The following is a 106,472-nucleotide window of genomic DNA, read 5'->3' on the forward strand; positions in this document are numbered from 1 at the left end:
GGATAGATTTAAGCAAGCCAACCACATCGCCCGTTAATCAGTATTGCAAAAATGGGGGGGACCATAGATTTTTTACGCCTGGTAAACCCGCTTAAAGCCTTCGCGGATTTTGTCTTCCGGCAACTCATCGGCAATAAACACAATCACACTCTCCCGCGCCTCACCCTCGGCCCATTCGGTGTCCCAATCGAACCCGTAGAGCTTGAGCACACCCTGGAACACCATGCGCCGGTCCTCCCCGGCGATGTTGAGCACGCCCTTGTAGCGCAGCAGTTGCTTGCCATGGTCTTCCAGCAGTTCGTTCATGAACTCACTGAGGCGGTCGATATCCAGCGGCTGGTCAGTACGCAGTACCAGGCTGGAAATACGGTCGCTGGACGGCGCCTTGCTCACCGGGCGCAAGCTCATGCCGGCGTTAAGGTTGAAGCCGCGCACATCGAGCAGTTCGGCTAACTCAATCTTGCCGTGCTCGACCACACGGATCGGCGCGCGGCGGTTGATGCGTGTGAGGCGTTCACTGAGAGCCTCGAAGGTGGCGTCGTCCACCAGGTCACGCTTGCTCACCAGCAGGCGGTCAGCGAAACCGATCTGCGCCTGGGCGATGGTCTGGGTCAGGTGGTGCTCGGCGTGGGCCGCGTCCACGAGGGTGATGATGCCGTCAAGGATGTAGCGCTCGCGCAGTTCCTCATCGATGAAAAAGGTTTGGGCCACCGGCGCAGGGTCGGCGAGGCCGGTGCACTCGATCACCAGGCGGTCGAAGGCGATCTCGCCGCTGTCCAGGCGTTCGAGCAGCAGGTAGAGGGCCTTGGTCAGGTCGGTGTGGATAGTGCAGCACACGCAGCCGTTGGACAGGGTCATGACTTGCACCGGTTCTTCGCCCAACAGCTGGGTGTCGATACCGGCATCGCTGAATTCATTTTCGATCACGGCGATTTTCAAGCCGTGCTCGGCCTTGAGCAGGTGGCGCAGCAAGGTGGTCTTGCCGGCGCCGAGGAAGCCGCTGAGGACGGTCACTGGAATGGGAGAGGACAAAAAATTCTCCTTGAAGGAACACTGAAACAAATGTGGGAGGGGGCTCGCCCCCGATAGCAGTGTGTCAGGCACTTATCTGTCACTGACGCACCACTATCGGGGGCAAGCCCCCTCCCACAGGAGAGTTACGTTAAATCAACAGCACTTGGGCCCACCCTTGCCACCGTAACGGGCTTCCTGGCGCTCTCGGAAGAACGCCTTGTAGTCCATCATCGGTTTGTCCGGGTGTTTGGTTTGCATATGCTCGACGTAGGTGTCGTAGTCGGGCATGCCGACCATCAGGCGCGCGGCCTGACCGAGGTATTTACCGAGGCGACTGATGTCATTGAACATGGCTGCAATCCTCGATCAAGCGTCCGGTACAGCCTGGAACGGGGCTTCTTTATCCGTACGTTCTTTGTTGCCCCAAGCGACGACACCGACCTTGAGCGCATAGAACAGGATGCTGAACACCACGAACAGGAACAGCGCCGTCAGCGTTGCGTTGGTGTAGGCGTTCCAGATCACGTGTTGCATCTGGTCGATGCTCTTGGCCGGGGCCAGGATCTGGCCGTTGGCCAGGGCATCGCTGTATTTCTTCGCCAGCGACAGGAAGCCGATCGCCGGGTTGGCGTCGAACAGCTTGATGAAGCCTGCGGTGGTGGTGCAGATCAGCAGCCAGACAGCCGGCAGCATGGTCACCCAGATGTAGCGTTGGCGTTTCATTTTGATCAGCACAACGGTCGCCAGCATCAGCGCGATACCCGCCAGCATCTGGTTGGAGATACCAAACAGCGGCCACAAGGTGTTGATCCCGCCCAGTGGGTCGATCACGCCTTGGTACAGCAGGTAGCCCCACATGGCCACGCAACCGGCAGTCGCGATCAGGTTGGCGGTCCACGATTCGGTGCGTTTGAGCGCCGGTACGAAGGAGCCCAGCAAGTCTTGCAGCATGAAGCGCCCGGCACGGGTGCCGGCGTCGACAGCAGTCAGGATGAACAGCGCTTCGAACAGGATCGCAAAGTGGTACCAGAACGCCATGGTGTTTTCACCTGGCAGCACACTGTGCAGGATCTGTGCGATCCCCACCGCGAGAGTCGGCGCACCACCGGCACGGGCCAGGATGGTGGTTTCACCGATGTCATGGGCGACGGCCGACAACGCCTCGGGGGTAATTGCAAAGCCCCAGCTGCTGACGGTTTGCGCCACGGTGACCACGTCGGTGCCGACAATCGCCGCCGGGCTGTTCATGGCGAAATACACGCCAGGCTCGATCACCGAAGCGGCAACCATCGCCATGATGGCCACGAACGACTCCATCAACATGCCGCCATAACCGATGTAGCGGGCGTGGCTTTCACTGGCAAGCAGCTTGGGCGTAGTGCCCGAGGAGATCAGCGCGTGGAAGCCGGAAACCGCACCGCAGGCAATGGTGATGAACAGGAACGGGAACAGGCCGCCCTTCCATACCGGGCCGGTGCCATCGATGAACTGGGTCAGCGCGGGCATTTTCAGGTCGGGCATGGTCACCAGAATGCCGATCGCCAGGGCGATAATGGTGCCGATTTTCAGGAAGGTGGAGAGGTAGTCACGTGGCGCCAGGATCAGCCACACCGGCAGTACCGCGGCGACGAAACCGTAGCCGATCAGCATCCAGGTGATCTGGATCCCGGTGAAGGTGAAGGCCTTGGCCCAGACCGGGTCAGCGGCAATCTGCCCGCCCAGCCAGATCGAACCCAGCAGCAGCAACACGCCAAGGATCGAAATTTCACCGATGCGGCCCGGGCGGATGTAGCGCATGTAGATGCCCATGAACATCGCGATCGGGATGGTCGCCATCACCGTGAAGATACCCCACGGGCTCTCGGCCAGGGCCTTGACCACGATCAGCGCCAGCACCGCGAGGATGATGATCATGATCAGGAAGCAGCCGAACAGCGCGATGGTCCCGGGAATGCGGCCCATCTCTTCGCGAACCATATCTCCCAGGGAACGGCCGTTGCGACGGGTGGACAGGAACAGGACCATGAAGTCCTGCACCGCACCGGCCAGCACCACACCGGCAATCAGCCACAAGGTGCCAGGCAGGTAGCCCATTTGCGCCGCCAATACCGGACCGACCAACGGGCCTGCACCGGCAATCGCCGCAAAGTGGTGACCGAAAAGGATGTGTTTGTTGGTCGGCACATAGTCCAGACCGTCGTTGTTGACCACTGCGGGGGTGGCCCGCCGAGGATCGAGCTGCATCACATTGTTAGCGATGAACAGACTGTAGTAACGGTAAGCAACCAGATAAATGGCCACAGCGGCGACCACGATCCACAAGGCGTTTATCGCCTCGCCGCGGCGCAAGGCCACTACGCCCAGGGCGCACGCTCCTACGATTGCCAGCACCAGCCAGGGTAAGTGGCGTAGCAGGCTATTATTATTTTTCATTTTTATATTCCAGCCAGGGTGGACAGAAAGGACAGCCACCCGGAGTTTAGCGCTACTGGCCTTAAAGGCCACCCCCCTACGTTGGTCTAGAGCCTTCCCAAGGCAAAAAAGCAGAAAAAACAGCCCAGTGATGGCGTACGGCTACAATCCTTCTATCCACAGAGGGTTTCACCATGACCGAGCAAGCGTCTGATCGCCGCCGTTTTCGCCGGATCGCCTTTGATGCCAAGACCAAACTTCAGCAAAACGGCCATGAATGGCCGGTGCAATTGGTGGATCTGTCGCTAAAGGGCCTGTTGGCGCAACGGCCTGAAGATTGGAAGGGAAATATAAAGCTGCCGTTCACCGTCGACATACGCCTGGATCCCGAGGCTCATATAAAGATGCAAGTACAGCTGACCCACGAAGCAAATGGCCAACTGGGATTTGTGTGCACAAACATCGACCTGGACTCGATCAAACACTTGCGGCGGCTGATCGAGCTGAACCTGGGCGACCAGGAAGAACTTGAGCGGGAGCTGGGCGCGTTGCTGGAAGTGTGATGGCTCAGGGAAACGCTGTACGTGCGGGAAATGCGCTTTCCATGTCCCAGTAGCCCTTTTTCTGACTTGAGGCGCCGTGCCACTGTCCGTCAACAAACCGATAAGTCTGATAACGCGTGGCAAAGTCATCCTCACCGTCGCCATCCATGAAGGACGACACCTGCAGCAGTTCATCCGCGCCGCCACTGGCTGGCGTCGCTATCATCCACGCAGCCTTGCCCGTCTGTGCCAGGGTCAACGCCTGGGCTTTGCCGTCGGTGCCCTGGTAACTCAGCGGTTTGAGTTGCTGTTTGTCAGGCAGCAACAGTTGCGTGGAAGGCCCGCTGTAACTGCCCATGGGGGCGGTCTGATCGATGGTCAAAAAATACACAGGTCCGGGCAGCCCTTTGAGCGGGGCTTTCTCGACCTGGGCCAACGGGTAGCCGAGGTCTTCGTGAGCTATCACCTCGCCAGAGGCTGATACCAACCGCACCTGGGCTTCGCGCAGCGGGCTGTCGACCAAATCGCCAGGCTCGTCGAACGAGTCTTCATCCAACCCATTGCCCCAACTGTCGCTGTGCAGTTGGGCGCTGATGCGCTGGTCTTCCAGCACCTGCAGCACACTGCCGTCGGGTGTCACCAGCTTCTGCGCCAGCCGATAACCGGTTGGCAGCTCAGCCCACGCCATGGCGGACGAGCCGGCCAGGGCGATAAACAGGGCGACCGCGCCCCAGCGATTCGATCGTTGCATGGCGTCCATCCCTGAGTTATTCGAAAAGTGCATCCAATGCCTGTTCCAGGCGCGTTACCCCGATCACCTGCAACCCTGGCGGCGCTTCCTTTGGCGCATTGCCCTTCGGCACAATCGCGCGTTTGAAGCCGTGCTTGGCGGCTTCCTTGAGGCGCTCCTGGCCACTGGGCACCGGGCGCACTTCGCCCGACAGGCCGACTTCGCCAAACACCAGCAAGTCATGGGGCAGCGGCCGGTTGCGCAGGCTGGACATCACCGCCGCCATCAACGCCAGGTCGGATGCGGTTTCCAGCACCTTGACCCCGCCCACCACGTTGAGGAACACGTCCTGGTCATGGGTCGGAATGCCACCATGGCGGTGCAATACCGCCAGCAACATCGCCAGGCGGTTCTGATCCAGGCCCAGGGTGACTCGACGGGGGTTGGCCAAATGGCTGTCATCCACCAGCGCCTGGACTTCCACCAGCATCGGCCGAGTGCCTTCCCACGTCGCCATCACCACACTGCCGGGGACTTCTTCCTGGGCACGGGTGAGAAAAATCGCCGATGGATTGGAGACTTCTTTCAGCCCCCGGTCGGTCATGGCGAACACACCCAGCTCGTTCACCGCGCCAAAGCGGTTCTTCACCGCGCGCAGCAAACGCAGGCGGCCATCGGATTCGCCTTCGAAATACAGCACGGTGTCGACCATATGCTCCAGCACGCGTGGCCCGGCCAATGCACCTTCCTTGGTCACGTGGCCAACCAGGAAGATCGCCGTGCCACTCTGCTTGGCATAACGCACCAGCAGCGCCGCACTTTCGCGCACCTGGGACACGCCACCCGGCGCCGATTGCAGTTGTTCGGTGAAAATCGTCTGGATCGAGTCGATCACCATGACCTTGGGTTTTTCGATGCGGGCCGTGGCGATGATGCTTTCGATGCAGGTTTCCGTCATGACCCGCAGTTGATCCTGGGGCAGGCCCAAGCGACGGGCGCGCATGGCCACTTGCTGCTGGGATTCTTCACCCGTGACGTACAGCGCCGGCATGCGGCTGGCGATGCTGCACAGGGTTTGCAGCAGGATCGTCGACTTGCCGATGCCCGGGTCGCCGCCGATCAGCACCACCGAACCATCCACCAGGCCGCCGCCGAGCACACGGTCCAGCTCGCCGGACGCGGTGGAGAAGCGCGGAATCTCTTCGACACTGACTTCAGCCAGGGTCTTGATCTGCGCCTGTTGCCCGGTCCAGCCGGCGCGGCCGGTAGGGGCCGAGGCGCCGCCACTTTCGATCATGGTTTCCGTGAGGGTATTCCACGCACCGCACTCGGTGCATTGGCCGGCCCACTTGGGAAAGGTCGCGCCGCACTCCGTGCAGCCGTACATGCGCTTGGCCTTTGCCATTCGAGAACCTCCAACCGAAAAACCGCGATGATAGCTCAGCGCGACGCCGGGGTCCGGATTTCACCGCTGGCCAACCGTGAAGCACTGTTGCCGACCGGGTCTTCGGCGTTGAGATCGGCGCCCTTGGCTTTGAGTGCGTCGAGCAACTCGATCCGTTTGAACAGGCCGGCGTACATGGCTGCCGTCTGCCCGGCGCCGTTACGTTGGTCGGGGTTGCAGTCGGTGGCCAGCAGGCGCTGGGCGATTTTCAGTTCACCCTTGAAGATCGCCCCCATCAACGCGGTGTTGCCGCGCTTGTCCTGCACACAGGCGTCGGCGCCGGCGGCGAGCAAACGCTCCACGTAGGCGCTCTCGCCATGGTAGGCGGCGAGGATCAACGCGGTGTAGCCCTTGTCGTCCTGGGTGTTGAGGGGGAAACCGGCGTCGATAAAGGTGTTGAGCATGTCGAGGTCGCCACGGCGAGCGGCGTCGAAGTAGTAATCCTGAAGCTGTGCCTTGAGCGCGACCGGGTCGGGGGACTCGGCATGGGCGAAAAAGGCCAGCATGGCCATCAGTAAGCCGATAGAAACACGCATGGGTTCTCTCCTGCCAGAGGTCGACGCCCACAAGGACGTCGACCGAAACCAACGTCAGTCGGTGAGTTTTTCGGCCAGCGCCTTCACGCGAGCCAGGTCACCCTTGGCGACCTTGGCCACGCCGGTACCATATTCCGGGTCGGCTTTGTAGAGGAACGACAGGATGATGTGCTTGCTCTCGTCATCGGTAGTGGCCAGGGAGCCGCCGAAGTTGTCGATCAAGTCCTGACGCTCTTTCTTGCTGTAGGAGCGATACAGGTCACCCGCTTGTTTGAAGTTCTGCTCACGCTGGATCTTCGCCTGCTGGGTGCTGCCCGACAGTGCCGTCTGGCTGTAGCGCGCGGTTTGCGGCTCTTCACGGTTTTCCAGGCGGCTTGGCTGGTAGTTCACGCCGCTGGTGGTTTTGCCGAAGTTCAGCGCGCCGTCCTGGTTCCCGTTGTTGACGGTGACCCGTGGGGCGTTGATCGGCAATTGCAGCGCATTAGCGCCCAGGCGATACATTTGCGTGTCCGCATACGAGAACACCCGGCCTTGCAGCAGGCGGTCTTCCGACGGTTCGATACCCGGTACCAGGTTGGCCGGGGCCATGGCGACTTGCTCGGTTTCCTGGAAGACATTCGCCGGGTTGCGGTTCAGTACCATCTGCCCGACTTTACGCTCGGGCACATTCGGCCAGATCTTGGTGGCGTCCAGTGGGTCGAAATCAAACTTGGCCAACTCTTCCGGCTTGAGTACCTGCACATACAGGTCCCACTTGGGGAAATCGCCCTTATTGATGTGGGTAACCAAGTCATTGGTCATATGACTGTAGTCACGCCCCTGCACCTCGGTAACTTGCTTGGGATCGAGGTTCTTAATGCCCTGCAGGCTCTTCCAGTGGAACTTGACGTAGTGCACTTCGCCCTTGGCGTTAATCAACTTGTAGGCATGTACGCCATTGCCATCCATTTCCCGATAACTTGCCGGGGTACCGGAGTCGGAATACAACTCGGTGAGTGTACGAGTGGCCTCGGGAACATGGGAGAAGAAGTCGAAACGACGGGAGTCATCGTCCAGGTTAGTGCGTGGGTCCGGCTTGAAGGCGTGGACCATGTCGGGGAACTTGATGGCGTCGCGGATAAAGAACGTCGGGAAGTTGTTGCCCACCAGGTCCCAGTTGCCATCAGCGGTGTAGAACTTGGTGGCGAAACCGCGCGGGTCACGCAAGGTTTCCGGGGAGTGGTTGCCGTGCACCACGGCCGAGAAGCGCACGAACACCGGGGTGGCTTCGCCTGCCGCAAAGACCTTGGCCTTGGTCAGGTCGCTGAGGGTGTCGGTGACGGTAAACGTGCCGTGGGCACCAGTGCCACGGGCATGCACCACGCGCTCCGGGATGCGCTCTCGATCGAAACGCTGCAGCTTCTGGATCAATTGCACGTCTTGCAGCAGCACTGGGCCATTGGCACCCGCGGTTTGCGAGTTCTGGTTGTCGCCGACGGCAGCGCCGTTATCGCGGGTCAGGTTGGCGGCTTGCACAGAAAGGGAAAGCAGGCTGGCGGTCGCCAGTACCACTGCATGTCGCGCCAGGCCTGGGCCGCGCTTAATGGGGTTCTTCATCGAGGTTTCCTCTGGTTTTTTTAGCGCACATTCAGTTGTGCTTGCCAGAGGCTAGTGACCCGCGAGTCAGAAGATAAATAGAAAAACACCACTAGGGCGATTAAGAAATTAATGTGGTAAGCCACTGAAATGGCGCGTATTTCGCGCGCGACTGGTGGCACTTTGCAAACTATTTGCGTTTTAATGTGTCGATAAAAACCAAGAGTGTGAACAGTTGTGTCAGGCAATCCCTCCACGACTGACTTACACTGAGCAGCACCCTTCTAATCTGTAACAAGGAATAACCTATGGGCGTGATCAGTGAGTTCAAGGCCTTCGCGGTCAAAGGTAATGTGGTCGACATGGCCGTCGGTATCATCATCGGCGCCGCCTTCGGCAAAATTGTTTCCTCGTTCGTAGGCGACGTGGTGATGCCGCCCATTGGTCTGTTGATCGGTGGCGTAGACTTCGGCGACCTGGCGATAACGCTCAAAGCCGCGCAGGGTGACGTGCCCGCGGTTGTGCTGGCGTACGGCAAGTTCATCCAGAGCGTGATCGACTTTGTGATCGTCGCGTTTGCGATCTTCATGGGTGTGAAGGCCATCAACCGCCTCAAGCGCGAAGAAGCCGTGGCGCCGAGCCTGCCACCGACGCCAACCAAGGAAGAAGTGTTGCTGGGTGAGATCCGTGATCTGCTCAAGGCACAGAACGACAAGCCGCTGTAACCCCATCGACTTGCAGAAAGGCGCCTCGAGGGGCGCCTTTTTTGTTACCAGTAATTCTCCACGGCCACCTGGCCAGGGCGCCGGGACAGGCTCAATTGCATGTCGCGCTGTTTGAGCAATTGGCGGGTGTCGTCGATCATCTGGGGGTTGCCGCAAATCATCACGCGCGAATGCTCCGGGCTCAGCTCGACGCCGGCCGCGCGCTCCAACTCGCCATTCTCGATCAAGGTGGTGATACGCCCATTCAACGCGCCCGGATGCTGCTCACGCGTGACGAGCGGCAGGTAGGTCAGTTTGTGCGCATATTCAGCCAGGTACTCGCGCTCGCCCAAGCCCTGGATAAGCGACTGATAGGCCAGCTCCCTGGCTTCCCGCGCGCTGTACACCAGGATGATGCGCTCGAATTTTTCCCACACCTCGAAGTCCTGCAGGATCGACAGGAACGGCGCCACCCCGGTGCCAGTGCCCAGCAGCCAAAGGTCGCGGCCATCGACGAAACGGTTGAGGGTGAGGAACCCCGTAGCCTGGCGCTCGACCAACAGCGTGTCGCCCACACGCAGGCGACTCAGTTCGCTGGTGAACTCGCCGCCGGGCACAACAATCGAGAAAAAATCCAAGTGCTCATCGAACGGTGAAGACACCACAGAGTAAGCGCGCCATACGGTGCTGCCATCCGCCTTGGTGACCCCCAGGCGCACGAACTGGCCGGCGACAAACCGAAAGCCGGGGTCGCGGGTGGTCCGCAAGGTGAAGAGGCTGGGGGTCAGCGATTGCACGTCGAGCAAGGTCTGGCGGGTAAATTTCTCAGCACTGGCCGTCATGGGGAACTCCGTTCTACAGGTGCCCTAGTGTCCCTCAAAGTCACGCGCGGAAACACCTGCAGTCGGTAGTGACATCCTGAATGCCCCTTGGGGGACCAAAGCTAATGGCACTTTAATTGCTCGTCTAATTATTTCGCTATAACACAACACCGCGCCATTACATTGAAGCGCGGCCCATTTGTTAGTTGGGTGTTACAGGTAGTGCACTGCCCTCGTGAAATGGAAGGGGCAACCTCCATCGAACGCTTAATGGCAAATTAATATTACTGCTGAAACTATCTTTCCCCTCTCCCTACCAAGAAAGAAATTTCCGACATTGATGTAGATCATGTCCTACACTCATTTGCGTGCAGCACTGGGGCTCAGGATGTACCCATGCCGCCGACACGTTATGGAGAGTTACCAATGGTTAACTGGCGAAATACACGGATTCCCAAACTGGAAGGCGAGGACAAGATCACCAGCGTATTTGAAATGGTTATCAACAGAACCCTTGAACTCGGCTTCCAATTCTGTTCCTTCACCATGAGTTCTCAACTACCGACAAACTCAACCAAACCGATTCATCTCAACAACTATCCGAATGAATGGAACCTGCAGTATGACCAGGCCCACTACTTCGAAGTAGACCCGGTCGTCAACCATTGCAAACATTGCGTATTACCCATTGTCAGGGAGGAAAAACTCTTCACCGCCGTGCCAAGCCTGTGGGAACTGGCCCGGTCACAGGGTGTGCATCTGGGGTGGACCCAATCGGTCCACGACTTCCAGGGTGTGTTCAGCATGCTGTCCCTGGGACGCAGCGAGGGCGCAGTCAGCCCGGAAGAACTGTATGAAAAGGCCGGCCATGTCTTGTGGCTCTGCCATGCGATGCACGCGGTTGTCGCACAAAAATTTGCCGACAACCCAAGCATTACCCCGCCCTGCAAATTGACCGAGCGGGAAACGGAAGTCCTCAGATGGTCAGCCCTGGGCAAGACCGCCGCCGACATTGCCGGCATCCTCTGCCTGTCGGAGCGTACGGTGGGTTTTCATATCAGCCGTACGTTCAAGAAACTGGGGGTCAATAACAAGATTGCCGCTGTACTGAGGGCATCAAAAGCCGGGCTGTTTTAACCGCCCCGGAAACGCTGCATGTAATCCTTGCAAAAAATAAGTAACATTTACGACCAACTCTGAGTGTTGATGCCGCCGCCAAGGCGCCGCCTCGCAGTTCACTCAGACGGTTCGACCAGCGCGCCTCACGCCCCCTGCCGAACACCCATCGATTACCCAGAGCCTCCCCTGCCATGCCCCTGCTCGACAGTCCATTCGCCCAGCTCGATCTGATCCGCCAGCCAGAGCAACACAATGATCCGCTGCAGGCCTTCGACGCCGCCGACGAGTACCTGCTCAGTCACTTGGCTGAGCAACAGCCGGGCGCAACGACCCGCGTGCTGGTACTCAACGACAGTTTTGGCGCCCTGGCGGCCAGCCTCGAAGGCCGGGTGCAGGTGACGTCCAGTGGTGATTCGTTTCTTGCCGCCCAGGGCCTGGAGAAAAACCTGGTGCGCAACGGCAAGACGTTCGACGCAGTGAGTTTTGTACCGGCCAGCCAGGTGCCCATCGGGCCATTCGACCGGGTGCTGATACGCGTCCCGAAAACCCTGGCCTTGCTGGAAGAACAGCTGATTCGCCTGCAAGGCCAACTGGCCCCGGGCGCCGAAGTGGTCGCGGGGGCGATGATCAAGCATCTGCCACGGGCCGCCGGTGAGTTGCTGGAACGCTATATCGGACCGATGCACGCTTCATTGGCGGTAAAAAAGGCACGTTTGCTGATCGCAACATTGGCAGACCGCCCGGCAGCGGTGTCGCCCTACCCGACACGCTATACCCTGGAAACACCGCCCATCGAGCTGCTCAACCACGCCAACGTGTTCTGCCGCGAAGGACTGGACATCGGCACCCGTGCGTTCCTGCCCCACTTGCCCAAGGGCCTGGGCGCCGCGCGCGTCGCGGACCTTGGATGCGGCAACGGCGTATTGGCGATTGCCAGCGCCCTGCAAAACCCGCAGGCGCAGTACACCTTGGTGGACGAGTCCTACATGGCCGTGCAATCAGCCGCCGAGAATTGGCAAGCGGCCCTCGGCGCGCGCGCGGTGAGTGTCCATGCCGGCGACGGCCTGGCAGGCCAGGCGCCGGAGTCCCTCGACGTGGTGCTGTGCAACCCGCCGTTCCACCAGCAACAGGTGGTCGGCGACTTCCTCGCCTGGCGCATGTTCCAACAGGCGCGCGAGGCCTTGGTGGCAGGCGGCGCCCTCTATATCGTCGGCAACCGCCATCTGGGCTATCACAGCAAGTTGGCGCGGCTGTTCCGAGGCGTCGAGCAAGTCGCCGCCACACCGAAGTTCGTGATCCTCAAAGCGCGCAAATAAAAAAAGACCCCGCCCCTCCAAAGAGGGAACAGGGTCAAAAAACCGTGCCGCAAGGCAACGGGATGGGATGTCAGTGAGTGGTCAGGCCGGCCGCGCTCATGAACATGCGCATCAGGCTGGCCACGATGAACAGGGCCAGCACGCTGGCGCTCCAGATCATCGCCAACCACCCCAGGCGCCGCCACAACGGCTGCTTCTCGGCCTGTTCAATCTCGTGCAACGAAGGTTTGCCAGACATGGAACGACCCTCCTAGTGATAGCCGTCTTCGTGGGTGACCTTGCCGCGGAACACGTAGTAGCTCCAGAAGGTGTAGCCCAGGATGAACGGAATGATGAACAGCGTACCCACCAGCATGAAGCCCTGGCTTTGCGGCGGTGCAGCCGCATCCCAGATCGATACCGAGGGCGGGATGATATTGGGCCACAGGCTGATCCCCAGGCCGCTGTAGCCAAGGAAGATCAGCACCAGCGTCAGCAGGAACGGCGTGTAGTGCGCATTACGCGCCACGGCGCGGATCAACCCGTACATGGTCACCAGCACCAGGATCGGTACCGGCAGGAACCAGAACAGGTTCGGCAGGGTGAACCAGCGCGAGGCGATTTCCGGGTGCGCCAGCGGCGTCCACAGGCTGACGATCCCAATCACCGCCAGCACCACAAAGGCCAATGGCTGCGCCAGGTTGTGCATCTTCTCCTGCAACGGGCCTTCGGTTTTCATGATCAGCCAGGTGCAGCCGAGCAACGCATAGGCCACGATCAGCGCCACCCCGCAGAACATCGTGAACGGCGTGAGCCAATCCAGCGAGCCGCCGGCAAATTGGCGATTGACCACCGGGATGCCGTCGATAAACGCCCCCAGCGCCACGCCCTGGAAGAAGGTCGCCGCCAGTGAGCCGCCGATAAACGCCTTGTCCCACAGGTGACGCTTGTGGTCCTTGGCCTTGAAGCGAAACTCGAAGGCCACGCCGCGAAAGATCAGCCCGATCAGCATCAGCATCAACGGCAGGTACAGGGCCGACAACACCACCGAGTAGGCCAGCGGGAAGGCGCCGAACAACGCCGCGCCCCCCAGCACCAGCCAGGTTTCGTTACCGTCCCAGACCGGGGCGACGGTGTTCATCATCACGTCACGGTCGGTCTTGCCCGGAATAAACGGGAAGAGGATGCCGATGCCCAGGTCGAAGCCGTCCATGACCACGTACATCATGATGCCGAAGATGATGATCACGGCCCAGATCAGCGGAAGATCAATACCCATCTCAATTCCCCTTGTGCTGGATGTGGGCGTGGTCGTCATCGCCGCCATCATCGGCGGCGGACAATGGACGGGCCGGTGTGCGTTTCTGGCCAGGGCCACCGTGGGTCGGCTCGGTGCTTTCGTGGGTCACAGGGCCTTTGCGTACCAGGCGCATCATGTAGCCCAGACCTGCGCCGAACAGCGCGAAGTACACCACCACGAACAACACCAGGGTGATGGTCATCTGCGCCAGGCTATGCCCGGAGGACGCATCCGCCGTGCGCATCAACCCGTAGACGACCCACGGCTGGCGACCGATTTCGGTGGTGAACCAGCCCGCGAGGATCGCGATCAGGCCGGACGGGCCCATCCACAGGGCCAGGTACAGGAACGGCCTGGAGGTGTACATCTTGCCGCCCCGGCGCAGCCAGAGGCTGAACAGCCCGGTGAAGATCATCAGCAAGCCCAGGCCGACCATGACCCGGAACGACCAGAACACGATGGTCGAGTTGGGGCGGTCTTCAGGCGCAAACTCCTTGAGCGCCGGCACCTGTTTGTCCAGGGAGTGGGTCAGGATCAGGCTGCCCAGGTAGGGAATTTCCACCGCGTATTTGGTTTTTTCGGCTTTCATGTCCGGCCAGCCAAACAGGATCAACGGCGTCGGCTCATTGCCGATATTTTCCCAGTGGCCTTCAATCGCGGCGATTTTCGCCGGCTGATGCTTGAGCGTGTTGAGGCCGTGGAAGTCACCGATCACCGCCTGGATAGGCGCCACGATCAGGGCCATCCACATCGCCATCGACAACATGGTGCGGATCGCGGGGGTGTCCTTGCCACGCAACAAATGCCAGGCCGCCGAGGAGCCGACGAAGAAGGCCGTGGCGACAAACGCGGCCGTGGCCATGTGCATCAGGCGGTAGGGGAACGACGGGTTGAAGATCACCGCCAGCCAGTCGGTGGGAATCACGCGGCCGTCGATGATTTCAAAGCCCTGGGGCGTCTGCATCCAGCTGTTGGACGCCAGGATCCAGAAGGTGGAGATCAACGTACCGACCGCCACCATTACCGTGGCGAAGAAGTGCAGCTTGCGCCCCACCTTGTTCCAGCCGAACAGCATCACGCCGAGGAAACCGGCCTCGAGGAAGAAGGCCGTGAGCACTTCGTACGTGAGCAGCGGCCCGGTGACGGAGCCGGCGAAGTCCGAGAAGCGGCTCCAGTTGGTGCCGAACTGGTAGGCCATGACCAAGCCGGAGACCACGCCCATGCCGAAGTTGACGGCAAAGATCTTCGACCAGAAGTGGTAGAGGTCACGGTAGGTGTCGTTATGGGTCTTGAGCCACAGACCTTCCAGCACCGCAAGGTAACTGGCCAGGCCAATGGTGATCGCCGGGAACAGGATGTGAAACGAGATGGTGAACGCAAATTGAATTCGGGCGAGATCTAGCGCCTCCAAACCGAACATAAGTCTTCCTCTGTCAGGTAATACCGAATGCTGGCTGGAGGCCGCATCCACTGCCCCCACGGATATGGAGTGTGGCGAATTTCAATTCGTTTCTTTTTTTAACCAACCACGCAGGGATCCTGGCCGTGCGGCCGCCAGAACAAATTCTGAAATGACTTTGATCTGGATCAATCACAGTCAAAAGAGTAGTCCCATTTTCGCGATTGGCCTGTGTGGTCTTTTGCCGCGTGACAGCTTGCCTCAGCCCTCTTCTCGCAACTAATTGTTACAGCTTGATGCTAATCTCACCCTTCCCTCCGGCCTTGACCAGAATTTCCGATGCCCAGTGAACCCGCGTTGCTGTTACGTCACCACCGCCCTTTCATCGCGTTCTGGCTGGCGCGGATCTTCACCGCCAGCGGCTTCCAGATGCTTACCGTGGCCATCGGCTGGAACCTCTACCAACTGACCGGCAACGTACTCGACCTGGGCCTGGTCGGCCTGGTGGAATTCGTCCCACGCGTGCTGTTCATGCTGCACACGGGGCATGTGGCCGACCGCTATGAGCGGCGTAAAGTCGCGGCCATCTGCCAGACCGTGCAGGCGCTGATCGCCTTGTCCCTGGCCATCGGTGGCCTGACTGGCAACGTAACCCGCGAGATGATCTTTATCCTCGCCTTCGTGCTGGGTGCCGCGCGATCCTTCGAGATGCCCACCACCCAGGCGCTGCTGCCGAGCATCGTGCCCAGCGCGCTGTTCCCGCGCGCCGTGGCTTCGTCACAATCGGCCCAGCAACTGGCGACTATCGTCGCGCCGGCCCTCGGGGGGTTGCTCTACGCCTTTGGCAGCGTGTGGGTATATGGCCCGACCGTGGTGCTGTACCTGATTGCCTGTGTCTTGACCCTCAACCTGCCCGCCCGCCAGACCCCGCTCAATACAGGCAAGGCAACGTTGGATTCGCTGCTCGCCGGCATCCGCTTTATCCGCAGCCGCCCGGACATCCTCGGCGCGATTTCCCTCGACCTGTTCGCCGTGCTGCTCGGCGGCGCCACTGCGTTGCTGCCGGTGTTTGCCAAGGACATCCTGCTGACCGGCGCCTGGGGCCTGGGCCTGCTACGCTCGGCACCCGCTGTCGGTGCCTTGCTGATGTCACTGTGGTTGGCACGGTTTGCGGTGGACCGACAGGTCGGCCGGGTCATGTTTACCGCCGTCGGGGTGTTTGGCGTGGCGACCATTGCCTTCGGCCTCTCCACTTCGTTCTGGTTTTCCCTGGCCGTGCTGGTGGTGCTGGGCGCGGCGGACATGATCAGCATGGTGATCCGCGCCTCCTTTGTGCAACTGGAAACCCCGGATGAAATGCGCGGGCGGGTCAGTGCGGTCAATGGCCTGTTTATTGGCGCCTCGAATCAATTGGGCGAGTTCGAATCCGGGATTACCGCCCACTGGTTCGGCACTGTGCCGGCGGTGGTGATGGGCGGTATCGGCACGTTGGTGGTGACGGGGGTGTGGATCAAACTGTTCCCGACCCTGGCCAATCGCGACCGTATGCATGTGCCGGTGGAAGAGCCCGCTCAAAAAACTACCGCATAACCCATGTGGGAGGGGGCATGGGTATCTACACAACGTTGGCTCAATACTGAGCACCCGACAGACAGGGCAGTTGTGGGTGATTTGTCAGGGGCTGAACAGTCGTGCAGATACCCATGGCTGCCGGGGGCAAGCCCCCTGCCACATCTGGATCGCCATGGGTTTGAAAGAACCGCGTTAGAGCACCTTATCCAGGGTGATCGGAAACTCCCGCACCCGCTTGCCGGTGGCGTGATAAATCGCATTGGCCACTGCCGCCGCCACTCCGACAATGCCAATCTCGCCCACGCCCTTGGACCCGAGGGCGTTGACGATCTCGTCGTGCTCTTCGACAAACAGCACGTCAATCTCGCCAATATCGGCATTCACCGGGATGTGGTACTCCGCCAGGCTGTGGTTCATGCCGCGCCCCAGTTGATGGTCGACCTGGGTCTCTTCATGCAGGGCCATGCCGATGCCCCATACCACCCCGCCGAGGATCTGGCTGCGCGCCATCTTCGGATTGACCACACGCCCAGCGGCAATCGCGCTGACGACACGGCTGACCTTGATCGTGCCCAGGTCCTCATCCACACGCACTTCAACGAACACCGCTGAATGGGTGGCGGTAGCGTAGCCCTCACGTTTTTTATCCGGTTCGCTGTCGACCTGCACCTCCAATGCGTCTTCGCCGCTGTCCTTGACCAACTGCGCCAACGTCACACTCACGTCACCGGTGTGCAACTGGCCGTCTTCAAAGCGTACGGATTCGGCCTCCTTGAATACCGGATAAGTCTGCCGGGCAATGCTCAGCAACTTGCTCGTCAACGCTTCGCAGGCCTGCTGCACGGCGGTGCCGACGGACGAGACGGTAAACGAGCCGCCCTGCAATGGCGCGGTGGGTAACGAAGAGTCGCCGAGCAGAAAACGCACATCCTCCACCGCCACACCGCTGGCCTGCGCCGCGATCTGGGTCATCACTGTGTAAGTCCCGGTGCCGATATCGGTGGTGGCACTGCTCACGGTCAGCTTGCCATCGGCGTCGATCCGCGCTTTGGCGCTGGCCTTCATCTGCATGGCTTCCCATACCCCGCCGGCCATGCCCCAGCCGATCAATTGACGGCCGTCGCGCATGCTGCGCGGTTCCGGGTTGCGCTCGCGCCAGCCGAAGCGCTCGGCGCCGTCGCGGTAGCACTCGCGCAGGGCTTTGCTCGACCAGGGTTTGTCTTCGTTCTGGTTGCGCTCGGCGTAGTTGATCAAGCGCAGTTGCACCGGGTCCATGCCTAAGGCGCAGGCGAGTTCGTCCATGGCGCACTCCAGGCCGATCACGCCGAGGGCAGCGCCCGGTGCGCGCATGTCCAAGGGGGTGAACACGTCCAGGGGCACCAATTGGTAGGTCAGTTGGACGTTGTCGCAGTGGTAGAGCATGCCGCTCCACTCCACCACATGCTCGCTGAAGTCCTCGAAGCGCGAGGTCTGGCCAATCGCGGTGTGCCCCAGGGCCAGCAGGCGACCGTTGGCCGCGGCGCCCATCTGCAAACGCTGCAAGGTGCGCGGGCGGTAACCGAAGGTGAACATCTGTTGCCGGGTCAGGGTGACACGTACCGAACGCTTGAGCGCCAGGGAGGCCATCACCGCCAACGGCAATTGGTATTGCGGGCGCAGGCCCGAGCCGAAAGCACCGCCGACGAAGGCGGCAAAGATGCGCACCTGGCTTTTATCCAAGCCGAACACTTTTTGCACATAGGCTTGGCAGTTCTGCGGTCCCTGGGTCTTGTCATGGATATGCAGGGTGCCATCCGGCTGATACAGCACGGTACTGGCGTGGGGCTCCATGGGGTTGTGGTGTTCGATGGGAGTGCTGTAGTGCAGGTCGAGGCTGACGGCGGCGGCGCTCCATTGGGCCTGAAAGTTGCCGCGCGGCTCGGGCGGGGTCTGCGGCGAAGGATAAGCGTGTTCCTGCCGGGCCAACAGGTCGGTGTCGAAGGGTTCGGTTTCGTACTCGATTTCGACCAGGGAACCGGCATGCCGCGCCAGTTCCAGGTTGTCGGCGATCACCAGGGCCAGGGGCTGGCCGTTGTAGAGCACGCGGTCGTTGTACAGCGGGCGAAACGGCGAGCCATCCGCCGCGTCGGCATCGGCGAAGGCGTCATCGTAGCTGGCGATTGTCGGCCGGTTGAGGTGATCGAGCACCCTGACCACGCCCGGCAGCGCCAGGGCTTTGGTCGCATCGATCTTGATGACGCGCCCTTTGGCGATGGTGCTGGAGACCACGCTGCCATGAAGCAGGCCGTCCTCGGGAAACTCACCGGCATATCGTGCCTGGCCGGTGACTTTGAGCAGACCGTCGACACGGTCCAGGGGTTTGCCGATAGCCGTCATGGGCGTTCTCCTGCGACAGCGGCATCACTCAGTGCGCGAATGATTGCGCGGCGCGCCAGTTTGATCTTGAAGCCGTTGTGTTGCAGCGGCTCGGCGTCTTGCAGCAAGGCGTCGGCGGCGTTGCTGAAGGTTTCGCGGCTGACCGCCTGGCCGATCAGCGCGGTTTCTACTGCGCGATCACGCCAGGGTTTATGGGCCACGCCGCCCAGGGCCAGGCGGGCGTCGACGATGCGATCGCCGTCCAGTTCCAAGGCCGCAGCGACGGAGACCAGGGCAAAGGCGTACGACGCGCGGTCGCGAATTTTCAGGTAGTGGCTGTGGCGTGCCAGGTGGTCGGCGGGCAACTCGATAGCGGTGATCAGTTCATCGTCGGCCAGCAGGTGGTCGCGCTGCGGCGTATCGCCGGGCAAACGATGGAAGTCGGCAAACTCGATGACGCGTGCGCCGCCGCGCCCTTGCACATGCACCCGCGCCGCCAGGGCGGCGAGGGCCACGCACATGTCCGACGGATGGGTGGCCACGCATTGCTCGCTGGCACCGAGGATCGCATGGATGCGGTTCAACCCGGTGCGCGCCGGGCAACCGCTGCCGGGCAGTCGTTTATTGCAGGGCACGGCGGCGTCATAGAAGTAGTAGCAACGGGTGCGCTGCAACAGGTTGCCGCCGGTGCTGGCCATATTGCGCAATTGCGGCGAAGCGCCGGCGAGGATGGCCTGGGACAGCAGCGGGTAGCGCTGCTCGATCAAAGGGTGCCAGGCCAGGTCGGCATTGCTGACCAGCGCACCGATCCGCACGCCACCCTCGGCCGTTTCTTCAACCGCGTGCAGCGGCAGCCCGGTGATATCGATCAGGTGCTCGGGCCGGCTGATGTTTTCTTTCATCAGGTCGAGCAGGTTGGTACCACCGGCAATAAAGCGCGACGCCGCGCTGCTCAGGTGCACCGCCTCATGCACATTGGCCGGCTTGCTGTAGTGGAAGGGATTCATCGCTGACCTCCCCGGGCACGGCAGGCCGGCAGTGCGTCTTCGATGGCTGCGCGGATGTTGGTATAGGCACCGCAACGGCACAGGTTGCCGCTCATCAGCTCCTGGATCTGCGCGCTGTCGTGGGCGCGGCCTTCATTGGCCAGGCCAACTGCGGAACAAATCTGGCCAGGGGTGCAGTAACCGCACTGGAAGGCATCGTGGGTGATAAAGGCTTGCTGCATCGGGTGCAGTTGCTCCCCGTCGGCCAGGCCCTCGATGGTGGTCAGCTCGGCGCCGTCGCACATCACGGCCAGGGTCAGGCAGGCGTTGACGCGTTTGCCGTCGCGCAACACCGTGCAGGCGCCGCATTGGCCGTGGTCGCAGCCTTTTTTGCTGCCGACCAGGTCCAGTTGTTCGCGCAGCAGGTCCAGCAGCGTGGTCCAGGGCAACACGTCCAGTTGGCGAGCCTGGCCGTTCAGGGTCAAGCGTATCGAGTGGGCGACGAACGGTTGGGTCGCCGCGCCATTGGGGGTCGCGCTCATAAACACCTCACGGGTTGGTGGACATCCGCGGCGTTCAGGAAAGTCGCCGTCTCAGGGGTACGACTTCCCGGGGTTTTGAGCGTTCAAGCTGATTGATCAGCGGATATTGAGCTGTGTCTTCAAGGTGTTCTGCGGGCCGTTGATCGAGGAGTTGCTGTATTCGAACCAGCCTTGGGCTTCGACATTCAGGTCAAATACATAGATGTAGCCCATCAGGGTGCCTGCCCCGTTGCAGGCTTGGCTGATGTTGCCGACCTGGCACACGGGCGTACGTTGCCCGTTCAGCTCGGCACCATTGAAGCGGCCCATGGGGTTGTGGCCCAGGCCGACTTCCATCACCGACACCTTGGTAGGCCCGCGATGCGTGCACATCTGCGTACTTTGCGCGCGTTCCGGGATGGTTTCGCTGCAACCCGCCGACTCAACCTTGAACACGCGCACCTCGCTCAAGGGCGGTGCAGTCGCGCCCCACACCGGTGCCGCGCCCAACCACAGGCCGAGACAAGTGATCAGGGCTAGACTCCACGCGTTGGCTTTTTTCATGCTGTCGATGACCCGCTATTGAACGTCGCCGCAGTATGCCTCAAGGCCATGCGCCACACAGCCTCGGCTGCTGGTATGATGCGCCGCTTTTTCCGATCCTCTCTGGAACCACAGGCGCTTGGCGCAGTTTGTGCTTTGACTTAGAGGTCAACAAATAACGACGCAACATAGCGTCACAGGGAGCAGGCATGCTGGAAAAGCTGTTTCAACTCAAGGCACACAACACCAACGTGCGCACCGAGATTCTCGCGGGCATCACGACATTCCTGGCCATGGCCTACATCTTGTTCGTGAACCCGAGCATCCTCGGCGAGACCGGCATGGACAAGGGCGCCGTCTTCGTCGCGACCTGCCTGGCCGCCGCCATCGGTTCGACCGTCATGGGCCTGATCGCCAACTACCCGATCGCCCTGGCGCCGGGCATGGGCCTCAACGCCTTCTTCACCTACACCGTGGTCCTGCACATGGGCCATACCTGGCAAGTGGCGCTGGGTGCGGTGTTTATTTCGGCGGTGTTGTTCTTCCTGCTGTCGATCTTCCGCATCCGTGAATGGATCATCAACAGCATCCCTCTGCCCCTGCGCTCGGCGATTGCCGCCGGTATCGGCCTGTTCCTGGCCTTGATCGCCCTGCACAACGCCGGGATCGTGGTCAGCAACCCGGCCACCATGGTGGGCCTGGGCGACTTGAAACAACCGGCACCGATTCTCGCCACCCTCGGTTTCGTGCTGATCGTGGCCCTTGAAGCCCTGGCCGTGCGCGGCGCGGTGCTGATCGGCATCCTGGCGGTGACCGTCGTCTCCATCCTGCTGGGTGTCACGCCCTTTGGCGGCGTAACGTCGATGCCACCGTCCCTGGCACCGACCTTCCTGCAACTGGATATCAAGGGCGCGCTGGATATCGGCCTGGTCAGCGTGATCTTCGCCTTCCTGTTCGTCGACCTGTTCGACAACTCCGGCACCCTGATCGGCGTGGCCAAGCGCGCTGGCCTGATGGGCAAGGACGGCCACATGCCGAAAATGGGCCGTGCGCTGATCGCCGACAGCACCGCGGCAATGGCCGGTTCGCTGCTCGGCACCTCGACCACCACCAGCTACATCGAATCCGCCGCCGGCGTGAGTGCCGGTGGCCGTACCGGCTTGACCGCCATCGTGGTGGCGATCCTGTTCCTGCTGGCGCTGTTCTTCTCGCCACTGGCCGCCAGCGTTCCGGCCTTCGCCACCGCACCGGCGCTGCTGTTCGTCGCGGTGCTGATGACATCGGGCCTGGCGGAAATCGACTGGGAAGACATTACTGTTGCAGCGCCAGTGGTGATTACCGCCCTGGCGATGCCCTTCACTTACTCCATCGCCAACGGCATTGCCTTCGGTTTCATCGCCTGGACCGCCATCAAGCTGCTTTCGGGCCGCTACCGTGAGCTGAACCCGGCGCTGGTGATTCTGTCGATTCTGTTTGTGATCAAGCTGGGCTGGTTCAACGCATGACTTTTGATGCCGCACGCTACACCGTTCAACTGCAAGACAAGGTCACGCGCTTGCGTGACCTGCTGGCACCGTTCGACGCCCCCGAGCCGCAGGTCTTCGACTCGCCGCTGCAGCACTTTCGCCTGCGCGCGGAGTTTCGCCTGTGGCGCGAGGGTGGCGAGCGCCACTATGCGATGTTCTCCCAGGATGACAAACGCACGCCGATCCTGATCGAAGAATTTCCCATCGCCAGCCAACGCATCAACCAGCTGATGCCCCAGCTCAAGGCCGCCTGGCAAGCCAGCGCCGCCCTGAGCCACAAGCTGTTCCAGGTGGAATTCCTCACCACCCTGGCGGGCGACGCGATGATCACCCTGTGCTATCACCGCCCGCTGGACGAGCATTGGCACACGGCCGCGAACCAACTGGCTGCGGATCTGAACGTGAGCATCATCGGCCGCTCCAAGGGCAAGCGCGATGTGATCGGCCATGACTACGTGGTGGAAAAACTCGACGTCGGCGGCCGCACGTTCAGCTACCGCCAACCCGAAGGTGCGTTCACCCAACCCAACGGCACGGTGAACCAGAAGATGCTCAATTGGGCGTACGAAGCCCTGGGCGATCGCGCCGATGATTTGCTGGAGCTGTATTGCGGCAACGGCAACTTCACCCTGCCGCTGGCTACCCGCGTGCGTAAAGTGCTGGCTACCGAGATCAGCAAGACCTCGGTGAATGCCGCGTTGAGCAACCTCGATGAAAACGCGGTGGATAACGTCACCCTGGTGCGCCTCTCCGCCGAAGAACTCACCGAAGCGCTGAACGAAGTGCGCCCGTTCCGTCGCTTGCAGGGCATCGACCTGAAAAGCTACGAATTCGGCAGCGTCTTCGTCGACCCGCCCCGCGCCGGCATGGACCCGGACACCTGCGAACTGACCCGGCGCTTCGAGAACATCCTGTACATCTCCTGCAACCCGGAGACGCTGGCGGCGAACATTGCGCAACTGCATGACACGCACCGCATTACACAGTGCGCGATGTTTGATCAGTTTCCATGGACCCATCATATGGAGTCCGGGGTGTTGCTGACCCGGCGATAAATCTGCCAGACACCACAGATTCCCTGTAGGAGCTGGCTTGCCAGCGATGACGGTGCATCAGTCAGCACATGTGTTAACTGAACCACCACCCTCGCCGCTAAGCCGCCCCCTACGGGGGCCTGTGTATTGGCAAAGACCCTACTCATGCCGACGGCTGGAAATACCGCGCCAACGCGCGCAAATCCTGCTCGCTCAGCACCCCCGCGTAATACTTCAACTGAATCCTCGCCAGCAGATACGCATGCCGCGCATTCGCCAGGTCGCGGCGAGCGGTGAACAGTTGTTGCTCGGCGTCGAGCACGTCGAGGTTGACCCGCTCACCGCCGGCAACACTTTTTTTCGTCGCAGTAACCAGCGCAGTGGCAGAGCTGACCGCCATTTCATAAGCACGCACTTTGGCCGCGCCGCTGGTATTGAGGTTGAACTGCTTACGCAACTCCACCAGCGTGGCCGAGGTTTGCGCATCCAGTTCGTATTGGGCCTGGGACAGTTGATTGGCCGCCTGGCGCGTAGAGGCCGATACTCCGCCGCCAGCGAACAGCGGCAGGCTGACCTGGATGCCGACCGTGTTGGTGTCGTACTTCTGGTTGTAGCTGCTTTCCGAGTCGGAGTTGGTCTGGCGGCTGGTGGCGTACAGGCTGACCTTGGGCATGTGCCCGGCGCGCTTGCGCTCCACTTCATAGGACGCCACGTCCAAGGCATGGTGCTGGGACTGGAGCTCCGGGTTGTTGGCCATGGCCAGTTCGCGCCAGGTTTCGAAACGGTTGGGTTCCAGCGGCGGGATCTCGAATTGGCGCGTCAACGGCGCCAGTTCTTCGATCTGCAGCGGTTGGCCGACGATGGCTTCCAACTCACGCAGGGCGCTGTCCTGGGCATCCAGGGATTCGATTTCTTCGGCCTGGGCCAGACTCAGGCGTGCCTGGGTTTCCAGCACATCGGTGCGCGTGCCTTCGCCACCTTTGAGCAGGCGATCATTGAGTTGCAGGCGCTCGGCGTACGCACGTTTCTGCGCACGGCTCAGCTCGATGCGCTCTTGGGCCAACAAGGCCTGGCTGTAGGCGTTGAGAACCCGCACCGCCAGTTCCTGGCTCTTGCCGCGAAAGCGTTCATCGGCCATCAAGGCCTGGGCAGTGCCCTGGCGAAAGCGCGCGTAGGCTTCATAATCCAGCAGCGGTTGTTGCAAGGTCAGGGTCGACGCATAACTGCGGTAGTCACGGTTGCTGGTGACATCACCCGCCGTCACTTCGGACTCATTGCGCGAGTTGTTGTAACTCCACGACAAGTTCGGCAACAACGCCGCTCGGCCGATCAGGCGGTTTTCTTCACCGCCTTCACGCGCCTGAATGGCTGCCTGAAAGGTCGGATCATTGCGCAGGGCCAAGTCGTAGGCATCCAGCAAACCCAAGGCCTGGGCCGCCGAGGAACACGCGAAACACAGGGTAAACAACAGCGCCTTCATTCTTCCACCAGGGCCATGTGGGTGCGATCCATCAGGGGTTTGAACAGGTAGTTGAGCATTGAGCGCTCACCGGTCTTGACGAAGGTTTCCACCGGCATGCCTGGGCGGATCTGCACGCCGTCCAGTTGCTGCACGCCCGCCGCACTGACCTGGGCACGCAGCGTGTAATACGGCTCGTCGGTGCGCTCATCGACCTGGCGGTCCGCCGAGACCAGCGTCACCTCGCCGGCGACCCGTGGCGTGGTGGATTGGTTGAACGCCGAGAACATCAATTCCACCGGCAAGCCCGGGTGCACTTTGTCGACCATCTGCACCGGGACCCGCGCTTCAACCAGCAAGGGCTCGCCCTGAGGCACGATATCCATCAACGCCTGGCCGGGCTTGATGACGCCGCCTTCGGTGTACACGTCCAGCCCCACCACCACGCCCGACACCGGCGCTCGCACCAGGCTATTGGCCAGTTCGAACTCGGCCGAGGCCAGCCGATTGCGCAGGTCGTCGCTGCGGGTGCGGGTCTCTGCCAACTGGCCGCGCAGGTCTGTCTGGAAATCTTCGCCAAGCTGGCGGATGCGCAGGCGCAGTTCGAGAACCTGGCGCTGCAATTGGCCGATGCGGCCGTAGTCCTCGGCGATGGCGCCGTCGATCTGTGAATACAGGCGCTCGCTGTCGAGCAGGCGATTGCGCGGGATGTAACCGTCACGAGCCAACTCGCGCAGGCCTTGCAGTTGCTCATTCAACGCCGCGCGCTGCTGGACTTTGCTCGCTTGCGAATCCCGTGTGCCACGCAACTGCGCCTCGGCCCCGGCGATGGTTTCGCGCAGGCCTTGTTGCTCCGTGGCCAGTGCCTGGGCGCGACTCTTGAACAATTGCCGTTGCAGGTCCAGGGTGCCCGCCGCCTCAGGATCGTTGAGCAGTTCAGGACCGAAGTTGATCACCGCTAAACCTTCGCTTTCGGCGCTCAAGCGCGCCTCGCTGGCCAGGGACGCCAGGTACTGGCTGCGCAGGGACTGCATCTGCCCGCGCAACGGGGTTTCCTTCAAGCGCAGCAGCACCTGGCCGGCGTTGACCACATCACCGTCGCGCACCTCGATACGCTCGACGATGCCCCCGGCCGGGTGCTGCACGGTCTTGCGATGGCCCGAGACCATGACCTTGCCCGGCACCGCCACGCCCTTGTCCAGTGGCGCCAACGCTGCCCAGCCGAGGAACCCGGCAAAGCCACCGAGCACCAACAGCCAGCCCAGGCGCGAATACTTTTTGTCATCCAGCGCCAGCACATTGTTCGGCGCATCACTGATCAGCACGGGTTTGCTCTGGCTCATGCCTGTTTTCCTTCACCGAGGCGGTAACTCATGCTCATGGTCGATACCGGCTTGGCCGCAGCCGGTTTCTGCCGCGCTTCCAACACGCGCGCGGTTGGGCCGAAGGCCTGCAACTGGCCTTCCCTGAGGATCAGCAGTTGGTCAGTCAGGGTCAGCAGATTGGGCTTGTGGGTGATCAGGATCACCGTGCGGCGCTGTTGCTTGAGCTGGGTGATGGCCTGGAGCAGAGCCTGCTCGCCCACTTCATCGAGGTTGGCGTTGGGCTCATCCAGCACGATCAGCGCGGGCACGCCGTACAGCGCACGCGCCAGGGCGACACGCTGTTTCTGGCCGCCGGACAACCCGGCGCCGCCCTCCCCCAACTGCGTGTCGTAGCCCTGGGGCAGTTGCAGGATCAACTCATGGACGCCGGCCATTTGTGCGGCGGCGAGGACTTTGTCCGCGTCGACCTCGACAAACCGTGCGATGTTATCCGCGATGCTGCCGGCGAACAGTTGAATGTCTTGCGGCAGGTAGCCGATGTGTGGGCCCAATTGCTGTTTGTCCCACAGGGCCAGGTCGGCACCGTCCAGCCGCACCTTGCCGGCCAAGGGCGCCCAGGCACCTACCAGTATTCGAGCCAGGGTGGATTTGCCGCAGCCCGACGGCCCGATCACCCCCAGCACCTCACCCGCGGCCAGAGTAAACCCAAGGTTGGCCAGCGCCGGCCGACGGCTGCCGGGAGCACAGGCACTGATTTGCTCGACGCTCAGTTGGCCTTTGGGCACCGGCAGGCTCATCCTTTCGGGCCGCGCCGGGTTGGCCTCCAGCATCTGTGACAAGCGATCAAACGCCAGGCGCGCCGAGCCCCACTGTTTCCACACACCGATCAACTGGTCGATCGGGCTGAGCACGCGGCCCATGAGGATCGAGCCGGCAATCATCATCCCCGGCGTGATATCGCCCTGCACCGCGAGTAACGCACCCAGGCCCAGCACCAGCGACTGCAACGCCAGGCGCACACCCTTGGACCAGGCGGTGACGGTCGCAGTCTTTTCACTCGCCAGGTTCTGCTGTGCCAGAAAGGCCTGGTGCTGGCCGAACCAACGCGCACGCAAGGTGGCGAGCATGCCCATGGCTTCGATGGCGTCGGCATTGCGCAGGTTGGCCGTGGCCTGCTGGCTGGCGCTGATGGACAGTTGGCTGGCCAGGGACATCGGGACCTGGCTGACGTGATGGTTGACCCACGCCAGCACGATCAGCAGCACTGCGCCAATCAGGGCCAGCAGCCCGAGCCAAGGGTGGAACAGGAAGATCACTAACAGGTACACCGGAAACCATGGCGCGTCGAAGAACGCGAACAACGCCTGCCCGGTGGCGAACTGGCGCAGGGTGGTCAGGTCATGCAGTGCCTGGCCGGCCGCCTGGATGCCGCCCTTGAGTTGCGCTTCGAACGCAGCGTCGTACACCCGCTGGTTCAGGCGCATGTCCATCTGCGTGCCGAGGCGGATCACCACCTGGCTGCGCACCCACTCCAATGCCCCCATCAGGCCGAACAGGCCGAGGATCATCAGCGTCAGCATGAGCAGGGTCATCTGGTTGCCCGAGGCCAGCACCCGGTCGTACACCTGCAGCATGTACAGCGCCGGGGCCAGCATCAGCAGGTTGATCACCGCCGAGAACAGGCCGATGTTGAAGAAGCCACTTTTATAAGCCGTGAGGGCGGCCAGGGTTTCGTTGCCGGCGTGGCGCATCTGGGGATTCTCAAAGGGTTGAGCGGGCAGCGTCGTTGCGTTGACAGGCTGTACGACGCTGCGCAGAATTCGGCACCGCCGTCGCTGAAGAAGTAGAAGGCTTGGGCGACGGCGGTGTGTCACGCGGCGAATGGGAGAGCGATCTTCCATTCGCTTTTTTGCTTAGGCGGCCAGGGCGAAGTCCTGGGGCACGTCTTGCACGCCAACCAGCGCCACATCGGAGGCTGCGACCGAAGCCGAGTCCACATGCGCCACACCGGCAGCGGCCAGTTGGTCGAACGTCGAGTTGATCGACAGGCTTGGGTCAATGTCCTTGAGCAAGGAGTCGATCGCCGAAGCCAGCGCCGAGCTGTCGCCACTCATCAAGCCGTAGACGATTTTGTGCACCTGGCCGTCGCGGCCTTCGGACTGCAGGCTCGACAGGCCCAGGTTGGTGAAGCTGACTTCCTGGCTGGCAATGGTGTAGCCACCGCTGGCTGCGCCACCGGCAAGGGTATCGCCAAAGGTCAGTGCGTCGAGCGAACCCCAGAGCGTATGCGAAGGCGGATTGAACAAGGTGTAATGCAAGCTGCCCTCGGCCACTACCGCTGCATCGCTGACGGTGCTTGATACGCCATATTGAGTGCCGTCGAACGGCCCAGGATTGAAACCACCGGTGTTCACACCCTCTTTGACCGACCCTTCACGGTGGTTCAGGTCACCAAAGTAAGCCGACCAGTCGCTCAAGTACTGGGCAACGGTGTTCGTGGCGTAGCTCGTGCTGTATGAAATAGAAATGCTCATGCAAAACTCCAAGTCATGGGGTGGTAACTCCGCAGCAAGCCGGTGCCCGCTGTGGTTTTGCCCGTCACTGGGCAAAATCGGTCAGAACTGATATTCAACGGTGCCCTGCAAGGTGCGCCCACGGCCCAGGGTGAAGGCCAGCACATCGCCCAGGGGCACCAGGTAGGCGCGGTCGGTGACGTTCTCCATGGCCAGGCGCAAGGTCAATTGGTCGGTAGCGCGGTAGCTGCTGTACAGGTCATAGACGGTGTAAGGCTTCCAGTCGGCGGGGTAGACGCCGGTCTGTGAAGTGGTCACGCCGACGCCGCCTTTCACGTAATAACCAGCGCTATAACGGGCGCGAACCCCCACATCCAACTTGCGCTCGAAGAAACGCGCCCCCAGGGTCGCGGTGCCGCGATCCATCGGCATGTGCTCGGAGGAACCGAGGATGGCATTGCAGCCCACGGCGGCATTGGCCGCGTCGTCCGGCACCATCGCGTCCACCGGCGTGCGGTTGCCCGGCCGCTTCTGGGTCTTGGTAACGCCCCCCAACCACGCAGTCTTGCTGCAGAACTTGTTGCTGCCGAGCATGCGCGTGTAGTTGACCTGGCCGTAGGCGAAACCCGCGTCGTAATCCAACTGGTATTCGAGGCCGCGAAAACGCGTGGTCTCCAGGTTGTTGACGTAAGCCGCATTGCCGATATTGGCAATGCCATAACCGGGTGGCTGCACGCCCAGGGCCATGTAGGAAAAATCATCGACGCGGGTATTGAAGTAGGACACCTTCATGCCCGCCCGGTCTTCGGCGAACAGCAGGTCTTCCTTGAGCACATTGAAGCCAACTTCCCACGCCGTGGACGTCTCGGGTTTCAAGTAGGGGTTAGGAAGAATCGACTCCGAACCGCCTCCATGGGGCCGGCCGCTGACCAGGCTTTCGGTGACTGCCGGCGGTCGCCAGCCCTTGCCGTACGTGGCGAACAGTTGCAGCCAATCCACGCCTGGCTTGACCGACAGACCGAAGGTGGGCGAGAAATGCCCTTCTTCCCGATCCACGTCATAGGTCATGGGCAAGCCGATTTGCCGCGTAGTGCCGATGATGAAGGTGCGCGTGTTCAAGCCCGTTTCGCCGCGTAGCCGATAGCGGTCGTAGCGCAACCCGGCATTGAGGTTCAGCCAGTTGTCGTAGTCGTAATCCAGGCGCGCGAACAGGCTGCCCATCGCCCGATCCCCCCTGGGCGTGATGCTTTCCGCCGCCGAGGCCGTCACCGCCGAATCGGCGGCCACCATCTGGTTGGAGTCCGGCCGCACCTTGTCGTAGAAAAACTCCAGCCCATAGTTGGCCTTGATCACGGACAGCTCGCTCAAGGCAAAGGTCGAGATGTTCTGCGCCTGGAAACCATAGGTGTTGGTCTGATAGGTAACGTCGTAGCCCTTGCTGCTGCCACGGGTCAGCGTGGTTTGGTCATTGCGGGTATCGACGTAGTAAAGCTTGGCCTTGAAATCGATCAGCGGGTTGTCCGGCGTGTAGCTGTAGTCCAGTGCGAAGTTCTGCGCCGTGACGTTGCTGCTGCCGAGTTTTTCCCATAGCTGGGCTTTTTCGGCGGTCATCATGTTGACGTCGTCGTAGTCGACTTCGGTGGTCAGGTAGCTCAGTTGCAGACGCTGATCCACCGGCAGGTTGATACCGAGCTTGAGCAGGCGCGAGCGCATCACCGAGCCGGTGTACTCGACGGTGGAGTTCTTGATCCGATCCTCGCTGGCCGGCAGGAAGGAACTGCCGGTGCGCAGTTCACCGATGCTGCCTTTAGTCCCGGGTTTGTAATCACCGAGATGACGCTCACTGGCGGCCACCAGCATGTCCCACACGTCCGTCCCCACGGCAAACGCCGAACTGCCAATAAAATGCGTGCCGTTGCTGCGCCCGCCCAGCCCCGTGGTCAAGCGGATGCGCCCGCCGATTTCCTTACCGCCCTTGAGCAGGTCGGCCGCTTCCACGGTGCGAAAGTTGGCCACCCCGCCGATCACCCCGGCGCCGCCCATCGTGGAAGTGGCGCCCTTCTCGATCACCACCTCCGACAGCAATTCCGGGTCGACATACAGCGTGCCATTGCGTTGCTGGTGACCACTTTGCTGGTAGTTCTGGCGCATGCCGTCCACCGACATATTGACCCGGCCGTAGTCCTGGATACCGCGAATATTCACCGACAGCCCAGGGTCTTGCTGGCTGACCGCCGAGTAGACGCCCGGCGCCTCCTCGAGCATCTCAGCGGCATGCCGTGGCGGGTTGCGATCCAATTGCTCACGCCCCACCACACTCACCGAACGTGGCGATGAATACACCCAGTCGTTGGGGTGCAGGCCGGTGATTGTGGTGGTCGCCAGCGCCAAAGCGGCGCCGCTCTGCTCTACGCGGGTCAGGGTGACTTGGCGCTCGCCATTGAAGCGATACTCCACGGGCGCATTCCCCAGCAAATACGCCAGGCCTTCCTGCACGCCGTACTGCCCCTTCACCGTAGTGCTTTGCAAACCCGCCAGGCGCTGGCTGTCGAATAGCACTTGCAGACCGGCCTGGTCGGCGAACGCCAGCACCGCACTGCCCAGGGATTGTGCAGGGATATCCAGCATCAGCACCGCCGGTTGCGCAGCACTCGCCTGAGACTGAGCGGCGAATACTGGAGCCACTGCGGCGAACAGGCCCACGTGGATGGCCAGGGCTAACCGGCTTGCGGTGATACGCCCCTTGTTGAGTGCTGACATTTCTGTTGTTCCCTGCGCTGAGCGTTTTTGTTTATGCGAATGCTTCTCACCTAGCAAGACGTGCGACGCGCAGGAAGTCAGTAAGACTTTTTCAAAAGTTTCTAAAGGGCGGGTTTCAAGGCGAGGTATGTGTAGGAGCCGGCTTGCGGGCGATGACGTCAGAAAGACCACCGCACATCGCTCGGCAAACCGGCTCCTACAGGGCAATCAATAGATCAGGCTGAGGCCTGCCAGGTCAAAGCGTTGCACTTGAAGTTCCTGGGTGAGGGTGCCGAGGGCGGTGTCGAGCATGTCGAGGCGGAACACGCCGCTGACTTCGCGATCGCCCAGTGCCGAGTCTGTCAACACCACACGCCCGGGGCGGTAGAGGTTGAGTTGCTCGATGACTTTGGCCAGGGGCTGGTGATCGAAGATCAGTACGCCGCGTCGCCAGCTGGTGGCGCGTTCCACATCGAAGGGGTCCATGGCCACGATGCCTTCCTGGAGGTTGTAGCGTGCGGCCAGGCCTTCCTTGACCACCCTGTCGGCCGGGCCTTTTATCGGGATGGCTTGCAGGGAAACCTCGACACTGTGCTCCAGCACGCCGACCCACGCCTGGCTGTCGCTCTCGCGTGCCACCACAAACCGCGTGCCCAGCGCCCGGGTTTGCCCCCCGGCGCTCTGCACCACAAAAGGCCGGGTTTCCTCGCCCACCATCGGCGCCACGTCGAAGATCGCCGAGCCCTGGAGCAGGCGGATACGGCGTTGCACACCGTCGTAATCCAGGCGAATGGCACTGCCGGAGTCCAGCTCGACCTTGCTGCCATCGGCCAGTTGCACGGTGCGCACCTCGCCTTTCTCGGTGAGGTAATCCGCTTGCATGCGCAGCAACACCTCTGGCCCGCGCACCCAGCCGACACCGGCCACCACCACGACCAGCGCGACGGCCGCCGCACGTTGCCAAGACCTGCGCCGTTTGGCCCGGCGCACGGGCATCGTCGTCGCTGATGAGCGCTGGCGGTTCACCGGCGGTTCCTTGTACACGTCGCCCAGTGCCGCCCACGTCTGTTCGGCAAAGCGCAATGCCGCTTCATGACGGCTGTCGCAGGCAATCCAATGCTGCAGTTCGGCCTGCTCCTGATCGGTCAGGGCACCGGCGTGCAGGCGCACCGCCCACTCGGCGGCCGCCTCGGTAATGCTGTGCTGTTGCGGACCCTGGCTATTCACGTGTGAATCTCGAATTTTTCGTTATGTAACGCTGTGACGTCTGACGTGGCGCATTTCGGTAACTCATTCGTCGGATGGCGCCCTCTCGCCTTCCTGCAAGCGTTGCATCACGTAGGCCAACGCTTTGGCCAGGTGCTTTTGTACGGAACTGTCAGAGATGTCCAGGTGCCTCGCGACCTGAGCGTGGGTCATGCCTTCGATGCGGTTGAGACGGAAAATCTGCTGGGTGCGCTCCGGCAACTCCGCCAGTGCCTGCTTCAATGCCTGTCGCTGTTGCTGCGCCATTGCCTGAGCCTCCAACCCGGCCACTTCATCTTCAATCTCGGCCAACGCCTCATGGGGCACGGAGTCTGTCTTGCGCCGCGCTTCCTGGCGAATATGGTCGATCAGCAGATTGCTCGCCGTTCGATAGAGATAGCCCTGGGAGTTGTCGATGCGCTCGCCGGCCGGCTTTTCCGCCAGGCGCAGGAAGCTCTCCTGCACCAGATCTGCGGCCAACTGCGGGTCCCGTACCTTGCGCGCCAGATACCCGCGCAAGGTATCGGCATGCTTGAGAAACAGGCCTTTGAGATCCACGTCCGACAAACCGACTCCCTGGAATGTTAAGGAAACAGGCAAGCATCTTAAGCGTTGTCGAGAATGATTTTCAATTGATATCTAATCTGATCCAGCCAGGTGAAGGGTCGGATTAACTGTTCGATAATCGAACACATCCTCTGCCGCCAATTGACCAAATTAACCATTCAGTACATTTTATCTCCACAACCAACAATAACTGTGGAGAGACCCTTATGCCGCCCATCGTGCTGGTGCTCAACGGCCCCAACCTCAACCTGCTCGGCACCCGCGAGCCCGCGACCTACGGCCATGAAACCCTGGCCGACGTGGCCGCCCTGTGTGGTCGCAGCGCCGAGCAACTGGGGTTGAAAATCGAGTTTCGCCAGACCAACCACGAAGGTGAATTGCTCGACTGGATCCACGGCGCCCGCACCCGTTGCGCCGGTATCGTGATCAACCCGGCGGCCTGGACCCACACTTCAGTGGCGATTCGTGACGCTCTGGTGGCCAGTGAAGTGCCGGTGATCGAAGTGCACCTCTCCAACGTGCATGGCCGTGAAGCCTTCCGCCATCATTCCTTTGTGTCGCCCATCGCCAAGGCGGTGCTCGCGGGTTTCGGCAGCCATGGCTATCACCTGGCCCTGGAACATTTCAGCCAGTTGCTCAAGGGGGCGGCTCGATGAAACCGCGCGTCCTCGCTGGCCTGATCGGCGCCGGTATCCAGGCTTCCCGCACGCCAGCCCTGCATGAACAGGAAGGCGATGCCCAGGGCTTGCGCTACCTCTACCGACTGATCGATCTGGAACCGCTGCAACTGACTCTCGACGCCCTGCCCGACCTGCTGGACGCCGCCGAGCGGATGCACTTCACCGGTTTGAACATTACCTACCCGTGCAAGCAAGCGATCCTGCCGCTGCTTGATGAATTGTCTGACGAAGCGCGGGGCATTGGCGCAGTCAATACCGTGGTGTTCAAGGGTGGCAAACGTATTGGCCACAACACGGATTGCCTGGGGTTTGCCGAGGGCTTTCGCCGTAACCTCAACGATGTGCCGCGTCAGCGCGTGGTGCAGATGGGCGCCGGTGGCGCTGGCGCAGCAGTGGCGCACGCGTTGCTGGCCGAGGGTGTCGAGCAATTGAGTGTGTTCGATGTGGACGCCAGCCGCGCCCGGGACCTTGTGGATAACCTGGCGCAACATTTTGGCAGCGGTCGCGCCCAGGTGGGCAGTGACCTGCAAAACGCCATGGCCGAGGCCGACGGCTTGGTCAACACCACGCCAATGGGCATGGCCAAGCTGCCCGGCACGCCGGTGCCCGCTGCCCTGCTGAGAGCCGAACTGTGGGTGGCTGAAATCGTGTATTTCCCGCTGGAAACCGAACTGCTGCGTGATGCCCGCGCCTTGGGCTGCCGCACCCTGGATGGCGGCAATATGGCGGTGTTTCAGGCGGTAAAAGCGTTTGAGCTGTTCAGTGGCGAGGTGGCGGATGCGCAGCGGATGCTGGCGCACTTCCAAAGCATGAATGGCTCAATGAGTGGACTGAACTAACCCCTGTAGGAGCGAGCTTGCTCGCGAAAAACGTCAACGATAACGCGTGCTTCCTGAATCAATGCGGCGCCCGTGAGTTCTTCGCGAGCAAGCTCGCTCCTACAAAAAAAAAGCCTTAACTGAACGGCATTAGGGCAAGCCACAACGATTTCTGCGCTGACTTCAGGCCTGCAGGTAACGCAGCACCGAATCACAAATCATGTCCCGATGCCGCTGCTTAACCGCCTCATCCGACAGGTCGATCTGAAAAATCTCACTGAACGTATGGCGGTTGGACACCCGGTAAAAGCTGAATGAGTTGATCAGCAGGTGCACGTCCAGCGGCTCCAACCCGGCCCGGAACACCCCCATCTCAGCCCCACGGCGCAACGTCGCACCCAGCGCTTCCAGGATGTTGCTGTTCATCGCCTTGATCGAGTCGGAACGCTTCACGTACTCGGCATTGTGGATATTTTCGATGCTGACGATGCGCACGAAATCCACGTTCTGGTCATGGTGATCAAAGGTGAACTCCACCAGCCGCCGGATCGCCTCACGGGGTTCCAGGGCGGTGAGGTTCATGCGGGTTTCGGTGTTGCGGATATCGCCGTAGAGCTTCTCCAGCACCTCGACGTACAACTGCTCCTTGCTGCCGAAGTAGTAATAGATCATGCGCTTGGAGGTATGGATGCGCTCGGCGATGGCATCCACGCGAGCGCCGGACAGACCCTGCTGAACAAACTCGACAACGGCTTCCTGGAGAATGTTCTCGCGGGTCTTTTCCGGATTGTTCTTGCGACTCTTGCGCGGTGCATCTGACACAGCGGAGAGATCGGGAGTCAGGGTCATGGTGCGCTCACGGCCGGTTTTATTGTGCAGGCCGCGATTATGGGCCGAGGCGCTCCCCGAAGGAAGCACCTGGCCACCGGTTACAACCGAGCCTGGCGTACCGCGCCGCTGCGCGACTTGGCCATCGCCGCCAGGCGCACCGCCACGTTGGCCGCACCGTAGCCGGCATAGCCGTTCTTACGCTGGATGATTTCGAAGAAGAACCGCCCTTCGAACGGCTCGGTGTACACATGAAACAGCTCACCGCCCTGGGCATCGCGGTCATACAGCACGTTGTAGTACGCCAACTCGCTGAGGAACTCATCGTCGAAGTCGAAGCGCGCCGCCAGGTCGTCGTAGTAGTTGAGCGGGATATCCAGCAACGGCACGCCCGCCTCCTTGGCGCGGCGTACCTCGGCGAAAATATCCGCGCAGTCGAAGGCAATGTGATGCACACCCGAGCCGCGATAGCTCGACAGTGCGTGGGAAATGGCGGTGTTGCGATTCTCGGAGATATTGAGCGGTAGGCGAATCGAGCTGCAGCGGCTGCGCAACGCGCGGCTTTTCACCAGGCCGTAAGGGTCGGGCAACACCACTTCATCATCGGCTTCGAAATCCAGCAGGCTCTTGTAGAACAGCACCCAGCTGTCGAGGCTGTCGGCGGGCAAAGCCATGGCCATGTGGTCGATACGCAGCAGGCCACCGCTGGAGGCGCTGACCGGTTGCAGGTTGAAATCGGTGTCGTACAACCCGCCTTCGCTGGGGTCTACCAGGTAGATCAGGCTGCCGTCCGGCGCACGGACAGCCGCCAGTTCCAGCTCATTGGGGCCCACCAGGCCGCGATAAGGTTGCCCCTTGTAGGCCACCGCGCGCTGCAATGCCTTGGCGCTGTCCTTGACCCGAATCGCGGTGGCGCACAACGACGGGCCATGGGCCTCGAAGAAGTTGTGGGCAAAGGAATAGGGTTCGCAATTGAGGATCAGGTTGATATCGCCCTGGCGCAACAGGCTGACGCTCTTGGAGCGGTGCTGGCCAGCCTTGACGAAGCCCAGGCGCTCCAGCCATTGGGTCAGCTTGGCGCCGAGGCTTTCATCCACCGCAAATTCGAGGAACTCGATACCGTCGTACTCGCTGGCGGCAGGGGTTTCGAACAAGATATCGACCGGCGCGGCGGGTTGTTCCCGCGCCAGGCGCTGGCGGGTTTTCTCCTCCAGGTACAGCAACGAGCGCAGGCCATCGGCAGCATTCGCCCGGGTCGGTGCCGCGCGGAATCCGTCGTTGAAAATCTCCAGGGACAGCGGCCCGGTGTAGCCGCTCTGGATGATCGGTGCCAGAAAACCCGCCAGGTCGAATTCACCCTGGCCGGGGAAGCAGCGAAAATGCCGGCTCCACTCCAGCACATCCATGGCCAGGATCGGCGCGTCGGCCATTTGCACAAAGAAGATCTTGTCGCCGGGAATCTCGGCGATGCCGCTGGGGTCGCCCTTGAGCGACAAGGTGTGGAAACTGTCGAGCAGCACGCCGAGACTCGGATGATCGACCTGACGCACCAGGTTCCATACCTGCTGCCAGGTGTTCACGTGCTTGCCCCAGGCCAGCGCTTCATAACCGATACGCAGGCCACGGCGGCCGGCGTGCTCGGCCAGAAGGCTCAGGTCGTCCAGCAGAATCCGTTCATCGCCTACGCAGTCGGCCGAGGCATTGCTGCACACCAGCACCAGGTCGGTGCCCAGTTCCTGCATGAGGTCAAACTTACGCTCGGCGCGCTCCAGGTTGCGGGCCAGGCGGTCACGGCGGCAACCTTCAAAGTCACGAAACGGCTGAAACAAGGTGATGGCAATGCCCAGGTCGGCACACATTTGCCTGACTTCTCGCGGGCTGCCGTCGTAATACAGCAGATCGTTTTCGAAGATTTCAACGCCATCAAACCCGGCAGCCGCGATGGCTTCGAGTTTTTCCGGCAGGGTTCCGCTCAAGGAAACAGTGGCAATAGAGCGTTGCATGGGGCGACTCCCGGCATTTGAGGCTCGTCTTATTTAGGGCAAATTATTGGCTGCTAAACTGCTCACAGCAATTGAAATGTACGAACCGGTTAGTTTTTAGGGCGATTATCGAACACAATGGTGGTTGGCGAATTGACGATTTTTTAGCCACTGCGCACCATCGATCACGCAACAAGACCCAGACCACACCATAAAAATTTCAAAAAAAACGGGTACTCCCTCATGCCTTCGCAAAACTCCGTCCTGGCCGCGCGCCCGGCCACCCCGCACGCCGGTATCGGCGATAAGATCCGCGGCGCACTGGCCGTCGGTAAAACCCGCTGGGGCATGCTGGCCCTGGTGTTCTTCGCCACCACCCTGAACTACATCGACCGCGCCGCCCTCGGCGTGATGCAACCGATCCTGGCCAAAGAGATGAGCTGGACGGCGATGGACTACGCCAACATCAACTTCTGGTTCCAGGTCGGTTATGCGATTGGCTTTGTGCTGCAAGGCCGTCTGATCGACCGCGTAGGCGTCAAGCGCGTGTTCTTCTGCGCGGTACTGTTGTGGAGCCTGGCCACCGGTGCCCACGGCCTGGCCACCTCGGCGCTGGGCTTTATGGTCTGCCGCTTTATCCTCGGGCTGACCGAAGCCGCCAACTACCCGGCCTGCGTCAAGACCACCCGCCTGTGGTTCCCGGCCGGCGAACGCGCAGTAGCCACCGGCATCTTCAACGCCGGCACCAACGTCGGCGCGATGATGACGCCAATGTTGCTGCCATTGATCCTGCACGTGTGGGGCTGGCAGGCGGCGTTCCTGTGCATGTCGGCACTGGGCGCCATCTGGCTGCTGTTCTGGGGCTTGAAGTACTTCAACCCGGAAGACCATCCAACGGTCAAGCAATCCGAATTGGACTACGTGCAACAGGAAGTCGAACCGGAACAACCCCGCGTGCCCTTCAGCCGTATCCTGCGCATGCGCGGCACCTGGGCCTTCGCCCTCGCCTACGCGCTGACGGCGCCGGTGTTCTGGTTCTACTTGTATTGGCTGCCGCCGTTCTTGAACCAGCAATACAACCTGGGCATCAACGTGACCCAGATGGGCATTCCGCTGATCATCATCTACCTGACCGCCGACTTCGGCAGCGTAGGGGGCGGGATTCTGTCGTCGTTCCTGATCGGCCGTGGGATGAACTCGATCAAGGCGCGGCTGCTGTCGATGCTGCTGTTTGCCTGCTGCATCGTCGGCGTGATCATGGCGGCCGGTTCCAGCCAGCTGTGGGTCGCGGTGTTCGCCATCTCCCTGGCCATCGGCGCGCACCAGGCCTGGACCGCGAATATCTGGAGCCTGGTGATGGACTACACGCCCAAGCACATGATGAGCACGGTGTTCGGTTTCGGCGGCATGTGCGCGGCCATCGGCGGTATGTTCATGACCCAGATCGTCGGCCACATCCTGACTGTGACCAACAACAACTACACCGTGTTGTTCACCCTGATCCCGGCGATGTACTTCATCGCGCTGACCTGGATGTACTTCATGGCACCGCGCAAGATTCCTACCGTCGCCGTGTAATCAACGCCGCCGCTGCTGCCAGGCAGCGGCCAACCCGCTCATGCAGATCACCCCGATGCCGACCACCGTGGTCATATCGGGGGTATGGTTGAACACCAGCCACCCCAACAACCCCGCGAAGACGATCTGGCAATAGCCGAACGGCGCCAGCAAGGCCGGTGCCGCAAAGCGGAACGCCTGGGTCAGCATCAAGTGTGCAGTCATCCCGCAGGTACCCAGTGCCAGCATCAACGCGCCGTGCCACAGGCTCGGCACCTGCCAGAAGAACGGCACCATCGCACTCATCACCAAGGTATTGCACAGCCCGGCGAAGAAGTTGCTGGTGGTCGGCGTGTCGTATTGGCTGAGAATGCGCGTCAGCAGTTGGTAGAAACAGAAGAACAGCGCCGAGCACAACGGCAGCAGCACCGCAGGCGTGAACAACTCACCGCCGGGGTGGATGATCACCAGCACGCCGACAAACCCGCAGACCACCGCCAGCCATTGGCCGCGGGTCACGTGTTCACCCAGCAGCGGCACCGAGAGCGCGGTCACCAGGATCGGCGCGAGGAAGTTCACGGCCGTGGCTTCGGCCAATGGGATGAAATGCAGCGCCGAGGTGAAAAACAGGCTGGTGCCCAGCAGGCACAAGGCCCTGACGACCTGCATCCCCGGGCGTTTACTGCGCAGCACGCGTAGCCCCGATTGCGGCAGGAAAATCCCGGCCATCAGCAAGGTGTGCACCAGGTAGCGCGCCCACACCACCATCACGATCGGGTAGAACCCGGCCAGGTATTTGGACAGGGCGTCATGGCTGGAGAACAGAAACGTCGCCAGCACAATCAGCAGGATGCCTTTGAAGGGATGGTTGACGCCGGAAAGCGGGGTACTGACAGTCATTGAATTCTCTGGCTTGGCGAGCGGAACGCTGAGCACTGAACGAAGTGGCGCTCAACCCGGTAATCTAGCAGCCGGGCGGGAGTCTGCCCCAAGAGCATAACCAAACAACGTGCGAACAGCGCACTAAATCACGGGAATCGAGTCCAACCCTGCACGCTCGCTCCCGCGTTGCACACTTTTTAACCAAGGCCCTGCCGTCATGAAAAAAACCCTCTTTCTTCTCTGCGCCGTTGCGCTGCTCGCCGCTTGCAACCAGGAAGCCAAGGACGCCCCCAAACCTGCCCCGGCCTCCGTGCAGGCCACCCTGGTGCCGCAAACCCCGCCCACTGACCAGTGGGTCGGCAAGTGGATCGGGGTGGAAGGCTTGAACCTGACCATCGCCAAAGACGACAGCATCGGCCGAGGCCACTACGTTCTAACCATGCAATACGGCCTTGACGCTGGCGACTCCGGCACCTTTAAAGGGGAAGCGGCCGACGGCGGTATTGCCTTCACCCGCCCGGACGGCCCACAACTGCTGCGCGCCGGAAATGGCGAAGCGACCGGGCTGAAATGGCTGGCGGATAAAAATGACTGCCTGATCGTCGCCACCGGCGAAGGCTATTGCCGTTAATACCGACCATAATCAGACACTAAATTAGTGTAGGAGCGAGCTTGCTCGCGAAATTCGTTAACGATAACGCGGGCAATCTGGTTAAACGCGGTGTTTGTGCGTTTTTCGCGAGCAAGCTCGCGCCTACAGCAGGTTTATCAAGAGGATTGCTCCCATGCTATGGAAAAAAGGCCGACGCAGCGACAACGTGGTGGACGCCCGCGACGACAGTGGCGGCGGCGGTGGTGGGGGCATGCGTTTTGGCGGCGGCAAGGGCCTGAGCCTCACGGCGATTGTGCTGATCGTCGGCATCGGTTGGCTGACCGGCCAGGACCCGCTGCAGATCCTTGGCCAGTTGACCGGCCAAATGGACCAGGCCCCCTCGGTGAGTACACAGTCGCGCCAGGCGCCACCGGCCAATGACGAGCAAGCCGATTTTGTAAGGGCCGTACTGGGCGATACCGAAGACACCTGGGGCCAGGTGTTCCAGGAAAACGGCCTGGCCTACAAGAACCCGAAATTGATTCTGTTCCGTGGCCGGGTCAATTCCGCCTGCGGTGGGGCGACCTCGGCCAGCGGCCCGTTCTATTGCCCGGCCGACCAGCAGGTGTACCTCGACCTCGACTTCTTCCGGGAGATGTCGCAACGCTTCCAGGCCGCGGGTGATTTCGCCCAGGCCTATGTGATTGCCCATGAAGTCGGGCACCACGTGCAGACCTTGCTCGGCATCTCGGCGAAGATCCAGGCTGCACGCCAGCAAGGCCGACAGATGCAAGGCGACGGTGGCCTGCTGGTTCGCCAGGAACTGCAAGCCGACTGCTTTGCCGGGGTATGGGCCAACCGTGCGCAAAAGCGCCTGAACTGGTTGGAGCCCGGCGATATTGAAGAAGCATTGAATGCGGCCAACGCCATCGGCGATGACCGTTTGCAGCAACAGGGTCAAGGGCGCGTGGTGCCGGACTCGTTTACCCACGGCACCTCGGCACAGCGGGTTCGCTGGTTCAAGACCGGCTTTGCCCAGGGCCAGATCACTCAATGCGACACGTTTACGGCCAAGAGTCTTTAGATGAATAACCGATTGGGATTGCTGCTGGGCGTATGGCTGACATGCTCCACCACCACTTGGGCGGCCGAGAAAGAGCATGGCGTCAAGGTGGTCAGTCCCGATCGTTTTCACCTGCCGGCCGGCGACCTCAGCCTGGGCCTGAGCCAGGACTGGGCCAGCCCCCTGCCCCAGGTCACCCGAGCCCTGATCATCGTGCATGGTCGGCTGCGCAATGCGCAGACCTACCTGCAAAGTGGCGAAGACGCCGCTGAACACGCCGGGGTTGGAGCCACGACGCTGGTGATCGCGCCGCAGTTTCTCAATGATTCAGACGTAAAACGCAACCATCTGGACAATCAGGTCCTGCGCTGGAGGGGCAACGACTGGATGGCTGGCGAGCCCTCGGTGGGGCCGGGCGCTGTCAGCTCCTTCGGCGCCCTGGACCAGATCATCAAGCACCTGGGCAACCGCACACTGTTCCCGGCGCTCAAAGAGATCGTGGTAGCCGGCCATTCCGGCGGAGGCCAGGTGGTGCAGCGCTTCGCCCTCACCGGCCACGACCACCCGGCCCTGCACACCGAAGGCATCCGCCTGCGGTATGTGGTGGCTAACCCGTCGTCCTACGCCTACTTCAGCCCGCAACGCCCGGTGAAATTCAACGTGGCCGACTGCCCTGGATTCAACGACTGGAAATACGGCATGCAACACCTGCCCGCCTATGCTGAAGGCCAAGGCGTCGAGCAGCTTGAGCGGGCCTACGTGTCACGCGACATTACCTACCTGTTAGGCCAGCAGGACACCGACCCGAACCACCCGGCACTGGATAAAAGCTGCGAAGCCGAGACCCAGGGCGCGTATCGGCTGATTCGTGGGCACAACTATTTTGACTACCTCAAGCAACGCCATCCGCAGTTGAGCCAGACGCTGGTGGAAGTGCCGGGGGTTGGGCATGACGGGGATGGGATGTTTACTTCGCCAGAAGGCCAGAAAGTACTGTTTGCCCAGTAATTACTGAAGAAATCGGCCCAACATGTGGGAGGGGGCTTGCCCCCGATAGCAGTGTGTCAGTCTCAGCATCTGTAACTAATCCACCGCTATCGGGGGCAAGTCGAATCGTCGCACCGCCCCTCCCACATTTGATATTCGTCGCTTGGGCTAGATCATCCGGCGCAATGCCGCACAATCCTGCGCATGCCAATCCGCCAACGCGGGCCACGGGTTCTCCAGCAGGTTGACCAACACCGTTCGGGTCCCCGCCGCTCGGCCGCAGTCGAGGTCGAAGCGGTAATCCCCGACCATCACCATCTCGCTCGGCGATACATCCCACGCCGCCGCCAATTTCAATAACCCACCCGGATCCGGCTTGGGCGGCGCATCGTCACGTCCCAGCACATCCTCGACCGCAAAGCAGTCCGCCAGGCCAATAGCCTCCAGGGTGATATGCGCCAACTCCCGCGCATTGCGGGTCAGGATCCCCAGGCGATAACCCCGCCCGGCCAGCTCGCGCACCAGCTCCACCGCACCGTCCGCCGCGACGGAACCCAGCGCCAGCTCGCGCTCATGTTCCAGCAACCAGGCATGTTTGGCCGCGGCGATGTCCGCCGGCAAAGCGGCGAGGTGGGTGAGGATGTCATCCTCGGGTGGAATCTCCAGGGCCACGCGAATAGCCGCAAAGTCATGCACGGCCACCGTGAGGGTGCCGTCCATGTCGAACACCCAATGCTTAACGTCGGCCAGGCTCATGCCCAGTCCTTGCGGTGGCGAATCAGGCCTTCCTGGGTCACCGACGCCACCAGTTGCCCGGCGCGGTTGTACACACTGCCCCGGGAGAAACCACGGGAGTTGCCGGCCCATGGGCTGTCCATGGCGTAGAGCAACCAGTCATCGGCGCGCAGGTCGGCGTGGAACCACAGCGCATGGTCAAGGCTGGCGACCTGCATGTCTTTCTGCCACACCGTCTTGCCATGGGGCAGCAGCGAGGTGGTCAGCAGGCCGAAGTCCGACGCGTAGGCCAGCAGGTATTTATGCAGCGCCGGCGCGTCGGCGAGTGCCCCGTCGGCGCGGAACCACACGTACTTGACCGGGTCCGACGGCTGCGGGTTGAACGGGTCTTTTTCGGTCACCGGGCGCACTTCGATCGGTTTGGGGCACAACAACTTTTCGCGCATGTGTTCCGGGATCAGGTGCGCACGCTGCTTGGTCAGCTCCAGCTCCGACGGCAAGTTCTCCGGGCCGACCACCACCGGCATGGTGGTCTGGTGCTCGAAGCCTTCTTCGTCGTACTGGAACGAAGCGCTGCAGGTGAAAATCGGGTGGCCCTTCTGGATCGCCGTGACCCGACGCGTGCTGAAACTGCCGCCATCACGCACGCGGTCCACCGAATACACCACCGGCAAGGCCGCGTCGCCAGGGCGCAGGAAATAACCGTGCAGGGAATGCACGTGGCGCGCTTCTTCTACGGTCTGGCTGGCGGCCGACAGCGACTGGCCGAGCACCTGGCCACCGAACAGTTGGCGAAAACCCAGGTCCTGGCTGCGGCCGCGAAAGAGGTTTTCCTCGATCGGTTCCAGGGTCAGCAAGTCCACCAGATCTTCCAATACTTGGCTCATTCAAACTCTCCTCAGAGCAAAACGGTATCTACCTGTAGGCGCAAGCTTGCTCGCGAAGGTGGTTAACGATAACGCCGCGCTTCCGGTCTACCGCAGCGCTCTTGGGTTCTTCGCGAGCAAGCTCGCGCCTACAGGGGGTCTATTGGGCATTCCGGGCTGCTTATCCGTGCAGCGTGTCCAACCATTGGGCGCGGGTGATGCGGTACAAAACATGATGGCGCAGCGTGTTATCGGCTGCGACCTTGGGGTGTTCGAAATCCGCCTGGGGATCGTAATGCATCCCGATGGCCTGCATGACTTTTTGTGATGGCAGATTGGCTTCGGTGGTGAACGCGACGATTTCATCCAGCTGCAAGCGGTCGAAACCACAGCGCAGCGCCGTCCAGGCCGCTTCACTGGCGTAGCCCAGGCCCCAATGCTCGCGGGCCAGGCGCCAGCCGATTTCCACGGTGGGGGTAAAACCGGCTTCGAAACTGACATTCTGCAACCCGGTCAGGCCGATGAATTCGCCACTGTCCTTGCGCTGCAAGGCCCACAGGCCAAAGCCGTATTCAGCGAAATGCCCACGAATCCGGCCGATCAGCGCGGCGCTTTCCAGGCGGTCCAGCAGGCCGGGAAAATAGCGCATCACCTGCGGGTCGGCGCACATTTGCGCAAACGCCGGCAGGTCGCTGTCACGCCATTGGCGCAGCACCAGGCGCGCGCTTTCCAATTCCAGTATCGGCTCCACCGGTCCCCTCCCCTTGCCATGTGCGTGAGTGTACAGCGCTGTTAAGATCCCTCGCAGGTTCCCGTCAGAAAATCCCATGCCTTTGCCATTGATCTACCACGATGACTACAGCCCTGAGTTCCCCGCGGATCACCGCTTTCCCATGGACAAGTTCCGCCTGTTACGCGACCACCTGGTGGCCAGCGGCCTGACCGAAGACCGCCAGTTGCTGCGCCCGCAACTGTGCCCGCCAGAGATTCTGGGCCTGGCCCATGAACCTGGGTATATCGAACGCTACATGAGCGGCAAGTTGTCCCGAGAAGACCAACGGCGACTCGGCCTGCCCTGGAGCGAAGCGCTGGCCCGGCGTACCGTGCGCGCGGTCGGCGGCTCGATACTCGCGGCAGAACAGGCGCTGGAACACGGCCTGGCCTGCCACCTGGCGGGGGGTACCCATCACGCCCATTATGATTATCCGGCCGGCTTTTGCATCTTCAACGACCTGGCGGTGATCAGCCATTACCTGCTGGCCAGCGGGCGGGTCAACCGCGTGCTGATCTTCGACTGCGACGTGCACCAGGGCGACGGCACCGCGCGCATCCTCCACGACACGCCGGACGCAATCACCGTGTCGCTGCACTGCGAGAAGAACTTCCCGGCCCGCAAGGCCCAGAGCGACTGGGATATCCCGCTGCCCATGGGCATGGGCGATGCCGAGTACCTCAAGGTGGTGGACGATGCGCTGAACTACCTTTTGCCGTTGTACCAGCCGGACCTGGTGCTATACGACGCCGGCGTCGATGTACACAAGGACGACGCCCTCGGTTACCTCAAGCTGACCGACGAAGGCGTCGCCGCCCGCGATGAAAGCGTGATGCGCCACTGCCTGGGTCGCGACATCCCGGTGATGGGAGTGATCGGCGGCGGCTACAGCAAGGATCGCCCAGCCCTGGCGCGCCGTCATGGCATCCTGCACCACAGCGCGCAACGGGTGTGGACGTCATCAGGTTGTCATTGAACCCTGGGCGTTACCCACAATGCCTGTGGAACGGGCTGTGGATAACTTGAGCGTAAGGGGCTGAAAGCGAGTAGCCGCATGGCCTGTAGGAAAGTGTACGTTTTTTGATCAGGCAGCCACGCTGTCGTCGGGTAGAATGCTCGGCCTATTCAAGCGACCGTAGCCCTGCCCATGCCTCAGACCTCTCCTCAACACGTCACCATCATCGGCGGCGGCCCCGCCGGGCTGATGGCCGCTGAAGTCTTGAGCCAGGCAGGGGTGCGGGTCGACCTGTACGACGGCATGCCGTCGGTGGGGCGCAAATTCCTGCTGGCGGGCGTGGGCGGCATGAACATCACCCATTCCGAAGCCTACCCGGCTTTCCTCTCGCGCTATGCCGAACGGGCCCCCCACCTGGCGCCGTTATTGCGGGCATTTGGCGCTGAAGCACTGCGCGAATGGATTCATGGCCTGGGCATCGAGACGTTTGTCGGTACCTCCGGCCGCGTATTCCCCACCGACATGAAAGCCGCCCCGCTGCTGCGTGCCTGGCTCAAGCGCCTGCGCGACCAAGGTGTGGTTATCCACACCCGGCATCGTTGGCAGGGCTGGAATGCGCAGGGGGATTTACTTATCCACAGCCCGGACGGCGAAAAAACCATCCACAGTGCTGCCGTGTTGCTGGCGCTGGGCGGCGGCAGCTGGTCGCGCTTGGGCTCTGACGGCGCCTGGCTCAAATTGCTGGAAGATAAAGGCGTGCCCTGCGCCAGGTTGCAACCGAGCAACTGCGGCTTTGAGGTGTCGGCCTGGAGCCCATTGATGGTCAGCAAATTCGCCGGCGCACCGTTGAAAAATGTCGCCATCGGCCTGGGCGATGACAAACCCCGCCTCGGCGAATGCGTGGTCACCGCCAGCGGTATCGAGGGCAGCTTGATCTACGCGCTGTCGGCGCCGATTCGTGAGGCGATCAACCGGAAGGGTTCGGCCACGGTGCATATCGATTTGCTGCCCAGCAAGCCGTTGGACAAGGTCCATGCCGCGTTGGCCAAGCCACGTGGTTCGCGCTCGATGAGCAAGCACTTGCACAGTCAGTTGGGGTTGGATGGGGTCAAGGCGGCGTTGTTGCGCGAGTTGGCACCCGCCGAACACTTCAATGATCCGGCGCAGTTGGCGGCGGCTATCAAGGCGCTGCCGCTGACCTTGGTGAAGACACGGCCGATGGATGAAGCCATCAGCACGGCCGGTGGTGTGCCGTTTGAAGCGTTGGATGAGCGGTTGATGCTCAAGCAATTGCCAGGGGTGTTTTGTGCGGGGGAGATGCTGGACTGGGAAGCGCCGACCGGCGGGTATTTGCTGACGGGGTGTTTTGCCAGTGGCAGGGCGGCTGGGCGGGGGATGTTGGAGTGGCTCAACCGCTGATATTCGTGGTGAATTCAAAGCCGCCATCGGGGGCAAGCCCCCTCCCACGGTTTGAATGTATTCACAAATCAAAATGTGGGAGGGGGCTTGCCCTAATGCCGTTCAGTTAAGCGTACATCGCCTTCTGTAGGAGCGAGCTTGCTCGCGAAAAACGTCAACGATAACGCGTGTTTCCTGAGTGAACGCGGCGCCTGTGAGTTCTTCGCGAGCAAGCTCGCTCCTACAAAAAAGCCTTAATTGAACGGCATTAGGGCTTGCCCCCGATGAGGCCATCAGCCGCACCGCAAAATCACTTTTTCTTACGCGGCCCAGTATTAAACACCGGCACCTTACGCACCGGCTTGATCGAAGGCTCCGACGGCGCCACTTCGCCACTGTCCACCCACTTGCCCAGGTTGCGCTTACCACCGCCACCACCTGACGCCTTGGGCTTCTTCGGTTTTTTCGGTTTCTTCACCACCTGGCCGCTGGCATCGGTGTCGGGCACGCGGTGTTCCGGTTCGAAATCCGGCTCCATCTTGCGGGTCAACGTCTGGCGGGTCAGCATCTCGATGGCCGACAGCATGTTCACTTCATCGGCGCACACCAGGGAAATCGCCTCGCCGGTGTTGCCCGCGCGACCGGTACGGCCGATACGGTGGATGTAGTCCTCGGCCACGATCGGCAGGTCAAAGTTGACCACCAGCGGCAGGTCTTCAATGTCCAGGCCGCGGGCCGCCACGTCGGTGGCCACCAGGATCTGCACATCGCTCGATTTGAAACGATCCAGCGCACGTTGGCGCGTGGCCTGCGGCTTGTCGCCGTGGATGCCATCGGCATTGATGCCCAGGCCCTGCAACTTATCCACCAGCGCATCCACGCCGTTACGGGTCTTGGCGAATACCAGCACCTGCTTCCAGCGGCCCTTGCGCATCAGGTGCACAAACAACTCCGCCTTGCGCTTCTTGTCCACCGGCACCACCCATTGCTTGACGGTGTTGGCGGCCACGTTGCGCGGGCTGACTTCGATGCTCAGCGGGTCGTTGAGCATCTGCTCGGCGAGCAGGCGGATGTCATCGGAGAAGGTCGCGGAGAACAGCAGGGTCTGACGCTTTTTCGGCAGCATGCGGTAGATGTTCGCCAGTTCTTCGGAGAAGCCCAGGTCGAGCATACGGTCGGCCTCATCCAGCACCAGGGTTTGCAGCTGATTGAGTTTCAGCGCGTTCTGGCGGAACAGGTCGATCAGCCGGCCAGGGGTGGCGACCAGCACGTCGACCCCCTTGCGCAGCTTCATCATCTGCGGGTTGATGCTCACGCCGCCGTACACCGCGTAGGTGGTGAGCGGCAGGTTCTGGGCGTATTCGGCAACGCTGGCGTGAACCTGCTCGGCCAGTTCGCGGGTCGGGCACAGGATCAGCGCGCGCACCGAGTTAGCGGCGACTTTCGGTCCTTCCATGGTCAGCAGTTGCAACAGCGGCACGGCGAAACCGGCAGTCTTGCCGGTGCCGGTCTGGGCCGCCGCCATCAGGTCGCGGCCAGCCAGCACCGCCGGAATCGCTTGCGCCTGCACCGGCGTCGGGGTCTGGTAGCCAAGCGTCTCAAGGGCGCGCAGCAAGGGTTCGATCAGGCCAAGGGTGGCGAAAGTCATGTAGTTACCGTAGGAAAAATTCAGCGCAAGGGCGTAATGCGCGGCAGTTTACCTTATTTCCGGCTTGGGCTTGCGCCACTGGGGCAGGCTGATCAATAGCACGGCACTGATGATCACCAACATCGCCAAGGCTTCTTCCAGGCCGATGGTCTCGCCGACGAACACAATCCCCAACAACACCGCCACCGCTGGGTTCACATAGGCATAGCTGGTCGCCGCAGCCGGGCGGACGTGCTTGAGCAGGTACATATAGGCGTTGAAGGCGATGATCGAGCCGAACACCGTCAGGTAGGCCAACGCCAGCCAACCCTCCAGTGGCGGCATGGCCTGCAGGTGCTCACCGGAAAGCGCGCTGCCGATCAACAGGGTCACGCCCGCCACCAGCATTTCCGCAGCACTGGCCATGGCGCCCTGGGGCAGCGACAACTGCCGACTCCACACCGACCCGAATGCCCACGATGCCGCCGCGAACAGCAACAAGGCGGCGCCCACCGGGCTCGATTGCAGGGTGCTGCCCATGTTGAGCATGGCGATGCCGACAATCCCCAGGATCACCCCGGCCCATTCCAGCCGCGTATTGCGCGCGCCCCAGAAATACCCGCACAGCAAGGTGAACAGCGGCACGGTCGCCACCGCCAGGGCAGCCACCCCGGACGACACGCCCGCGTGTTCGGCCAACGTGACGCCGCCATTACCGAAGGTGAGCAGCAAAATGCCGATCATCCCGGCGGCCTTCCATTGTGGCCATGTCGGCGCTGGCACCCCGCGCCATCTGAGGTAGCCATACATCAGCGCACCCGCCGTGCAGAACCGAATCCCCGCCAGCAACAATGGCGGCCAGTAGTCCACGCCGATGCGAATCACCAGGTAGGTAGACCCCCAAATCACATACAGCGCAAAAAAGGCGGCGATCAACGGTAAGGAAAAGCGACGTGGGCCAGGCATTGGGCGGCTCGAAGGCAGATATAAGAGATGCTTATTCTAAAAAGGCATGTGCTTAAACATAAGTTACAAAACCTGTTTAAACCGCCCATACACTTTTCAAAGCATGGTTATGAGGGCTATAAACCATGCTTTCGAAAGCCACCTGGCGTTGGAGCCTTTTCATGGACAAATATGACCGCATGCTCCTCAGCGCCCTGCTCGAAGACGGCCGTGCCTCTTACGCGCAACTGGCCCGCACAGTAAACCTCTCCGCCCCCGCCGTGGCCGAACGCGTGGCCAAGCTTGAGGCCAGCGGCGTGATCACCGGTTATCAGGCCAAGGTAGACCTGTCCAAAGTGGGTTTGCCGATTCAGTGTGTGATCGAACTGCGGCTGACCAACCATGGCAGCCAGAAGGTTTACGACGCCCTGGCGGAAATTCCCGAACTGACCGAGTGCCACCGCGTCACGGGCGATCCGTGCGTGATCATGCAAGCGGCGGTGGGGTCGATGCCGGAGCTGGAGAACCTGATCAACCGGATAGCGAAGTTCGGGTTCAGCAAGACCTCGATTATTTTGTCGAGCGCGATAGAGCGGCGAGTGCCGCTGGCGCAGTTGGAGGGCAAAAACGGTGGTTAAACATAGCCAGGTCGTCAGCCTCAGCCACCCGATCAGCCGGCGTATTCCGCTGTGGCCGGGCGATCCCCCCGTGGTGTTTGAAGACGTCGCGTCGCTGGATAAGGACGGCTATTTCCTGAGGCGTTTCAGCCTGGGCGAACATAGCGCCACCCATATGAATGCGCCGAACAGTTTTTATGCCGGCGGGATGGGAATTGATGGTTATCAACCCGAAGACTTGGTGCGGCCCGCGGTAGTGATCGATGTGCACGGTAAAACCCGGAGCAATCCAGATTACGAAATCAGCCCACAGGATATTGAAGCGTGGGAACGTCAACACGGTCTTATCGAACCTGGCTCGGTGGTGCTGATGTACACCGGCTGGCAACACCTCTGGAACGATCCGATAGCGTTTTTTGGACAGGACGCGCAAGGCTCACACTTCCCTGGGATTGGTGAAGCGGCGATTCGGTTCTTACTCGAACAGCGCCAGATTGCCGGGGTTGGCATTGATACCCACGGGGTTGATCCAGGGCAAAGCACCGCCTTCGCGACAAACCATGCGGTATTGGCCGGAAATGGGATTGTGCTCGAATGCCTGACCCACCTCGACCGGCTTCCGGACAAGGGCGCCACGTTAGTGATAGGGGTACTAGGGCTGGAAGGCGGTTCGGGATCACCCGCATCGGTAATGGCATTTATTCCCTGACTTGCAGGCAGGCCCTGCCGACGCCATCGCAGGCAAGCCAGCTCCCACAATAGACCGCATGCAGTACGGGCTACTCGGTCAACTGTGGGAGGGGGCTTGCTCCCGATAGCGGAGTGTCAGTCACCAGATGTACCGGCTGACCCGCTGCATCGGGGGCAAGCCCCCTCCCACACTTGGAACTTCGGTGTTCTTGGAGTTGTGGCTGGCTCAAAACCCGCGATGCTTCTTCAAATGCTCATTGATCTTCGCCGCCGGCACTTTCTGCAGGGTGCACAGCAGGTCGTGGGACAGTTCGCGCAAGCCATGGGTGCGCCGCAGTTCCTGGGCCAGGTGCGCCGTGAGGTTGGCGGCCATTTCCGCATCCGCCAGCGCTCGGTGAGCCTGGCCGGTGTGGGGCAGTTGGGCGTAGGCGTTGAGGGTGCCGAGCTTGTGGTTGGGCGCAGACGGCATCAGGCGGCGGGCCAGCAGCAGGGAGCAGGCGAATTTTTGCAGGCGGGTGCGGCGGATCAGGCCGAGTTCGAAGTCCCAGAACTTCTGGTCGAACGCAGCGTTGTGCGCCATCAGCGGCGTGGTACCGACGAACTCGTTGACTTCGTTCATCACCCGCTCGGCCGGCGGGGCACTGCGCAGCATGGCGTTGCTGATGCCGGTCAGTTGTTCGATAAAGCCCGGCACTCTGACGCCGGCGTTCATCAGGCTCTGGTAGCGGTCCACGATCTGCCCGCGCTCGAGGATAACCACCGCGATTTCCGTGGCCCGGCAGTGGCTGCTCGGGGTGATGCCAGTGGTTTCAAAGTCGATGACCGCTATACGTTCCAAACCTGTTCCAACTCCGTCTAACTATTCATTTATTGAGCCGCAGCGCTTATTTGAGCAGCAGCGCGCCTTCGATCGGCACGTAGCGGCTGGCGGCGCGTATCAATGAGTTGGCCGTCAGCCCCGGTACGCCGTAGGCCACGGCTTCGACGCCGTGCTTGTGGATAATGCGGTCGAGCAGCATGTCGAAATCACCGTCGCCGGAGGCCAGTACGATTTCGTCGACGTGGTCGGCGGCGTCCATGATGTCGATGGTAATGCCCACGTCCCAGTCGCCCTTGGCCGAGCCGTCGCTACGCTGGATATACGGCTTGAGCTTTACGGTAAAGCCGAGGTTGCGCAGGATCTGCTGGAACTGCTGCTGTTTGCTGTCGCCACGGTCGATGGCATAGGCGTACGCCTCGACAATCTGCCCGCGCGAGCTGATGTCCGCCCACAAGGCGGCGTAGTTGAAGTGGCAGCCGTACGCCTGGCGCACGGTGTAGTAGAGGTTTTGTACATCGGCGAACACTGCAATTTTCTTCACCGCACTTCCCCATGACTGCCACTTGGACCCCGGACCCAAAGGCCCGGAAAGGTTGCCAGTATGCCAGCCACAGGAAAGTTTCCGGGAAAAATCAGACCGGGATGTTCAAGCACCCCGGTCTGGTTGCGTCAGACAAAGGAATCGTCGTCGCCGAAGGAGGAGTCGTCGTCGGAATAATCGTTGTCGGCGAAGCTGTCGGAGTTGCCGCCGCCCCAGCTGTCATTGCCGGCGAACTTCTGGTCATCGTTGCCCCAGTTGCTGTTATCGCTGGCCGGTGCCGGCTCCTCACGGATAATTTCTTCCACGACTTGCGGCTGTTGCGAGTTGTGGTTGAACAGGCTGCTGATCCCTTCGGCCAACATCACACCACCGGCCACGCCTGCGGCGGTTTTCAGCGCGCCACCGAGAAAACCACTGCCAATCGGCGCGGCAGGCTGTTGAGGCTGCTGATAGTTCTGCTGCGGTGCGCCGTAGTTCTGTTGTGGCGCAGGCTGGCCAAACGAAGGCCGTGCCGGTTCACGCCAGCCGCCGCCCGAAGACGCCGGGGCGCTCGGGGCCGGTTGTGCATCCCGGGAACCGCCGCCAAAGATGCTCGACAGGAAGCCACCGCTGCTCGGGGCCGGCTGCGCGGCCTGGGACTTGGCGCGCTGCAACTCATCCTGCAGTTGCTGGATCTGCTGTGCCTGCTGCTTGTTCTGCTCGTCGAGACTCTTGAGTGCGTGTTCCTGTACCAGGATCGACTGGGTCATGTAATACCCGGCGGCCGGTTGGCGAGTCATGTGCTCCTTGATCCGCGCTTCGGCCTGGGCGTCGCGGGGGGCTGAGTCCGTTTCGGCTTGCTGCAACCGTGAAAACAGTCCATCGATCAGGGTTTGCTCTTCGCTATTCATGGCGACCTCGTTAGATTGCCGGTAAAAAACAGGGGCCGGCCTATGATCGGGCCGGTGTATGTCAGTTATGGGGGTGTTACCAGTTGTTTCAATGATCTTTACTCAAGGTTTACGTTTGCTTGCCTACGGCACCTATCGGTTAAAGTGTGCCCCTGCTTTTTTTCGGCCTGTGATGACTCTGATGAATCCGTTAGACGTACTGCGCGACTCTTTCCGTTTTACCCAGCGCAACCTGGGTGCCATCGTCCAACTGTGCCTGCCGTTGGTGATCCTCGAAGCCCTGTTGCAACAGGTACTCGACCACACGCTCGGCCCGGATGCCTTCCCCGGCTATAGCGTGGTGGTGGGGTTACTGGTGTACCCGCTCTACACCGGCGCGCTGATCCTGTTCCTCGACGCCCGCACCCGTGGCGAGTCGCCGCGCACCAAGGATGTATGGGCCATGGCCCTGACCCTGTGGCCGCGCTTCGCCTTGCTGACGGCGATGAGCACCCTGCTGATCTTGCTCGGGCTGTCACTGTATTTCCTGCCGGGCCTGTGGCTGATGGTGGTGCTGGCGTTTGCCGAGTACCTGCTGGTGCTGCGCGGTATGTCGGCGCTGGAGGCGATGAAGGAAAGTTTCCGCCTGACCCGTGGGCATTTCTGGCGAATCCTGGTGTGCCTGCTGTGCGTCATGACGCCACTGTGGCTGCTCAAGGGCGCCAGCGTGGCGGCGTATCCCGAGCCCGCGCCGTTGCTGGGCCTGCTGATCGACAGTGCCCATAGCTTCCTGCAATTGTTTACCAGTGTGGTGCTGTTCCGTTTATTCATGCTGATCGGTGGCGATGCCGACGCGCGGTGATATGCTCCGTGTCACCCCTGAAACGCTATAAGCCGAGCCGATGACCCGTTTATTGCGCATCACCCTGCTGAGCCTGCTGATCCTTGCGGGCCTGCTGACGGCCCTGATCTACAGCCTGACCTGGCGCCCCGCCGACAAGGAAATCCTGCCCGTAAGCTGTGTCGCGCCCCGTGCGCCGACCCTGCTGCCGGGGCAGGCGCTCAAGGTCATGACCTGGAACGTGCAATACCTGGCCGGCAAGAACTACGTGTTCTGGTACGACACCGCTGACGGCAGCGGACCGGACGAGCGCCCCACCGTCGAAGACATGGCTTTCAGCCTCGACGAAGTGGCGCGGGTCATCCGCGACGAGCAACCCGACATCCTGTTGTTGCAGGAACTTGACGAAGGCGCCAAGCCCTCCCACTACCAGGACCAGGTGGCGCTGCTGCAAGAGCGACTCGTCGACCTCTACCCGTGCAGTGCCCAGGCCTTCGACTGGAAAGCCGACTTTATCCCCAACCTGCATATCTTCGGCAGCGTCGGCCGCAAGCTGGTGACATTGAGCCGCTACCAGATCGAACACGCCGAGCGCCTGCAATTGCCGGTACCGCCCGCCAATATCATCAGCCGGCAGTTCCAACCCAAGCCGGCGTTGCTGCTGACCTACCTGCCGCTGAGCGATGGCGGCCAACTGGCGGTACTCAATACCCGCCTGGATGGCGACGCGCCGGGGCGTTCAGCCGTGCTGGAGCAAGTGCAGGCGACGGTGAAGTTGCTGGATAAGTTCGAAAGCCGTGGCACGCCGTGGTTGATTGGTGGGGATTTCAACCTGCTGCCGCTGGGGCAGTTCCTGCGCCTGGACGCCGGCAAGCGCGGCCAGTATTCGCCGGACAGTGAGCTGCATTTGCTGTGGGATAAGTACCCGATGATCCCAAGCAACAGCGAATCCAGCGGGATTGATCGTGAGAAATGGCTGACGCATTTTCCCAATGACCCGAATATCGATGGCCCGGATCGCACCCTGGATTACCTGTTCTACAGCTCGCGGATCAAGCGAGTGGAGGCCAAGGTACGGCAGGAGGATACGTTGCGTATTTCCAACCATCTGCCGGTGATTGCACGGTTCTTGCTGCCGGCCGCGCAATAGTCAATGTGGGGGGGTGGTGCGACGGTTCGCACTTGCCCCCGATGGTGGCGTGTCAGTCAGCTCATCTGTAACCGATCCACCGCTATCGGGGGCAAGCCCCCTCCCACATTTTGATCTTTGGCATTACGACTTTCGGGGTTTGATCCGCGCGGTCGGCTCGGCTATCAGCGGGTCGTCCGGCCAGTAATGCTTGGGATAGCGCCCCTTCAGATCCTTCTTCACGTCGGCGTAGGTACTGCGCCAGAAGTTCGCCAGATCCTGGGTCACCTGCACCGGCCTGCGCGCTGGGGACAATAGGTGCAACTTCACCGCTTGCCGGCCACCGGCGATGCGCGGCGTGTCCGCCAGCCCGAACAGTTCCTGCAAACGCACCGCCAGGATCGGCGGCTGTTCGCTGTAGTCCAAACGCACCGATGAGCCCGACGGCACTTTCACATGCTGCGGCGCCAGTTCGTCCAGGCGTTGGGGTAGCGGCCAAGGCAACAGGTTGTGCAGGTAGCTGGAGATATCCAGGTTGGCGAAATGGCTCAGGCGCGAGACTTTGCCCAGGTAGGGCATGAGCCAGTGCTCCAGGCTGGCCAGCAGGGCGCTGTCGCTGACGTCGGGCCATTCGCTGGTTTTGCCGGCGTCGAGCTGGCGCAGCAACAGGACGCGGGCCTGCCATTGACGCAATTCCGGGGTCCAGGGCAACAGCTCCAGGCCCTTGCGGCGCACCAGGTTGACCAGCGCCTGGTTGCGCGCGGCTTCATCCAGGCCCGTCAGGGGTTCGCGGCTGAGCACCAGCTCGCCGACTTTGCGCTGGCGTTCGGCGCGCAACACGCCTTCGCGCTCATCCCAGTCCAGTTGGTCAACGTTGCGCACTTGCTCGGCGAGCACTGTCTCGAACAGCGCCGGATCAAAGTCGGCCGCCAGGTAGATGCGTTCTTCGCGCTGGCCCTGGCGGCTGCCCAGGTCAGCGATCACCAGCCAGGGTTGTTTCATCAGGCTGTCAGCCTCGGCGAACAAGGCCGCACGGCCGTTGGCCAGGCGGTATTCAGCGCCACCGGGGCGACGTTGTTGGGCGACGCGGTCGGGGTAGGCCAACGCCAGCAAGGCACCGAGCCAACGCGGGTGGTCGGGATCGGCCACCGGTTGGGTCGCCTGGCCACGTAAATAGCCGCGGTATTGCCGAGCCAGTTGCTTGGCGCGCTGCACCCCGCCTTGGGTACCCCGCGCACGTTCTTCGCCAGACATTAATGCCAGGCGACTGTGCAAATCGGCGCCGCCACCGCGCAGGATATCGCGCTCGCCTAACAGCGCGGCGACGTCACACGCAGTGGCCGCCAACCCCAAATCCTGACCGCGCAACAGCAGATGGGCGATCCGTGGGTGGGCGGGCAACTCGGCCATTTTCTGGCCATGGGCGCTCAGTTTTTCGTCATTCAAGGCGCCCAGCCGTTGCAGCAGGTCCTGGGCCTGGGCATAGGCCGCGGACGGCGGCACATCCAGCCACACCAACTGCGTGGGCGTGACGCCCCAGCGCGCCAGTTGCAGAGCCAGGCCAGCGAGGTCGGCCGCGAGGATTTCCGCACTGCCATAGGCGGCCAGGCCGTCGTGCTGGTCTTCGGACCACAAGCGATAGCACACGCCCGGTTCCAGGCGCCCGGCCCGGCCCGCGCGCTGGGTCGCGCTGGCGCGGGAAATGCGCTGGGTATCGAGACGGGTCATGCCGCTGCCGGGGTCAAAGCGTGGGACCCGCGCCAACCCGGCATCGATCACCACGCGCACGCCGTTGATGGTCAGGCTGGTCTCGGCGATGTTGGTGGCCAGCACCACTTTGCGCTTGCCCGTGGGCGCCGGGTCGATGGCCGCGCGTTGGGCGTTGAGGTCGAGTTCGCCATGCAGCGGGCACAGCAGCACGTCACTGCGCTCCCCCAGGGCGTCGGCCAGTTGCTGGTTGACCCGGCGAATCTCCGCCTGCCCCGGCAGAAACACCAGCACGCTGCCGGTTTCGTCATGCAGGGCGTCGAGGATGGTTTGCACCACACGCGGCTCGATAAACTCACCGGCCTGGTACGGCCGCCCCCAGCGCATCTGCACCGGGAACATGCGCCCTTCGCTGCGCAGGATGGGGGCGTTGTCCAACAAGTCGGCCAGGCGCTCGCCTTCGAGGGTCGCGGACATCAGCAGGATTTTCAGCGGCTGCTCGTCGCGAAACAGGTCGCGGCCGTTCAGGCTCAAGGCCAGCGCCAGGTCGGCGTCGAGGCTGCGCTCGTGGAATTCATCGAAGATCAGCAAACCCACGCCGTCCAGCGCAGGGTCGTCCTGCAGGCGGCGGGTGAGGATGCCTTCGGTGACGACTTCAATGCGGGTGTTGGGGCCGACCTTACTGTCGAGACGGATGCGGTAGCCGACCGTTTCGCCGACCTTTTCCCCCAATTCGCTCGCCAGGCGTTCGGCCGCGGCACGGGCCGCGAGGCGCCGAGGTTCGAGCATCAGGATGGTTTGCCCGGCAAGCCACGGCTCATTCAATAAGGCCAAGGGCACGCGGGTGGTTTTACCGGCGCCGGGGGGCGCTTCCAGCACGGCTTCATGGCGATTCGCCAAGGCGTCACGCAGGGCGGGTAAAACATCATCGATCGGCAACGAATTCATACTGGCTCCAAAGCAGAGCGGCGAGTATAACGGCGAACTGCCGGGTGCCGGTGGTGGTCTCCTATAGGCGCGAGCTTGCTCGCGAAAAACCACAGCGCACCACACACATTCACGCAGTACGCGTTATCGTTAACGTCTTTCGCGAGCACGCTCGCGCCTACAGTGACTGACAGGAGATTTTCCATGCGTATCGCTTCCCGTGTTATCGGCGGTGTCCTCGCCGTCACCCTGCTGAGCCAACTGACGGCCTGCGGCTCGATTTTCTACCCCGACCGCCGTGGCCAGATCGACGGCAAGATCGACCCGACCATCGCCGTACTCGATGCCGTGGGCCTGCTGTTCTACGTCATCCCTGGCCTGATCGCCTTCGGCGTCGACTTTGCCACCGGCGCGATCTACTTCGAACCGGGCAAGACCGCCCAGGTTGCCCCGGAAAAACTGCGCGAAGCCATCGGCGCGGACGGCAAGGTCGACAACGCCAAGTTGCAAACCATCATCCAGAAAGAAACCGGCCGCACCCTGCCGCTGGACGACCCGCGCATGATCCAGTTCAAGGGCAGCGTGCAGCAGCTGGCCGCCCTTGGCCTGCAACCGTCCGCCTAAGGATTTGACCCACCTATGACCAGCAATCCCGAACACGCCCGGCTGTTGCGCCTGGCCACCCGCGCCTCCGTCGGCGTGGCCAGTGTGCTGATTATCACCAAGGCTATTGCCTGGTGGCTCAGCGGCTCGGTGAGCATGCTCGCCGGCTTGACCGACTCGTTGCTCGATGGGGTGACCTCGCTGCTCAATTTGCTGGCGGTGCACTACGCCCTGCGCCCGGCCGATGACGATCACCGTTACGGCCACGGCAAGGCGGAGTCCCTGGCGGGCATGGCGCAAGCGTTGTTTATCGCCGGCAGTGCGGTGCTGATTGCGTTGCAGGCATTTGAACGGATCAAGCATCCCGAACCGGTGGGCGCGCCGTGGCTGAGCATCGGGGTGATTATTTTGTCCCTGGCGCTGACCGTGGCCCTGCTGATCCTGCAACACCGCGTGGTGCGGGAGACCGGGTCCAGTGCCGTGCGTGCCGACTCGCTGCACTACCGCTCGGACCTGCTGCTCAATGGCAGCATCTTGATTGCGTTGGTGTTGGCCGGCTTCGGCTTTCATCAGGTCGACGCCTGGTTCGGCCTGGGCATTGCGGCCTACATTCTGTGGAGCGCGATCCAGATCGCTCGGGAAAGCTTTGCGGTGCTGATGGATGAAGAGCTGCCGCCAGATGTCAGCCAGCACATGCTGGAACTGGCCCGTGGCGTGCCCGGTGTGCTGGGCGCCCACGACCTGCGCACACGTATCTCTGGCAACCACTGGTTTGTGCAATTGCACCTGGAGTTACCGGGGGAGTTGACCCTGACCGTGGCCCATGGCATCAGCGACCAGGCCGCCGATGCCATTCACCAGGCCTACCCGCGCGCCGAAGTGCTGGTGCACGCCGACCCGCTGGAAGTGGTGACCGGCGCCAAGGCCTAGTACTGCACCTGGTAGCCGCGACTGCTCAGGCAGTTGCCCTGGGCCTGGCGGTAGGTCTGCACCACCGCCGGGTCGGGGGCGTACGTAACGGCTTGCGGATCGAAACCGCTTTGTTGCACCGCCCAGCGATAACAGTCGTAGCCGTCCTGTTGCACTTGGGCCGGCGACTGCCCGTTCGCCGGGTAAGCCACCACGTCATAGCCATTACCCTGCGGTGCCGGTGGAGGCGTGGGCACGGCGGTCGGCGGTTCCACCACCACGTACTGCTGGGTGCTGGTTTCGTAGGTGTAGTAGGCACCGGCAGCGAGGAAGAACAGCGCGCCGCCCACCCACACTTCCCGTGCGTAATCCGGCAGGTAATGCACGCGGATGCCGTACGGCGGCGTCACCACGACGTAGCGTGGGCCTTGCGGGCGGTACCAGTAGCCACCCGAAAAGAAGTAGTCCTGGCCACGGTAAGGCACGCGGTAGTTGCGGTCGGGGAAACGGTCAACGGTGTAGCCGGGGCGGTACTGTGGGCCCGGGCCCCAACCATTGCCGTGCCCATCGGGACGGCCCGGCCAGCGGATGTCATTGGGATGGCCATTATTGAAGCCACCGCCCGGACGTGGGCCGGGACCATTGCCGGCCTGCCAGTGCGGATTGCCATCGTTGCGGCGTGGGATGTCCTGATAATAGCCTTGGCGCGGTTCCTGGGTCTGGCGGACGGTGTCCGGACGGCCCTGGATCGGCAGGTTATTCGCCGGCTGCGGCTGCGGTGCTGGCCGAGGCTGTTCAGCCCCTTGTGGGCGACCTTGCCACTGCCCACCACCGTGCTGCTGTTGCTCGGCGCGATCAAAATGCTGGTTCTGTGGACGGGGTTGATTGTTTTCTGGCCGAGGCTGGTTGTTTTCCGGCCGTGGTTGATTGTTCTGCGGGCGCGGTTGGTTATTTTGCGGGCGCGGCTGTTCATTACCTTGCCGTCCGCCCTCAGGCCCTCTTTCATGCTGGCCGCCGCCTTCGGGACGCGGGTCTTCTGCCATTACTTGCGTGCCGACGGTCACCATCAGCAAACCTACACCTGCCATACGCCAGATGCGCTTCATGCTATTCCTCACTGCGGATAAGGGCCTGGAACGTGCGGCCTCATAGATAAGACTGGAAAAGCCTCGCCCGGTTCTGAGACAGGTTATCAGTCACGAGAACAATTTTCGCAGACAAAGAAAAAGGGGCGACCCGTCGGCCACCCCTTGAGAATTTCGTCCTGGCTCAACGCTTATGACGTTGGCTCACCTCACGCCGTCTTGTGGACAGTGTGCAGCCTGGAGGCCGGCTCAACCCTGCTGGGGTGGCGGCCGCAACGGGCCTGATTGGGCTCGCTGCAGTGGACTGTTGTCCAGGCGGTGATTCTGTTGGTAATCATAGGCGCGCTGCCCCGACAGATGATTGCGAAGATTGCGTCAATAAACAGTGCTTGCGCAATTTTTAACCCTTCATGGATAATTCACCGCAATAGTTACGACAAAGGCTAACCCAATGAGCAAGCTTGACCGATACGACCTGAGTATTTTGGCGGAATTGCAGCGCGACGCGAGGATCTCCAACCAGGAGTTGGCCGAGCGTATCGGCCTGTCGCCTTCGCCCTGCTCACGCCGGGTCAAGCAATTGGAAGATGACGGCTACATCGCCCGCCAGGTCGCCTTGCTCGACCGCAAGATGCTGGGCCTGAGCCTCACGGCGTATGTGCTGATCGGCATGGATCGCCACACCCCTGAGCGTTTCGAGAACTTCGAAGCGGCGATCCGCACCCTGCCACAGGTATTGGAATGCAGCCTGGTCACCGGGATGGATGCGGACTATCAGTTGAAAGTGGTGGTGCCTGACATGGACCACTATCAGAAACTGCTGCTGGGCCACCTCACCCGTATCGAAGGCGTGACCAGCGTGCGGTCGAGCTTTGTGCTCAACCAGGTGCTCAACAGCACCGAATTGCCGCTGACCCACCTGCGTACTTAAGATCAATGAAGGTCAACTGTGGGAGGGGGCTTGCCCCCGATAGCAGTGTGTCAGCCACAGATTAGCTGACTGACCCACCGCCATCGGAGGCAAGCCCCTTCCTACATGGGGTCTGTGTTTCACCCACGAAGTCTGCCTGCGACGCACCGACGCAGGTCAATGTTGCGCCTGTGGCACTGCCGTATACTTGCCGCCTGCCCCCGTCGGAAGAATCCATGAACAACATCGACCCCGCCCTCTTTGAAGAATGGATGATGACCGGCCTGGTCACCCTCCTGATTATTTTCATGGGCTTTATCGTCTGGGACCTGGCGAAGAAGTCCAAGGCTGGGCGCTTTGGCTCGTTCATCCTGTTTTTCGTGCTCGGCCTGGGCGTGGCCGCGTTCATCATCAAGAGCGTGGTGATCGGCCTGATCGAGTCCGGCGCCTTATAAGCGCGCCGGCACTTCCTTCCATTGGCCCTGGTCCAGGCCATCGATCGACCACTCGCCAATGCGCACACGCACCAGGCGTAAGGTGGGCAGCCCCACCGCCGCGGTCATGCGCCGCACCTGGCGGTTTCGCCCCTCACGAATGACCAGCTCCAGCCAGTAAGTCGGCACGCTCTTGCGAAAGCGGACCGGCGGGTTACGCGGCCACAGCTCGGGCTCGTCCAGTTGCCGCGCTTGGGCCGGCAAGGTCTTGCCGTCGTTCAGTTCGACACCCTCACGCAGACGTTGCAGCAGCTCTTCAGTCGGTTCGCCTTCCACCTGTACCCAATAGGTCTTCGCCAGCTTGTGCTTGGGGTCGGCAATTCGCGCCTGCAACTGGCCATCGTTGGTCAGCAGCAACAAGCCTTCGCTGTCGCGATCAAGGCGGCCTGCCGGGTAGATGCCGGGAATGTCGATAAAATCCTTGAGCGTCGCCCGCCCGCCTTCGTCGCTGAACTGGGTCAGCACATCGAAGGGTTTATTGAACAGGATCAACTTCGGCTCGGCCGGTGGCGCCTTGGCAACACGGCGCGCGGCAGAATACGGAGGTTTCACGCCAGGGCGACGCGAATCGGGACGGTTGGGACGGGACATGGCGAAGGAACATCTAACGGTCAGGACCGACAATGCTAGTGGCCTGACCGCCAAATGACCATCCCAACCGCTTAGCGGAACGGCGGCTCGTCGAAGCTGCGCAGTTTGCGCGAGTGCAGCGAGTTGAGTTCGGTGCGCAACAGGTCGACCGCCTCGATGCCGATCTTCAAGTGCTGGCTGACCGCACGCTCATAGAACGCATTGGCCGAACCCGGCAACTTGATTTCGCTGTGCAGGGGCTTGTCCGACACGCACAGCAAGGTGCCGTACGGCACACGCAAGCGATAGCCCTGGGCGGCGATGGTGCCGCTCTCCATGTCCACGGCCACGGCGCGGGACAGGTTGATCAGCGGGCGCTCCTGGGCCCAGCGCAGCTCCCAGTTGCGGTCGTCGTAGGTCAGCACGGTGCCGGTGCGCAGGCGTTTTTTCAGCTCTTCGCCCTTTTCGCCGGTGACGTTGGCCGCCGCCTGCTGCAAGGCCATCTGCACTTCGGCCAGGGCTGGAATCGGAATGTTTGGCGGCACTACACGGTCGAGAATCCCGTCGCGACGCATATAAGCGTGGGCCAGTACGTAGTCGCCGATGGTCTGGGATTGGCGCAGGCCGCCACAGTGGCCAATCATCAGCCAGCAATGCGGGCGCAGCACGGCCAAGTGGTCGGTGATGTTCTTGGCGTTGGACGGGCCGACGCCGATGTTGACCAAGGTCACGCCGTGGCCGTCGCTGGCCTGCAGGTGATAGGCCGGCATCTGGTAACGGTGCCAGACCACGCCTGCGGCAATTGCCGACGCTTCGCCGTGGTCCATGCTCTTGTCGATGATCACGTTGCCCGGCAGCACCATGCGGATAAAGCGCGGGTCGCTGCGCAATTGCTCCAGGCCATGCAGGATGAACTGGTCAACGTAGCGGTGGTAGTTGGTCAGCAGGATCCACGGCTGCACATGACGCCAGTCGCTGCCGGTGTAGTGCACCAGGCGGCGCAAGGAAAAGTCCACGCGGGCCGCGTCGAACAAGGCCAGGGGCAACGGGTCGGTGTTTTCCCAATCATAGAGGCCGTCGGCGATACCATCGGTGGCGGCCGACAGGTCGGTGCTGGGGAACACACGGGCCAGGGTCGCGGCGGTCACGCCGGAGCCGGCCAGCTCGTCGCCCTGCTCCACCACGTATGGGTACGGGATGTTCTGTTGGCTGACGCCGACTTCGACCGTCACGGTGAAGTCGTGCATCAACGGCACCAGCTGCTCCAGCAAATACTTACGGAAGGCGGCGGGATGGGTGACGGTCACGCTGTAGGTCCCTGGCAACTGGACCTTGGCATACGCCCGGGTGGTCTGTGGGACTTCGCCGTGGCAGTGGTAGGTCAGGCGCAGTTCCGGGTAGCGAAACAGGGCACGTTGCTCGGCGTCCGGTTCGACGCGGTCCTTGAGGTATTGCTTGAGGGCTTGGTTGAGCGCGCCGGTAGCACGCTCATGCAGAGCCGCCAGCCGGTCCACGGCTTCTTCGGCGGTTTGAACGACAACAAAAGCTTCGGTCACGGTAAGCATCCTGTGTGCTGACTTGCAGGCCTTTATCTTGCCTGTATCCCGGCCTCACTGAAACAGTGGAGTTGGAATGCACTCAATAATGTGGGAGGCCCCCCTACCTCTTCGACGTAGTGCTGTCGCACATCAAACTGGAACCCCTGTGGCAAGCGGGCTTGTTGTGGCGAGCGGGCTTGCCCCGCGTTGGGCTGCGAAGCAGCCCCAATCAATCGGAATGCGGAGTATCAGGCACTCCTCTGCGGCTGGTTCTGGGGCTGCTGCGCAGCCCAACGCGGGGCAAGCCCGCTCGCCACAACAAGCTCGCTCGCCAACAAAAATCCGGCCGCTTAATAAAAATTAAATACCTATAAATCAATAAGTTATTTAATTTTTTGGGGCTTAGCCCTCCCACACCTGGACCGCGTTTACAGAGATGAATGAGGGCTTGAGCGAGCGACGATCACTCCGACATCCACCCCACGCGGCAAGGTGCCATACACCCGACCGGACGACTCACCCAACCGGCTGGCGATAAACCCATCGCTGACCGCCGCATTGCCGGCTTCCAGCAGCAACTTGGCCTGCAACGCCACGGCGATGTCCTCGGTCAGTTGCCGCGCGCGGTATTGAATATCCTGGGTATCCATAAACGCCGACTTCAACTGTTCGATATGCCGCGCCAACTGCCGGTCGCCATGCCCATCGCCCAATTCGACAAACAGCGTCTCGAGCACACCCGGCTCCTTCGACAGGGCGCGCAGCACGTCCAGGCACTGCACGTTGCCGGAACCTTCCCACGTCGAATTCACCGGTGCCTCACGGTATAGACGCGGCAGGATGCTGTCCTCCACGTAGCCGGCACCGCCCATGCACTCGGCGGCTTCGTTGATCATCGCTGGGGCACGCTTGCAGATCCAATACTTGCCCACCGCCGTCACCAGCCGTGCGAACTTGGCTTCGTGCTCATCGCCCAGATGGTCCAGGGCGCGGCCCATACGCAGGCTCAGCGCCAACGAGGCTTCGCTTTCCAGGGCCAGGTCGGCCAGGACGTTTTGCATCAGCGGCTGTTCGCTGAGCACGCGCCCCCCCACCAGTCGGTGGGCGCAGTGATGGCTGGCCTGGGTCAGCGCCTGGCGCATCAAGGCGCTGGAACCAACCATGCAGTCGAAGCGGGTCATGGCGACCATTTCGATGATGGTCGGGACGCCACGGCCTTCTTCGCCGACCATCCAGGCGAGGGCGCCACGAAACTCGACTTCGCTGGACGCGTTGGAGCAGTTGCCCAGCTTGTTTTTCAAGCGCTGGATATAGAACTCATTGCGCGTGTCATCCGGGCGATGCCGGGGTAGCAGGAAACAGGTGAGGCCCTTGTCGGTCTGGGCCAGCGTGAGGAAGGCGTCGCACATCGGCGCCGAACAGAACCACTTATGCCCGACCAACTCATAGGCTTGCCCAGGGCCACCGGCCCCTACGGGGTAAGCGCGGGTGGTGTTGGCGCGCACGTCAGTGCCGCCCTGTTTCTCGGTCATGGCCATGCCGATGGTGGCGCCGGCCTTGTGGGCGATGCCGACGTTGCGGGGGTCGTATTGGGTGTTGAGGATTTTTGGCAGCCAGGCCTGCGCCAGGTCCGGTTGCAGGCGCAAGGCGGGCACACAGGCGAAGGTCATGGTCAGCGGACAACCCGTGCCCGCTTCGGCCTGGCTGTGCAGGTAAGTCATGGCCGCACGGGCCACATGCGCGCCAGCTTGCGGATGAGCCCAAGGCAGCGAGGGCAGGCCGTGTTCGACGGCGGTGCGCATCAGTTCGTGGTAGGCCGGGTGAAACTCCACTAGGTCGATGCGATGGCCATAACGGTCATGGCTGTTGAACACCGGCTTGTTCTGGTTCGCCAGGAACCCGGCCTCCATCAGCGGCCCACCGGCCAACGCGCCGTAGGCATCGATGCGCGCCTCTGCCCAGCCCGCGTCAAAGCGACGCGACCAGTCTTGCAGGGGCAGGTCGATGCGATACAGGTTGGCACCGTCCAGGGACGGGGGCTGGTTGGTGACGTCGTGGGTTTCGGCGAACTGATGCAGGTTCATGGTGGCCTCCAGGAAAAAGGCCACGTCGATTGTTGCTGTTTGTAGGTGGGCTTGCTCGCGAAGAACGTCAACGATAACGCGTGCATCCTGGATAAACGCGTTGCTCTCAGGTTTTTCGCGAGCAAGCTCGCTCCTACAGGGTACGAATCGATTGAGGCCGGTTTTTTCAGTTAAGCACCGTCAACCGCCTTAAAAAAGTGGCATACGCGCCGAATGTCCGGCGCTTTCGCCCTCTTGCGGGCATAACACGCGACGTTCCAGCACCGCTTGCAACGCCTCGAAACGCACAGGCTTGGCCAGGCGATCAGTGATACCAATGCCATGGCAGCGCTCACGCTCCGACGCATTGAGCGACGAACTCAAGGCGATCACCGGCAACTCACCACAGCCCGGCAACGCCCGTATCTGACAACACAACGAGAACCCACCTTCAGGCACGTCCAGCAAGACCGCGTCGAAGGTGCCCGCCTGCAAGGCCGCCAATGCGGTCGGGCCGCTGTCCACGGTTTTCACCCGATAGCCCAGTTTGAGCAACATGCCGCGTACCACCAACTGGCCGACGCTGTTGTCATCCACCAACAACACCGCACAATCCTGCGGCGCGCGTCGCTGCTCAGGCGCCGGGCTCGTGACTTTGGGCGCGGGCGGTACGGCATCGACGTCCATCTCCAACTGGAAGCGGCTGCCCTTGTGCGGCTCGGAATGGTGGGTGAGACGCCCGCCCAGCAGCTCGATCAATTGCCGGCAAATCGCCAGGCCGATACCCAGGCCGCCGTATTCGCGGGTGGTCGAACCATCAAGTTGGAAGAAGCGCTGGTACAGAGTGGCCTCGTCAAGGAAGGCGAAACCAATGCCCGTGTCAGTGACGATAAAGCTCAGGTGCAGGCCACCGTCGCTGCGGGGCACGCCCACCACGCGCAGGCGCACCGTGCCTTGGTGGGTAAACTTGAAGGCGTTGTCCAGCAGGCAATCCAGGCACTGAAGCAGTTTGTCGGCATCGCCGATCACGCGGTCGGGCAGCTCATCGGCCACGTCGATGGAAAACCCCAGGCCCTTGTTCTGCGCACTGGCGCTGAACTGCTGGCGCAAGGCGTCGAGCACGCTGCGCAGGCTGAACACCTCGGGCTTGGCACTCAGGCGTCCGGCCTGCAACTCGGTGAGGGTGAGGATGCCGTTGACCATGCGCATCATGTCTCGCGCCGAGCCAGCGGCCGTTTGCTGGTACTGCGCCAGGTCGCCGTCCAGAGGCACGGTTTGCATCAGTTCCAGGGAGCCGATCACCCCATTCATCGGGGTGCGCAGTTCGTGGGTCAGGGTGGCGAGGAATTCGTCCTTGAGCCGGTTGCTGCGGGCCAACTGCTGGTTGAGCACTTCCAGCTTCTGGCTGGCGTCGAACAGGATTTGCGCCTGTTGCTCGCGCATGCCGTTGATGCGGTCCGCCAGGGCCAGGGACAACAGCGCCACCTCAATGGCCGAGCCAATCTGGCTGGCGTACATGGTGAGGAATACGTTGGGCAAGTAGCCCAGCACCATCATGGTATTGACCACCCCGCCCAGCAGGAACGCGGTCCAGGCAATGATGAAATACCGCGCCATGCGCTGCCCGCAGCACCAGGCCTTGATGGCGGCGACGAAGATGGTCACGGTGAACACCAGCGCCAGGCCGGTGGCCAGGCGCAAGGCCAGCGCGTAACTGGTCATCAGCGAGAGCAGCATCACCACCGCCCCGCAGGCCACCAGTGCCAGCAACAGACGATTGATCCAGCGACTGTGTTGGGCAGTGTGCAGGAAGCTGCGGGCGAACAGGCTGCCAAACAGCGCCGCCGAGCCAATCAGGAACGGCACCGCCGCGTTGGTCCACCACGGGTTGTCCGGCCACAAATATTCCGCCGCCACCCCATTGACCGACAATTGGTACAGGCCGAACGAGGCGATGTAGAGGATGTAATACAGGTAACTGGTGTCACGCACGCTCAGGTAGATGAACAGGTTGTAGATCAACATCCCCAGCAATACGCCGTAAATCGCCCCCAGTACATACAGGCGCAAGGGCTGTTCTTCCAGGTAGGCGGTGCCGGACCACAGGGTCAACGGGGCCTGGATCGAGCCTTGGCTTTGCAGGCGCAGGTAGAGGGTTTCCTGTTGATTGGGCACAAAATTGAGCTTGAACAGGTAATTGCTCTGGCGCACATCCCGGCTGGAAAAAGGCAGCGCGCTGCCGGTGCGCGCGGTGAGGCGGTAGTTGCCGGTGGGGTCGCGCTGGTACAGGTCCAGGTGGTTCAGTGGCGGGTAGGCCAGTTCCAGGAACCAGGTACGTGGGGAACGCGGGTCTTGGGCCAGGTAATGCAGGTCGACCTTGAGCCAGAACACCGAGCGCGAATAGCCGGCATTGAGGGTGGCTTTGTCATGGGGCTTGAACTGTGCGGCGTAGGCGGGGGAACTCACATCGGCGATGGTCAGGGCGTCGGTCGGGTCTTCGAGCACCTGCATGGCGCGGCCCAGTGGCAAGCTTCGCGTGTCCTGAGTGAACTCGATGGCGCTGGCGAACATAGGCAGTCCGCACAACAATAAAATCAGCAAATAGCGCATAGAGCCCCAGCGTGACCTGTCCGGTTATGTCAAAAAGCCCCCCATTCCTTTTGAGAAGACGAATACCGGCGATACAGTAAGTTGTTTGGATCCACTCTAGCATAGCCGCTAGAGGCCATTAGACACCATTGAAATAATTTTTTGAAAGGCTCTAGGACGCGGCTTACAGAGGGTTTTACAACCCGTAACGGATACTAGCAAACGGCCATAAATACCCCTGTATCCGGGCAAAATTCTGCCAGCGCCAGACGGCCACGCCAAAAGCGTTTGGTGGTAAGCTCGCGCTCCATGAATATCTACAGCTCTCGCCCTGTTGTCCTCTGTCTCTCCGGCCATGATCCCAGTGGGGGCGCCGGCTTGCAGGCAGATATCGAAGCCCTGCTCGCCCAGGGCTGCCATGCGGCTCCGACCGTCACCGCCCTGACCGTGCAGAACACCGTCAATGTCAGCGACTTTCGCGTACTCGATCGCGAGTGGGTAATGGCCCAGGCCAATGCCGTGCTCAGCGACTCCGAAGTCGCGGCGGTCAAGCTGGGCATGCTGGGCTCTACCGCGATGGTCGACACCGTGGTCGAACTGCTGCAGGCGCATCCGCACCTGCCGGTGGTGTGCGACCCGGTGCTGCGTGCCGGCGGCGGTGGCAGCCTGGGCAAGGATGAAGTCGGCTACGCGATGCGCGAGCGGCTGTTTCCACTGTCGCTGATCGCCACACCCAACCTGCCCGAAGCCCGCATCCTTGCAGAGCTGCCCGACGGCACCGCGGACGAATGCGCCGAAAAGCTGCTGCCCTATATCAAGCACCTGCTGATCACGGGCGGCCATGGCGACGAACACGAAGTGCACAACCGCCTGTACAGCCGCGACGGCACGCGCCAGACCTTCACCTGCCAGCGCCTGCCCGGCAACTATCACGGATCGGGTTGCACCCTGGCCAGTGCACTGGCCGGGCGGATCGCCCAGGGCGAGGGCCTGGTGAGCGCCGTACAGTCTGCCCTCAACTACACTTGGCGTACCCTGCGTGACGCCGAACAACTCGGCCAGGGCCAGTTCGTGCCTCGCCGACTGCCGCTGGATTTCTGCTCGTAAGACCAAGAGGCCTGCCCGATGAAATTACGTGGCCTTTACGCCATTACCGACGGCCAACTGTTGGCCGGCAAATTCCTCGCCTATGTCGAAGCGGCATTGGACGGTGGCGTGACCTTGTTGCAGTACCGCGATAAAAGCACCGACGAAGCCCGGCGCCTGCGCGAAGCCGAAAAGTTGCGGGAGCTGTGCTCTCGCTACAAGACCCAATTGATCATCAACGACGATGCCGAATTGGCTGCGCGCCTCGGCGTCGGCGTACACCTGGGCCAGACCGACGGCCCACTGACCCCGGCGCGTGCCTTGCTGGGTTCCAAGGCGATCATCGGCGCCACCTGCCACAGCCAGATCGAACTGGCCGAGCAGGCCGCGAAGGAAGGCGCCAGCTATGTCGCCTTCGGCCGCTTCTTCAATTCCAACACCAAGCCTGGCGCGCCCGCCGCCACTGTCGAGATGCTGGCCCAGGCCCGCAAGCGCCTGCAATTGCCGATCTGCGTGATCGGCGGCATCACTCTGGAGAACGCCGAACCGCTGGTGGCCCACGGTGCTGACCTGCTGGCCGTGGTGCATGGCCTGTTCGGCGCCGAGAGCCCCCAGGAAGTCACGCGCCGCGCCCGCGCCTTTAACGATCTTCTTAAATATTCCGTTTAGAGAGCCCGACCATGTCCCGTTCCGAAAGCCTGTTTGCCAATGCCCAGAAACACATCCCCGGCGGTGTGAACTCCCCCGTGCGTGCGTTCAAGAGCGTCGGCGGCACGCCATTGTTCTTCAAGCATGCCGAAGGCGCCTACGTCACCGACGAAGATGACAAGCGCTACGTCGACTACGTTGGTTCCTGGGGTCCAATGATCCTCGGCCACAGCCATCCTGAAGTCCTCGACGCCGTCCGCCAGCAATTGCAGCACGGCCTGTCCTACGGCGCGCCGACCGCGATGGAAACCGAGATGGCCGACCTGGTCTGCTCGATCGTGCCGTCGATGGAGATGGTGCGCATGGTCAGTTCCGGCACCGAAGCCACCATGAGCGCAATCCGCCTGGCCCGTGGTTTCACCGGCCGCGACAGCATTATCAAATTCGAAGGCTGCTACCACGGCCACTCCGACAGCCTGCTGGTCAAGGCCGGTTCCGGCGCACTGACCCAGGGCGTTCCGAGTTCGGCCGGCGTACCCGCCGCGTTCGCCAAACACACGCTGACCCTGCCGTTCAACGACATTGCCGCGGTCGAGCAGATGCTCAGCGAAGTCGGCCAGGACGTGGCTTGCATCATCGTCGAGCCGGTCGCTGGCAACATGAACTGCGTACCGCCGGCCCCGGGCTTCCTCGAAGGCTTGCGCGAGCAGTGCGACAAACACGGCGTGGTACTGATTTTCGACGAAGTGATGACCGGTTTCCGTGTCGCCCTCGGCGGCGCCCAAGCGCACTATGGCGTCACGCCAGACCTGAGCACCTTTGGCAAGATCATTGGCGGCGGCATGCCGGTGGGCTGCTTTGGCGGCAAGCGTGAAATCATGCAGCAGATCGCGCCGCTGGGCCCGGTGTACCAGGCGGGCACCCTGTCCGGTAACCCACTGGCCATGGCGGCCGGCCTGACCACCCTGCGCCTGATCAGCCGCCCGGGTTTCCACGCCGAGCTGACCGACTACACCACTCGCCTGCTGGACGGCCTGCAACAGCGCGCCGATGCCGCCGGTATCCCGTTTGTCACCACCCAGGCCGGTGGCATGTTCGGCCTGTATTTCAGCGGTGCCGACGATATCGTCACGTTCGAGGACGTGATGGGCAGCGATGCCGACCTCTTCAAGCGCTTCTTCCACCTGATGCTGGAAGGCGGCGTGTACCTGGCGCCGAGCGCCTTCGAGGCGGGCTTCACCTCGATCGCCCACGGCGACGCCGAGCTGAAACTGACCCTTGACGCCGCCGAGCGCGCCTTCGCCGCCCTGAAATAAACAGGTGCACACTCTGATGCTGCCCTCGGCAGCGTCAGATTTTCTACTTTGCCTACAGCGTTTTCCTTATTTTTTCGAGAATTCACCTGCAATCCGGCAGATAACTTGCCCAACCAGCAGAAAAACGAGTAAAGACTTTGTAAGCAGAGGCCTGCTTATTTCATAATGCGCGCTTATTGGACCCCCGAGGGTCCGCGTGCCCCGTCAGAGGTAAGTCGATTCCCATGAAACGCACCGGCCGCACCCTGGTCCTGGGCTGCCTGTTGCTCCTTCAGCCGCTGCTGGCACATGCACAAGCAGGCGGCAACTCGTTGTTAATCCCAGCGATGGGTCGTTGCACCCTCAATACCCAGCCAGACAGCCAGGCCGAAGCCCTGAGCGCGTGCCAGAAACAGGCCGACGGCGGGGATGCGCAGGCGCAATACGAGTTGGGCGAGTTCTTCTACGACAGCAAAAACCCCGCCCGCGACCTCAACAAGGCCTTGAACTACTTCGAGAAAGCCTCGTTGCAGGGCCACGCCCAGGCGCAATTCCAACTGGGCACCATGTTCTTCCACGGTGAAGGCGTGCCGGCCAATAACGTCCAGGCGTATATCGTGCTGAAAATGGCTGCGGTCAATGGCGCCGAAGACGCGCTGGACACCGCCGACGAAGTGGCCGAGCACATGCAGCGCGATGAGCTGGAAGTGGCGACCCAGGTGCTGGGGCAGATTTTCCGCAATTACCTGCAGGAATTGCAGAGTGCCGATGGGCGTTCGCCGTTCTCACCCCTGCCCTGATCGATCTGCGGCGAGGGCGCGTGCTCCTCGCCAGGCTGCGAAGCGGGTTCACAACCCTTCACTGACTTCTATCTGACGCACCTGTAAATTGCATTGGGGCCGCTTCGAGCCCCGGCGGGAGTAAGCGTCCTCGTCCCAAACGCCTTACTTTTCAGGCATCGGCATCGGAAACGGCATGACATTGCTGGTGCCACGGGCTTCGCTGATCTTCGGTGTTCCCAGGCGCTCGACTTCATCGATGCGCACAATCGAATGCATCGGCACAAAACTACGCACCACGCCTTCGAACTGGGCCTTGAGTTTCTCTTCGCCCGGGTCGACGACCAACTGGGTGCGCTCGCCAAAGACGAACTCTTCCACCTCCAGGAAGCCCCACAGATCGCTCTGATAGATCTGCTTGGCGTACATTTCGAACACCTGGCCCTGGTTCAGGAAAATCACCTTGTAGATTGGAGCTTCACGTTTGGTCATGGTGGGCGAACAACACATCGGGGATATAAAAGAGGGCGCGAACTATAGCATGGCACCCGATGCACAACGCTAGGAACCAATGGACATGCCCCCTATAATGCGCGGTTCTTTACCACCAGTTGACGATTCCCATGGCCAAGAAGCTTTATATCGAAACCCACGGTTGCCAGATGAACGAGTACGACAGCTCGCGCATGGTCGATCTGCTGGGTGAACACCAGGCCCTGGAAGTCACCGCCCGCGCCGAAGATGCCGACGTGATCCTGCTCAATACCTGCTCGATCCGCGAACGGGCCCAGGACCGCGTGTACTCGCAACTGGGCCGCTGGCGCGAACTGAAACTGGCCAACCCGGACATGGTGATCGCCGTCGGCGGTTGCGTGGCCAGCCAGGAAGGCGCCGCCATCCGCGACCGCGCGCCCTATGTCGACGTGGTGTTCGGCCCACAGACCCTGCACCGCCTGCCGGAAATGATCGACGCTGCGCGCCTCACCAGGCTGCCCCAGGTCGACGTCTCGTTCCCGGAAATCGAAAAATTCGACCATTTGCCCGAGCCACGCATCGACGGGCCGAGCGCCTATGTGTCGGTGATGGAAGGCTGCAGCAAGTACTGCACCTTCTGCGTGGTGCCTTACACCCGTGGCGAAGAAGTCAGCCGGCCGTTTGACGATGTGCTGTCGGAAATCATCCACCTGGCCGAACACGGCGTGCGCGAAGTGACCCTCCTGGGCCAGAACGTCAACGGCTATCGCGGCCAGACCCACGATGGCCGCCTGGCGGACCTGGCGGAGCTGATCCGCGTGGTCGCCGCCGTCGATGGCATCGAGCGCATTCGCTACACCACCTCGCACCCGTTGGAGTTTTCCGACAGCCTGATCCAGGCCCACGCCGAAGTGCCGGAGCTGGTCAAGCACCTGCATTTGCCGGTGCAGTCGGGCTCGGACCGCATCCTGGCGGCCATGAAGCGCAACCACACCGCCCTGGAATACAAATCCAAACTGCGCAAATTGCGCGCGGCGGTGCCGGGTATCTGCATCAGCTCGGACTTTATCGTCGGTTTTCCCGGCGAAACCGAGAAAGACTTCCAGCAGACCATGAAGCTGATCGAAGACGTCGGTTTTGACTTCTCCTATTCGTTTGTCTACAGCCAGCGTCCGGGCACCCCGGCCGCCGACCTGCTGGACGAAACCCCGGAAGAACTGAAAAAAGAGCGCTTGAACGCCCTGCAACATCGCCTGAACCAGCAGGGTTTCGAGATCAGCCGACAAATGGTCGGGTCCACCCAACGCATCCTGGTCACCGACTACTCGAAAAAAGACCCGGGCGAATTGCAGGGGCGCACCGAGAACAACCGCATCGTCAACTTCCGTTGCGACAATCCGACCTTGATCGGCCAGTTTGCCGATGTGCACATCGATGCGGCGCAACCGCATTCGTTGCGCGGGTCTCTGGTGCAATAACCCTCAAATCACCACGGCTCAAAATGTGGGAGGGGGCTTGCCCCCGATGACGGCGTGTCAGACACAGATGTTTTATCTTCACCTGCGTTATCGGGGGCAAGCCCCCTCCCACATTTGAATTGCATGGCATCAGGGTTAGATAAATGCTTTCGTACCCGAGCCACTGGCGCTATTCTCTCTTTCACCTCCACAGCCAAAGGGCGGCTAAAAGCAACCTTGAACGCACCCATAGCAGAACCCCATCGTTTCCTCCTCGAGCCGTTTGAGGCTCGCCGTTTCGCCAATCTGTGCGGACAGTTCGACGAGCACCTGCGCCTGATCGAACAACGCCTGAGCATCGAGATCCGCAACCGCGGCAATCAATTCGAGCTTATTGGCGAACCCCAGCACACCACGTCTGCAGAAAACCTGCTCCGCCGCCTCTACCGCGAAACCAAGGGTAGTGAGCTGTCGCCGGAAACGGTGCACCTGTACCTGCAGGAATCCGCCGTGGAAGACCTGGCCAACAACCCGGTGGCCGAAGCCAGCGTGGCCCTGCGCACCAAAAAAGGCATGATTCGCCCACGCGGCTTGAATCAGCAGCGCTACGTCAAAGAAATTCTCGGCAACGATATCAACTTCGGCATCGGCCCCGCCGGTACCGGCAAGACCTACCTGGCCGTGGCCTGCGCGGTCGACGCCTTGGAGCGCGAGCAAGTGCGCCGCATCCTGTTGGTGCGCCCAGCGGTCGAGGCGGGTGAAAAACTCGGCTTCCTGCCCGGCGATCTGGCCCAGAAGATCGATCCGTACCTGCGCCCGCTCTACGACGCGCTCTACGAAATGCTCGGCTTTGAATACGTGGCCAAGCTGATCGAACGCCAAGTGATCGAAATCGCCCCGCTGGCCTACATGCGTGGCCGTACGCTGAACAACAGCTTCATCATCCTCGACGAAAGCCAGAACACCACTGTCGAGCAGATGAAGATGTTCCTCACCCGTATCGGTTTCGGCTCCACCGCCGTGATCACCGGTGACGTCACCCAGGTCGACCTGCCCAAGGGCACCAAATCCGGCCTGGCCCAGGTGATCGAGGTGCTCAAGGACGTGCCGGGTATCAGCTTCACGCACTTCATGCCCAAGGACGTGGTCCGCCACCCGCTGGTGCAGCGCATTGTCGAGGCCTACGAGCGCTTCGACCATCGCGACGACGCACCGACCCAGGATGCGCGCCGCGATGCTTGAGCTTGACCTGCAGCTGGCCACCGACGCGCCCGCTCCCAGCGAAGAGCAGTTCCGTCAATGGTGCACCCTGGCCCTGCGCCAGCGCACCGCTGACTCGGAACTGACCATTCGCCTGGTGGACGAGCCCGAGGGCCGCGAACTGAATCACACCTGGCGCCAGAAGGATTACGCGACCAACGTGCTGTCCTTTCCCGCCGACGTACCCGACGAGTTGCTGGATATCCCGCTGCTGGGCGACCTGGTGATCTGCGTCGAAGTGGTCGAACGCGAAGCTCGGGAGCAAGGCAAGGTTCTTGAGGCCCATTGGGCCCATCTGGTCATCCACGGCTGCTTGCATCTGCTGGGCTACGACCATATAGACGATGACGAAGCCGAAGAGATGGAAGCGCTGGAACGAACGTTGCTTGCAGAATTGGGTCATCGCGATCCGTATGCAGACGACGAAAACTGATCGACACTTAACTGAAACAACAAAGGATTTAGAGTAATCGCTATGAGCGAAGACCGATCGAGCAACGGGCAAAAGTCATGGCTGGGTAAACTGACCCAGGCTTTTGCCCACGAGCCGAAAAACCGCCAGGAGCTGCTGGAGCTGCTGCGCGAAGCCCACCAGAACAAGTTGCTGGACAGCGAAGCGCTGGCCATCGTCGAAGGCGCCATCCAGGTGGCTGACCTGCAGGTTCGCGACATCATGGTCCCGCGCTCGCAGATGATCAGCATCAAGGCGACCCAGACCCCACGGGAATTCCTCCCGGCCGTGATCGATTCGGCGCACTCGCGCTACCCGGTGATCGGTGAAAGCCATGACGACGTCATGGGTGTCCTGCTGGCCAAGGACCTGCTGCCGCTGATCCTCAAGGAGAACGGCGACAGCTTCAACATCAAGGACCTGCTGCGTCCCGCCACGTTCGTCCCGGAATCCAAGCGCCTGAATGTGCTGCTGCGTGAATTCCGCGCCAACCACAATCACATGGCCATCGTGATCGACGAATACGGCGGCGTGGCTGGCCTGGTAACCATCGAGGACGTGCTGGAACAAATCGTCGGCGATATCGAAGATGAGCACGACGTCGAAGAAGACAGCTACATCAAGCCACTGCCCAGCGGTGACTTCCTGATCAAGGCGCTGACACCGATCGAGAACTTCAACGAGTTCTTCGACAGCGAGTTCTCCGACGATGAGTTCGATACCGTCGGCGGCCTGGTGATGAGTGCATTTGGTCATTTGCCCAAGCGCAATGAAACCACCGAGATCGGTGCGTATCGCTTCCGCATCCTGAATGCCGACAGCCGTCGCATCCACCTGATCCGTCTGACACCTATTGCCCGCTAAGGACTGACATGCGCCGTTTCATCGCTCCCGGCTGGCCCGGTAACCTGCTGGCCGTGGTGGCCGGCGCCATCACCACCCTGGCGCTGGCGCCGTTCGACCTGTGGCCGTTTGCGCTGCTGGCGGTCGGACTGTTTTATGTCGGGCTGCGGGAATTGTCCCCACGCCAGGCCCTGAGCCGTGGCTGGTGTTTCGGTTTCGGCCTGTTTGGCGCTGGCACCAGTTGGATCTACTACAGCATCCACCACTTCGGCGGCGCCTCGGTGCTGTTGGCCGGGCTGCTGATGCTGGCATTCACCGCCGCCATTGCCCTGTTCTTCGCCTTACCCGCGTGGCTGTGGGCACGCTGGCTGCGCCGCAATGAAGCGCCGCTGGCCGACGCCCTGACCTTTGCCGCATTGTGGGTCGGCCAGGAAGCCTTTCGTGGCTGGTTCCTCACCGGCTTCCCCTGGTTGTACTCCGGTTACAGTCAACTCGACGGCCCCCTCACCGGCCTCGCGCCAGTGGGTGGCATGTGGCTGATTTCCTTCGCGCTGGCGCTGACCGCAGCCTTGCTGTGCAACCTGCCACGCCTGCTCGCAACCCGGCGCAACGCCTTTATCGGCACTGGCCTGCTGTTGCTGGTGGCGCCTTGGGCAATCGGCCTGGCCCTCAAGCATCACGACTGGACCTCGCCTTCCGGCGCACCGTTAAGCGTGGCGGCGATCCAGGGCAACGTCGAACAAAGCATGAAGTGGGACCCCGAGCAGCTCAATGCGCAACTGGCGCTGTACCGCGACATGAGCTTCAGCTCCAAGCGCGTCGACCTGCTGGTATGGCCCGAAACAGCGGTGCCGGTGCTCAAGGAATCGGTCGAGGGTTACCTGGGGATGATGGGCAAGTTCGCCGCCGAGCGGCATACCGCCCTGATCACCGGTGTGCCGATTCGCCAGGAAGTGCATCATCACAAGCGCTACTTCAACGGAATCACCGTAGTGGGTGAAGGGGACGGCACTTACCTGAAGCAGAAACTGGTGCCCTTCGGCGAGTACGTGCCACTGCAGGACATGTTGCGCGGCTTGATTGCCTTCTTCGACCTGCCCATGTCGGACTTCGCCCGTGGCCCGTCCGACCAGGCAATGCTGCAAGCCAAGGGCTATCAGATTGCACCGTTCATTTGCTATGAAGTGGTGTACCCGGAATTCGCCGCTGGCCTGTCGGCCCAGAGCGACCTGCTGCTGACCATCAGCAACGACACCTGGTTCGGCACCTCCATCGGCCCCTTGCAGCATCTGCAAATGGCGCAAATGCGTGCGCTGGAAGCCGGCCGCTGGATGATCCGCGCCACCAACAATGGCGTGACCGGCCTGATCAACCCGTATGGTCAGATCACCGCGCAAATCCCGCAGTTCGAGCGCGGCATTCTCTACGGCGACGTGGTGCCGATGCACAACCTGACACCGTATCTGCAATGGCGCTCATGGCCGTTGATCATCCTGTGCCTGGGGCTGTTTGGCTGGGCACTGCTGGCGGGCCGGATGTCCAAAACCGTCTGACCAGGCAACACCAAACCAATGTGGGAGGGCGCGCGCCCCAATGGCAATTGTTCAGACACAGATGTTTTGACTGAAATGCCGCTATCGGCGCAAGCCCCCTCCCACATTTTGATTTGCGGTGCTATCGATAGAACAACCGATACCCCACCTGCCCCACCGCCTCGTTGAGCAACTGCCCGCTCTGCCACACTGACTTGAACTCCGGCATCCAGCCGCCCAGTGGCCGGGCGTTGTCCACGCCCAGGAAACCGACAGGCGCCGGCACCACGGTAAAGCCGGCCTTTTCAAAGCTCCAGACCGAACGCGGCATATGCCAGGCCTGGGTCACCAGCACCACGCGCTTGATGCCCTCGGGTAACAGAACCCCGGCGCTCATCTGCGCGTTTTCCCACGTGGTACGGCTGCGCTCTTCCTTCCAGCGCACCATGACGCCAAAGTCATCTTGCATCGACACCGCCATCAACTCAGCCTCGCTGGGCGGCGTCCCGTAGTGCAAACCACCGCTGGTCAACACCGGCAACCCGGATGCCTTGGCCAAACGCGCGGCATAGCGCTGGCGCTCAAGCCCGATTCCCGTGGGCTGGTCCGAACCCCAGGCCGGATCGCCACGCTCTCGGCCCGAACCCAATATCACAATGGCATCAGCGCGCTCGGCCAGGGTCGACCAGTCCTCGCGGGCCAAGGGCGGTTGCGTCTCCAGGGCCCGCGCGCCCCACTCCACCACGACCGGCAAGCTCATCAGCCACATGCCCCCCAGCCCCAGGGCAAAACAGCATCCCGCCAGGCGCGGACGGCTGCGACGAAACCACCAGGCAAGCGCGAGCAACAGCAAAAGAATGCCAGGCGGCAGTAACAGTTGTTTGATGAAGTAACGAATAGGCATCGGGCATCTCCATAGATGCCCGAAGCCTAAGGTGTAACGGGGGTTGAGCGACACTATTTAAGAGCAAAGCTGTGGTTGCGATGATCAGGCAGCAACAGGAGGGTGCATTACTTGAACCGTACGGCCCGACGTTTTTCCGGGCCGCGACCAGCCAACACATCCTTGAGCCACACCACCTTGGCCGACCGCGGGGGTTCACCGTATGGCGGGGAAGCCACACCGCTCGACACCGCGCGTCCATTCCTTTCCAGGTAAGCCGTGATCAGTTCCAACTCTGCGCGGCTCAAGCCTCGCAGTTCCAACTCCACAGGCCGTTCATCACGCAATCGGTCCGCAGTACTTGCCGCATCCAGTGCCCGACCCAAGCGGTCGATCAGTCCTTGGTATACATCCGATTTAGATAACATTCGCTGCGATTCCACCATCCCCTCACCTCATTGAAGATAAGACTCACTCCCCAATAAACAGCGTAGCCCCCATGGCTGCGCCTGCCCGGTGCCGCGACAGACGGCCTCGGTGGCGCAATCAGGGTTTCCCTCGATAGAGTGGGGTCATGTATGCTACGGCGCTTCCTGTAACTCCACTTCCCGCAGGGTTTGGGCACGGACGCGCCGCTTTTTGGTGTCGATCAACCCGGACAGTGCACCGAAGAGGATTAGGCCACCCCTATCCAGTTCAAAAGTAGCCATGCACGAACAATATCAGCCCCGTGAAATAGAAAATGCCGCCCAAACCTTCTGGGACGAGCAAAAGTCCTTTGAAGTCAGTGAACAGCCAGGCAAGGAGACTTTCTACTGCCTATCGATGTTCCCTTACCCCAGCGGCAAGCTACACATGGGGCATGTGCGTAACTACACCATCGGCGACGTGATTTCCCGCTACCAGCGCATGCAAGGCAAGAACGTCCTGCAACCCATGGGTTGGGACGCCTTCGGCATGCCGGCGGAAAACGCCGCGATGAAAAACAACGTGGCTCCCGCCAAGTGGACCTACGAAAACATCGCCTACATGAAGTCCCAGCTGCGCAGCCTGGGCCTGGCGGTGGACTGGTCTCGCGAAGTGACCACCTGCAAGCCGGACTACTACCGCTGGGAACAATGGCTGTTCACTCGCCTGTTCGAAAAAGGCGTGATCTACAAAAAAAGCGGCACCGTGAACTGGGACCCGATCGACCAGACCGTACTGGCCAACGAGCAGGTCATCGACGGGCGCGGCTGGCGTTCCGGCGCGCTGATCGAAAAGCGCGAAATCCCGATGTACTACTTCAAGATCACCGCCTACGCGGACGAACTCTTGTCGAGCCTCGACGATTTGCCGGGCTGGCCTGAACAGGTCAAGACCATGCAACGCAACTGGATCGGCAAGTCCAAGGGCATGGAAGTTCAGTTCCCGTACAACGTCGACTCCATCGGCGAAGCCGGCGCACTCAAAGTCTTCACCACCCGTCCAGACACCCTGATGGGCGCGACCTACGTCGCCGTGGCTGCCGAGCACCCATTGGCCACCCAGGCTGCCCGCAACAACCCTGAACTGCAGGCGTTCATTGCCGAATGCAAAGGCGGTAGCGTGGCCGAGGCCGACGTCGCCACCCAGGAGAAAAAGGGCCTGCCGACCGGGTTGTTCGTCGAGCACCCGCTGACCGGCGAAAAGCTGCCGGTCTGGGTCGCCAACTACGTGCTGATGCACTACGGCGATGGCGCAGTAATGGCTGTGCCGGCCCACGACGAGCGCGATTTCGAATTCGCTACCAAATACAGCCTGCCGATCAAGTCAGTGGTGCGCACCAGCTCGGGCGACACCAACCCGGCCCCGTGGCAAGACGCCTACGGTGAGCACGGTGAGCTGATCAACTCCGGCGAGTTCGACGGCCTGGACTTCGCCGGCGCCTTCGACGCCATCGAAGTCGCACTGATCAAGAAAAACCTCGGCGCCTCGCGCACCCAGTTCCGCCTGCGCGACTGGGGCATCAGCCGCCAACGCTATTGGGGCTGCCCGATCCCGATCATCCATTGCGAAAGCTGTGGCGACGTGCCGGTGCCGGAAGACCAACTGCCGGTCATCCTGCCGGAAGACGTGGTGCCGGACGGCGCCGGTTCGCCGCTGGCGCGCATGCCCGCGTTCTACGAGTGCAACTGCCCGAAATGCGGCCAGCCTGCCAAGCGTGAAACCGACACCATGGACACCTTCGTCGAGTCCTCGTGGTACTACGCCCGCTACGCCTCGCCGCACTATGAAGGCGGCCTGGTGGAAAAATCCGCGGCCGACCACTGGCTGCCGGTGGATCAGTACATCGGCGGTATCGAACACGCCATTCTCCACCTGCTGTACGCGCGCTTCTTCCACAAGCTGATGCGCGACGAAGGCCTGGTGAGTTCCAATGAACCGTTCAAGAACCTGCTGACCCAGGGCATGGTCGTCGCCGAGACTTACTATCGCCGCGAGGCCAATGGCGCCTACACCTGGTTCAACCCGGCGGACGTCGAACTGGAGCGCGACAGCAAGGCCAAGGTCATCAGCGCCAAGCTGATCGCCGACGGCCTGCCGGTGGAAATCGGCGGCACCGAGAAGATGGCCAAGTCGAAGAACAACGGCGTCGACCCACAGTCGATGATCGACCAGTTCGGCGCAGACACCTGCCGCCTGTTCATGATGTTCGCCTCGCCGCCTGACATGAGCGCCGAATGGTCCGACTCCGGCGTCGAAGGTTCGCACCGTTTCCTCAAGCGCGTCTGGCGCCTGGCCCATGCCCATGTCAGCCAGGGCCTGCCTGGCAAGCTGGATGTAGCGGGCTTGAATGATGAGCAGAAAGCCATTCGCCGCAGCACCCACCTGGCCATCAAGCAAGCGAGCCAGGACGTGGGCCAGCACCACAAGTTCAACACCGCCATCGCCCAGGTGATGACCCTGATGAACGTGCTGGAGAAAGCACCACACGCCACCGAACAGGACCGTGCGCTGGTTCAGGAAGGCCTGGAAACGGTCACCTTGCTGCTGGCCCCGATCACGCCGCACATCAGCCACGAACTGTGGAGCCGCCTGGGCCACAGCGACGCGGTCATTGATGCCCGCTGGCCGGTGCAGGATGACAGCGCGCTGGTACAGGACACGTTGCAACTGGTGATCCAGGTCAACGGTAAACTGCGCGGGCACATCGACATGCCTGCCAGCGCCAGCCGTGAAGACGTCGAAGCGGCCGCCCGCATCAATGAGAACGTGCTGCGCTTTACCGAAGGCCTGACGATCCGCAAAGTGATCGTGGTGCCCGGCAAGCTGGTCAATATCGTCGCGAGCTAAATCGGATCGGGCGCAGGGCTTGGGCCCTGCGCCGAACAAAACCTCCAGGGCCTCGATAAGGCCCACATGGTTTCAAGGGGAGCAACAAAATGATCAAACGCAATTTGCTGGTGATGGGCCTTGCCGTGCTGCTGAGCGCTTGCGGCTTCCAGCTGCGCGGTACTGGCACCAATGAACTGGCGATCAAGGAACTGGACGTCAGCGCCCGCGACGCCTACGGCAATACTGTGACCCAGTTGCGCCAGGTACTGGAAAACAGCGGTGTGCACGTCTACACCGGCGCGCCCTATAAGCTGGTCCTGATAAACGAGAAAGAAACCCAGCGTAACCTCAGTTACGCCAGTGCCGGCCGCGCCTCGGACATCGAACTGAGCAGTGAGCTCAACTTCGAAATCCAGGGCCGCGAACATCTGCCATTGATGGGTGACAAGGTCCAGGTGCAGAAAATCGTCAGCCACGACGGCAACAACCTGGTGGGTTCGGACTCGGAAAGCATCCAGGTGCGCAAGGAAATGCGTCGTGAATTGGTGCAACGCATGGTCGTGCGCCTGCAGATGCTGACCCCACAACAACTCGACACCTTGCAGCAAAACGCCGACAACAAGGCCAAGGCTGACGCCGACGCCCTGAAAGCCGCGCAAGAGTACGAAAACAACACGCCGAAACAATCGCCTGTTGAAGTCCCTGTCGAGTAAGCCAGACGGGGCGCCCCAGGCGCCCCGTTCGCCCAGCCTATGAAACTCGCCCCCGCCCAACTCGCCAAACACCTGCAAGGTGGCCTCGCGCCGGTGTATATCGTCAGCGGTGATGACCCGCTGCTGTGCCAGGAAGCGGCGGACGCCATCCGCACTGCCGCACGCCAGCACGGCTTCGATGAGCGACAGGTGTTCAGCGCCGACGCCAGTTTCGACTGGGGCACGCTGCTGCAAGCCGGCGCCAGCATGTCGCTGTTTGCGGAAAAACGCCTGCTGGAACTGCGCTTGCCGTCGGGCAAGCCCGGAGACAAAGGCGCAGCCGCCTTCATCGAGTACTGTTCACGACCTGCCGAAGACACAGTGCTGCTGATCAGCCTGCCCAAGCTCGACGGCAGTGCGCAGAAAACCAAGTGGGGCAAGGCGCTGGTGGAAGGGGCGCAGACCCAGTTCATCCAGATCTGGCCGGTGGATAGCAGCCAGTTGCCGCAATGGATTCGTCAGCGCCTGTCACAGTCGGGGCTATCGGCGACGCAAGATGCGGTCGAGCTGATCGCCGCCCGGGTCGAAGGCAACTTGCTTGCCGCCGCCCAGGAGATCGAAAAGCTCAAGCTGATGGCTGAAGACGGGCAGATCACCGTCGAGACCGTGCAAGGCGCAGTAGCCGACAGTGCGCGGTTTGACGTGTTCGGGCTGGTGGACGCGATCCTCAATGGCGAACCGGCCCACGCCCTGCGCATGCTCGAAGGGTTACGCGGCGAAGGCGTGGAACCGCCGGTGATCCTCTGGGCCCTGGCCCGGGAACTGCGGGTGCTGGCCAATATCGCGCTGCAATACAGCCAGGGCACGCCGCTCGACAAATGCTTCAGCCAGGCCCGGCCGCCCGTGTGGGACAAACGCAAGCCCCTGATGAGCAAAGCCCTGCAACGGCACTCGGCGCAACGCTGGGCGCAATTGCTGCTGGAAGCGCAGCGCATCGATGCGCAGATCAAGGGCCAGGCTGCCGGTTCGCCGTGGATGAGCTTGAGTCGTTTGTCGCTGCTGATGTCCGGACAGCGCCTGACACTCCCCGCCGAATAGCCCCCTCTTAAAAACACCGCAAAACCAATGTGGGAGGGGGCTTGCCCCCGATAGCGGCGTGTCAGCCACTGCATCTTTGGCTGATCCACCACGATCGGGAGCAAGTCGAATCATCGCACCGCCCTTCCCACATTTTTGACTGCGTTTACAATTCATGGGCTTTACAGCAGCCTGGCTTCGGCAGATGATTTGCACCGCTGCATCCCACCTGAAGAGAGCATCAACCATGAGCAAAAAGCCATCCAAGCATGGCCCCAACAAGGCCAAATCCATCATCGCCCAGCCACTGTTCCGCAGCCGTCAGGAACGCGCCGGCAAGGGCAAAGGCAGCTACCGCCGCGAAGCCTTCCAGTCTAATAGCTGGGAGGCTTCTTACTTTCTGGCTGCCTGAAGGCAAGCGCCCCTCCGGCATGATAAGGTCTGCACCTGATTTGTAATCCCTGGACCTGTGCATGCCCTCTAGTCTTTCCCGTCGTTGGCACCTTCGCCAATTGATCGCTGCCTCCAGCCTCATACTGCTCGTCGCCTGCGCGGAAAAGCCCACCGCCGCAGACGCTCAACCCCTGCCGACATTGCAGACCGCCCCCGTCGCAGCGCCCGCTGTCGTGGCCCCGCTGGCCGTGGACAATCTCGACATCCAGCCCACCCAGACCTTTGCCGAATGGCAGGCCGGTTTCCGCGAGCAAGCCTTGAAGGCCGGGATTACACCCGCCGTCTTCGATAATGCATTTGCCGGTGTTACCCCCGACATGGCGGTGATCCGCGCTGACCGCAGCCAGCCGGAGTTTTCCCGCCCGGTGTGGGAATACCTCGATGGCGCCCTGTCACCGGTGCGCGTGCGTAACGGCCAGTCAATGCTGGTCAAGTACGCCGATATCCTGCAAAGCATCGAGCAACGGTATGGCGTCGACCGCCAGGCACTGGTCTCGGTCTGGGGCATGGAAAGCAACTTCGGCCAGTTCCAAGGCAATAACTCGGTGATCCGCTCCTTGGCGACCCTGGCCTACGAAGGCCGTCGCCCGGCCTTTGCCCAGGCGCAATTGCTCGCCGCACTGCAGATCATCCAGCATGGCGATATCCAGGCCGACCAGATGAAAGGCTCCTGGGCCGGCGCCATGGGCCAGACCCAATTTATCCCGACCACCTACAATACCCACGCAGTGGACTTCGATGGCGACGGTCGCCGCGATATCTGGAACAGCCCGGCCGACGCCCTCGCCTCCACCGCTCACTACCTGCAAAGCTCCGGCTGGCAGAAAGGCCAACCGTGGGGCTTCGAGGTGCAACAACTGCCAGCGAACTTCGATTACGCCCTGGCCGACGGCGGTATACGCAAGACCGTGGCCGAATGGCTGAAACTGGGTATCCAGTTGCCACCGGGGGCCAGCATGCCGGCCAACGTTGGGCAACTGTCCGCCGCGCTGCTGCTGCCAGCCGGCTACCGTGGCCCGGCGTTCCTGGTGCTGGATAATTTCCGCGCGATCCTCAAGTACAACAACTCATCGTCCTACGCGCTGGCCGTGGGCCTGCTGTCGGAACGGTTTGGTGGAGGCGGTGTGATCCGTGGGGATTGGCCGAAGGATGAGCTGCCGCTGAGCCGTTCACAGCGCATCGACCTGCAGACGGCGTTGAGCGCCAATGGTTATGACGCGGGCAACCCGGACGGAATTATCGGCGCGAACACGCGCAAGGCGATTCGGGCGGCGCAGCAATCGTTGGGCTGGCCAGCGGATGGGTATCCGACCGTGAAGTTGCTGGAGTCGTTGCAGAACCGTTAGATCTGCTTATGGCGACGACCACTATCGGGGGCAAGCCCTCGATAGCGGTTTAGCAAACGCCAATAGATTCAGGGCCGGACAACCACATCCTGCTCCAACACCACCCGCTGCTCCCCCGCATCCAACCGCACCAACGCGCCCATCGGCAGCGTCAGGTTCGGATCGCAATGCCCGCTGCGCCAGCCGGCCAGCACCGGTATGCACAACGGCTCGAACGTCTGCTTCAGCAGGCGCTCCAGCGCAACGTTATCCACCCCCGCCACATCCCCTACCAGCACACCGGCGACCTGAGCCAACTTGCCCGCCAGACGCAGGTGCGTCAGCAGACGGTCGATGCGGTAGATCGGCTCGTTGACGTCTTCGATAAACAGGATGATGCCCTCGGCATCGATTTCGTAGGGCGTACCCATCACCGCCGCGATCATTGACAGGTTGCCCCCCAATAAGCGCCCACAGGCGATACCAGGCTCGATCGTAGTCAACGGGTAGGCCACCGGGTGCACCAACACACTGCCTGCGCCCAGCTGGCCCCGCAGCAGGTTGAACAGTGATGACTCGGTGGGGGGCTGCTTGCCGCCAAGCAAGTCGGCATTCAGCATCGGGCCGTGGAAGGTCACAAAGCCCGCATAGCGGCTGATCGCAAGGTGCAAAGCGGTGATGTCGCTGTAGCCCACAAAGGGTTTGGGGTTGGCGCGCAGCAGGTCGAAGTCCAGCGCGTCGAGCAGTCGCGGTGTGCCGTAACCACCACGCAAACAGAAGATAGCGTCGATTTCCGGATCGGCAAAAGCGGCGTGCAGGTCACGCAGACGTACTGCATCACTGCCGGCGAGGTAGCCGTCGCGTTCATAGACACCGGGGGAAATTCGCAGATCGTAGCCGCGCGTGCGCATCCATTGGCCAGCCTTTTCAACGTCCAGCACGGCAGGGCCGGCGGGAGCGATCAGGGCGATGGTGCCTTCAGAGCGAAGGGCTGGAACGGCTGCAGTCATACACAACTCTCCCTAACTAACGCGGAACGAAATGTGGGAGGGGGCTTGCCCCCGAAAGCGGTGGATCAGCCAGCACATGGAGTGACTGACATACCGCAATCGGGGGCAAGCCCCCTCCCACACTGGATCTCAACCCCTATCAGGAAACCAGGCTAGCCTTGACCAGCTTGGCTTGCTCATCGGCGTGGTACGAGGAACGTACCAGCGGGCCCGACGCGACGTTCTTGAAGCCCATCTTGTAGCCTTCCTCGGCGAACCAGGCGAAGGTGTCCGGGTGTACGAAGCGCTGTACCGGCAAGTGGCTGCGGGACGGTTGCAGGTACTGGCCCAGGGTCAGCATGTCGATGTCGTGTTCGCGCATGCGCTTCATGACTTCGATCACTTCTTCGTCGGTTTCGCCCAGGCCCAGCATCAAGCCGGATTTGGTCGGAATATGCGGCATCATCTGCTTGAACTTCTGCAGCAGGGTCAGCGACCACTGGTAGTCCGAACCCGGGCGCGCGGCCTTGTACAGGCGCGGCACGGTTTCCAGGTTGTGGTTGAACACATCTGGCGGCTCGGCGGCGGTGATTTCCAGCGCCACGTCCATACGGCCACGGTAGTCCGGGACCAGGGTTTCGAGCATCACGTTCGGTGACAGCTTGCGGATTTCGCGGATGCAGTCGGCGAAATGCTGGGCGCCGCCGTCGCGCAGGTCGTCACGGTCTACCGAGGTGATCACCACGTACTTGAGTTTCAGGTCGGCGATGGCGATGGCCAGGCTTTCCGGTTCGTTGACGTCCAGTGGCTTCGGCCGGCCGTGGCCGACGTCGCAGAACGGGCAACGACGGGTGCAGATGTCACCCATGATCATGAAGGTAGCGGTGCCGCCGGAGAAGCACTCGCCCAGGTTCGGGCACGATGCTTCTTCGCACACGCTGTGCAGCTTGTGCTTGCGCAGCAGGGCCTTGATCCGGTCGACTTCCGGCGAGACCGGAATACGCACGCGAATCCAGTCAGGCTTTTTCGGCAGTTCGGTCGTCGGGATGATCTTGACCGGGATGCGTGCAACCTTTTCGGCGCCGCGCAGCTTGACGCCGGCTTCCACCTTGGCACGCGGGGCCGGGGCCGGACGCTCGGTAACGTCCAGCGTCGGGATCATGGTTTGCACTGCATCAGTAGTCATAATCAGTCGATTCCGCCCGTGAGGGTCGTCTGCTCAGCATAGTCGAGGTGTTTGACGAGCTGCGCACGCAGCCGGGCACTTACCTCGGCAAATTTAATCGGTGTGGCGTGGTCGCTCAGTTGGGTCATCGCCAGCCCGGCATAACCGCACGGGTTGATGCGCCGGAACGGTGCCAGGTCCATGTCCACGTTCAGGGCCAGGCCATGAAAGGAACAACCGTGGCGAATCCGCAAACCGAGGGACGCGATTTTCGCGCCGTCCACATACACACCGGGTGCATCGGGCTTGGCCGCGGCGCTCACGCCATAACTGGCCAACAGCTCGATCAGGCAAGCCTCCATGCGGCTCACCAGGTCGCGCACGCCAAAACCCAGCTTGCGCACGTCCAGCAGCAGGTAAGCCACCAGTTGACCGGGCCCATGGTAAGTCACTTGCCCCCCTCGGTCGACCTGCACCACCGGAATATCCCCCGGCAGCAGCAGATGTTCGGCCTTGCCGGCCTGGCCCTGGGTGAACACCGGCGGGTGCTCCACCAGCCAGATTTCATCGGGCGCCGAAGTGCCGCGCTCATTCGTGAACCGCTGCATGGCGTGCCAGACGGGCTCGTAGTCCATCCGGCCGAGCTCGCGAAAGCCCAGGACCTGTGGCATCACAGCACCATGTGCACGAAGCCGGTGGCCCGCAGTTCGCTGTTGATGTCGTAGAGCTGGTCTTGACCGGTCGCAACGATGTGCAGCTGGATCGTGGTGTATTTACCGTTGGAGCTCAAACGCTCGTCCACCCGGTTGTCATTGATCGTCGCGTGTTTACGCACGATCTGAAGAATCGTGTCTTTGTTGCCTACACCGGTATCGCTGATCACCTTGACGGGATAATCCACGTTTGGGAATTCGATCTTTGGCGCCTTTACTTCTTTATCGGTCATGGCGTAACGGCCTCGTAAGCGTAAGCCGTGGCGACGGGCAAAGCCCCGTGTCGGATCAACACGGGGCTTTGCAGGTGCACACTTATCAGTTGAACAAGCTGTAGAAGAATAGACGGATGCTATCCCACACGCGGCGGAAGATACCACCTTCGTCGACGGCGTCCAGGGCGATCAGGTCGGCGCTGTGCACCACCTTGTCGTCCAGCTTCACTTCGACTTTACCGATCACATCACCCTTGGCGATTGGTGCAACCAGATGCGGGTTCATGGTCATGCTGGCAGCGAGCTTTTTCAGCTGGCCTTTAGGCATGGTCAGGGTCAGGTCTTCAGCCAGGCCAGCCTTGACTTGCGAGGTCGCGCCTTTCCAAACCGGCGCGGTCGCCAGTTCAGCACCCTTCTGGTAGAAGGTCTGGGTTTCGAAGAAGCGGAAGCCGTAGGTCAGCAGTTTTTGCGTCTCGGCGGCACGCGCCTGCTCGCTGTTGGTGCCGAAGACCACGGCGATCAGGCGCTGGCCGTCACGCACGGCGGACGACACCATGCAGTAGCCGGCTTCTTCAGTGTGGCCGGTCTTCAGACCGTCGACAGTCTTGTCGCGCCACAGCAGCAGGTTGCGGTTAGGCTGCTTGATGTTGTTCCAGAAGAATTCCTTCTGGGAGTAGATCGCGTAGTGCACCGGATCGACACGAATGATCGCGCGCGCCAGGATCGCCATGTCATGTGCCGACGAGTAGTGCTCAGGGTTCGGCAGACCGGTCGGGTTCATGAAGTGGCTATTGGTCATGCCCAGGTCGGCCACGGTTTTGTTCATCATGTCGGCGAACGCGTCTTCGCTGCCGGCGATGTGCTCGGCCAGGGCGACGCTGGCGTCGTTACCGGACTGGATGATGATGCCGTGCAGCAGGTCGCTCACCGTTACTTGGGAGCCAACCTTGATGAACATGCGCGAACCGCCGGTACGCCAGGCGTTTTCGCTGACGGTCACCGGGTCGTTCTCGCCGATCTGGCCGCGACGGATTTCCAGGGTCGCGATGTAGGCAGTCATCAGTTTGGTCAGGCTGGCCGGCGGCAGGCGCTGGTCACCGTTGTTCTCGACCAGCACGTTGCCGCTGGCGGCATCCATGAGGACCCAGGCCTTGGCGGCCAGTTGCGGTGAAGCCGGCACCATTTCAACCGCCCAGGCGGCCGGGGTGATGATCAGCGAGATAAGCAGGCACGTGCGTTTGGCTAAGGTGGTGATGTTCATCCGTCTCTCGAAATTACTTATGGAAACTTGCCCTCGCGGGCAAAACTCATTCAGACAGCCCGTTGCCAGACTGTCACGTATTCGGTTGCCCGCTCACCCCTTGCCCCTGGGTTTTTATTGTTCAACGAGCCAACAACCAGGGTTCGGACCCGCGCACGGGCCCGAACCATCTATCTTTTGGTACTTATTCGGCGGTGACCACACTGGGTTGCCCCAGGTTGGCCAGGCGCACGCTGTTCTGCACTTGCGCAACCTCGCTCGGCGAACCGATCGGGCCCATGCGCACGCGGTGCAGAGTTTGCTGGTTACGCACGATGGAGCTGATGAACACCGGCGCGTTGACCATGCTGCTCAACTTGGACCTTAACAGTTCTGCCGCGTCCGGGTTGGCGAAAGCGCCCACTTGCAGGTATTGGCCGCCGGCGGTAGAAGCCCCCGGCGCGGCATGCGGCACGACGACAGTATCTGGGGCGTGCTGTGCCGGTGGTGGCGTCCACTGCTCGATCTTGCCAGCCGAAGCGGTCACCTGCGGTTGCGGCGTCTGCGGCTCATTGAGCATCAACGGTGCGGGCTTGCCACGCTGGGCCCAGTACTGCGCCGGGTCGATGCCTTCGACCTTGACCCGCGCGGTTCCGGTTTCGGCATAGCCGAGTTTCTTCGCGGCAGCGTAGGACAAGTCGATGATCCGGTCTGAATAGAACGGTCCACGATCGTTGACCCGCAGGATCACCGTACGGTTGTTGTCCAGGTTGGTCACGCGTACATAGCTGGGCAGCGGCAGCGTCTTGTGGGCCGCGCTCATGCCATACAGGTCATACACTTCGCCGTTGGCGGTGTTCTGGCCGTGGAACTTGGTGCCGTACCACGACGCCGTGCCCGACTGCACATAGGTCTTGGAGTCCTGCAGCGGGAAGTAGGTCTTGCCCAGCACGGTATACGGGTTGGCCTTGTAGGCGCCGGTATGCAGGGTGGGCGTGGCATCCGGGATTTTCGACACGTCGACATCCCACCACGGCGCGCCATCTTTGTGCGCGCGGTTGATGTCCAGGCCCGGCTGGGAACGAATCGCGCTGCCGCCCGACTTCTGCGCCGGACCGCGACTGGTGGAGCAACTGACAACCAGCAAGGACAACGCGGTGAACGCCACCAGCTTGAGCGGTTTATTGAACAGCGATGCCCGCATTACTTGTTGCCCCGTGCTTGGACCAGCATGTCTGACAGCTGATGTACGGCCATGGCGTACATCACACTGCGGTTATAACGCGTGATTGCGTAGAAATTCTTCAGGCCCATCCAGTATTCCGGGCCGTTTTCGCCTTCCAGGCGGAAGGCCGTCACCGGCATGTCATCACGTGGCGCATTCTGACTCGACCAGCCCAGCGCCCGCAACTCCCCGACGGTCTTGACCGGTTCGATCCCCTGGGTCAAGCCTTCATCGGCCCGCTCCCCGCTGACCTCGGCGCGAACCACCACGGGTTCGCCCCCGACCCAGCCATGGCGCTTGAAGTAGCTGGCCACGCTGCCAATGGCGTCGTCCGGGTTGCTCCAGATATTGATATGCCCGTCGCCGTCGAAATCCACTGCGTAGGCGCGGAAACTGCTCGGCATGAATTGCGGCAGGCCCATGGCCCCGGCGTAGGACCCCTTGAGGGTCAGCGGGTCGACTTGCTCTTCGCGGGCCAGCAGCAGGAATTCGCGCAGTTCCTTGCGGAAGAACTCGGCGCGGGGCGGGTAATCGAAGCCCAGGGTCGACAAGGCGTCGATCACCCGGTAGCTGCCAGTATTGCGCCCGTAGAAGGTTTCAATGCCGATGATCGCCACGATGACCTGGGCCGGCACGCCATATTCCTGCTCGGCGCGGGCCAGCACGGCCTCATGCTGGCGCCAGAAGTCCACGCCGCGGGCCACGCGGGCGTCGGTGAGGAACATCGGGCGATAGTCCTTCCATTGCTTCACGCGTTCGGCGGGGCGGGAGATGGCGTCGAGGATCGCCTGCTTGCGCTGGGCTTCGCGGAACACGCCCATCAGCTGTTCACCGGCAAAACCGTAGTCGCGGGTCATTTCACCGACAAATTCGGCGACCTGGGGTGAACCATCGTAGTCACCGGCCTGCGCCTCTTGCGTTGCCCCCAGCAGCCCAATCAGGCTCATCCAGGACGCATGCCGAGTCGCCCAGCCGCGCATTACTTGCATTGACATCTTCACCTTATTCAAACCTGAGCGATCCACTTGCGATGCGTATGAATCGACATCAAAACCCCAAACGCTGACAGCAATGTCACCAGCGAAGTTCCGCCGTAGCTAATAAACGGCAATGGCACCCCAACCACCGGCAGCAGGCCACTGACCATACCGATGTTGACGAAAACGTAAACAAAAAAAGTCATGGTCAGGCTGCCGGCAAGCAATTTGCCGAACAGTGTCTGCGCCTGGGCGGTAATCACCAGGCCGCGACCAATCAGCAACAGGTAGATCAGCAACAGGGCGCAAATGCCGACCAGGCCGAACTCCTCGCCCATCACCGCAATAATGAAGTCGGTGTGGCTCTCAGGCAAAAAGTCCAGGTGCGACTGCGTGCCCAGCAGCCAACCCTTGCCAAATACGCCACCGGAACCGATGGCGGCTTTCGACTGGATAATGTTCCAGCCGGTGCCCAGCGGGTCGCTCTCGGGGTCGAGGAAGGTCAGGATCCGCTGCTTCTGGTAGTCGTGCATAAAGAAGAACCACATGGCCACAGCCACCGGGATGGCAGCCGCCAGCACGCTGAGGATCCAGCGCCAGCGCAACCCCCCCATAAACAGCACGAACGCACCGCCGGCCAGGATCAGCAGCGATGTGCCGAGGTCCGGCTGGCGCACGATCAGGACAAACGGCACGCCGATCAGGATCAGGCTGATCCCCACGTGCTTGAGCTGCGGCGGCAAGGTGCGCTTGGACAGGTACCAGGCGATAGTCGCCGGCATCAGGATCTTCATGAATTCCGACGGCTGGAAGCGAATCACCCCCGGAATGTTGATCCAGCGGGTCGCGCCCATGGCGTTGTGGCCCATCACGTCCACCACCACCAGCAGCAATACGCCAGCGACGTAGCCCAGCGGCACCCAGCGCGCCATGAAACGCGGCTCAAGCTGGGCGATCACCACCATCGACAACAGGCCCAGGCCGAACGAGGATGCCTGCTTGATCAGCAGGTCCCAGTTCTTGCCACTGGCCGAATACAGCACGAACAGGCTGCCGGCGGCCAGGGTCAGCAGCAGAATCAACAGCGGGCCATCAATGTGCATGCGTTGCAGCAACGTCGCGCGACGACGCATCACATCCTCGCTGGAGAGGATGCGATCAAAATTACTCTTCACTGGCCGTAACCTCGGTGCTTGAAGGGGGGCCGCCATATTCCGGCTTGAGCTTGCCGTCGTCGGCCAGTAACCAGGCATCCATGATCTGCCGCACCACAGGCGCGGCGACACCGGAGCCGGACTCACCGTTCTCGACCATCACCGCCACCACGATCTTCGGGTCGTCAGCCGGGGCGAAACCCACAAACAAGGCGTGGTCGCGGTGGCGCTCCTGGACCTTGGAGCGGTCATATTTCTCACCCTGCTTGATTGCCACGACCTGGGCGGTACCGCTCTTGCCGGCAATGCGGTATTGCGCACCGAGGGCCGCCTTGCGTGCGGTCCCCCGGGCGCCGTGCATCACTTGCTGCATGCCGTGGTTGACCTTGGTCCAGTCGGACGGGTCGCGCAGCACAATATCCGGGATCGGGTTTTCATCCACCGGCTTCTCGCCTTCGATGGTCTTGGCCAGGTGCGGACGGTTCCAGATGCCTTTGTTGGCCACCAGCGCGGTGGCTTGGGCCAACTGCAAAGGCGTGGCCTGCATATAGCCCTGGCCGATACCGAGGATCAAGGTTTCGCCAGGGAACCACGCCTGGCGGCGGGTCGCGCGCTTCCATTCCCGCGACGGCATCAGGCCGGGGGACTCTTCAAACATGTCCAGGGAGACTTTCTGACCCAGGCCGAACTTGCCCATGTAGGCGGACAAACGGTCGATCCCCAGCTTATGGGCCAGGTCGTAGAAATAGGTGTCGTTGGAGCGCATGATCGCGGTATCCAAATCGACATAGCCGTCACCGGTGCGGTTCCAGTTACGGTATTTGTGATCGTAGTTGGGCAGCATGTAGTAGCCGGGGTCGAACACGCGGCTCGACGCCGTCACCACGCCTGCATCCAGGCCGGCAATCGCCACCGCCGGTTTGATGGTCGAACCCGGTGGGTACAGGCCACGCAGCACACGGTTGAACAGTGGACGGTCAATGGAGTCACGCAGTTCGGCGTAGGCCTTGAAGCTGATGCCGGTCACAAACAGGTTGGGGTCGAAACTCGGCTGGCTGACCATGGCCAGCACTTCGCCCGTCCTCGGATCCAGTGCCACCACCGCACCGCGACGGCCGCCAAGCGCCATCTCGGCCGCCTCCTGCAACTTGATGTCCAGGCTCAGCACGATGTCCTTGCCCGGTACCGGATCGGTGCGCTTGAGCACCCGCAGCACGCGGCCGCGGGCGTTGGTCTCGACTTCTTCGTAACCCACCTGGCCGTGCAGCTCGGGCTCGTAGAAACGCTCGATGCCGGTCTTGCCAATGTGGTGGGTGCCGCTGTAATTGACCGGATCGAGGCTTTTCAGCTCTTTTTCGTTGATCCGCCCCATGTAGCCGACGGAGTGGGCAAAGTGCGGCCCTTGCGGGTAATGCCGCACCAACTGCGCCACCACCTCCACACCCGGCAGGCGGAACTGGTTCACCGCGATGCGTGCAATCTGCTCTTCGGTCAGCTCGAACAGGATCGGCACCGGCTCGAACGGCCGACGCCCCTGCTTCATACGCTTCTCAAAGATCACCCGGTCTTCCGGGGTCAGTTGCAGTACTTCGACGATAACGTCGAGGACCTGCTGCCAATCGCCGGAACGCTCGCGGGTCATGCTCAGGCTGAAGCTGGGCCGGTTATCCGCTACCACCACGCCATTGCGGTCGAAAATCAGGCCACGGGTCGGTGGAATCGGTTGCACATGCACCCGGTTGTTTTCCGACAATGTGGAGTGATAGTCGTACTGGATCACCTGCAGGAAATACAGACGAGCGATCAGCACCCCAATCAGCGTCACCACCATGATCGCGCCAAACACCACGCGCGCGCGTACCAGACGTGCGTCTTTCTCGTGGTCCTTGATGCGGATCGGCTGGGTCATCGGGAGGGGCGCAGATTATTTGTGATAAGGGTGCCCGGACAGGACTGTCCAGGCGCGATACAGCTGTTCACCGATCAGAATCCTTACCAACGGGTGCGGCAGCGTCAGCGCCGACAGCGACCAGCGCTGGTCCGCCCGCGCGCAGACTTCCGGCGCCAGCCCTTCGGGGCCACCGACCATGAAGTTGACGGTGCGCGAGTCCAGGCGCCAGCGATCCAGTTCCACCGCCAACTGCTCGGTGCTCCAGGGTTTGCCGTGCACTTCGAGGGTGACGATGCGCTCGTTGGGGCCGACCTTGGCCAGCATGGCTTCGCCTTCCTGACGGATAAAGCGCGCCACGTCGGCATTCTTGCCCCGGGTATTGAGCGGTATTTCCACCAGTTCCAGCGACAGCTCGGCGGGCAGACGCTTGGCATACTCGTGCCAGCCTTCCTCCACCCACTTGGGCATGCGTGAACCGACAGCAATCAGACGCAGGCGCACAGCCGTTCCTTATTCCTGGTCTTTGTTGAGCTTGTCGAAGTGCGCGTGGCCCACTTCCGGGCTGTGGTGCTTGCCATCAGCGGCGCGGCTCTGCTCGGCGCCTTTCCACAGACGTTCCAGGTCGTAGAACTGACGGGCGTTGGACGTCATCATGTGAACGATCACGTCGTCCATGTCCAGCAGCACCCAGTCGCTGTCGCCCTTGCCTTCTTCACCCAGCGGCTTGACGCCTTGGGCCTTCACGGCTTCGCGAACCTTGTCGAGCATCGCGCCGATCTGGCGGTTGGAGGTACCCGTGGCGATGATCATGAAGTCGGTGATGCTCTGCTTGTCGCGCACGTCCAGGACCTGGATGTCCTGGGCCTTCACGTCTTCCAGGGCGGCAACGGCGACTTTTACCAGTTCTTCGCCAGCCAGCTCCGGGCCAACATGGGCTTCAACCGGCAGCGGCGCGCTTTTGAACGTGCCTTTGCGTTTTACTTTGCTTACGTCTTTGTTCGTCATAAAAAACTCGTTTTGCTCGTATGTTCGGGAGCTTGCTGCACGACTATTCGTGCGTTCAAGCGCGCCTTTTCAGTTCGACGCACGGTAAAGCCCGTGCGCATCGATGTAGGCCAGGACCGCGTCAGGCACCAGGAAACGTACCGACTTCCCGCTGGCCAGCAGTTGACGGATCTGGGTGGCAGACACCGCAAGCGGGGTCTGCCAGACGAATGCAATATTCCCGTTCGGCCCGGTCAGGGCCAAGGGGTCACTTACCGACCGCGCGGCCAGCAGGTTGCGCAAGGCATCCGGCGGTTCGCTGTCGGCATCCGGGCGTTGCAGCACCAGGATGTGGCAATGCTGGAGGAGTTCCTCCCAACGATGCCAAGAGGGCAGGCCGCAAAATGCGTCCCAGCCCAAAAGCAGAAACAACTGGTCATCTGCCGCCAGTTCAGCGCGCATCAGTTCCAGGGTGTCGACAGTGTAGGACGGTTTATCGCGCTTGAGCTCACGATCGTCCACCACCAGCGGCGGTATACCGGCAACGGCCAGGCGTACCATCTCCAGGCGTTGCTGCGCAGACACCTGCGGCGTATCGCGATGCGGCGGCCGGGCATTGGGCGCCAGGCGCAGCTCATCCAGCGCGAGGGCATCCGCGACTTCCAGGGCGCTGCGCAAATGGCCGATGTGTACGGGGTCGAAGGTACCGCCGAGCAGCCCGATGCGTTTAGCCATCAAGTGCGCACATGACCGTCGCCGAACACTACGTACTTCTCGCTGGTCAGGCCTTCCAGGCCAACCGGGCCGCGTGCGTGGAGCTTATCGGTGGAAATACCGATCTCAGCCCCCAGGCCATACTCGAAGCCGTCGGCAAAACGCGTCGAGGCGTTGACCATCACCGAAGCGGAATCCACTTCGTTGAGGAAACGCCGGGCATCGCTGAAATGCTCGGTAACAATGGCGTCGGTATGCTTGGAGCCGTATTGGTTGATGTGTTCGATGGCCTGGCCCAGGTCGTCAACGATGCGGATCGACAGGATCGGTGCCGTGTACTCGGTGTACCAGTCTTGTTCAGTCGCTTCGATCACGTCGCTGCCGAGCAGCGCACGGGTACGCTCGCAGCCGCGCAGTTCCACGCCCTTGTCACGGTAGATGGCAGCCAGTGGCGGTAGCACGCGCTCGGCAATGCCGGCGTGCACCAGCAGGGTTTCCATGGTGTTGCACGGGGCGTAGCGGTGGGTCTTGGCGTTATCGGCGATACGGATTGCCTTGTCGATATCGGCGGCAACGTCGATGAACACGTGGCACACGCCATCCAGGTGCTTGATGACCGGCACCTTGGCATCACGGCTGACGCGCTCGATCAGGCTCTTGCCACCGCGCGGCACGATCACGTCGACGAATTCCGGCATGGTGATCAGCGCGCCAACCGCTGCGCGGTCGGTGGTTTCCACCACTTGCACCACTTCGGCCGGCAGTTCGGCCACGGCCAGGCCCTGCTGGATGCAGGCTGCGATGGCGCGGTTGGAATGGATCGCCTCGGAACCGCCACGCAGGATGGTGGCATTGCCAGACTTGAGGCACAGGCTCGCGGCGTCGATGGTCACGTTCGGGCGCGACTCATAGATGATGCCGATCACGCCCAGGGGCACGCGCATCTTGCCGACCTGGATGCCGGACGGCAGGTAACGCATATCACGGATTTCACCGATGGGATCAGGCAGCTTGGCCACCTGACGCAAGCCTTCGATCATGTCGTCGATACGCGCCGGGGTCAGTGCCAGGCGATCCAGCAGGGCCGGCTCCAAACCATTGGCGCGGCCGTTGGCCAGGTCCAGTTCGTTGGCGGCGGCCAGCTCGGAGCGCGAGGCATCCAGAGCATCGGCGGCGGCCAGCAGGGCACGGTTCTTCTGCGCGGTGCTCGCACGGGCGATCAACCGCGAGGCCTGACGGGCAGCGCGACCCAGGCGGGTCATGTAGTCAAGAACGGACTCAGTCATGGTCAGGGAGTCTTGGCAAAGAGGAAAGCGGCAGATTATAGCTGTGACGCCGCCCGACTGACAGCGGTGTGGGGCGGATGGTCGAAATGAACTGTAAAAACCTGGGGTTCAGCCGTAATTAAGGTGGGAGTTGTTATTATTCCGTCACATTTAGCCGTAATAACCCTGAACGCCATGTCCAGTTTTACCCCCCAACTCCCCGCCAGCGCCCTGCCCGACGGCTTCTTCGACCGCGATGCACAACTGCTTGCACGGGAATTGCTCGGAAAAATCATTCGCCACCGCGTCGGCGATATCTGGCTTTCAGCGCGAATTATTGAAACCGAAGCGTATTACGTGGCCGAAAAAGGCAGCCACGCCTCCCTCGGCCACACAGAAAAGCGTAAGGCTTTGTTTCTGGATGGCGGGCATATCTACATGTACTACGCCCGTGGCGGTGATTCGCTGAACTTCAGCGCCCAGGGACCGGGCAATGCCGTGCTGATCAAGTCGGCCTATCCCTGGATTGACGAACTCTCAGGTCCCGCCAGCCTGGCGCAGATGCTGTTGAACAACCCGAATGCCGACGGCAGCCCCCGCCCCTCGCAGAAGCTTTGCGCGGGCCAGACCTTGTTGTGCAAGGCGCTGGGTTTGAAAGTCCCGATGTGGGATGCCAAGCGCTTCGATCAGGAACAGCTCTATGTAGAAGACATAGGCCAGGTGCCGACGCAGATTATCCAGACCACCCGCCTGGGCATTCCCAGCGGCCGCGATGAACACCTGATGTATCGCTTCGTCGATGCCGGCTATGCGCCCTACTGCACACGGAACCCGCTGCGTCGCGGCCAGGTCGAAGGCCGCGACTACTTTCTGGTTTGAACACTATCGCCGCAACACAGCGGTGGGTCAGCGACACATCTGCGGCCTGTTACACCGTTATCGGGAGCAAGCCCCCTCCCACATTAAATCTTCAGCGTTTCGCGTTATGTATGACATAGAGGGAGTGACGTTTTATGGGCCAATGGCTCGATAGCATTACCGGCTGGCTGACCCTGAACCCGCAATGGCTGGCGGCGGCGGTGCTTATCGTGGCGTGCGTGGAATGCCTGGCCATTGCCGGGCTGATCGTGCCGGGCACCGTGTTGTTGTTTGCCATTGCGGTGCTGGCCGGCAGCGGGGCGCTGTCGTTGAGTGAAACCTTGCTGATGGGCTTCCTCGGCGGACTACTGGGCGATGGGGTTTCCTACTACCTGGGGCGGCATTTCCATCAGAACATTCGCCGTCTGCCCGGCCTGCGCCATCATCCGGAATGGATGAACGGTGCCGAGACCTACTTCCACAAGTACGGCATCGCCAGCCTGTTGGTCGGCCGTTTCATCGGCCCGCTGCGGCCGATGCTGCCAATGGTCGCCGGCATGTGCGACATGCCGTTCCCACGTTTCGCCGCCGTGAGCATTCTGGCGGCGGCGGGTTGGTCGGTGGCCTACCTGATACCCGGCTGGGCGACCGGTGCCGCGTTCCGCCTACCCTTGCCGGAAGGGTTCTGGCCAGAGGCGGGCGTGGTCACGGCCTGCCTGGCGGTATTGATCGGGCTGTGCTTGAACAGCAGCCTGCGAGGCCATCGTCGGGCAACCTTGTGGATTGGGTGTGCCAGCCTGACGTTGTTGATCGCGCTGTTCATCGGCTACCCCCACCTCAACGATTTCGACCAGGGCCTGAGCGCACTGGTGCAGGAGCACCGCAGCCCATGGCTGGACGAGGTGATGGTGCGCATCACCCAACTGGGTGAGTTCAAGAAGATGTTCGTCGCCAGCGCCGTGTTCACCGGCCTGCTGTTACTGGCGCGACAATGGCGGCATGCGGTGTTTGTCGGTGTCACGCTGGCAGGGGCGGCGTTGATCAACACCGCGACCAAGCTGTTTTTTGCCCGTGGCCGACCGGAAATCCTCACCGACCCCCTGACCAGCTTCAGCATGCCCAGCGGCCATGCCTCTGGTGCGTTCGCGTTCTTCCTGGCGCTGGCGGTATTGGCCGGTCGCGGGCAACCCACGCGGATGCGCCTGACCTGGATGCTGCTGGGGTGTATCCCCGCCGCCTTCATTGCGCTGTCACGGGTCTATTTGGGCGCCCATTGGCCCACCGACATCCTGGCCGGTACGTTGCTGGCGATGACGGTGTGCGCCTTCAGCCTGAACGCCAGCCAGTACCGCAGCCCATTGCCGGCCATGCCCCAAAAAACCTGGTGGCTGCTGCTGCCGGCGCTGGTGGCGGTGCTGAGTTTTATCGCGCTTGCCGGCATGTCCCATGCGCTGCTGCGCTATGCCTATTGAGTGAATAGCTCGCCCTGCAACTCGTCGAGCAGCATCTGGATCGCATCCAGCCGCTGCTGTGGGTCGTCGAGTTGCAGAAGGTCGATCTTGTCGGCCTCGGTGAACGGCAGCAGATACGCCAGCTGATTGCCCAGCGCCTGCTGGCCATCGGCGTGGGTGCCCATGTCCAGCGAGGCGACCATCGGGTGTTCGGCCAGGGCCTGGAGCAAGGCCAGCAGGTCGGCGTCCTCTTCTTCCAGCGCCTGGTCCGGCAGTTCTTCCAGCCATTGCACCTCGGCCACCAGCAACTGGTCCTTCTGCACCCCGGCGTCACGCACACGGAAACGGCGACCGCCTTCGACACGAATCCCCAGCAGGCCGTTATCCTGCTGCTTGAAGTCGCGGATCAGCGCTTCACAGCCGATCAGCGCGTAGCCATCCGGGGCCATGCCGACTTCCTGGCCGTCGAGGATGCACACCACGCCGAAGCTTTCGCCCTTTTTCATACAACGGCTGATCATGTCCAGATAGCGCGCCTCGAACAGTTGCAAGTCGAGGGTGCAGCCGGGGAACAGCACGGTATTGAGCGGGAACAGCGCCAGACTCATAAAGGTTTCCTTAAACCCGGTTTAAACAATTACCGACACCGCCAACGGCAGGAACACCGCCGTGGCCACGCCCATCAGACTCATGGCGAGCGCCGCAAAGGCGCCGCACTCTTCGCTTTCCTGCAAGGCCACCGAGGTGCCGACCGCATGCGCGGTCATGCCCAGGGCCATGCCGCGCGCCTCGGGGCTGTGTACGCCCAGTCGCGACAGGTATGCCGGACCGATCATCGCACCGATGACCCCGGTGATCAGCACAAACACCGCGGCCAATGCGGCGACACCGCCGATCTGCTCAGCCACCAGCATGGCGATCGGCGAAGTCACCGATTTGGGCGCCATGGTCATCAGCATCATGTGTTCGGCACCAAACCACCAGCCCAGCAGCACACACAGGCCAGTGGCCAATACGCCACCTATCACCAGCGTAGTAAAAATCGGCCAGAACAACTGCCGAATCCGCCGCAGGTTCAAATAGAGCGGCACTGCCAGGGCCACCGTCGCCGGGCCGAGCAGGATGCCCATGATCTCGGTGCTCTTGCGGTATTCGGCGTAGCTCAGGCCGCAACTGAGCAACACGCCAATCACCAGCAGCATGGAGACCAGCACCGGTTGCAGGAAAATCCAGCGAGTTTTCTCAAAGCCCGCCAGCACCAGTTGATAGGCGCCGAGGGTGATACCGATGCCGAACAGAGGGTGATGAATCACCGCCGCCCACGCGCCCTGCCAGTCGAAGGTCATTGTTCCTCCTCCTGTTGCGCCTGGCGCTTGACCAGCTTTTGCATCAGCACGCCGACAAACCCCATGGCGATCACCAGCGACAGCACCAGTGCGCCGACAATGGCCCAGAAGTCCGCGGCGATGTCCTTGGCATACACCATCACCCCCACCGCCGGCGGCACCAGCAGCAACGGCAGGTAACGCAACAGGCTGCTGGCCGCCAGGCTCAACGGTTCACCGACTTCGCCGCGCCATACCAGGTAGCCCAGCATCAGCAACAGGCCAATGATCGGCCCCGGCAGTACCGGCACCAGCAAATGATTGATCGCGGTGCCGATCAATTGAAACAGCACCAGCCATGTCAGACCGCGTAACAGCATCCGTTCTCCCCCCCTCAAGGCTCGCCCGCATTATAAGCATGCCCGCTCTATGCTCCGGCATTCGCCATAAGCATGGTGGGTTGACCGGGCGGGTAGCCCATGATGATCTACATTGGTTCTCTGTAACCCCAAAAAAACAGCAACTGCCTCCCTCTGGAGTGAGATTGCTCGCGAAAGACTCGAGTGCGCCGCGCCGAACCAGAAAAGCCGGCGTTATCGTTAACGACCTTCGTGAGCAAGCTCGCGCCTGCAGCGGAGGGACAAACCGATGAACCAAGGAGAGACGCAATGCCCTATGTACCCGTAGCGCAGCTCAAAGATTATGTCGGCAAGGAACTGGGACGTTCCGAATGGCTCACCATCGACCAGGCCCGAATCAACCTGTTCGCCGAAGCCACTGGCGACCATCAGTTCATCCACGTCGACCCGGTCAAGGCCGCGCAAACGCCGTTCGGCAGCACCATCGCCCACGGGTTCCTGTCGCTGTCGCTGATGCCCAAGCTGTTGGAAGACATCCTGATCATGCCCGAGGGCCTGAAGATGGCGGTCAACTATGGCCTGGACAGCGTGCGCTTTATCCAGCCAGTGAAGGTCAACTCCAAGGTGCGCCTGAACGTCACCCTCACGGACGTCACCGAGAAAAAACCGGGCCAATGGCTGTTCAAGGCCACCGCCACCCTGGAAATCGAAGGCCAGGAAAAACCCGCTTACATCGCCGAGTCGTTGTCGCTCTGCTTCGTGTAAGCCCTTCCCTGTGGTGAGGCACTGAAACTCACCACAGGGTATGTAAATTTATGTAAGAAACTCGCAGCTACGGCATACTCGGCGCTCAATTATCCGGATCCCGCTATGCGCCCACTTGCTCCCCTTGCCCTTGCCCTGTTGCTCACCGCTTGCGGAGACGGCGAATCGCTGTTGCCGCCCGATGCGCGCCTGCCCGACGGCGGCCGCTACCGGGGTGATGTGGTCAATGGCTTGCTGCAAGGCCAGGGCCGCGTGGACTATCCAAACGGCAGCTGGTACGCCGGCCAGTTCGACCAAGGCCAGTGGCACGGCCAGGGCGAATGGCACGGCAGCAACGGCGAAGTCTATAAAGGCCAGTTCAAGCAAGGCCTGTTCGATGGCCAGGGCAGCTTGAGCACGGCGGGCAGCCACTATGTGGGCGGCTTCAAGAACGGTCGACGCAACGGCGAAGGCACCCTCAAAGAGGGGCAAATGACCTATCGCGGCGAATTCAAGGACGACCAGTACTCCGGCCTCGGTCGCCTGGAGCTGGCCGACGGCAGCCAATACCAGGGCCAGTTCGCCCACGGCAAACCAAATGGCGAAGGCCAGCGCAACGACGACAGCGGCAATCAGTTCAGCGGCCACTTCGTCGATGGCCAACTGGAAGGCAACGGCACGTTCAACAGCGCTGACGGCGACATTTATGTCGGCCAGTTCAAGCAGAACCAGCTCAATGGCAAGGGCCGTTATGAAAACGCCGACGGCGACGTGTGGATCGGCCAGTTCAAGGAAGGCGCCCTGAGCGGCAAGGGCGAATTGATTGGCGTGGACGGTAGCCATTATGTCGGCGAGTTCGCCGACTGGCGCTTCAGCGGCGAAGGCCGCCTGAACCTGACCGATGGCAGCTTCTATATCGGCGGCTTCGACAGCGACAACTACCAGGGGCGTGGCACCCTGGTGCTCACCGACGGCACCGTGCAGGCCGGCACCTGGGTCAATGGCATGCGCGTGCGGGATGCCGACGGCAAGTTGCTGCCCGACCCGCTGGAAATTGGCGTGCTCGCCCAGGGCCGCTTGCTCGAAGCCGCCCTCGCCGCCGTACCCGCCTCCACCCCGGCCGTGGAGCTGTACACCCTGGCCGTGGCCGGTGACGGTAAACAAAGCGTGTTCCTGCGCGAAGCGGACTACGTCAGCAATATGCTCGCCACCCGCTTCGGTGCCCGGGGGCAGATCCGCCTGGTCAACCACCGCGACCATATTGCCGACCGCCCCCTGGCCACCCGCGAAAGCCTGCGCCGCGCGGTGCAGACCCTCGCCGAACGCAGCGGGCCGGAAGACCTGGTGTTTATCTACCTGACAAGCCACGGCACCCACGAACATGAACTGGTGCTGGACCAGCCGCGCATGGAGCTGGCCGACCTGCCTGCCGATGAGCTGGCCGCCGTGCTCGCGCCGCTGAAGAACCGCGACAAGATCATCGTGATCTCCGCCTGCTACTCCGGCGGTTTCATCCCGGCACTGAAAGACGAACACACCCTGATCATGACCGCCTCCCGCGCCGACCGTGTGTCGTTCGGGTGCTCCGAGGAAGCCGACTTCACCTACTTCGGCGACGCCCTCTTCGCCCAGGCCTTCAACCAGACCGACGATTTGCAGCAAGCTTTCAAACTGGCGCAACTGCACGTGAGCGAACGCGAACAGGCGGACAACTTCGAGCCTTCCGAACCGCAGATGTGGGCCCCCAAAGGCGTGATCGCCCATTGGCAATTATTACGCAAACAGCAGGCACGAAAGGCGCTCGAAAGCGTCTCAATGAATAGCAAGGAAGCCAAAGGCAACTAAGCTGAACTGTGTAACAAGGGGGGGAAAAACCATGTACCTGACACCTCAGCATATCCTGCTCGCGGGCGCCTCCGGGCTTACCGGCGAGCACCTGCTTGACCGCCTGCTCAACGAACCCACCGTAACCCGCGTGCTGGCGCCCAGCCGCAAACCGCTGGCTGAACACCCGCGCCTGGAAAACCCGGTAGGCGACCCGGCGGTGCTCCTGCCGCAACTGAGCGGCCAGGTGGATATTGCCTTCTGCTGCCTGGGCACCACCATCAAGAAAGCCGGATCGGAAGAGGCCTTCCGTGCCGTTGACCTGGATATGGTCGTGGCCTTCGCCAAGCGCGCCCGGGAAATGGGCGCGCGGCACTTGATCGTGATCAGTGCGATTGGCGCCGACCCGAAATCCTCGGTGTTCTACAACCGGGTCAAAGGGGAAATGGAACAGGCGCTCAAGGCCCAGGACTGGCCGCAACTGACCATCGTGCGGCCTTCGCTGCTACTGGGGGAACGTGTTGAGCCGCGCCTGGCCGAGCAATTGGCCGGGCCGTTGTCACGCCTGATTCCAGGCAAGTACCACGGCATTGAAGTGTGCGAACTGGCCCGCGCCATGTGGCGCCTGGCGCTGGAAGAGCAGGACGGCGTGCGGGTGGTGGAGTCGGATGAGTTGCGCAAGCTCGGTAAATAAAGCCGGACACACAGCAAAATGTGGGAGGGGGCAAGCCCCAATGCCCGTCAGTTAAGGAAGAACACTGTAACTGTGGCGAGCGGGCTTGTTGTGGCGAGCGGGCTTGCCCCGCGTTGGGCTGCGCAGCAGCCCCAATCAATCGAAATGCGGAGTATCAGGCACTCCTCAGCGGCTGGTTCTGGGGCTGGTTCTGGGGCTGCTTCGCAGCCCAACGCGGGGCAAGCCCTAATGCCGTTCAGTTAAGCGTACATCGCCTTCTGTAGGAGCG

At 61.8% G+C, this 106,472-nt stretch carries 100 protein-coding genes; 42 read left to right on the forward strand and 58 right to left on the reverse strand.

Going from position 1 to position 106,472, the window contains the following annotated elements; genetic code table 11:
* Window positions 1-72 precede the first annotated feature (72 nt).
* The 3 genes from yjiA to AC1Q6I_RS17795 form a co-directional block, all read right to left on the reverse strand.
* Complete coding sequence (yjiA, locus tag AC1Q6I_RS17785; RefSeq protein ID WP_024077498.1) at window positions 73-1,032, reverse strand: GTPase; 960 nt, start codon at window positions 1,030-1,032, stop codon at window positions 73-75.
* A 135-nt stretch (window positions 1,033-1,167) separates the two neighbouring features.
* Entirely contained in the window at window positions 1,168-1,365 is a 198-nt protein-coding gene (locus tag AC1Q6I_RS17790; RefSeq protein ID WP_003176208.1) for a YbdD/YjiX family protein, read from the reverse strand.
* Between the two features lie 15 nt (window positions 1,366-1,380).
* Complete coding sequence (locus AC1Q6I_RS17795) at window positions 1,381-3,447, reverse strand: carbon starvation CstA family protein (RefSeq protein WP_102624487.1); 2,067 nt, start codon at window positions 3,445-3,447, stop codon at window positions 1,381-1,383.
* A gap of 173 nt (window positions 3,448-3,620) precedes the next feature.
* Between AC1Q6I_RS17795 and AC1Q6I_RS17800 the strand changes: the two genes are divergently transcribed.
* On the forward strand, window positions 3,621-3,989 hold the full coding sequence (locus tag AC1Q6I_RS17800; protein ID WP_102624486.1) for a PilZ domain-containing protein: 369 nt from the start codon (window positions 3,621-3,623) through the stop codon (window positions 3,987-3,989).
* Between the two features lie 4 nt (window positions 3,990-3,993).
* Here AC1Q6I_RS17800 and AC1Q6I_RS17805 read toward each other — a convergent pair whose 3' ends face one another.
* The 4 genes from AC1Q6I_RS17805 to katB are packed head-to-tail and all read right to left on the reverse strand — an operon-like array spanning window position 3,994 to window position 8,274.
* A complete protein-coding gene (locus AC1Q6I_RS17805) occupies window positions 3,994-4,719 on the reverse strand; it encodes a hypothetical protein (protein ID WP_102624488.1) in 726 nt (241 codons plus the stop codon).
* 16 nt (window positions 4,720-4,735) lie between these two features.
* Window positions 4,736-6,103, reverse strand: coding sequence for a DNA repair protein RadA (radA, locus tag AC1Q6I_RS17810; RefSeq protein WP_069077072.1), 1,368 nt, complete (start codon window positions 6,101-6,103; stop codon window positions 4,736-4,738).
* A gap of 35 nt (window positions 6,104-6,138) precedes the next feature.
* Window positions 6,139-6,678 (reverse strand): ankyrin repeat domain-containing protein, encoded by a 540-nt coding sequence (locus tag AC1Q6I_RS17815; RefSeq protein ID WP_024077503.1) that lies wholly within the window; start codon window positions 6,676-6,678, stop codon window positions 6,139-6,141.
* Between the two features lie 54 nt (window positions 6,679-6,732).
* Entirely contained in the window at window positions 6,733-8,274 is a 1,542-nt protein-coding gene (gene katB / locus AC1Q6I_RS17820; protein WP_024077504.1) for a catalase KatB, read from the reverse strand.
* Between the two features lie 287 nt (window positions 8,275-8,561).
* Here katB and mscL point away from each other — a divergent pair, with 287 nt between their 5' ends.
* Entirely contained in the window at window positions 8,562-8,978 is a 417-nt protein-coding gene (gene mscL, locus AC1Q6I_RS17825) for a large-conductance mechanosensitive channel protein MscL (protein ID WP_017737414.1), read from the forward strand.
* Window positions 8,979-9,022: 44 nt separating this feature from the next.
* Here mscL and AC1Q6I_RS17830 read toward each other — a convergent pair whose 3' ends face one another.
* Window positions 9,023-9,799 (reverse strand): ferredoxin--NADP reductase, encoded by a 777-nt coding sequence (locus tag AC1Q6I_RS17830; RefSeq protein WP_024077505.1) that lies wholly within the window; start codon window positions 9,797-9,799, stop codon window positions 9,023-9,025.
* Between the two features lie 405 nt (window positions 9,800-10,204).
* On the opposite strand from AC1Q6I_RS17830, the gene AC1Q6I_RS17835 reads away from it, so the two are divergent.
* A complete protein-coding gene (locus AC1Q6I_RS17835) occupies window positions 10,205-10,915 on the forward strand; it encodes a helix-turn-helix transcriptional regulator (RefSeq protein ID WP_024077506.1) in 711 nt (236 codons plus the stop codon).
* A 173-nt stretch (window positions 10,916-11,088) separates the two neighbouring features.
* Window positions 11,089-12,213, forward strand: a complete 1,125-nt coding sequence (locus AC1Q6I_RS17840) for a methyltransferase (RefSeq protein WP_102624485.1) — start codon at window positions 11,089-11,091, stop codon at window positions 12,211-12,213.
* Between the two features lie 70 nt (window positions 12,214-12,283).
* Here AC1Q6I_RS17840 and AC1Q6I_RS17845 read toward each other — a convergent pair whose 3' ends face one another.
* Genes AC1Q6I_RS17845 through AC1Q6I_RS17855 form a run of 3 tightly spaced genes read right to left on the reverse strand, consistent with a single transcriptional unit; the run spans window position 12,284 to window position 14,912 of the window.
* Window positions 12,284-12,451, reverse strand: a complete 168-nt coding sequence (locus AC1Q6I_RS17845; RefSeq protein WP_069077069.1) for a DUF2474 domain-containing protein — start codon at window positions 12,449-12,451, stop codon at window positions 12,284-12,286.
* 12 nt (window positions 12,452-12,463) lie between these two features.
* On the reverse strand, window positions 12,464-13,471 hold the full coding sequence (gene cydB, locus AC1Q6I_RS17850) for a cytochrome d ubiquinol oxidase subunit II (RefSeq protein WP_024077509.1): 1,008 nt from the start codon (window positions 13,469-13,471) through the stop codon (window positions 12,464-12,466).
* A 1-nt stretch (window position 13,472) separates the two neighbouring features.
* Window positions 13,473-14,912, reverse strand: coding sequence for a cytochrome ubiquinol oxidase subunit I (locus AC1Q6I_RS17855; protein ID WP_024077510.1), 1,440 nt, complete (start codon window positions 14,910-14,912; stop codon window positions 13,473-13,475).
* A gap of 318 nt (window positions 14,913-15,230) precedes the next feature.
* Here AC1Q6I_RS17855 and AC1Q6I_RS17860 point away from each other — a divergent pair, with 318 nt between their 5' ends.
* On the forward strand, window positions 15,231-16,481 hold the full coding sequence (locus tag AC1Q6I_RS17860; protein WP_024077511.1) for an MFS transporter: 1,251 nt from the start codon (window positions 15,231-15,233) through the stop codon (window positions 16,479-16,481).
* A gap of 174 nt (window positions 16,482-16,655) precedes the next feature.
* On the opposite strand, the gene AC1Q6I_RS17865 is transcribed toward AC1Q6I_RS17860, so the two are convergent.
* The 4 genes from AC1Q6I_RS17865 to AC1Q6I_RS17880 form a co-directional block, all read right to left on the reverse strand.
* Window positions 16,656-18,839: a xanthine dehydrogenase family protein molybdopterin-binding subunit gene (locus AC1Q6I_RS17865; protein ID WP_069077068.1), complete on the reverse strand. Its 2,184-nt coding sequence runs from the start codon at window positions 18,837-18,839 to the stop codon at window positions 16,656-16,658.
* On the reverse strand, window positions 18,836-19,825 hold the full coding sequence (locus AC1Q6I_RS17870) for an FAD binding domain-containing protein (protein ID WP_102624484.1): 990 nt from the start codon (window positions 19,823-19,825) through the stop codon (window positions 18,836-18,838). The genes AC1Q6I_RS17865 and AC1Q6I_RS17870 overlap by 4 nt, the downstream gene beginning before the upstream one ends.
* The gene (locus AC1Q6I_RS17875) at window positions 19,822-20,346 is read right to left on the reverse strand and encodes a (2Fe-2S)-binding protein (RefSeq protein WP_024077514.1); all 525 of its coding nucleotides are present in this window, start codon (window positions 20,344-20,346) and stop codon (window positions 19,822-19,824) included. The genes AC1Q6I_RS17870 and AC1Q6I_RS17875 overlap by 4 nt, the downstream gene beginning before the upstream one ends.
* Window positions 20,347-20,442: 96 nt before the next feature.
* Window positions 20,443-20,889, reverse strand: coding sequence for a DUF4879 domain-containing protein (locus AC1Q6I_RS17880; RefSeq protein ID WP_069077066.1), 447 nt, complete (start codon window positions 20,887-20,889; stop codon window positions 20,443-20,445).
* Window positions 20,890-21,077: 188 nt separating this feature from the next.
* On the opposite strand from AC1Q6I_RS17880, the gene AC1Q6I_RS17885 reads away from it, so the two are divergent.
* Window positions 21,078-22,373 carry an NCS2 family permease gene (locus tag AC1Q6I_RS17885; protein ID WP_024077516.1) on the forward strand — a complete coding sequence of 432 codons (1,296 nt, stop codon included), beginning with the start codon at window positions 21,078-21,080 and terminating at the stop codon, window positions 22,371-22,373.
* Window positions 22,370-23,449: a tRNA (uridine(54)-C5)-methyltransferase TrmA gene (gene trmA / locus AC1Q6I_RS17890; protein WP_024077517.1), complete on the forward strand. Its 1,080-nt coding sequence runs from the start codon at window positions 22,370-22,372 to the stop codon at window positions 23,447-23,449. The genes AC1Q6I_RS17885 and trmA overlap by 4 nt, the downstream gene beginning before the upstream one ends.
* Before the next feature lie 142 nt (window positions 23,450-23,591).
* On the opposite strand, the gene AC1Q6I_RS17895 is transcribed toward trmA, so the two are convergent.
* The 7 genes from AC1Q6I_RS17895 to AC1Q6I_RS17925 form a co-directional block, all read right to left on the reverse strand.
* A complete protein-coding gene (locus tag AC1Q6I_RS17895) occupies window positions 23,592-24,908 on the reverse strand; it encodes a TolC family outer membrane protein (protein WP_069077065.1) in 1,317 nt (438 codons plus the stop codon).
* Complete coding sequence (locus AC1Q6I_RS17900) at window positions 24,905-26,230, reverse strand: HlyD family type I secretion periplasmic adaptor subunit (RefSeq protein WP_069077064.1); 1,326 nt, start codon at window positions 26,228-26,230, stop codon at window positions 24,905-24,907. The genes AC1Q6I_RS17895 and AC1Q6I_RS17900 overlap by 4 nt, the downstream gene beginning before the upstream one ends.
* Window positions 26,227-27,963: a type I secretion system permease/ATPase gene (locus tag AC1Q6I_RS17905; protein WP_069077063.1), complete on the reverse strand. Its 1,737-nt coding sequence runs from the start codon at window positions 27,961-27,963 to the stop codon at window positions 26,227-26,229. Before AC1Q6I_RS17905 ends, AC1Q6I_RS17900 begins: the two co-directional genes overlap by 4 nt.
* Window positions 27,964-28,125: 162 nt before the next feature.
* Window positions 28,126-28,746 carry a heme acquisition protein HasA gene (locus AC1Q6I_RS17910; RefSeq protein ID WP_024077521.1) on the reverse strand — a complete coding sequence of 207 codons (621 nt, stop codon included), beginning with the start codon at window positions 28,744-28,746 and terminating at the stop codon, window positions 28,126-28,128.
* 81 nt (window positions 28,747-28,827) lie between these two features.
* Window positions 28,828-31,485 (reverse strand): TonB-dependent receptor, encoded by a 2,658-nt coding sequence (locus AC1Q6I_RS17915; RefSeq protein WP_069077062.1) that lies wholly within the window; start codon window positions 31,483-31,485, stop codon window positions 28,828-28,830.
* A gap of 207 nt (window positions 31,486-31,692) precedes the next feature.
* Window positions 31,693-32,691 carry a FecR family protein gene (locus tag AC1Q6I_RS17920; RefSeq protein ID WP_102624483.1) on the reverse strand — a complete coding sequence of 333 codons (999 nt, stop codon included), beginning with the start codon at window positions 32,689-32,691 and terminating at the stop codon, window positions 31,693-31,695.
* A 63-nt stretch (window positions 32,692-32,754) separates the two neighbouring features.
* Entirely contained in the window at window positions 32,755-33,276 is a 522-nt protein-coding gene (locus AC1Q6I_RS17925; protein WP_024077524.1) for an RNA polymerase sigma factor, read from the reverse strand.
* Window positions 33,277-33,482: 206 nt separating this feature from the next.
* Here AC1Q6I_RS17925 and aroQ point away from each other — a divergent pair, with 206 nt between their 5' ends.
* Together aroQ and AC1Q6I_RS17935 are read left to right on the forward strand one after the other, a co-directional pair.
* Window positions 33,483-33,932, forward strand: coding sequence for a type II 3-dehydroquinate dehydratase (gene aroQ, locus AC1Q6I_RS17930; RefSeq protein WP_024077525.1), 450 nt, complete (start codon window positions 33,483-33,485; stop codon window positions 33,930-33,932).
* Window positions 33,929-34,795, forward strand: coding sequence for a shikimate dehydrogenase (locus tag AC1Q6I_RS17935; RefSeq protein WP_102624482.1), 867 nt, complete (start codon window positions 33,929-33,931; stop codon window positions 34,793-34,795). The genes aroQ and AC1Q6I_RS17935 overlap by 4 nt, the downstream gene beginning before the upstream one ends.
* A gap of 162 nt (window positions 34,796-34,957) precedes the next feature.
* On the opposite strand, the gene AC1Q6I_RS17940 is transcribed toward AC1Q6I_RS17935, so the two are convergent.
* Window positions 34,958-35,623, reverse strand: coding sequence for a TetR/AcrR family transcriptional regulator (locus AC1Q6I_RS17940; RefSeq protein WP_041161028.1), 666 nt, complete (start codon window positions 35,621-35,623; stop codon window positions 34,958-34,960).
* An 80-nt stretch (window positions 35,624-35,703) separates the two neighbouring features.
* On the reverse strand, window positions 35,704-37,605 hold the full coding sequence (gene quiC, locus AC1Q6I_RS17945) for a 3-dehydroshikimate dehydratase QuiC (RefSeq protein ID WP_069077060.1): 1,902 nt from the start codon (window positions 37,603-37,605) through the stop codon (window positions 35,704-35,706).
* 222 nt (window positions 37,606-37,827) lie between these two features.
* Here quiC and AC1Q6I_RS17950 point away from each other — a divergent pair, with 222 nt between their 5' ends.
* Window positions 37,828-39,162 carry an MFS transporter gene (locus AC1Q6I_RS17950; RefSeq protein WP_024077529.1) on the forward strand — a complete coding sequence of 445 codons (1,335 nt, stop codon included), beginning with the start codon at window positions 37,828-37,830 and terminating at the stop codon, window positions 39,160-39,162.
* Here AC1Q6I_RS17950 and AC1Q6I_RS17955 read toward each other — a convergent pair whose 3' ends face one another.
* Window positions 39,163-40,041 (reverse strand): DMT family transporter, encoded by an 879-nt coding sequence (locus AC1Q6I_RS17955; protein ID WP_024077530.1) that lies wholly within the window; start codon window positions 40,039-40,041, stop codon window positions 39,163-39,165. It abuts the gene before it with no gap.
* 199 nt (window positions 40,042-40,240) lie between these two features.
* On the opposite strand from AC1Q6I_RS17955, the gene AC1Q6I_RS17960 reads away from it, so the two are divergent.
* From AC1Q6I_RS17960 to AC1Q6I_RS17970, 3 genes are all read left to right on the forward strand, one after another.
* On the forward strand, window positions 40,241-40,654 hold the full coding sequence (locus AC1Q6I_RS17960) for a lipoprotein (protein ID WP_102624481.1): 414 nt from the start codon (window positions 40,241-40,243) through the stop codon (window positions 40,652-40,654).
* Window positions 40,655-40,808: 154 nt separating this feature from the next.
* The gene (gene ypfJ, locus AC1Q6I_RS17965; protein WP_102624479.1) at window positions 40,809-41,699 is read left to right on the forward strand and encodes a KPN_02809 family neutral zinc metallopeptidase; all 891 of its coding nucleotides are present in this window, start codon (window positions 40,809-40,811) and stop codon (window positions 41,697-41,699) included.
* Window positions 41,700-42,686, forward strand: a complete 987-nt coding sequence (locus AC1Q6I_RS17970; protein ID WP_024077533.1) for a hypothetical protein — start codon at window positions 41,700-41,702, stop codon at window positions 42,684-42,686.
* A 147-nt stretch (window positions 42,687-42,833) separates the two neighbouring features.
* Here the strand turns inward: AC1Q6I_RS17970 and AC1Q6I_RS17975 are convergent, their stop codons facing one another.
* The 3 genes from AC1Q6I_RS17975 to AC1Q6I_RS17985 form a co-directional block, all read right to left on the reverse strand.
* Entirely contained in the window at window positions 42,834-43,421 is a 588-nt protein-coding gene (locus AC1Q6I_RS17975) for an HAD family hydrolase (protein ID WP_069077057.1), read from the reverse strand.
* Window positions 43,418-44,287, reverse strand: coding sequence for an acyl-CoA thioesterase II (tesB, locus tag AC1Q6I_RS17980; RefSeq protein ID WP_069077056.1), 870 nt, complete (start codon window positions 44,285-44,287; stop codon window positions 43,418-43,420). The genes AC1Q6I_RS17975 and tesB overlap by 4 nt, the downstream gene beginning before the upstream one ends.
* Before the next feature lie 160 nt (window positions 44,288-44,447).
* Window positions 44,448-45,017, reverse strand: coding sequence for a GNAT family N-acetyltransferase (locus AC1Q6I_RS17985; protein ID WP_102624478.1), 570 nt, complete (start codon window positions 45,015-45,017; stop codon window positions 44,448-44,450).
* Window positions 45,018-45,093: 76 nt separating this feature from the next.
* On the opposite strand from AC1Q6I_RS17985, the gene AC1Q6I_RS17990 reads away from it, so the two are divergent.
* A complete protein-coding gene (locus AC1Q6I_RS17990) occupies window positions 45,094-46,014 on the forward strand; it encodes a histone deacetylase family protein (RefSeq protein WP_024077537.1) in 921 nt (306 codons plus the stop codon).
* A 171-nt stretch (window positions 46,015-46,185) separates the two neighbouring features.
* Window positions 46,186-47,412 carry a TIGR03862 family flavoprotein gene (locus AC1Q6I_RS17995; protein ID WP_102624477.1) on the forward strand — a complete coding sequence of 409 codons (1,227 nt, stop codon included), beginning with the start codon at window positions 46,186-46,188 and terminating at the stop codon, window positions 47,410-47,412.
* A gap of 289 nt (window positions 47,413-47,701) precedes the next feature.
* Here the strand turns inward: AC1Q6I_RS17995 and rhlE1 are convergent, their stop codons facing one another.
* Together rhlE1 and yedA are read right to left on the reverse strand one after the other, a co-directional pair.
* Window positions 47,702-49,039 (reverse strand): RNA helicase RhlE1, encoded by a 1,338-nt coding sequence (gene rhlE1 / locus AC1Q6I_RS18000; RefSeq protein ID WP_102624476.1) that lies wholly within the window; start codon window positions 49,037-49,039, stop codon window positions 47,702-47,704.
* 48 nt (window positions 49,040-49,087) lie between these two features.
* Window positions 49,088-49,984, reverse strand: a complete 897-nt coding sequence (gene yedA / locus AC1Q6I_RS18005; protein WP_024077540.1) for a drug/metabolite exporter YedA — start codon at window positions 49,982-49,984, stop codon at window positions 49,088-49,090.
* Window positions 49,985-50,145: 161 nt separating this feature from the next.
* Between yedA and AC1Q6I_RS18010 the strand changes: the two genes are divergently transcribed.
* Together AC1Q6I_RS18010 and AC1Q6I_RS18015 are read left to right on the forward strand one after the other, a co-directional pair.
* Window positions 50,146-50,601, forward strand: coding sequence for an Lrp/AsnC family transcriptional regulator (locus tag AC1Q6I_RS18010; protein ID WP_024077541.1), 456 nt, complete (start codon window positions 50,146-50,148; stop codon window positions 50,599-50,601).
* Window positions 50,594-51,289 carry a cyclase family protein gene (locus AC1Q6I_RS18015; RefSeq protein ID WP_102624475.1) on the forward strand — a complete coding sequence of 232 codons (696 nt, stop codon included), beginning with the start codon at window positions 50,594-50,596 and terminating at the stop codon, window positions 51,287-51,289. The genes AC1Q6I_RS18010 and AC1Q6I_RS18015 overlap by 8 nt, the downstream gene beginning before the upstream one ends.
* Window positions 51,290-51,496: 207 nt before the next feature.
* Here the strand turns inward: AC1Q6I_RS18015 and AC1Q6I_RS18020 are convergent, their stop codons facing one another.
* The 3 genes from AC1Q6I_RS18020 to AC1Q6I_RS18030 form a co-directional block, all read right to left on the reverse strand.
* On the reverse strand, window positions 51,497-52,108 hold the full coding sequence (locus AC1Q6I_RS18020) for a 3'-5' exonuclease (protein ID WP_024077543.1): 612 nt from the start codon (window positions 52,106-52,108) through the stop codon (window positions 51,497-51,499).
* A 46-nt stretch (window positions 52,109-52,154) separates the two neighbouring features.
* The gene (locus AC1Q6I_RS18025; protein WP_024077544.1) at window positions 52,155-52,631 is read right to left on the reverse strand and encodes an NYN domain-containing protein; all 477 of its coding nucleotides are present in this window, start codon (window positions 52,629-52,631) and stop codon (window positions 52,155-52,157) included.
* Window positions 52,632-52,759: 128 nt separating this feature from the next.
* On the reverse strand, window positions 52,760-53,521 hold the full coding sequence (locus AC1Q6I_RS18030) for a DUF2076 domain-containing protein (RefSeq protein ID WP_024077545.1): 762 nt from the start codon (window positions 53,519-53,521) through the stop codon (window positions 52,760-52,762).
* Between the two features lie 181 nt (window positions 53,522-53,702).
* Here AC1Q6I_RS18030 and AC1Q6I_RS18035 point away from each other — a divergent pair, with 181 nt between their 5' ends.
* Together AC1Q6I_RS18035 and AC1Q6I_RS18040 are read left to right on the forward strand one after the other, a co-directional pair.
* Complete coding sequence (locus AC1Q6I_RS18035; RefSeq protein WP_024077546.1) at window positions 53,703-54,362, forward strand: YciC family protein; 660 nt, start codon at window positions 53,703-53,705, stop codon at window positions 54,360-54,362.
* A 40-nt stretch (window positions 54,363-54,402) separates the two neighbouring features.
* The gene (locus AC1Q6I_RS18040) at window positions 54,403-55,491 is read left to right on the forward strand and encodes an endonuclease/exonuclease/phosphatase family protein (RefSeq protein WP_024077547.1); all 1,089 of its coding nucleotides are present in this window, start codon (window positions 54,403-54,405) and stop codon (window positions 55,489-55,491) included.
* Between the two features lie 123 nt (window positions 55,492-55,614).
* Here the strand turns inward: AC1Q6I_RS18040 and hrpB are convergent, their stop codons facing one another.
* On the reverse strand, window positions 55,615-58,125 hold the full coding sequence (gene hrpB, locus AC1Q6I_RS18045; protein ID WP_024077548.1) for an ATP-dependent helicase HrpB: 2,511 nt from the start codon (window positions 58,123-58,125) through the stop codon (window positions 55,615-55,617).
* Window positions 58,126-58,308: 183 nt separating this feature from the next.
* On the opposite strand from hrpB, the gene AC1Q6I_RS18050 reads away from it, so the two are divergent.
* Both AC1Q6I_RS18050 and AC1Q6I_RS18055 read left to right on the forward strand, forming a co-directional pair.
* Window positions 58,309-58,728, forward strand: coding sequence for a hypothetical protein (locus AC1Q6I_RS18050; protein WP_024077549.1), 420 nt, complete (start codon window positions 58,309-58,311; stop codon window positions 58,726-58,728).
* Window positions 58,729-58,743: 15 nt separating this feature from the next.
* Window positions 58,744-59,637, forward strand: a complete 894-nt coding sequence (locus AC1Q6I_RS18055; protein WP_024077550.1) for a cation diffusion facilitator family transporter — start codon at window positions 58,744-58,746, stop codon at window positions 59,635-59,637.
* On the opposite strand, the gene AC1Q6I_RS18060 is transcribed toward AC1Q6I_RS18055, so the two are convergent.
* On the reverse strand, window positions 59,634-60,722 hold the full coding sequence (locus AC1Q6I_RS18060) for a DUF6515 family protein (protein ID WP_102624473.1): 1,089 nt from the start codon (window positions 60,720-60,722) through the stop codon (window positions 59,634-59,636). The genes AC1Q6I_RS18055 and AC1Q6I_RS18060 overlap by 4 nt on opposite strands.
* A gap of 430 nt (window positions 60,723-61,152) precedes the next feature.
* Here AC1Q6I_RS18060 and AC1Q6I_RS18065 point away from each other — a divergent pair, with 430 nt between their 5' ends.
* Both AC1Q6I_RS18065 and AC1Q6I_RS18070 read left to right on the forward strand, forming a co-directional pair.
* Complete coding sequence (locus AC1Q6I_RS18065; RefSeq protein ID WP_003194418.1) at window positions 61,153-61,632, forward strand: Lrp/AsnC family transcriptional regulator; 480 nt, start codon at window positions 61,153-61,155, stop codon at window positions 61,630-61,632.
* 224 nt (window positions 61,633-61,856) lie between these two features.
* Window positions 61,857-62,066 carry a DUF2788 domain-containing protein gene (locus AC1Q6I_RS18070; protein WP_025858220.1) on the forward strand — a complete coding sequence of 70 codons (210 nt, stop codon included), beginning with the start codon at window positions 61,857-61,859 and terminating at the stop codon, window positions 62,064-62,066.
* Here the strand turns inward: AC1Q6I_RS18070 and AC1Q6I_RS18075 are convergent.
* The 4 genes from AC1Q6I_RS18075 to AC1Q6I_RS18090 all read right to left on the reverse strand — a co-directional run bounded on the left by AC1Q6I_RS18075 (window position 62,061) and on the right by AC1Q6I_RS18090 (window position 68,886).
* Window positions 62,061-62,696: a pseudouridine synthase gene (locus AC1Q6I_RS18075; RefSeq protein ID WP_069077052.1), complete on the reverse strand. Its 636-nt coding sequence runs from the start codon at window positions 62,694-62,696 to the stop codon at window positions 62,061-62,063. The two genes, AC1Q6I_RS18070 and AC1Q6I_RS18075, sit on opposite strands and share 6 nt — an antisense overlap.
* Window positions 62,697-62,767: 71 nt before the next feature.
* Entirely contained in the window at window positions 62,768-64,240 is a 1,473-nt protein-coding gene (amn, locus tag AC1Q6I_RS18080) for an AMP nucleosidase (protein ID WP_024077553.1), read from the reverse strand.
* 401 nt (window positions 64,241-64,641) lie between these two features.
* Entirely contained in the window at window positions 64,642-66,297 is a 1,656-nt protein-coding gene (locus tag AC1Q6I_RS18085) for an acyl-CoA dehydrogenase family protein (protein ID WP_102624165.1), read from the reverse strand.
* Between the two features lie 189 nt (window positions 66,298-66,486).
* Window positions 66,487-68,886, reverse strand: coding sequence for a hybrid sensor histidine kinase/response regulator (locus AC1Q6I_RS18090; protein WP_102624166.1), 2,400 nt, complete (start codon window positions 68,884-68,886; stop codon window positions 66,487-66,489).
* 288 nt (window positions 68,887-69,174) lie between these two features.
* Between AC1Q6I_RS18090 and AC1Q6I_RS18095 the strand changes: the two genes are divergently transcribed.
* From AC1Q6I_RS18095 to AC1Q6I_RS18110, 4 genes are all read left to right on the forward strand, one after another.
* Entirely contained in the window at window positions 69,175-69,972 is a 798-nt protein-coding gene (locus AC1Q6I_RS18095) for a hydroxymethylpyrimidine/phosphomethylpyrimidine kinase (RefSeq protein WP_024077557.1), read from the forward strand.
* Window positions 69,973-69,990: 18 nt separating this feature from the next.
* The gene (thiE, locus tag AC1Q6I_RS18100) at window positions 69,991-70,620 is read left to right on the forward strand and encodes a thiamine phosphate synthase (RefSeq protein ID WP_102624167.1); all 630 of its coding nucleotides are present in this window, start codon (window positions 69,991-69,993) and stop codon (window positions 70,618-70,620) included.
* Between the two features lie 11 nt (window positions 70,621-70,631).
* Window positions 70,632-71,915, forward strand: a complete 1,284-nt coding sequence (gene hemL, locus AC1Q6I_RS18105; protein ID WP_024077559.1) for a glutamate-1-semialdehyde 2,1-aminomutase — start codon at window positions 70,632-70,634, stop codon at window positions 71,913-71,915.
* 224 nt (window positions 71,916-72,139) lie between these two features.
* A complete protein-coding gene (locus tag AC1Q6I_RS18110; RefSeq protein ID WP_024077560.1) occupies window positions 72,140-72,694 on the forward strand; it encodes a tetratricopeptide repeat protein in 555 nt (184 codons plus the stop codon).
* A 144-nt stretch (window positions 72,695-72,838) separates the two neighbouring features.
* Here the strand turns inward: AC1Q6I_RS18110 and AC1Q6I_RS18115 are convergent, their stop codons facing one another.
* On the reverse strand, window positions 72,839-73,165 hold the full coding sequence (locus tag AC1Q6I_RS18115) for a DUF1820 family protein (RefSeq protein WP_003194436.1): 327 nt from the start codon (window positions 73,163-73,165) through the stop codon (window positions 72,839-72,841).
* Window positions 73,166-73,296: 131 nt separating this feature from the next.
* Here AC1Q6I_RS18115 and miaB point away from each other — a divergent pair, with 131 nt between their 5' ends.
* The 5 genes from miaB (at window position 73,297) to lnt (ending at window position 78,711) form a co-directional block, all read left to right on the forward strand.
* A complete protein-coding gene (miaB, locus tag AC1Q6I_RS18120) occupies window positions 73,297-74,625 on the forward strand; it encodes a tRNA (N6-isopentenyl adenosine(37)-C2)-methylthiotransferase MiaB (RefSeq protein ID WP_024077561.1) in 1,329 nt (442 codons plus the stop codon).
* 216 nt (window positions 74,626-74,841) lie between these two features.
* The gene (locus AC1Q6I_RS18125; protein WP_024077562.1) at window positions 74,842-75,846 is read left to right on the forward strand and encodes a PhoH family protein; all 1,005 of its coding nucleotides are present in this window, start codon (window positions 74,842-74,844) and stop codon (window positions 75,844-75,846) included.
* Window positions 75,839-76,297: an rRNA maturation RNase YbeY gene (gene ybeY, locus AC1Q6I_RS18130; RefSeq protein WP_024077563.1), complete on the forward strand. Its 459-nt coding sequence runs from the start codon at window positions 75,839-75,841 to the stop codon at window positions 76,295-76,297. The genes AC1Q6I_RS18125 and ybeY overlap by 8 nt, the downstream gene beginning before the upstream one ends.
* A gap of 42 nt (window positions 76,298-76,339) precedes the next feature.
* Window positions 76,340-77,179, forward strand: coding sequence for a CorC family transporter (locus AC1Q6I_RS18135; RefSeq protein WP_010206772.1), 840 nt, complete (start codon window positions 76,340-76,342; stop codon window positions 77,177-77,179).
* 8 nt (window positions 77,180-77,187) lie between these two features.
* Window positions 77,188-78,711, forward strand: a complete 1,524-nt coding sequence (gene lnt / locus AC1Q6I_RS18140; protein ID WP_102624168.1) for an apolipoprotein N-acyltransferase — start codon at window positions 77,188-77,190, stop codon at window positions 78,709-78,711.
* 121 nt (window positions 78,712-78,832) lie between these two features.
* On the opposite strand, the gene AC1Q6I_RS18145 is transcribed toward lnt, so the two are convergent.
* Both AC1Q6I_RS18145 and AC1Q6I_RS18150 read right to left on the reverse strand, forming a co-directional pair.
* A complete protein-coding gene (locus AC1Q6I_RS18145; RefSeq protein ID WP_102624169.1) occupies window positions 78,833-79,594 on the reverse strand; it encodes a YdcF family protein in 762 nt (253 codons plus the stop codon).
* 107 nt (window positions 79,595-79,701) lie between these two features.
* Entirely contained in the window at window positions 79,702-80,019 is a 318-nt protein-coding gene (locus AC1Q6I_RS18150; protein WP_102624170.1) for a hypothetical protein, read from the reverse strand.
* Between the two features lie 262 nt (window positions 80,020-80,281).
* Between AC1Q6I_RS18150 and leuS the strand changes: the two genes are divergently transcribed.
* The 5 genes from leuS (at window position 80,282) to AC1Q6I_RS18175 (ending at window position 86,438) form a co-directional block, all read left to right on the forward strand.
* The gene (gene leuS, locus AC1Q6I_RS18155) at window positions 80,282-82,888 is read left to right on the forward strand and encodes a leucine--tRNA ligase (protein ID WP_102624171.1); all 2,607 of its coding nucleotides are present in this window, start codon (window positions 80,282-80,284) and stop codon (window positions 82,886-82,888) included.
* 89 nt (window positions 82,889-82,977) lie between these two features.
* Window positions 82,978-83,583 (forward strand): LPS-assembly lipoprotein LptE, encoded by a 606-nt coding sequence (locus AC1Q6I_RS18160; protein WP_024077569.1) that lies wholly within the window; start codon window positions 82,978-82,980, stop codon window positions 83,581-83,583.
* A 39-nt stretch (window positions 83,584-83,622) separates the two neighbouring features.
* Window positions 83,623-84,660 carry a DNA polymerase III subunit delta gene (gene holA, locus AC1Q6I_RS18165; RefSeq protein WP_024077570.1) on the forward strand — a complete coding sequence of 346 codons (1,038 nt, stop codon included), beginning with the start codon at window positions 83,623-83,625 and terminating at the stop codon, window positions 84,658-84,660.
* A 226-nt stretch (window positions 84,661-84,886) separates the two neighbouring features.
* Window positions 84,887-85,051 (forward strand): alternative ribosome rescue factor ArfA, encoded by a 165-nt coding sequence (gene arfA / locus AC1Q6I_RS18170; protein ID WP_003176285.1) that lies wholly within the window; start codon window positions 84,887-84,889, stop codon window positions 85,049-85,051.
* A gap of 61 nt (window positions 85,052-85,112) precedes the next feature.
* Complete coding sequence (locus tag AC1Q6I_RS18175) at window positions 85,113-86,438, forward strand: lytic murein transglycosylase (RefSeq protein WP_102624172.1); 1,326 nt, start codon at window positions 85,113-85,115, stop codon at window positions 86,436-86,438.
* A 68-nt stretch (window positions 86,439-86,506) separates the two neighbouring features.
* On the opposite strand, the gene AC1Q6I_RS18180 is transcribed toward AC1Q6I_RS18175, so the two are convergent.
* From AC1Q6I_RS18180 to AC1Q6I_RS18240, 13 genes are all read right to left on the reverse strand, one after another.
* Window positions 86,507-87,427, reverse strand: coding sequence for a S66 peptidase family protein (locus AC1Q6I_RS18180; RefSeq protein ID WP_069077078.1), 921 nt, complete (start codon window positions 87,425-87,427; stop codon window positions 86,507-86,509).
* A 139-nt stretch (window positions 87,428-87,566) separates the two neighbouring features.
* Window positions 87,567-88,568, reverse strand: a complete 1,002-nt coding sequence (gene lipA / locus AC1Q6I_RS18185; RefSeq protein ID WP_162163623.1) for a lipoyl synthase — start codon at window positions 88,566-88,568, stop codon at window positions 87,567-87,569.
* A 26-nt stretch (window positions 88,569-88,594) separates the two neighbouring features.
* Window positions 88,595-89,242: a lipoyl(octanoyl) transferase LipB gene (gene lipB / locus AC1Q6I_RS18190; RefSeq protein ID WP_024077574.1), complete on the reverse strand. Its 648-nt coding sequence runs from the start codon at window positions 89,240-89,242 to the stop codon at window positions 88,595-88,597.
* Window positions 89,242-89,517: a DUF493 domain-containing protein gene (locus AC1Q6I_RS18195; RefSeq protein ID WP_024077575.1), complete on the reverse strand. Its 276-nt coding sequence runs from the start codon at window positions 89,515-89,517 to the stop codon at window positions 89,242-89,244. The genes lipB and AC1Q6I_RS18195 overlap by 1 nt, the downstream gene beginning before the upstream one ends.
* 85 nt (window positions 89,518-89,602) lie before the next feature.
* Window positions 89,603-90,760, reverse strand: coding sequence for a D-alanyl-D-alanine carboxypeptidase family protein (locus AC1Q6I_RS18200; protein WP_010562459.1), 1,158 nt, complete (start codon window positions 90,758-90,760; stop codon window positions 89,603-89,605).
* Window positions 90,761-90,944: 184 nt separating this feature from the next.
* Window positions 90,945-91,943 (reverse strand): septal ring lytic transglycosylase RlpA family protein, encoded by a 999-nt coding sequence (locus tag AC1Q6I_RS18205; protein WP_024077576.1) that lies wholly within the window; start codon window positions 91,941-91,943, stop codon window positions 90,945-90,947.
* Window positions 91,943-92,953, reverse strand: a complete 1,011-nt coding sequence (gene mltB / locus AC1Q6I_RS18210) for a lytic murein transglycosylase B (RefSeq protein WP_024077577.1) — start codon at window positions 92,951-92,953, stop codon at window positions 91,943-91,945. Before mltB ends, AC1Q6I_RS18205 begins: the two co-directional genes overlap by 1 nt.
* A gap of 17 nt (window positions 92,954-92,970) precedes the next feature.
* Entirely contained in the window at window positions 92,971-94,074 is a 1,104-nt protein-coding gene (gene rodA / locus AC1Q6I_RS18215; protein ID WP_051448934.1) for a rod shape-determining protein RodA, read from the reverse strand.
* Between the two features lie 31 nt (window positions 94,075-94,105).
* Window positions 94,106-96,004, reverse strand: coding sequence for a penicillin-binding protein 2 (gene mrdA / locus AC1Q6I_RS18220; RefSeq protein WP_024077579.1), 1,899 nt, complete (start codon window positions 96,002-96,004; stop codon window positions 94,106-94,108).
* 15 nt (window positions 96,005-96,019) lie between these two features.
* A complete protein-coding gene (gene rlmH / locus AC1Q6I_RS18225) occupies window positions 96,020-96,487 on the reverse strand; it encodes a 23S rRNA (pseudouridine(1915)-N(3))-methyltransferase RlmH (protein WP_003176297.1) in 468 nt (155 codons plus the stop codon).
* Between the two features lie 9 nt (window positions 96,488-96,496).
* The gene (rsfS, locus tag AC1Q6I_RS18230) at window positions 96,497-96,991 is read right to left on the reverse strand and encodes a ribosome silencing factor (protein WP_003176298.1); all 495 of its coding nucleotides are present in this window, start codon (window positions 96,989-96,991) and stop codon (window positions 96,497-96,499) included.
* A gap of 69 nt (window positions 96,992-97,060) precedes the next feature.
* Entirely contained in the window at window positions 97,061-97,705 is a 645-nt protein-coding gene (nadD, locus tag AC1Q6I_RS18235) for a nicotinate-nucleotide adenylyltransferase (protein WP_041161029.1), read from the reverse strand.
* On the reverse strand, window positions 97,705-98,970 hold the full coding sequence (locus tag AC1Q6I_RS18240) for a glutamate-5-semialdehyde dehydrogenase (RefSeq protein WP_102624173.1): 1,266 nt from the start codon (window positions 98,968-98,970) through the stop codon (window positions 97,705-97,707). The genes nadD and AC1Q6I_RS18240 overlap by 1 nt, the downstream gene beginning before the upstream one ends.
* A gap of 174 nt (window positions 98,971-99,144) precedes the next feature.
* Between AC1Q6I_RS18240 and AC1Q6I_RS18245 the strand changes: the two genes are divergently transcribed.
* Complete coding sequence (locus AC1Q6I_RS18245) at window positions 99,145-99,828, forward strand: DNA-3-methyladenine glycosylase (RefSeq protein ID WP_102624174.1); 684 nt, start codon at window positions 99,145-99,147, stop codon at window positions 99,826-99,828.
* A 134-nt stretch (window positions 99,829-99,962) separates the two neighbouring features.
* Entirely contained in the window at window positions 99,963-101,279 is a 1,317-nt protein-coding gene (locus AC1Q6I_RS18250; RefSeq protein WP_024077583.1) for a bifunctional DedA family/phosphatase PAP2 family protein, read from the forward strand.
* Here AC1Q6I_RS18250 and AC1Q6I_RS18255 read toward each other — a convergent pair.
* Genes AC1Q6I_RS18255 through AC1Q6I_RS18265 form a run of 3 tightly spaced genes read right to left on the reverse strand, consistent with a single transcriptional unit; the run spans window position 101,273 to window position 102,963 of the window.
* Complete coding sequence (locus AC1Q6I_RS18255; protein WP_024077584.1) at window positions 101,273-101,866, reverse strand: LON peptidase substrate-binding domain-containing protein; 594 nt, start codon at window positions 101,864-101,866, stop codon at window positions 101,273-101,275. The genes AC1Q6I_RS18250 and AC1Q6I_RS18255 overlap by 7 nt on opposite strands.
* 21 nt (window positions 101,867-101,887) lie before the next feature.
* Window positions 101,888-102,604, reverse strand: coding sequence for an LrgB family protein (locus tag AC1Q6I_RS18260; RefSeq protein WP_024077585.1), 717 nt, complete (start codon window positions 102,602-102,604; stop codon window positions 101,888-101,890).
* The gene (locus AC1Q6I_RS18265; RefSeq protein WP_069077075.1) at window positions 102,601-102,963 is read right to left on the reverse strand and encodes a CidA/LrgA family protein; all 363 of its coding nucleotides are present in this window, start codon (window positions 102,961-102,963) and stop codon (window positions 102,601-102,603) included. The genes AC1Q6I_RS18260 and AC1Q6I_RS18265 overlap by 4 nt, the downstream gene beginning before the upstream one ends.
* A gap of 288 nt (window positions 102,964-103,251) precedes the next feature.
* On the opposite strand from AC1Q6I_RS18265, the gene AC1Q6I_RS18270 reads away from it, so the two are divergent.
* From AC1Q6I_RS18270 to AC1Q6I_RS18280, 3 genes are all read left to right on the forward strand, one after another.
* Window positions 103,252-103,707: a MaoC family dehydratase gene (locus AC1Q6I_RS18270; protein ID WP_024077587.1), complete on the forward strand. Its 456-nt coding sequence runs from the start codon at window positions 103,252-103,254 to the stop codon at window positions 103,705-103,707.
* A 105-nt stretch (window positions 103,708-103,812) separates the two neighbouring features.
* Window positions 103,813-105,531 (forward strand): C13 family peptidase, encoded by a 1,719-nt coding sequence (locus AC1Q6I_RS18275; protein ID WP_024077588.1) that lies wholly within the window; start codon window positions 103,813-103,815, stop codon window positions 105,529-105,531.
* Window positions 105,532-105,562: 31 nt separating this feature from the next.
* Window positions 105,563-106,204: an oxidoreductase gene (locus AC1Q6I_RS18280; RefSeq protein WP_024077589.1), complete on the forward strand. Its 642-nt coding sequence runs from the start codon at window positions 105,563-105,565 to the stop codon at window positions 106,202-106,204.
* The last annotated feature ends 268 nt before the right edge of the window (window positions 106,205-106,472 follow it).

The organism is Pseudomonas sp. MPR-R2A5, from assembly GCF_058793055.1.

What these genes read in the sequence shown, in the direction of transcription:
- AC1Q6I_RS17790 (WP_003176208.1), bottom strand. Translation starts at nt 1,365, where the DNA reads ATGTTCAATGACATCAGTCGCCTCGGTAAATACCTCGGTCAGGCCGCG.
- AC1Q6I_RS17795 (WP_102624487.1), bottom strand. Translation starts at nt 3,447, where the DNA reads ATGAAAAATAATAATAGCCTGCTACGCCACTTACCCTGGCTGGTGCTG.
- AC1Q6I_RS17800 (WP_102624486.1), top strand. Translation starts at nt 3,621, where the DNA reads ATGACCGAGCAAGCGTCTGATCGCCGCCGTTTTCGCCGGATCGCCTTT.
- AC1Q6I_RS17805 (WP_102624488.1), bottom strand. Translation starts at nt 4,719, where the DNA reads ATGCAACGATCGAATCGCTGGGGCGCGGTCGCCCTGTTTATCGCCCTG.
- radA (WP_069077072.1), bottom strand. Translation starts at nt 6,103, where the DNA reads ATGGCAAAGGCCAAGCGCATGTACGGCTGCACGGAGTGCGGCGCGACC.
- AC1Q6I_RS17815 (WP_024077503.1), bottom strand. Translation starts at nt 6,678, where the DNA reads ATGCGTGTTTCTATCGGCTTACTGATGGCCATGCTGGCCTTTTTCGCC.
- katB (WP_024077504.1), bottom strand. Translation starts at nt 8,274, where the DNA reads ATGAAGAACCCCATTAAGCGCGGCCCAGGCCTGGCGCGACATGCAGTG.
- mscL (WP_017737414.1), top strand. Translation starts at nt 8,562, where the DNA reads ATGGGCGTGATCAGTGAGTTCAAGGCCTTCGCGGTCAAAGGTAATGTG.
- AC1Q6I_RS17830 (WP_024077505.1), bottom strand. Translation starts at nt 9,799, where the DNA reads ATGACGGCCAGTGCTGAGAAATTTACCCGCCAGACCTTGCTCGACGTG.
- AC1Q6I_RS17835 (WP_024077506.1), top strand. Translation starts at nt 10,205, where the DNA reads ATGGTTAACTGGCGAAATACACGGATTCCCAAACTGGAAGGCGAGGAC.
- AC1Q6I_RS17840 (WP_102624485.1), top strand. Translation starts at nt 11,089, where the DNA reads ATGCCCCTGCTCGACAGTCCATTCGCCCAGCTCGATCTGATCCGCCAG.
- AC1Q6I_RS17845 (WP_069077069.1), bottom strand. Translation starts at nt 12,451, where the DNA reads ATGTCTGGCAAACCTTCGTTGCACGAGATTGAACAGGCCGAGAAGCAG.
- cydB (WP_024077509.1), bottom strand. Translation starts at nt 13,471, where the DNA reads ATGGGTATTGATCTTCCGCTGATCTGGGCCGTGATCATCATCTTCGGC.
- AC1Q6I_RS17855 (WP_024077510.1), bottom strand. Translation starts at nt 14,912, where the DNA reads ATGTTCGGTTTGGAGGCGCTAGATCTCGCCCGAATTCAATTTGCGTTC.
- AC1Q6I_RS17860 (WP_024077511.1), top strand. Translation starts at nt 15,231, where the DNA reads ATGCCCAGTGAACCCGCGTTGCTGTTACGTCACCACCGCCCTTTCATC.
- AC1Q6I_RS17865 (WP_069077068.1), bottom strand. Translation starts at nt 18,839, where the DNA reads ATGACGGCTATCGGCAAACCCCTGGACCGTGTCGACGGTCTGCTCAAA.
- AC1Q6I_RS17870 (WP_102624484.1), bottom strand. Translation starts at nt 19,825, where the DNA reads ATGAATCCCTTCCACTACAGCAAGCCGGCCAATGTGCATGAGGCGGTG.
- AC1Q6I_RS17875 (WP_024077514.1), bottom strand. Translation starts at nt 20,346, where the DNA reads ATGAGCGCGACCCCCAATGGCGCGGCGACCCAACCGTTCGTCGCCCAC.
- AC1Q6I_RS17880 (WP_069077066.1), bottom strand. Translation starts at nt 20,889, where the DNA reads ATGAAAAAAGCCAACGCGTGGAGTCTAGCCCTGATCACTTGTCTCGGC.
- AC1Q6I_RS17885 (WP_024077516.1), top strand. Translation starts at nt 21,078, where the DNA reads ATGCTGGAAAAGCTGTTTCAACTCAAGGCACACAACACCAACGTGCGC.
- trmA (WP_024077517.1), top strand. Translation starts at nt 22,370, where the DNA reads ATGACTTTTGATGCCGCACGCTACACCGTTCAACTGCAAGACAAGGTC.
- AC1Q6I_RS17895 (WP_069077065.1), bottom strand. Translation starts at nt 24,908, where the DNA reads ATGAAGGCGCTGTTGTTTACCCTGTGTTTCGCGTGTTCCTCGGCGGCC.
- AC1Q6I_RS17900 (WP_069077064.1), bottom strand. Translation starts at nt 26,230, where the DNA reads ATGAGCCAGAGCAAACCCGTGCTGATCAGTGATGCGCCGAACAATGTG.
- AC1Q6I_RS17905 (WP_069077063.1), bottom strand. Translation starts at nt 27,963, where the DNA reads ATGCGCCACGCCGGCAACGAAACCCTGGCCGCCCTCACGGCTTATAAA.
- AC1Q6I_RS17910 (WP_024077521.1), bottom strand. Translation starts at nt 28,746, where the DNA reads ATGAGCATTTCTATTTCATACAGCACGAGCTACGCCACGAACACCGTT.
- AC1Q6I_RS17915 (WP_069077062.1), bottom strand. Translation starts at nt 31,485, where the DNA reads ATGTCAGCACTCAACAAGGGGCGTATCACCGCAAGCCGGTTAGCCCTG.
- aroQ (WP_024077525.1), top strand. Translation starts at nt 33,483, where the DNA reads ATGCCGCCCATCGTGCTGGTGCTCAACGGCCCCAACCTCAACCTGCTC.
- AC1Q6I_RS17935 (WP_102624482.1), top strand. Translation starts at nt 33,929, where the DNA reads ATGAAACCGCGCGTCCTCGCTGGCCTGATCGGCGCCGGTATCCAGGCT.
- AC1Q6I_RS17940 (WP_041161028.1), bottom strand. Translation starts at nt 35,623, where the DNA reads ATGACCCTGACTCCCGATCTCTCCGCTGTGTCAGATGCACCGCGCAAG.
- quiC (WP_069077060.1), bottom strand. Translation starts at nt 37,605, where the DNA reads ATGCAACGCTCTATTGCCACTGTTTCCTTGAGCGGAACCCTGCCGGAA.
- AC1Q6I_RS17950 (WP_024077529.1), top strand. Translation starts at nt 37,828, where the DNA reads ATGCCTTCGCAAAACTCCGTCCTGGCCGCGCGCCCGGCCACCCCGCAC.
- AC1Q6I_RS17955 (WP_024077530.1), bottom strand. Translation starts at nt 40,041, where the DNA reads ATGACTGTCAGTACCCCGCTTTCCGGCGTCAACCATCCCTTCAAAGGC.
- AC1Q6I_RS17960 (WP_102624481.1), top strand. Translation starts at nt 40,241, where the DNA reads ATGAAAAAAACCCTCTTTCTTCTCTGCGCCGTTGCGCTGCTCGCCGCT.
- ypfJ (WP_102624479.1), top strand. Translation starts at nt 40,809, where the DNA reads ATGCTATGGAAAAAAGGCCGACGCAGCGACAACGTGGTGGACGCCCGC.
- AC1Q6I_RS17970 (WP_024077533.1), top strand. Translation starts at nt 41,700, where the DNA reads ATGAATAACCGATTGGGATTGCTGCTGGGCGTATGGCTGACATGCTCC.
- AC1Q6I_RS17975 (WP_069077057.1), bottom strand. Translation starts at nt 43,421, where the DNA reads ATGAGCCTGGCCGACGTTAAGCATTGGGTGTTCGACATGGACGGCACC.
- tesB (WP_069077056.1), bottom strand. Translation starts at nt 44,287, where the DNA reads ATGAGCCAAGTATTGGAAGATCTGGTGGACTTGCTGACCCTGGAACCG.
- AC1Q6I_RS17990 (WP_024077537.1), top strand. Translation starts at nt 45,094, where the DNA reads ATGCCTTTGCCATTGATCTACCACGATGACTACAGCCCTGAGTTCCCC.
- AC1Q6I_RS17995 (WP_102624477.1), top strand. Translation starts at nt 46,186, where the DNA reads ATGCCTCAGACCTCTCCTCAACACGTCACCATCATCGGCGGCGGCCCC.
- rhlE1 (WP_102624476.1), bottom strand. Translation starts at nt 49,039, where the DNA reads ATGACTTTCGCCACCCTTGGCCTGATCGAACCCTTGCTGCGCGCCCTT.
- yedA (WP_024077540.1), bottom strand. Translation starts at nt 49,984, where the DNA reads ATGCCTGGCCCACGTCGCTTTTCCTTACCGTTGATCGCCGCCTTTTTT.
- AC1Q6I_RS18010 (WP_024077541.1), top strand. Translation starts at nt 50,146, where the DNA reads ATGGACAAATATGACCGCATGCTCCTCAGCGCCCTGCTCGAAGACGGC.
- AC1Q6I_RS18030 (WP_024077545.1), bottom strand. Translation starts at nt 53,521, where the DNA reads ATGAATAGCGAAGAGCAAACCCTGATCGATGGACTGTTTTCACGGTTG.
- AC1Q6I_RS18035 (WP_024077546.1), top strand. Translation starts at nt 53,703, where the DNA reads ATGAATCCGTTAGACGTACTGCGCGACTCTTTCCGTTTTACCCAGCGC.
- AC1Q6I_RS18040 (WP_024077547.1), top strand. Translation starts at nt 54,403, where the DNA reads ATGACCCGTTTATTGCGCATCACCCTGCTGAGCCTGCTGATCCTTGCG.
- hrpB (WP_024077548.1), bottom strand. Translation starts at nt 58,125, where the DNA reads ATGAATTCGTTGCCGATCGATGATGTTTTACCCGCCCTGCGTGACGCC.
- AC1Q6I_RS18050 (WP_024077549.1), top strand. Translation starts at nt 58,309, where the DNA reads ATGCGTATCGCTTCCCGTGTTATCGGCGGTGTCCTCGCCGTCACCCTG.
- AC1Q6I_RS18055 (WP_024077550.1), top strand. Translation starts at nt 58,744, where the DNA reads ATGACCAGCAATCCCGAACACGCCCGGCTGTTGCGCCTGGCCACCCGC.
- AC1Q6I_RS18060 (WP_102624473.1), bottom strand. Translation starts at nt 60,722, where the DNA reads ATGAAGCGCATCTGGCGTATGGCAGGTGTAGGTTTGCTGATGGTGACC.
- AC1Q6I_RS18065 (WP_003194418.1), top strand. Translation starts at nt 61,153, where the DNA reads ATGAGCAAGCTTGACCGATACGACCTGAGTATTTTGGCGGAATTGCAG.
- AC1Q6I_RS18075 (WP_069077052.1), bottom strand. Translation starts at nt 62,696, where the DNA reads ATGTCCCGTCCCAACCGTCCCGATTCGCGTCGCCCTGGCGTGAAACCT.
- amn (WP_024077553.1), bottom strand. Translation starts at nt 64,240, where the DNA reads ATGCTTACCGTGACCGAAGCTTTTGTTGTCGTTCAAACCGCCGAAGAA.
- AC1Q6I_RS18085 (WP_102624165.1), bottom strand. Translation starts at nt 66,297, where the DNA reads ATGAACCTGCATCAGTTCGCCGAAACCCACGACGTCACCAACCAGCCC.
- AC1Q6I_RS18090 (WP_102624166.1), bottom strand. Translation starts at nt 68,886, where the DNA reads ATGCGCTATTTGCTGATTTTATTGTTGTGCGGACTGCCTATGTTCGCC.
- AC1Q6I_RS18095 (WP_024077557.1), top strand. Translation starts at nt 69,175, where the DNA reads ATGAATATCTACAGCTCTCGCCCTGTTGTCCTCTGTCTCTCCGGCCAT.
- thiE (WP_102624167.1), top strand. Translation starts at nt 69,991, where the DNA reads ATGAAATTACGTGGCCTTTACGCCATTACCGACGGCCAACTGTTGGCC.
- hemL (WP_024077559.1), top strand. Translation starts at nt 70,632, where the DNA reads ATGTCCCGTTCCGAAAGCCTGTTTGCCAATGCCCAGAAACACATCCCC.
- AC1Q6I_RS18110 (WP_024077560.1), top strand. Translation starts at nt 72,140, where the DNA reads ATGAAACGCACCGGCCGCACCCTGGTCCTGGGCTGCCTGTTGCTCCTT.
- AC1Q6I_RS18115 (WP_003194436.1), bottom strand. Translation starts at nt 73,165, where the DNA reads ATGACCAAACGTGAAGCTCCAATCTACAAGGTGATTTTCCTGAACCAG.
- miaB (WP_024077561.1), top strand. Translation starts at nt 73,297, where the DNA reads ATGGCCAAGAAGCTTTATATCGAAACCCACGGTTGCCAGATGAACGAG.
- ybeY (WP_024077563.1), top strand. Translation starts at nt 75,839, where the DNA reads ATGCTTGAGCTTGACCTGCAGCTGGCCACCGACGCGCCCGCTCCCAGC.
- AC1Q6I_RS18135 (WP_010206772.1), top strand. Translation starts at nt 76,340, where the DNA reads ATGAGCGAAGACCGATCGAGCAACGGGCAAAAGTCATGGCTGGGTAAA.
- lnt (WP_102624168.1), top strand. Translation starts at nt 77,188, where the DNA reads ATGCGCCGTTTCATCGCTCCCGGCTGGCCCGGTAACCTGCTGGCCGTG.
- AC1Q6I_RS18145 (WP_102624169.1), bottom strand. Translation starts at nt 79,594, where the DNA reads ATGCCTATTCGTTACTTCATCAAACAACTGTTACTGCCGCCTGGCATT.
- AC1Q6I_RS18150 (WP_102624170.1), bottom strand. Translation starts at nt 80,019, where the DNA reads ATGGTGGAATCGCAGCGAATGTTATCTAAATCGGATGTATACCAAGGA.
- leuS (WP_102624171.1), top strand. Translation starts at nt 80,282, where the DNA reads ATGCACGAACAATATCAGCCCCGTGAAATAGAAAATGCCGCCCAAACC.
- AC1Q6I_RS18160 (WP_024077569.1), top strand. Translation starts at nt 82,978, where the DNA reads ATGATCAAACGCAATTTGCTGGTGATGGGCCTTGCCGTGCTGCTGAGC.
- holA (WP_024077570.1), top strand. Translation starts at nt 83,623, where the DNA reads ATGAAACTCGCCCCCGCCCAACTCGCCAAACACCTGCAAGGTGGCCTC.
- arfA (WP_003176285.1), top strand. Translation starts at nt 84,887, where the DNA reads ATGAGCAAAAAGCCATCCAAGCATGGCCCCAACAAGGCCAAATCCATC.
- AC1Q6I_RS18175 (WP_102624172.1), top strand. Translation starts at nt 85,113, where the DNA reads ATGCCCTCTAGTCTTTCCCGTCGTTGGCACCTTCGCCAATTGATCGCT.
- AC1Q6I_RS18180 (WP_069077078.1), bottom strand. Translation starts at nt 87,427, where the DNA reads ATGACTGCAGCCGTTCCAGCCCTTCGCTCTGAAGGCACCATCGCCCTG.
- lipA (WP_162163623.1), bottom strand. Translation starts at nt 88,568, where the DNA reads ATGATCCCGACGCTGGACGTTACCGAGCGTCCGGCCCCGGCCCCGCGT.
- lipB (WP_024077574.1), bottom strand. Translation starts at nt 89,242, where the DNA reads ATGCCACAGGTCCTGGGCTTTCGCGAGCTCGGCCGGATGGACTACGAG.
- AC1Q6I_RS18195 (WP_024077575.1), bottom strand. Translation starts at nt 89,517, where the DNA reads ATGACCGATAAAGAAGTAAAGGCGCCAAAGATCGAATTCCCAAACGTG.
- AC1Q6I_RS18200 (WP_010562459.1), bottom strand. Translation starts at nt 90,760, where the DNA reads ATGAACATCACCACCTTAGCCAAACGCACGTGCCTGCTTATCTCGCTG.
- AC1Q6I_RS18205 (WP_024077576.1), bottom strand. Translation starts at nt 91,943, where the DNA reads ATGCGGGCATCGCTGTTCAATAAACCGCTCAAGCTGGTGGCGTTCACC.
- mltB (WP_024077577.1), bottom strand. Translation starts at nt 92,953, where the DNA reads ATGCAAGTAATGCGCGGCTGGGCGACTCGGCATGCGTCCTGGATGAGC.
- rodA (WP_051448934.1), bottom strand. Translation starts at nt 94,074, where the DNA reads ATGCGTCGTCGCGCGACGTTGCTGCAACGCATGCACATTGATGGCCCG.
- mrdA (WP_024077579.1), bottom strand. Translation starts at nt 96,004, where the DNA reads ATGACCCAGCCGATCCGCATCAAGGACCACGAGAAAGACGCACGTCTG.
- rsfS (WP_003176298.1), bottom strand. Translation starts at nt 96,991, where the DNA reads ATGACGAACAAAGACGTAAGCAAAGTAAAACGCAAAGGCACGTTCAAA.
- nadD (WP_041161029.1), bottom strand. Translation starts at nt 97,705, where the DNA reads ATGGCTAAACGCATCGGGCTGCTCGGCGGTACCTTCGACCCCGTACAC.
- AC1Q6I_RS18240 (WP_102624173.1), bottom strand. Translation starts at nt 98,970, where the DNA reads ATGACTGAGTCCGTTCTTGACTACATGACCCGCCTGGGTCGCGCTGCC.
- AC1Q6I_RS18245 (WP_102624174.1), top strand. Translation starts at nt 99,145, where the DNA reads ATGTCCAGTTTTACCCCCCAACTCCCCGCCAGCGCCCTGCCCGACGGC.
- AC1Q6I_RS18250 (WP_024077583.1), top strand. Translation starts at nt 99,963, where the DNA reads ATGGGCCAATGGCTCGATAGCATTACCGGCTGGCTGACCCTGAACCCG.
- AC1Q6I_RS18255 (WP_024077584.1), bottom strand. Translation starts at nt 101,866, where the DNA reads ATGAGTCTGGCGCTGTTCCCGCTCAATACCGTGCTGTTCCCCGGCTGC.
- AC1Q6I_RS18260 (WP_024077585.1), bottom strand. Translation starts at nt 102,604, where the DNA reads ATGACCTTCGACTGGCAGGGCGCGTGGGCGGCGGTGATTCATCACCCT.
- AC1Q6I_RS18265 (WP_069077075.1), bottom strand. Translation starts at nt 102,963, where the DNA reads ATGCTGTTACGCGGTCTGACATGGCTGGTGCTGTTTCAATTGATCGGC.
- AC1Q6I_RS18270 (WP_024077587.1), top strand. Translation starts at nt 103,252, where the DNA reads ATGCCCTATGTACCCGTAGCGCAGCTCAAAGATTATGTCGGCAAGGAA.
- AC1Q6I_RS18275 (WP_024077588.1), top strand. Translation starts at nt 103,813, where the DNA reads ATGCGCCCACTTGCTCCCCTTGCCCTTGCCCTGTTGCTCACCGCTTGC.
- AC1Q6I_RS18280 (WP_024077589.1), top strand. Translation starts at nt 105,563, where the DNA reads ATGTACCTGACACCTCAGCATATCCTGCTCGCGGGCGCCTCCGGGCTT.